Source organism: Streptomyces sp. NPDC126503, from assembly GCF_040302405.1.
Classification (GTDB): Bacteria; Actinomycetota; Actinomycetes; order Streptomycetales; family Streptomycetaceae; genus Streptomyces; species Streptomyces gulbargensis.
Genome location: NZ_JBEORS010000019.1, coordinates 1 through 113,963, shown reverse-complemented (window position 1 = coordinate 113,963; position 113,963 = coordinate 1). Strand labels below are relative to the sequence as shown.

The 113,963-nt window shown below is 71.8% G+C and carries 100 protein-coding genes, 1 tRNA gene, 1 rRNA gene and 3 pseudogenes (1 of these 105 running past the window's edge); 43 read left to right on the top strand and 62 right to left on the bottom strand.

Annotated features, from left to right (window positions below; genetic code table 11):
• The 6 genes from ABTY40_RS23330 to ABTY40_RS23305 form a co-directional block, all read right to left on the bottom strand.
• A protein-coding gene (locus ABTY40_RS23330; RefSeq protein WP_352061299.1) for an ATP-grasp domain-containing protein crosses the window boundary here: on the bottom strand, positions 1-711 show its 5' portion. Its footprint begins 612 nt before the window's first position; only the first 711 of its 1,323 coding nucleotides appear in the window; it begins with the start codon at positions 709-711; the stop codon falls past the left edge of the window.
• Complete coding sequence (locus ABTY40_RS23325; RefSeq protein ID WP_352061298.1) at positions 708-1,820, bottom strand: Ldh family oxidoreductase; 1,113 nt, start codon at positions 1,818-1,820, stop codon at positions 708-710. Before ABTY40_RS23325 ends, ABTY40_RS23330 begins: the two co-directional genes overlap by 4 nt.
• Positions 1,817-3,349, bottom strand: coding sequence for a dipeptide epimerase (locus ABTY40_RS23320; RefSeq protein ID WP_352061297.1), 1,533 nt, complete (start codon positions 3,347-3,349; stop codon positions 1,817-1,819). Before ABTY40_RS23320 ends, ABTY40_RS23325 begins: the two co-directional genes overlap by 4 nt.
• A complete protein-coding gene (locus tag ABTY40_RS23315) occupies positions 3,346-4,629 on the bottom strand; it encodes a KamA family radical SAM protein (protein ID WP_352061296.1) in 1,284 nt (427 codons plus the stop codon). The genes ABTY40_RS23320 and ABTY40_RS23315 overlap by 4 nt, the downstream gene beginning before the upstream one ends.
• Positions 4,630-4,648: 19 nt before the next feature.
• Positions 4,649-5,704, bottom strand: coding sequence for an AurF N-oxygenase family protein (locus ABTY40_RS23310; RefSeq protein WP_352061295.1), 1,056 nt, complete (start codon positions 5,702-5,704; stop codon positions 4,649-4,651).
• Positions 5,705-5,784: 80 nt separating this feature from the next.
• Entirely contained in the window at positions 5,785-6,513 is a 729-nt protein-coding gene (locus ABTY40_RS23305; RefSeq protein ID WP_352061294.1) for a TauD/TfdA family dioxygenase, read from the bottom strand.
• 523 nt (positions 6,514-7,036) lie between these two features.
• Between ABTY40_RS23305 and ABTY40_RS23300 the strand changes: the two genes are divergently transcribed.
• A tRNA-Arg gene (locus ABTY40_RS23300) sits at positions 7,037-7,109 on the top strand.
• 71 nt (positions 7,110-7,180) lie between these two features.
• Here the strand turns inward: ABTY40_RS23300 and ABTY40_RS23295 are convergent.
• The 4 genes and pseudogenes from ABTY40_RS23295 to ABTY40_RS23280 all read right to left on the bottom strand — a co-directional run bounded on the left by ABTY40_RS23295 (position 7,181) and on the right by ABTY40_RS23280 (position 10,320).
• Positions 7,181-8,332 (bottom strand): tyrosine-type recombinase/integrase, encoded by a 1,152-nt coding sequence (locus ABTY40_RS23295; RefSeq protein ID WP_352061293.1) that lies wholly within the window; start codon positions 8,330-8,332, stop codon positions 7,181-7,183.
• Entirely contained in the window at positions 8,332-8,535 is a 204-nt protein-coding gene (locus ABTY40_RS23290; protein WP_352061292.1) for a helix-turn-helix domain-containing protein, read from the bottom strand. Before ABTY40_RS23290 ends, ABTY40_RS23295 begins: the two co-directional genes overlap by 1 nt.
• Positions 8,532-9,918, bottom strand: a pseudogene (gene repSA, locus ABTY40_RS23285) (replication initiator protein RepSA). The gene ABTY40_RS23290 and the pseudogene repSA overlap by 4 nt, the downstream one beginning before the upstream one ends.
• A gap of 89 nt (positions 9,919-10,007) precedes the next feature.
• Positions 10,008-10,320: pseudogene (locus ABTY40_RS23280) on the bottom strand (SpdD-like protein).
• A 30-nt stretch (positions 10,321-10,350) separates the two neighbouring features.
• On the opposite strand from ABTY40_RS23280, the gene ABTY40_RS23275 reads away from it, so the two are divergent.
• The 4 genes from ABTY40_RS23275 (at position 10,351) to ABTY40_RS23260 (ending at position 15,654) form a co-directional block, all read left to right on the top strand.
• Positions 10,351-10,803 carry a hypothetical protein gene (locus tag ABTY40_RS23275; RefSeq protein ID WP_352061291.1) on the top strand — a complete coding sequence of 151 codons (453 nt, stop codon included), beginning with the start codon at positions 10,351-10,353 and terminating at the stop codon, positions 10,801-10,803.
• A gap of 527 nt (positions 10,804-11,330) precedes the next feature.
• On the top strand, positions 11,331-13,451 hold the full coding sequence (locus ABTY40_RS23270) for an ATP-dependent nuclease (RefSeq protein ID WP_352061290.1): 2,121 nt from the start codon (positions 11,331-11,333) through the stop codon (positions 13,449-13,451).
• Positions 13,448-15,235 (top strand): UvrD-helicase domain-containing protein, encoded by a 1,788-nt coding sequence (locus tag ABTY40_RS23265; protein ID WP_352061289.1) that lies wholly within the window; start codon positions 13,448-13,450, stop codon positions 15,233-15,235. The genes ABTY40_RS23270 and ABTY40_RS23265 overlap by 4 nt, the downstream gene beginning before the upstream one ends.
• Positions 15,236-15,405: 170 nt before the next feature.
• Positions 15,406-15,654: a hypothetical protein gene (locus ABTY40_RS23260; RefSeq protein WP_352061288.1), complete on the top strand. Its 249-nt coding sequence runs from the start codon at positions 15,406-15,408 to the stop codon at positions 15,652-15,654.
• Positions 15,655-15,853: 199 nt separating this feature from the next.
• Here the strand turns inward: ABTY40_RS23260 and ABTY40_RS23255 are convergent, their stop codons facing one another.
• Positions 15,854-16,768, bottom strand: a complete 915-nt coding sequence (locus ABTY40_RS23255) for an aminoglycoside phosphotransferase family protein (RefSeq protein WP_352061287.1) — start codon at positions 16,766-16,768, stop codon at positions 15,854-15,856.
• Positions 16,769-16,837: 69 nt separating this feature from the next.
• On the opposite strand from ABTY40_RS23255, the gene ABTY40_RS23250 reads away from it, so the two are divergent.
• A complete protein-coding gene (locus tag ABTY40_RS23250) occupies positions 16,838-17,536 on the top strand; it encodes an 8-oxoguanine DNA glycosylase OGG fold protein (RefSeq protein WP_352061286.1) in 699 nt (232 codons plus the stop codon).
• A gap of 2 nt (positions 17,537-17,538) precedes the next feature.
• Here the strand turns inward: ABTY40_RS23250 and ABTY40_RS23245 are convergent, their stop codons facing one another.
• Positions 17,539-19,362: a DUF8823 domain-containing protein gene (locus tag ABTY40_RS23245; protein WP_502990647.1), complete on the bottom strand. Its 1,824-nt coding sequence runs from the start codon at positions 19,360-19,362 to the stop codon at positions 17,539-17,541.
• Between the two features lie 143 nt (positions 19,363-19,505).
• Positions 19,506-21,794 (bottom strand): D-alanyl-D-alanine carboxypeptidase, encoded by a 2,289-nt coding sequence (locus ABTY40_RS23240; protein ID WP_352061284.1) that lies wholly within the window; start codon positions 21,792-21,794, stop codon positions 19,506-19,508.
• A gap of 162 nt (positions 21,795-21,956) precedes the next feature.
• On the opposite strand from ABTY40_RS23240, the gene ABTY40_RS23235 reads away from it, so the two are divergent.
• From ABTY40_RS23235 to ABTY40_RS23220, 4 genes are all read left to right on the top strand, one after another.
• Positions 21,957-22,655, top strand: a complete 699-nt coding sequence (locus tag ABTY40_RS23235; protein ID WP_345287417.1) for a GOLPH3/VPS74 family protein — start codon at positions 21,957-21,959, stop codon at positions 22,653-22,655.
• 319 nt (positions 22,656-22,974) lie between these two features.
• The gene (locus ABTY40_RS23230) at positions 22,975-23,835 is read left to right on the top strand and encodes a helix-turn-helix domain-containing protein (protein WP_345287415.1); all 861 of its coding nucleotides are present in this window, start codon (positions 22,975-22,977) and stop codon (positions 23,833-23,835) included.
• 189 nt (positions 23,836-24,024) lie between these two features.
• A complete protein-coding gene (locus ABTY40_RS23225; RefSeq protein ID WP_309051386.1) occupies positions 24,025-24,225 on the top strand; it encodes a DUF397 domain-containing protein in 201 nt (66 codons plus the stop codon).
• Positions 24,226-24,523: 298 nt separating this feature from the next.
• Positions 24,524-26,122, top strand: coding sequence for a sodium:solute symporter family protein (locus ABTY40_RS23220; protein ID WP_352061283.1), 1,599 nt, complete (start codon positions 24,524-24,526; stop codon positions 26,120-26,122).
• Here the strand turns inward: ABTY40_RS23220 and ABTY40_RS23215 are convergent.
• Together ABTY40_RS23215 and ABTY40_RS23210 are read right to left on the bottom strand one after the other, a co-directional pair.
• Positions 26,107-27,255: an ADP-ribosylglycohydrolase family protein gene (locus ABTY40_RS23215; RefSeq protein WP_352061282.1), complete on the bottom strand. Its 1,149-nt coding sequence runs from the start codon at positions 27,253-27,255 to the stop codon at positions 26,107-26,109. The genes ABTY40_RS23220 and ABTY40_RS23215 overlap by 16 nt on opposite strands.
• Before the next feature lie 211 nt (positions 27,256-27,466).
• Complete coding sequence (locus tag ABTY40_RS23210; RefSeq protein WP_352061281.1) at positions 27,467-30,052, bottom strand: bifunctional FO biosynthesis protein CofGH; 2,586 nt, start codon at positions 30,050-30,052, stop codon at positions 27,467-27,469.
• A 129-nt stretch (positions 30,053-30,181) separates the two neighbouring features.
• On the opposite strand from ABTY40_RS23210, the gene ABTY40_RS23205 reads away from it, so the two are divergent.
• Together ABTY40_RS23205 and ABTY40_RS23200 are read left to right on the top strand one after the other, a co-directional pair.
• Entirely contained in the window at positions 30,182-31,963 is a 1,782-nt protein-coding gene (locus ABTY40_RS23205) for an alpha/beta hydrolase (protein ID WP_352061280.1), read from the top strand.
• Between the two features lie 61 nt (positions 31,964-32,024).
• Entirely contained in the window at positions 32,025-32,462 is a 438-nt protein-coding gene (locus tag ABTY40_RS23200) for a hypothetical protein (protein ID WP_352061279.1), read from the top strand.
• 10 nt (positions 32,463-32,472) lie between these two features.
• Here ABTY40_RS23200 and ABTY40_RS23195 read toward each other — a convergent pair whose 3' ends face one another.
• A complete protein-coding gene (locus ABTY40_RS23195) occupies positions 32,473-33,303 on the bottom strand; it encodes an LLM class F420-dependent oxidoreductase (protein WP_352061278.1) in 831 nt (276 codons plus the stop codon).
• Positions 33,304-33,395: 92 nt separating this feature from the next.
• The gene (locus ABTY40_RS23190) at positions 33,396-34,034 is read right to left on the bottom strand and encodes a hypothetical protein (protein WP_352061277.1); all 639 of its coding nucleotides are present in this window, start codon (positions 34,032-34,034) and stop codon (positions 33,396-33,398) included.
• Between the two features lie 189 nt (positions 34,035-34,223).
• Between ABTY40_RS23190 and ABTY40_RS23185 the strand changes: the two genes are divergently transcribed.
• Entirely contained in the window at positions 34,224-34,964 is a 741-nt protein-coding gene (locus ABTY40_RS23185) for a GNAT family N-acetyltransferase (RefSeq protein WP_502990646.1), read from the top strand.
• A gap of 112 nt (positions 34,965-35,076) precedes the next feature.
• Positions 35,077-35,556, top strand: a complete 480-nt coding sequence (locus ABTY40_RS23180) for a carboxymuconolactone decarboxylase family protein (RefSeq protein ID WP_345287396.1) — start codon at positions 35,077-35,079, stop codon at positions 35,554-35,556.
• A gap of 24 nt (positions 35,557-35,580) precedes the next feature.
• Here ABTY40_RS23180 and ABTY40_RS23175 read toward each other — a convergent pair whose 3' ends face one another.
• Positions 35,581-36,069: a GNAT family N-acetyltransferase gene (locus ABTY40_RS23175; protein ID WP_352061275.1), complete on the bottom strand. Its 489-nt coding sequence runs from the start codon at positions 36,067-36,069 to the stop codon at positions 35,581-35,583.
• A 184-nt stretch (positions 36,070-36,253) separates the two neighbouring features.
• Complete coding sequence (locus tag ABTY40_RS23170; protein WP_345287392.1) at positions 36,254-37,819, bottom strand: APC family permease; 1,566 nt, start codon at positions 37,817-37,819, stop codon at positions 36,254-36,256.
• A gap of 528 nt (positions 37,820-38,347) precedes the next feature.
• Here ABTY40_RS23170 and afsR point away from each other — a divergent pair.
• A complete protein-coding gene (gene afsR / locus ABTY40_RS23165) occupies positions 38,348-41,620 on the top strand; it encodes an SARP-family global regulator AfsR (RefSeq protein ID WP_352061274.1) in 3,273 nt (1,090 codons plus the stop codon).
• 210 nt (positions 41,621-41,830) lie between these two features.
• The gene (locus ABTY40_RS23160) at positions 41,831-42,061 is read left to right on the top strand and encodes a hypothetical protein (protein ID WP_352061273.1); all 231 of its coding nucleotides are present in this window, start codon (positions 41,831-41,833) and stop codon (positions 42,059-42,061) included.
• A gap of 222 nt (positions 42,062-42,283) precedes the next feature.
• On the opposite strand, the gene ABTY40_RS23155 is transcribed toward ABTY40_RS23160, so the two are convergent.
• The gene (locus tag ABTY40_RS23155; RefSeq protein WP_352061272.1) at positions 42,284-43,087 is read right to left on the bottom strand and encodes an LppU/SCO3897 family protein; all 804 of its coding nucleotides are present in this window, start codon (positions 43,085-43,087) and stop codon (positions 42,284-42,286) included.
• Positions 43,088-43,154: 67 nt separating this feature from the next.
• Entirely contained in the window at positions 43,155-43,736 is a 582-nt protein-coding gene (locus ABTY40_RS23150) for a hypothetical protein (RefSeq protein ID WP_352061271.1), read from the bottom strand.
• A gap of 133 nt (positions 43,737-43,869) precedes the next feature.
• Between ABTY40_RS23150 and ABTY40_RS23145 the strand changes: the two genes are divergently transcribed.
• Positions 43,870-44,550 (top strand): hypothetical protein, encoded by a 681-nt coding sequence (locus ABTY40_RS23145; protein ID WP_352061270.1) that lies wholly within the window; start codon positions 43,870-43,872, stop codon positions 44,548-44,550.
• A 66-nt stretch (positions 44,551-44,616) separates the two neighbouring features.
• On the opposite strand, the gene afsK is transcribed toward ABTY40_RS23145, so the two are convergent.
• Positions 44,617-47,094 carry a protein serine/threonine kinase AfsK gene (afsK, locus tag ABTY40_RS23140; RefSeq protein ID WP_352061269.1) on the bottom strand — a complete coding sequence of 826 codons (2,478 nt, stop codon included), beginning with the start codon at positions 47,092-47,094 and terminating at the stop codon, positions 44,617-44,619.
• A gap of 533 nt (positions 47,095-47,627) precedes the next feature.
• Positions 47,628-48,398 (bottom strand): annotated as a pseudogene (locus tag ABTY40_RS23135) (VOC family protein); the annotation flags it as partial.
• Positions 48,399-48,832: 434 nt separating this feature from the next.
• Here ABTY40_RS23135 and ABTY40_RS23130 point away from each other — a divergent pair.
• From ABTY40_RS23130 to ABTY40_RS23115, 4 genes are all read left to right on the top strand, one after another.
• On the top strand, positions 48,833-49,480 hold the full coding sequence (locus ABTY40_RS23130) for a TetR family transcriptional regulator (RefSeq protein ID WP_352061268.1): 648 nt from the start codon (positions 48,833-48,835) through the stop codon (positions 49,478-49,480).
• 202 nt (positions 49,481-49,682) lie between these two features.
• On the top strand, positions 49,683-50,210 hold the full coding sequence (locus tag ABTY40_RS23125; protein ID WP_352061267.1) for a hypothetical protein: 528 nt from the start codon (positions 49,683-49,685) through the stop codon (positions 50,208-50,210).
• Positions 50,211-50,257: 47 nt separating this feature from the next.
• Positions 50,258-50,917, top strand: a complete 660-nt coding sequence (locus ABTY40_RS23120; protein ID WP_352061266.1) for a pyridoxine/pyridoxamine 5'-phosphate oxidase — start codon at positions 50,258-50,260, stop codon at positions 50,915-50,917.
• 49 nt (positions 50,918-50,966) lie between these two features.
• Entirely contained in the window at positions 50,967-51,215 is a 249-nt protein-coding gene (locus tag ABTY40_RS23115) for an SCO4226 family nickel-binding protein (RefSeq protein ID WP_352061265.1), read from the top strand.
• Positions 51,216-51,250: 35 nt separating this feature from the next.
• On the opposite strand, the gene ABTY40_RS23110 is transcribed toward ABTY40_RS23115, so the two are convergent.
• The 4 genes from ABTY40_RS23110 to ABTY40_RS23095 all read right to left on the bottom strand — a co-directional run bounded on the left by ABTY40_RS23110 (position 51,251) and on the right by ABTY40_RS23095 (position 56,133).
• Positions 51,251-53,134 carry an AMP-dependent synthetase/ligase gene (locus ABTY40_RS23110; protein WP_502990645.1) on the bottom strand — a complete coding sequence of 628 codons (1,884 nt, stop codon included), beginning with the start codon at positions 53,132-53,134 and terminating at the stop codon, positions 51,251-51,253.
• A gap of 234 nt (positions 53,135-53,368) precedes the next feature.
• Positions 53,369-54,025 (bottom strand): TetR/AcrR family transcriptional regulator, encoded by a 657-nt coding sequence (locus tag ABTY40_RS23105; protein ID WP_502990644.1) that lies wholly within the window; start codon positions 54,023-54,025, stop codon positions 53,369-53,371.
• 89 nt (positions 54,026-54,114) lie between these two features.
• A complete protein-coding gene (locus ABTY40_RS23100; RefSeq protein WP_352061264.1) occupies positions 54,115-55,473 on the bottom strand; it encodes a dicarboxylate/amino acid:cation symporter in 1,359 nt (452 codons plus the stop codon).
• 393 nt (positions 55,474-55,866) lie between these two features.
• On the bottom strand, positions 55,867-56,133 hold the full coding sequence (locus ABTY40_RS23095) for a DUF4229 domain-containing protein (RefSeq protein ID WP_309053130.1): 267 nt from the start codon (positions 56,131-56,133) through the stop codon (positions 55,867-55,869).
• A 125-nt stretch (positions 56,134-56,258) separates the two neighbouring features.
• Here ABTY40_RS23095 and ABTY40_RS23090 point away from each other — a divergent pair, with 125 nt between their 5' ends.
• Positions 56,259-56,792, top strand: coding sequence for a GNAT family N-acetyltransferase (locus ABTY40_RS23090; protein ID WP_352061263.1), 534 nt, complete (start codon positions 56,259-56,261; stop codon positions 56,790-56,792).
• 114 nt (positions 56,793-56,906) lie between these two features.
• Positions 56,907-57,842, top strand: a complete 936-nt coding sequence (locus ABTY40_RS23085) for an AraC family transcriptional regulator (protein ID WP_352061262.1) — start codon at positions 56,907-56,909, stop codon at positions 57,840-57,842.
• Positions 57,843-57,906: 64 nt separating this feature from the next.
• On the opposite strand, the gene mqnE is transcribed toward ABTY40_RS23085, so the two are convergent.
• Positions 57,907-59,070, bottom strand: a complete 1,164-nt coding sequence (mqnE, locus tag ABTY40_RS23080) for an aminofutalosine synthase MqnE (RefSeq protein ID WP_352061261.1) — start codon at positions 59,068-59,070, stop codon at positions 57,907-57,909.
• Between the two features lie 50 nt (positions 59,071-59,120).
• Complete coding sequence (locus ABTY40_RS23075; RefSeq protein WP_031013392.1) at positions 59,121-59,576, bottom strand: Lrp/AsnC family transcriptional regulator; 456 nt, start codon at positions 59,574-59,576, stop codon at positions 59,121-59,123.
• A 113-nt stretch (positions 59,577-59,689) separates the two neighbouring features.
• Here ABTY40_RS23075 and ABTY40_RS23070 point away from each other — a divergent pair, with 113 nt between their 5' ends.
• Entirely contained in the window at positions 59,690-59,827 is a 138-nt protein-coding gene (locus ABTY40_RS23070; protein WP_345287347.1) for a hypothetical protein, read from the top strand.
• Here ABTY40_RS23070 and ABTY40_RS23065 read toward each other — a convergent pair.
• From ABTY40_RS23065 to ABTY40_RS23055, 3 genes are read right to left on the bottom strand one after another with little or no spacing between them, the layout of a single operon-like run.
• Complete coding sequence (locus ABTY40_RS23065) at positions 59,824-60,498, bottom strand: UbiX family flavin prenyltransferase (protein WP_352061260.1); 675 nt, start codon at positions 60,496-60,498, stop codon at positions 59,824-59,826. The genes ABTY40_RS23070 and ABTY40_RS23065 overlap by 4 nt on opposite strands.
• Positions 60,499-60,528: 30 nt before the next feature.
• Complete coding sequence (gene mqnP, locus ABTY40_RS23060) at positions 60,529-61,431, bottom strand: menaquinone biosynthesis prenyltransferase MqnP (protein ID WP_352061259.1); 903 nt, start codon at positions 61,429-61,431, stop codon at positions 60,529-60,531.
• Entirely contained in the window at positions 61,428-62,879 is a 1,452-nt protein-coding gene (locus ABTY40_RS23055) for a menaquinone biosynthesis decarboxylase (RefSeq protein WP_352061258.1), read from the bottom strand. Before ABTY40_RS23055 ends, mqnP begins: the two co-directional genes overlap by 4 nt.
• Positions 62,880-62,969: 90 nt before the next feature.
• Here ABTY40_RS23055 and ABTY40_RS23050 point away from each other — a divergent pair, with 90 nt between their 5' ends.
• Both ABTY40_RS23050 and ABTY40_RS23045 read left to right on the top strand, forming a co-directional pair.
• Positions 62,970-63,353 (top strand): PLD nuclease N-terminal domain-containing protein, encoded by a 384-nt coding sequence (locus tag ABTY40_RS23050; RefSeq protein ID WP_352061257.1) that lies wholly within the window; start codon positions 62,970-62,972, stop codon positions 63,351-63,353.
• Complete coding sequence (locus ABTY40_RS23045; RefSeq protein WP_352061256.1) at positions 63,353-64,228, top strand: LysR family transcriptional regulator; 876 nt, start codon at positions 63,353-63,355, stop codon at positions 64,226-64,228. Before ABTY40_RS23050 ends, ABTY40_RS23045 begins: the two co-directional genes overlap by 1 nt.
• Here ABTY40_RS23045 and ABTY40_RS23040 read toward each other — a convergent pair.
• Complete coding sequence (locus ABTY40_RS23040) at positions 64,140-65,060, bottom strand: DMT family transporter (protein WP_352061255.1); 921 nt, start codon at positions 65,058-65,060, stop codon at positions 64,140-64,142. The genes ABTY40_RS23045 and ABTY40_RS23040 overlap by 89 nt on opposite strands.
• A 152-nt stretch (positions 65,061-65,212) precedes the next feature.
• Between ABTY40_RS23040 and ABTY40_RS23035 the strand changes: the two genes are divergently transcribed.
• The 4 genes from ABTY40_RS23035 to ABTY40_RS23020 all read left to right on the top strand — a co-directional run bounded on the left by ABTY40_RS23035 (position 65,213) and on the right by ABTY40_RS23020 (position 71,247).
• The gene (locus tag ABTY40_RS23035; protein ID WP_352061254.1) at positions 65,213-65,854 is read left to right on the top strand and encodes a flavodoxin family protein; all 642 of its coding nucleotides are present in this window, start codon (positions 65,213-65,215) and stop codon (positions 65,852-65,854) included.
• A gap of 117 nt (positions 65,855-65,971) precedes the next feature.
• Entirely contained in the window at positions 65,972-68,056 is a 2,085-nt protein-coding gene (locus ABTY40_RS23030; protein ID WP_352061253.1) for a hypothetical protein, read from the top strand.
• Between the two features lie 4 nt (positions 68,057-68,060).
• Complete coding sequence (locus tag ABTY40_RS23025) at positions 68,061-69,599, top strand: type 1 periplasmic-binding domain-containing protein (RefSeq protein ID WP_352061252.1); 1,539 nt, start codon at positions 68,061-68,063, stop codon at positions 69,597-69,599.
• Between the two features lie 172 nt (positions 69,600-69,771).
• Positions 69,772-71,247, top strand: a complete 1,476-nt coding sequence (locus ABTY40_RS23020; protein WP_352061251.1) for an MFS transporter — start codon at positions 69,772-69,774, stop codon at positions 71,245-71,247.
• Between the two features lie 70 nt (positions 71,248-71,317).
• Here the strand turns inward: ABTY40_RS23020 and ccsB are convergent, their stop codons facing one another.
• From ccsB to hemL, 7 genes are all read right to left on the bottom strand, one after another.
• Positions 71,318-72,400: a c-type cytochrome biogenesis protein CcsB gene (gene ccsB, locus ABTY40_RS23015; protein ID WP_352061250.1), complete on the bottom strand. Its 1,083-nt coding sequence runs from the start codon at positions 72,398-72,400 to the stop codon at positions 71,318-71,320.
• The gene (gene resB, locus ABTY40_RS23010; RefSeq protein ID WP_352061249.1) at positions 72,397-74,091 is read right to left on the bottom strand and encodes a cytochrome c biogenesis protein ResB; all 1,695 of its coding nucleotides are present in this window, start codon (positions 74,089-74,091) and stop codon (positions 72,397-72,399) included. Before resB ends, ccsB begins: the two co-directional genes overlap by 4 nt.
• 5 nt (positions 74,092-74,096) lie before the next feature.
• On the bottom strand, positions 74,097-74,819 hold the full coding sequence (locus ABTY40_RS23005; RefSeq protein WP_352061308.1) for a cytochrome c biogenesis CcdA family protein: 723 nt from the start codon (positions 74,817-74,819) through the stop codon (positions 74,097-74,099).
• Between the two features lie 22 nt (positions 74,820-74,841).
• Positions 74,842-75,447, bottom strand: coding sequence for a TlpA family protein disulfide reductase (locus ABTY40_RS23000; protein WP_352061248.1), 606 nt, complete (start codon positions 75,445-75,447; stop codon positions 74,842-74,844).
• Between the two features lie 77 nt (positions 75,448-75,524).
• Complete coding sequence (locus ABTY40_RS22995; protein ID WP_352061247.1) at positions 75,525-76,784, bottom strand: polysaccharide deacetylase family protein; 1,260 nt, start codon at positions 76,782-76,784, stop codon at positions 75,525-75,527.
• Positions 76,785-77,059: 275 nt separating this feature from the next.
• Positions 77,060-77,746, bottom strand: a complete 687-nt coding sequence (locus tag ABTY40_RS22990) for a histidine phosphatase family protein (RefSeq protein ID WP_352061246.1) — start codon at positions 77,744-77,746, stop codon at positions 77,060-77,062.
• A complete protein-coding gene (gene hemL, locus ABTY40_RS22985; RefSeq protein WP_352061245.1) occupies positions 77,743-79,050 on the bottom strand; it encodes a glutamate-1-semialdehyde 2,1-aminomutase in 1,308 nt (435 codons plus the stop codon). The genes ABTY40_RS22990 and hemL overlap by 4 nt, the downstream gene beginning before the upstream one ends.
• A 257-nt stretch (positions 79,051-79,307) precedes the next feature.
• On the opposite strand from hemL, the gene ABTY40_RS22980 reads away from it, so the two are divergent.
• Positions 79,308-79,910: a hypothetical protein gene (locus ABTY40_RS22980; protein WP_352061244.1), complete on the top strand. Its 603-nt coding sequence runs from the start codon at positions 79,308-79,310 to the stop codon at positions 79,908-79,910.
• A 146-nt stretch (positions 79,911-80,056) separates the two neighbouring features.
• A complete protein-coding gene (locus ABTY40_RS22975) occupies positions 80,057-80,494 on the top strand; it encodes a MerR family transcriptional regulator (protein WP_345287310.1) in 438 nt (145 codons plus the stop codon).
• Here ABTY40_RS22975 and ABTY40_RS22970 read toward each other — a convergent pair.
• Entirely contained in the window at positions 80,491-81,375 is an 885-nt protein-coding gene (locus tag ABTY40_RS22970) for an ABC transporter substrate-binding protein (protein ID WP_352061243.1), read from the bottom strand. The genes ABTY40_RS22975 and ABTY40_RS22970 overlap by 4 nt on opposite strands.
• An 88-nt stretch (positions 81,376-81,463) precedes the next feature.
• Positions 81,464-81,913 (bottom strand): GNAT family N-acetyltransferase, encoded by a 450-nt coding sequence (locus ABTY40_RS22965; RefSeq protein WP_352061242.1) that lies wholly within the window; start codon positions 81,911-81,913, stop codon positions 81,464-81,466.
• A 120-nt stretch (positions 81,914-82,033) separates the two neighbouring features.
• Here ABTY40_RS22965 and ABTY40_RS22960 point away from each other — a divergent pair, with 120 nt between their 5' ends.
• Positions 82,034-82,771, top strand: a complete 738-nt coding sequence (locus ABTY40_RS22960) for a Mut7-C RNAse domain-containing protein (protein ID WP_352061241.1) — start codon at positions 82,034-82,036, stop codon at positions 82,769-82,771.
• Positions 82,772-82,862: 91 nt separating this feature from the next.
• Here ABTY40_RS22960 and ABTY40_RS22955 read toward each other — a convergent pair whose 3' ends face one another.
• Complete coding sequence (locus ABTY40_RS22955; protein WP_352061240.1) at positions 82,863-83,459, bottom strand: TetR/AcrR family transcriptional regulator; 597 nt, start codon at positions 83,457-83,459, stop codon at positions 82,863-82,865.
• A gap of 117 nt (positions 83,460-83,576) precedes the next feature.
• Here ABTY40_RS22955 and ABTY40_RS22950 point away from each other — a divergent pair, with 117 nt between their 5' ends.
• Positions 83,577-85,058 (top strand): FAD-dependent monooxygenase, encoded by a 1,482-nt coding sequence (locus ABTY40_RS22950; protein ID WP_352061239.1) that lies wholly within the window; start codon positions 83,577-83,579, stop codon positions 85,056-85,058.
• 48 nt (positions 85,059-85,106) lie between these two features.
• Here the strand turns inward: ABTY40_RS22950 and ABTY40_RS22945 are convergent, their stop codons facing one another.
• Complete coding sequence (locus ABTY40_RS22945; RefSeq protein ID WP_352061238.1) at positions 85,107-85,577, bottom strand: hypothetical protein; 471 nt, start codon at positions 85,575-85,577, stop codon at positions 85,107-85,109.
• A gap of 151 nt (positions 85,578-85,728) precedes the next feature.
• On the opposite strand from ABTY40_RS22945, the gene ABTY40_RS22940 reads away from it, so the two are divergent.
• Entirely contained in the window at positions 85,729-86,496 is a 768-nt protein-coding gene (locus ABTY40_RS22940) for an SDR family NAD(P)-dependent oxidoreductase (protein WP_352061237.1), read from the top strand.
• Between the two features lie 59 nt (positions 86,497-86,555).
• Here ABTY40_RS22940 and ABTY40_RS22935 read toward each other — a convergent pair whose 3' ends face one another.
• On the bottom strand, positions 86,556-87,749 hold the full coding sequence (locus ABTY40_RS22935) for an RtcB family protein (protein WP_352061236.1): 1,194 nt from the start codon (positions 87,747-87,749) through the stop codon (positions 86,556-86,558).
• A 174-nt stretch (positions 87,750-87,923) separates the two neighbouring features.
• Here ABTY40_RS22935 and ABTY40_RS22930 point away from each other — a divergent pair, with 174 nt between their 5' ends.
• The 3 genes from ABTY40_RS22930 to ABTY40_RS22920 all read left to right on the top strand — a co-directional run bounded on the left by ABTY40_RS22930 (position 87,924) and on the right by ABTY40_RS22920 (position 91,072).
• Entirely contained in the window at positions 87,924-88,877 is a 954-nt protein-coding gene (locus ABTY40_RS22930) for a DUF3558 domain-containing protein (protein WP_352061235.1), read from the top strand.
• Positions 88,878-88,966: 89 nt separating this feature from the next.
• Positions 88,967-89,704 carry a DUF3558 domain-containing protein gene (locus tag ABTY40_RS22925; RefSeq protein ID WP_352061234.1) on the top strand — a complete coding sequence of 246 codons (738 nt, stop codon included), beginning with the start codon at positions 88,967-88,969 and terminating at the stop codon, positions 89,702-89,704.
• Between the two features lie 129 nt (positions 89,705-89,833).
• Positions 89,834-91,072 carry a DUF2637 domain-containing protein gene (locus ABTY40_RS22920; protein WP_352061233.1) on the top strand — a complete coding sequence of 413 codons (1,239 nt, stop codon included), beginning with the start codon at positions 89,834-89,836 and terminating at the stop codon, positions 91,070-91,072.
• A 66-nt stretch (positions 91,073-91,138) separates the two neighbouring features.
• Here the strand turns inward: ABTY40_RS22920 and lysS are convergent, their stop codons facing one another.
• Positions 91,139-92,911, bottom strand: a complete 1,773-nt coding sequence (gene lysS / locus ABTY40_RS22915; RefSeq protein WP_352061232.1) for a lysine--tRNA ligase — start codon at positions 92,909-92,911, stop codon at positions 91,139-91,141.
• Positions 92,912-93,075: 164 nt separating this feature from the next.
• Between lysS and argS the strand changes: the two genes are divergently transcribed.
• Positions 93,076-94,833 (top strand): arginine--tRNA ligase, encoded by a 1,758-nt coding sequence (argS, locus tag ABTY40_RS22910; protein WP_352061231.1) that lies wholly within the window; start codon positions 93,076-93,078, stop codon positions 94,831-94,833.
• 144 nt (positions 94,834-94,977) lie between these two features.
• Here the strand turns inward: argS and ABTY40_RS22905 are convergent, their stop codons facing one another.
• Positions 94,978-95,250, bottom strand: a complete 273-nt coding sequence (locus ABTY40_RS22905; RefSeq protein ID WP_309054139.1) for a DUF1876 domain-containing protein — start codon at positions 95,248-95,250, stop codon at positions 94,978-94,980.
• Positions 95,251-95,446: 196 nt separating this feature from the next.
• Here ABTY40_RS22905 and ABTY40_RS22900 point away from each other — a divergent pair, with 196 nt between their 5' ends.
• Positions 95,447-96,328, top strand: coding sequence for an NAD(P)-dependent oxidoreductase (locus ABTY40_RS22900; RefSeq protein ID WP_352061230.1), 882 nt, complete (start codon positions 95,447-95,449; stop codon positions 96,326-96,328).
• Between the two features lie 134 nt (positions 96,329-96,462).
• Here ABTY40_RS22900 and hemB read toward each other — a convergent pair whose 3' ends face one another.
• The 6 genes from hemB to ABTY40_RS22870 form a co-directional block, all read right to left on the bottom strand.
• Positions 96,463-97,458, bottom strand: a complete 996-nt coding sequence (gene hemB, locus ABTY40_RS22895; RefSeq protein WP_352061229.1) for a porphobilinogen synthase — start codon at positions 97,456-97,458, stop codon at positions 96,463-96,465.
• Positions 97,459-97,609: 151 nt separating this feature from the next.
• Entirely contained in the window at positions 97,610-99,280 is a 1,671-nt protein-coding gene (locus tag ABTY40_RS22890; protein WP_352061228.1) for a bifunctional uroporphyrinogen-III C-methyltransferase/uroporphyrinogen-III synthase, read from the bottom strand.
• On the bottom strand, positions 99,277-100,263 hold the full coding sequence (gene hemC / locus ABTY40_RS22885; RefSeq protein ID WP_352061227.1) for a hydroxymethylbilane synthase: 987 nt from the start codon (positions 100,261-100,263) through the stop codon (positions 99,277-99,279). Before hemC ends, ABTY40_RS22890 begins: the two co-directional genes overlap by 4 nt.
• Positions 100,260-101,615 (bottom strand): glutamyl-tRNA reductase, encoded by a 1,356-nt coding sequence (locus ABTY40_RS22880; RefSeq protein ID WP_352061226.1) that lies wholly within the window; start codon positions 101,613-101,615, stop codon positions 100,260-100,262. Before ABTY40_RS22880 ends, hemC begins: the two co-directional genes overlap by 4 nt.
• Entirely contained in the window at positions 101,612-102,427 is an 816-nt protein-coding gene (locus ABTY40_RS22875; protein ID WP_352061225.1) for a redox-sensing transcriptional repressor Rex, read from the bottom strand. The genes ABTY40_RS22880 and ABTY40_RS22875 overlap by 4 nt, the downstream gene beginning before the upstream one ends.
• A 272-nt stretch (positions 102,428-102,699) precedes the next feature.
• Positions 102,700-102,981, bottom strand: a complete 282-nt coding sequence (locus ABTY40_RS22870) for a glutaredoxin family protein (RefSeq protein ID WP_352061224.1) — start codon at positions 102,979-102,981, stop codon at positions 102,700-102,702.
• Positions 102,982-103,090: 109 nt separating this feature from the next.
• On the opposite strand from ABTY40_RS22870, the gene ABTY40_RS22865 reads away from it, so the two are divergent.
• The 3 genes from ABTY40_RS22865 to ABTY40_RS22855 all read left to right on the top strand — a co-directional run bounded on the left by ABTY40_RS22865 (position 103,091) and on the right by ABTY40_RS22855 (position 106,906).
• A complete protein-coding gene (locus ABTY40_RS22865; RefSeq protein WP_345287275.1) occupies positions 103,091-104,080 on the top strand; it encodes an HAD family hydrolase in 990 nt (329 codons plus the stop codon).
• A 411-nt stretch (positions 104,081-104,491) separates the two neighbouring features.
• The gene (locus tag ABTY40_RS22860) at positions 104,492-105,280 is read left to right on the top strand and encodes an ECF subfamily RNA polymerase sigma factor, BldN family (RefSeq protein WP_352061223.1); all 789 of its coding nucleotides are present in this window, start codon (positions 104,492-104,494) and stop codon (positions 105,278-105,280) included.
• Positions 105,281-105,631: 351 nt separating this feature from the next.
• Positions 105,632-106,906 (top strand): DUF5667 domain-containing protein, encoded by a 1,275-nt coding sequence (locus ABTY40_RS22855; RefSeq protein WP_352061222.1) that lies wholly within the window; start codon positions 105,632-105,634, stop codon positions 106,904-106,906.
• Between the two features lie 57 nt (positions 106,907-106,963).
• Here ABTY40_RS22855 and ABTY40_RS22850 read toward each other — a convergent pair whose 3' ends face one another.
• From ABTY40_RS22850 to rrf, 9 genes are all read right to left on the bottom strand, one after another.
• The gene (locus ABTY40_RS22850; RefSeq protein ID WP_352061221.1) at positions 106,964-108,001 is read right to left on the bottom strand and encodes a lysophospholipid acyltransferase family protein; all 1,038 of its coding nucleotides are present in this window, start codon (positions 107,999-108,001) and stop codon (positions 106,964-106,966) included.
• Positions 108,002-108,017: 16 nt separating this feature from the next.
• Complete coding sequence (locus ABTY40_RS22845; protein ID WP_352061220.1) at positions 108,018-109,154, bottom strand: NAD-dependent epimerase/dehydratase family protein; 1,137 nt, start codon at positions 109,152-109,154, stop codon at positions 108,018-108,020.
• A gap of 137 nt (positions 109,155-109,291) precedes the next feature.
• The gene (locus tag ABTY40_RS22840; RefSeq protein WP_003948845.1) at positions 109,292-109,390 is read right to left on the bottom strand and encodes a 30S ribosomal protein bS22; all 99 of its coding nucleotides are present in this window, start codon (positions 109,388-109,390) and stop codon (positions 109,292-109,294) included.
• A gap of 142 nt (positions 109,391-109,532) precedes the next feature.
• Positions 109,533-109,742: a helix-turn-helix domain-containing protein gene (locus ABTY40_RS22835; RefSeq protein WP_309052275.1), complete on the bottom strand. Its 210-nt coding sequence runs from the start codon at positions 109,740-109,742 to the stop codon at positions 109,533-109,535.
• Between the two features lie 128 nt (positions 109,743-109,870).
• Positions 109,871-110,686, bottom strand: a complete 816-nt coding sequence (locus tag ABTY40_RS22830) for a phosphatase (RefSeq protein ID WP_352061219.1) — start codon at positions 110,684-110,686, stop codon at positions 109,871-109,873.
• 85 nt (positions 110,687-110,771) lie between these two features.
• Positions 110,772-111,947: an acetoin utilization protein AcuC gene (locus ABTY40_RS22825; RefSeq protein WP_352061218.1), complete on the bottom strand. Its 1,176-nt coding sequence runs from the start codon at positions 111,945-111,947 to the stop codon at positions 110,772-110,774.
• The gene (locus tag ABTY40_RS22820) at positions 111,916-113,118 is read right to left on the bottom strand and encodes an MFS transporter (RefSeq protein ID WP_352061217.1); all 1,203 of its coding nucleotides are present in this window, start codon (positions 113,116-113,118) and stop codon (positions 111,916-111,918) included. The genes ABTY40_RS22825 and ABTY40_RS22820 overlap by 32 nt, the downstream gene beginning before the upstream one ends.
• A gap of 43 nt (positions 113,119-113,161) precedes the next feature.
• Complete coding sequence (locus ABTY40_RS22815; RefSeq protein WP_352061216.1) at positions 113,162-113,809, bottom strand: HAD family hydrolase; 648 nt, start codon at positions 113,807-113,809, stop codon at positions 113,162-113,164.
• Between the two features lie 71 nt (positions 113,810-113,880).
• A 5S ribosomal RNA gene (gene rrf, locus ABTY40_RS22810) occupies positions 113,881-113,963 on the bottom strand; the annotation flags it as partial.

Sequence of the window (113,963 nt, the reverse complement as noted above, 5' to 3'; positions counted from 1 at the left end):
CGTCACCAGCCGCTCGTGCAGCGGGTCGTCGGCGGGCAGCGTCCAGCTGCCGTTGCCGGAGTCGGTCCAGTGCGACAGGCAGCCGCCGTCGGTGTAGACGGACGGCACGCAGACCACCGGCTCCCCGCCGACGTGCAGCGCGTCCACGTGGCACATGCGGCCCTCGACGAACCCCTCGACCTCGTGACCGCCGCCGGCGACCCGGTCGGCCACCTCCGCGATCTGCGCCGGGTCGTGGAGCACCGCGACGCCCGTCGAACCGGAACCGCCCCGCGGCTTGACCACGACCGGGCCCGGGTGGGCCGCCATGAAGTCCGCGACGTCGGCCGCCGAGGCGACCGCCGCGAACGGCGGCACCGGTACGCCGCCGGCCGCCGCCCGTTCCTTCATCAGGACCTTGTCGCGGTAGGCGCGGGCGCTCTCCGGCAGCTGGCCGGGCAGGCCGAGTTCGGCGCGGAGGGCGGCGGCCCGTTCGACGTCCACCTCGGCGAGGGCCAGCACCCGCGTGACGCCGTACCGTTCGGCGGTCCGCCGGGCCGCCGCGAGGACGGCTTCGTCGTCGGTGTAGTCGGCGACCCGTTCGACGTGCGCGAAGCCGGGCCCGGGGGCCACGCCCTCGGCGGTGACGGCGAGCAGCCGGCCCGCCTCCTCCCGCAGCCACTCGGCGAAGGGCAGGCCCGCGTTGCGCGGGCTGAGCAGGACGAGGATCACGCCGACACCTCCGGCCAGGCCACGCCCTGCTCGGCGGCGAGCGCCGCGAAGGCCCGCGTGGTGTGCGGGTCGAGCGGGATGCCCCGCTCCGCCCGCTCGGCGGCCACGCGCCGCTGCGGGTCGCCCGGCACCTGCACGGGCTGTTCGGCGTCGGCCCCGGCCGGGGCGCCGCGCGTGGTGTCGAGCAGGCCGGTGAGCCCCTCCGCGAACTCCGTGACGCCCGCGAAGGCGGCCGGGTCCAGACACACCACCAGGTGGCCGATGCCCCGGCTCCGGCCCGGCGTGGAAGCGCCGATGTGCTCCAGCTCCCAGTCCCCCGGCGAACCGGTCAGCACCGCGCCGAGCAGGGTGGCCACCATGGCCAGGCCCTGCCCCTTGTAGCCGCCGAGCGGCGAGAGCGCGTACGCCTGTTCCGGGTCGGTGGCCGGCCGGCCCTCGGTGTCGGTGGCCCAGCCGGCGTCCAGCGCCGTGCCGTGCTTGCGGCGCTCCTTGATCTCTCCGAAGCAGACCTGGCTCGTCGCCATGTCGAGGGCGAACTCGTCGTCCTCGACGGCGGCGGCGAAGCTCAGCGGATTGGTGCCGAACAGCGGCTCGGTCCCGGAGAAGGGGGCCACCCGTGAGGCGGCGGAGGTGGTCACGATGCCGACCAGGCCCTGCCGGGAGAGGTGCCGGCTGTAGACGGAGGCCGCCCCGAAGTGGTTGGAGTTGCGGACGCCGACCGCGGCCACGCCGTGGATACGGGCCCGCTCGGCGGCGATCCGGGCGGCGGCGAGGCCGGCCACCACGCCCAGCGCCCCGTCGGCGTCGAGCATGACGGCCGCGCCGCTGTCCCGCAGCGTCCGGATCGCGGGCCGGGCGGTGGCGATCCCGTCGGCCAGCTCGTCCAGGTACTGCGGCAGCAGGCGCAGGCCGTGGGTGTCGATCCCCCGCAGCGAGGTCTCGGTCAGGGCCTCCGCCACGTCCCGCGCGTCCCCGGGCGCGAGCCCCGCCCGGGTCAGGGCGGTCTCGGCCAGGGTGACGGCGGTGGCGGCGGGGAGCAAGGGGGCGGGCTCGGGGGGCGTGACGTCCCCGGCGGCCGGGGTGGGCCGCACGTCGTGCACGTGGGTCATGCGGGTTCGTTCGCCTTCCAGACCATGAGGGGGGACGGGTCGTCGCCGTCCGGGAGGGGGCCGCCGCCGGCGCTGTGACGGCCGGCACCGGAGGGTCCGCCGTGCGCGGCGCCGTCGCGGACCTGGCCGCCGGACCCGGCGAGGGGGCGGAAACCGGCCGCGCGGCAGGCCTCCCGTACGCCCTCGTCGTCCGTCCGCAGCCAGACCGTGTCGGCGCCGTCCGCGACCGCGCGGGTGACGGCGCCGCGGAGCAGGGCCACCCGTTCCTCCGGGGTCACCGCTTCCGTACCCGGCGCGGCCGTCCCGTCCAGCTGGCGGAAGGTGTCCGCCGGCGCGTGCCCGGGCAGGGGCCGGCGCCGGACCCGTACGGAGGCCAGAGCCACACCGTCGCGGTGGACGGACAGTTCCTCGGCGTCCCAGCCGGCCTGGCCGGCCCGGCCGGCCGCCGTGGGGCGGACCGTGAACGCCGGCCCGTCGTACACGGGCTCGAAACCGGTGCCGGGAGCGTCGGGCAGCGTGAGGGCGCCCTCGGCGTCGAGCAGTACACCGGTGCCGGTGTCCACGGCGAGGAGCGCGATGCTGTCGGCGTCCAGGTGGTCGACGAAGGGACCCAGGTGCGCCGTGGCGGACACGCCCGCGCTGGACTCCGGCATGCAGCCGAGCATCGTGCCGAGCCCGGCGGCCCGCGCCGCGCGCAGCATCCGCAGGGCCGGGGTGATGCCGCCGGCCTTCATCAGCTTCAGGTTCACGCCGTGGAAGGCCTCGGCGCAGGCGTCGAGGTCCTGCGGCCCGGTGATGCTCTCGTCCGCGTACACCGGGACCGGGGAGATCTTCTTGAGCTCCCTGGCCTCCGCCCACGCCTCGCGCGGGAAGGGCTGCTCCAGCAGCGTCACGCCGAGTTCCGCCATCGCGTCCAGCGCCGCGGCCGTCGCGGCGGGTTCCCAGCCGCAGTTGCCGTCGACGTAGAACGGCGCGTCGGTGTGCTCGCGCAGCGCCCGGAGGATGTGCAGGTCGCCGGGCGCGGCCAGCTTGACCTTGTACGCGGGCCAGCCGGGCCGCTCCAGGAGCTTGCGCACCATGACGTCCGGCTCGTCCAGGCCGATGCTGTAGCTGGAACGCAGCGCGCCCGGCCCGTCCGTACCCCCGCCCGCCGGCCCCTGCCCGGCCGCGCCGAGGCGCCGCCACAGCGGTACGCCCGCGAGGCGCGCCGCCAGGTCGTGCGCGGCCACGTCGAGCGCGGCCAGCGCGAACGGCGAACCGGACAGCAGCGGAGCCAGTACCTCCCACGCCCCCTCGGGGTCGTCGGCCGGCAGCTCGCGCAGCGTCCCCGCGACCGACCGCAGCGAGGCGTGCAGGGCGTCGAGCGAGGAGTTGTAGCGGTCGGTCATGAAGGCCGAGGCCTCGCCGAAACCGGACCGTCCGCCCGCCGACAGCTCGACCAGCACACCGGGTTGTACGGGGATCGCCTCGCGGGCACTGCGCCAGACGTCGTGGTCGGTGAGGCGGATCTCGTGGACGTGGAGCCTCACCACTGGTCACCCGCGTACGACGGCAGGGTGGTGCCGAAGGAGACCGGCTTCAGCTCGTCGTACCACTGGGCGTGCTCGTCGTACGCGGCGAAGAACGGCCGCCCCACCCACTCGGGCCGGCGCGCCTGGAGGAAGCTGAGGACGAACGCCCGCTCGCCCGCCACCTCGGTCGTGCCGTGCAGCATCACCTTGCCGGGCGCGGCCGACATGACCGGGCCGCGGGCGGTCCTGGCCAGCCCGGAGACGCCTCGTACGGCCTCGCGGTAGATGTCGAGGGCGCGGGCGAGGGGGATGCCGAAGTAGCTGCTGGCGCCGGTGTCCCGCTCCACGAACATGTAGTAGGGGATGACGCCCAGTTCGACCTGGAGCTGCCACATGCGCGACCAGGCGGCGGGGTCGTCGTTGACGTGCGCGACCAGCGGGGCCTGGGCCCGCACCTCGGCGCCGGTGGCGCGGATCCGGGCGATCGCCTCGCGCACCGCGTCCGTCTCCAGCTCGCGCGGGTGCGAGAAGTGCGCCATGAGGGCCACGTGCCGGCCGCGCGCCACGCACTCCTCGAACAGCCGCAGCAGGTCGTCCGCGTCGGGGCCGGTGGTGAACCGGGCCGGCCAGTACGACAGCGCCTTGGTGCCGAAGCGGAGGGTGCGCACCGTGTCGGTCCGCTCCAGGAGCGGCTCGACCCAGCGGCGTACCACCTCGGTCCGCATGATCATCGGGTCGCCGCCGGTGAACAGCACGTCGGTGACCTCGGGGTGGTGGGCCAGGTAGCCGGTGAGGTCGGCCGGGTCGCGCAGCGCCTGGCGCAGCTCCTCCTGGCTGACGAACTGGGCCCAGCGGAAGCAGTAACCGCAGTACGAGTGGCAGGTCTGCCCCTGGGAGGGGAAGACCAGCACCGTCTCGGCGTACTTGTGCTGGAGGCCGTCGAGCCGCCGCCCGTCGAGGGTCGGCACGTTCGCCTCGAGCTGGCCGCCCGGGTGCGGGTTCAGGTCCAGCTGGGCGGCGGTGGCGGCCGCGCGCAGCTCGGCGCGCGGCGCGCCCGCGTCCAGCAGCGCCGCCATCCGGTCGAAGACCGGGGCGGGCAGCATGTCCCGGTGCGGGAAGGTGAGCCGGAAGATCGGGTCGTCGGGCGCGGCCGACCAGTCGATCAGCTCGTCGGCCACGTATTCGTTGACCTTGAACGGCAGGACGCTGGAGACCACGCGCAGGTCGCGGACGTACTCGTCCGGCATGCCGCGGTCCCGGGCGAGCTGCGCGAGGCGTTCGTTCGCGTAGTGCTTCACGGGGTTCTCTCGATTCCGCTCAGCGCGCCACGTGGGACTTGGACCAGTCGAACTCCACGAGGTCCTGGACGCCCATCCGCTCGATGAGGGTGTGCAGGCCCGTGTAGTCGCGGACGAGCCGGCTGCGGCTCTGCTCGGCCTGGCAGTCGTGGAGCATGTCGTGGCCGCCCTCGACGCCGACCAGGTCCATGATCCGGTGCCAGGTCGTGTAGTCGGTGGCCACGAAGGCCTCCAGGCCCTCGAACAGCATGTCGCGGAAGAAGCGCTGCTTCTTCTCGTCCAGGCGGTCGTGGACGACCTCGGCGAGCACCGCGGAGATGGAGGCGTGGCAGTACTCGTCGCGGTTGTGGAGCTTGGCGGTGCTGCTGTTGATCGGCTGGATGTCCGGATCGTCGGCGAGCAGGTCCAGGTAGGCGTTGATGGAGATCTCCGACACCGTCGCGAAGGCGAGGGTGGTCAGCGACCGCTGCCAGCGCTCGTCCGCGCCGTCGCGCAGCCGCTGGTGCTCGCGCGCCGTGTGGGAGATCGGCAGCTCGTGGTCGGGCATCGGCCGGCCGCGCTTGCGGCGCGTCACCGCGCTGGCGTTGAGGTGCATCAGCGTGTGGTACTGCTCGTCGACCATCGCCTGGGCGAGGGAGATGTTGAGCGCCTCGTCCTGGAGCTCGGGGTACTCGCCCTCCATGACCAGGGCGAAGGCGGGGTTGGCCACCTTCTGCTCGGCCATGATGGTGTGCCGGTTGTACGCGATCCAGGCCCAGCTGAGCAGCTGGGACTTCTTCTCCGGGTCCAGCGCCTGGTAGGTGGGGTGGTCGCGGAAGGGCAGGATCCGCTCGGGGTAGTCCGGGCGGTCGAGCTCGAAGAGCTCGTCGAGGTCCGGCTCCTCCCGCTTGACGGTGGCGCGCCGGTGCCAGTTGCCGACGAGCCGGCGGATGACGGCACTCTCGATCTGGTTGTCGGGGTCGTGGCGGGGAACGCCCTCGGGCAGCCCCCGGAGCTCCTCCGGGAGTCCGGTGGGGAACTCCTCCTCCTGAGCTTCCTGAGCTTCCTGAACAGGCGCGTTCCGGACGTCAGTCATGCGTGGGCCTCACGTGATCGGTGTCTGTCACGGGGTGGCGGGGCCACCGGTGACGGGGTGACTGGTGACGGGCGCGCGGTTCAGCGCTGGGCGGCGATCCAGTAGCGGGTGAGGTGACGCCGCTTGTCCGTGTAGGCGGAACGGGCGTGCACCATGCGCTGGTTGTCCCAGATCAGGACGTGGTTCTCGGGGATGAGCACCGAGACGCGGTTCTCCCGGAAGAAGGCTTCGGCCTGTTCGGCGAGGTGGATGCCGAAGCTGCCGAGCGGCAGCTGCTCCGGGTCGACGGCGGCGTCGACCGGCGGGTCGTACTGGCCGGTGGTCAGCAGGTTGTAGCTGAAGCGCAGGATCTCCTGGCCGCTGTCGGTGACCTCGACGACGGGGCGGCGGACGCCCTCGGTGCCGACGCCTCCGGTGTTGTGGCCGACCCAGTCGACGGTCTGCTCGTAGAGGGCGGCCCGGTCGCGCTCGGACAGCGAGGCGACGAACGCCCGCATGTCGGCGAGCTCGGTGTGCCCGCTGCCGCAGGTGGCCTGCACGCGGCAGTGCAGCGCCAGATAGGTGGGCGGCGGGTTCCAGCCCGGCGCCTCGGTGTGCACCAGGATCGTGTTGACGCTCTTGGAGTACCGGCGCTGCTCGAACCCGGGAGCGGCCTTCACCTGGTACCGCAGCGAGCCGTCGTACTGCGGGACCAGCTCACCGAAGACACCGACCGCCGCGGCCGCCTCCTCGTCGGTGGTGATCCCCCCGAGCAGCGTGTACCCCTGCTCCGCAAGTTCCCGACTGTGAATATCAAGGGCCGTAGACATGAAGGACTCCCCCATCCTCAGTTGATACGGGCAAAGCGGCGATCGGGTCGCGATCGAGCCCCCGGCATGCCCCGGTGTGATCCTCTGGCAACAGCGAGTGGGCCGCAATGGGTCGTATTGTGAGATGACTCACGGAACCAGATGCTCCGGCCTGTTTCCCGACGTCACGCGTTTCCCCAGGTAAACCCGGCCTGAACGAAGCGACTTGATCCACTCCCCGAGCACCCTGTTTTCCGCCACGGCGTCCGATTGGCACGCCTCCCACCCCGAATAACGGCATCCGTCCCCCCTCCCCCCGATCCCCCGCCAGCCACCTCTCCGCCTCCCCATCCCGCTCCCCTCTCCTCACCCCACCTCCCCCTGAGCGATCGCAAATCCCCCCGAACCCCCGCCACCCCACCCCCGGCTTCCTCCCACCCCTCCGCCCCGATCCGCTACGCTGTTCCCGTCAGCGGCCAGGCCACACCGGACACCCCGGGAACCCACCCCGGTCACCCCGGCCCAGCCCCGCTGACACGAGCGCGCCTTCGTAGCTCAGGGGATAGAGCACCGCTCTCCTAAAGCGGGTGTCGCAGGTTCGAATCCTGCCGGGGGCACAGGGCAAAAGGCACTTCCGGAGTCTCCGGAAGTGCCTTTTGACATCTACGGCTGACATCAACGCCGACGGTCAGGGACGACCAGGCCGCCTCTTGAGCAGCCGGTCCATGTGACTGATGGCCTCGCGCTGGGTGTCCTGGACGACGTGCGTGTAGACGTCCATGGTGATGCTGATCTGACTGTGCCCGAGGATCTCCATCACGACGCGGGGAGCAACGCCGGCGGCCGTGAGCAGGGTCGCGCACCCGTGCCGGGCGTCGTGCAGCCGGATGACGCGGAGCCCGGCGGAGGCGGCGACGCGGGTGAAGGACCGGTAGACGTTCCGCGGCTCGACCGGGCTTCCTGTCCGCGTCGTGAAGACGTAGTCACTCCCCTTCCACTGCTCCCCCGCCTTGGCCCGCTGATCGTTCTGCCGCATCCGGTGCCAACGGAGAGGGGCGATGCACATGGCGGGCAGCGGTACGACACGCCGGCGGCGCCCCTTGGGATCGTCGTCGTACAGGACACCCCGGCGCCGCTGGATCTGCTGGCGGACGTAGAGGACGCGACGGTCCAGGTCCACGTCCGCCCAACGGAGGCCGATCAGCTCGCCCCGGCGCAGCCCCATGGCAATGGCGAGGACGAAGGCGGCGTACAGCGGGTCCCGGCGGGCGGCGGCGAGGAAGTCGAGCGTCTCGTCCAGGGACCAGGGGCTCAGCTCCCGCGCCTTCGACCGGGGCGGCTCGACGAGGGTGGCCACGTTGCGCGTGATCAGCTCCTCGCGGCAGGCGGCGGTGAGAGCGGTCCGCAGGACGCGGTGGGACTCCTTGGCGGTGGCGGCGGTGGTCTTCTTCTCCAGCTGGACGAGGAAGCGCCGGACATCGGCGACGCTCAGGGACTCCAGACGCTTGGAACCGATCAGCGGGACGAGGTACAGCCGAGTGTGCGTCTCGTACTTGTCGTACGTACTGAGCTTGCGGCGCGGCTGGACGACGTTGTCCAGCCAGTACGGGAGCCACTCGGAGAGCTTCGCCGAACGGGTCGGCACAGGGATGCCGTTGTCGGCCTTGTCGAGGAGTTCGCGACGCTTGACGTCGCACTCGGCCCAGGTCTTGCCGTAGGCGAACTTCCGGGCGCGTGTGCCGTCCGGCTGAAGTACGTAGACCGCAGCCTGGAAACGGCCGTCCTTGCGCTGGGTGATGGTGCCGGCGCCGTTGGGGTTGCGCTTGCGCTGGGTGGCCATCAGGCGGCCTCGCCGATCTCGTAGGAGATGAAGTCGCGTACGGCGTCGACCGGGATACGGCGGGCACGGCCGACGGTGATCGAGCTGAGACGGCGCGAGCGGATGAGGTCGTAGACGGTGGAGCGTCCGAGCTTGAGCCGCGCCATGGCCTCGGGCACGGTCAGCAGTTCGTCGTTGGTGACGGTGGCGGTGGCGGTGGTCATGCTGCGGCTCCTTCCAGGGCGAGCTGGTCGTGTAGGGCTTCGCGCGCGGTTTGGCGGTTGAGTTGGATGTCGCGGGCGATCGTGGCGGCGAGGGCGGCCTCGCCGGGGGTGTGGCCGTGACCCGCGTACTGCCAGGAGGCGAGGACAAGCACGGTGTCCGGGTCGGAGTTCTGGGCGTCGTACTCCTGCGCGGCGCGGTAGTCGGCGCGGACCTGGCGGAGGGCTCCGAGGGTGGTCGAGTAGCGGCGCGATTTGGTGGAGAAGTGGCCGCGGAAGCCGAGCATGTGGGCCCAGGCAGCGAGCTTGCGGTCCGGGTAGAGCGGGGCGAGGTCGAGGCAGGCCTCGATGAGGCGGCGGGGGTGGTCGGGCACGTCCAGGAGGTCGAGCACTTCGCGGTTGCCGATCCGGCGGTCGACTGCCCGTCGTCTCAGCAGCCTTGGTGGCGTACTTGGCGACGTAGGCTGCTACGGCCTGTTCGGTGATGTCGGAGCCGTCTCCGAACGCCTTGACCGGACGGATGTCGAGCTGGCGGCCCCACTGGAAGCGCCGGCACGGCTGGTCCCCGGCGGCCGGGACGGTGATCGTCGTGTACGCGTGGACGGCGGCGGCGCGGATCGCGTCGTCGAGTAACCGCACGCTGGCCCAGGACGGCGGGGCAGTGCCGGGACCGTCCGGACCGTCGAGGCGGATCACGGCGTGGAAGTGGGTCGCGCCGCGCTTCTGGAACTCGGCGACCTTCCCGTACGACACGCGCAGCACGTCCCTCAGCTCGCGTTGGGTGAGTCCGGCGCGTGCAGCGAGCTCGCGGCGCAAGCGGTTGGTGAAGCGCTGCCAGAGCTGTCCGGCATGGTTGTTGAAGAGGACGGACCCGGCGTAGTCGTACGACTCGGGGTCGAGCGCCGTACCCAGGGAGGGGTCGTTCTCCGGGTGGTGACTACCGCAGCGGCAGGCGCCACGGTCGGGGCGGTTGTGCACGGGCCCGAAGGACGGGGCCGTGAGGGTGGCGAACACCCGGGGGTGTTCGCGGACGGTCGCGGGGATTTTCTTGGACTCGTCGCCGGCCAGACCCGCGCGGATCAGGTGGTACGTGTCCCCGGAGTACGTGTGGGCGCACGAGGGGCAGCGGGACGCGCGTCGATTTCCGCAGGCGACGCGGAGGCGACCGCTGGGCTCGGCCTCCGTGGAGTATCGGCGGAGGGTCTCGCCGGACGTGCGGTCCTTAGCGAGGGACCATCCGGTCAAGTGGATGGGATCGGAGCAGCCGTCGGTGCGGTGCACCTGGTCTCGCCAGCGGTCAAAGTCGGGGGCAGCGGCGACTCAGAGAACGTCGTGGAGGGTGGCCGGGTCCAGGCCCGCCGCGGTGGCGGCGGTGCGCTGATCCATGCTGGAAGTTCCTTCCGGTTGAAAGATCGGCGAGGGGTACGGCTCCCGGGCGGCGGATGCTTGGCGGTATCGAGGCCGCCCGGGGCCGGTCAGCGGCGCTTGGTCGAGGACGCGATCAGCGAACGGGCCACGACGGCGCAGACCGCGACCGATGCGGCGGTGACGGCGGTCGCGAGGAGCATCGACACCAGAACGGTGCCGACGACCAGGACGGCAGCGGTGCCGGCGCCTATGACGGCGAGCGCGGTGCCGGGGGTGATCTGGACGGTGGCTCGGGCCGGAATGGCCCGGGGCGACCGGGGGCGGGTGCTGCACGGGCTGGATCGCGGTCGGGTGGACGACGGCGGGCGGGTGAACGACGCCGGCCGGCAGCGGCATGGTCGGGATCTTGGGTCGGAGCATGGGGTGGTTCTCCCTTCCGGGTCAGGTCACTTGGAGATCGCGGTATCGATGACGGGGGCCAGCAGGCTGTCGGCGAGGAGGAAGCCGCCCAGGAGGAGCACGGCGACGAGCCACCACGGGGGGCGAATCAGCTTGATGCCGAGGGCGCCGACGACAATCAGGGCGACCCGCCTCCTGGAGCAATGGAGGAGTCAGGTCGACGGGCTGAGAGGCGCAGGCGGCACCGCCTACCTGCCCTACGAGTTCTCCGACGAGTGCACGGGCTGGCTACGCGTCTCGTCCGCAGAGGGGCACAACGCCGAGGTGCAGGCTGGATGGACCATGGTGTCAGGCTGGAGCTTCACGCCCTCCGACTACCTTGAAACAGCTCAGCAGATCGCGGACTTCGAGCCCGAGGCGAACGCCAGGATCGAGTGCTTCTTGGACGACCTGTCCCAGCGCATCACCACGAACGCCGAGACCCTCACCGCCTCCAGGCAGTAGCGCGGTAAGAGTTTCCCTACTTCATCAAGGCACCCGCCGCGCACGGCGCGGCGCGTGCGGCCCGTCGCCCGGGCCGCCGCTCCTGTCTCCGCCCCGCTCCGGCCCAGCCGCCGGCCGCCCGCCTGGCGGCTCGGGTTGATGGGTGGTGAACCCCGCTGTGGCTGGGGCGGCCGGCTCCACGGCTTTAGGCAGCCACTTTGGGGCGAGCCTCTAAGATCACGGCCCCAACGTCGTGCTTTACCGGGCAGGTCCACAGACTGCCCGACGCGCGGAAGCTTAAGGGGCCATGATCACTCGCCCCGAAGCAGCTCCAGCCCAAAGCCGCTCCACCGACCTGGTGCTCAGCCTCCCCGACGCGGGCAGTCCCCCACGATCCGACGTCTTGCCGCAAAGAGGACGTCTTTCGTCGCCCACCATGACAAACTGCCCCATCGGAAACGCAAGTTATCCGCTTACTCACCCTTCTCTGAGTCACGGCTACGCCACGTACGACCGCGGACGGACTCAGGTGTACGTCAGGAGCGATCGTGAGCGTAGGGCAGCCAGCACAGCCTCAGCAGCACACGCGGCCACCCGCCGTCACCAAGGTTGAAGTCAAGAACTTTCGCCTTCTACGGAACGTGAGCGTCACCTTCGATGAAGACGTAACTGTATGCGTGGGTAGGAACAATACAGGAAAAACTTCCCTCGCCGAGATACTCAGCAGGTTCTTGCGCCCAGGTGAAATCACCCTACGGCTAGAGGATTTCTCAACAGACTCATACGTAGAATTTGCCGAAGCGTACCGAAAGTTCTCCGCAGGCGACGAGGCCGGGGCCAGGGAGCTGCTACCCGAAATTTCGACAAAGGTCTTCCTTTCTTACGACAGCGGTTCGGGCGAATATGGGAACCTAGGGCCACTCATCGTCGACCTTGACCCGGAGTGCGCTCAAGCCATCGTCACCATCCGCTATGCGCTCAAGCCTGGAGCGATGAAGGATTTCTATCGGGATGCGCCCACGACGCTGTCCGGAGAATGGGGCGAGCCCTTTCTGCTATCCCTCATTGGCCCACGAATTCCGCACCTTTACGAGCGCACAGCGATTGCCGTCGATCCGACCGACGCGACCAATTTTCGCGACATTTCGATGACGGACGTCGCCAGGGCCATCAAGGTCGATTTCGTAAAGGCACAGCGAGGTCTAGACGACGAAAAGGATCGCCCTAAGGACCAGATCGGCAAGATTCTTGAGTCGCTGTTTATGGTAGCCGCCAAGGCCGATGATGGTTCCATCCTTAAGGACTTCGCCGATAGCACCGAAAACGCCTTGGAGGAAATCGTCGAGAAGCTGAACGCCCACTTGCAGGAGATGTATAGCAAGATGGCCCCGACCGTTTCAGATTTTGGGTACCCAGGCCTGGGGAACCGGAACTTTTCGACGAGGACCACGCTGGATTCCAAGCGACTTCTATCGAACTTCACCAGCATCAAGTATCCGGGGTCGGCAGGCGTGGAGCTTCCCGAGTCTTACAGCGGGCTTGGGTCGCGAAACCTCTTGCTTATTCTCCTGACACTTTTCAGCTACTATCGGGAGTATTCGGCTCGGGGAAGTAGGTCGTCCGTACACTTGGTATTCATCGAGGAACCTGAGGCGCACCTCCATCCTCAGATGCAAGAAATATTCATTCACCAACTGGGAGTCTTCAAGAAGAAGTTCCCTGTCGCAGACGGTGAAGAGCAGAGCTGGAACGCGCAATTCCTCGTAACGACTCACTCTGCGCACATCGCCAACCGAGCCGGCTTCCCCGCCATCAGGTACTTTCGCCTAAATGAGAGTGACGACTCTCATGAGGCAAACAGCTCATCAGTCCTCAATCTAGCTGAGGCACCGGGAGTAGACAAGGATTTCCTGCACAAATACCTAACCCTTACTCGCGCTGACCTCTTTTTTGCTGACAAGGCGATCCTCATCGAGGGAACGACCGAGCGCATCTTCATTCCTGCTGCGATTGCCGAATTCGACGAGATCAGGCAGAAGAAAGGTGGCCCTAACCTTTCGAGTCAATACGTGAGCATCATGGAGGTAGGCGGCGCACACGCACACATCTTCTACCCGTTCCTTGACTTCCTCGGTTTGCAGACACTCGTCATTACCGACATGGATCCGGCGAAAGCAGGGTCTAGCTCACAGCGCCTCGAAGCTTGCTGTTTTCACGAGGGAACGGCGACAACTAACGAGGCCATTAAGAAGTGGTTCGGCGAGGCCAAACTATCGCCATCCGACCTATTGAAGAATGCCGAGCACGGCGTTCCAGTCATCGGCATGCGCGGCCTTGCCTATCAGATCCCCGAGACGACCATCGACGGCCCATGTGGGCGCACGTTCGAAGACGCGTTCATTCTTGCTAACCCTGCAAAGTTCGGCCTGAGTAACGGCGAAACGAAACCCACTTCGCAGAGCGAACTGGACGCCCGCGAAGAGGCCAAGAAGTATAAGAAGAGTGACTTTGCTCTGACCTTCGCCATCGAGCAGCAAGATTGGAAAATTCCACGCTATATCGAGCGTGGTCTCGAATGGCTACTCGATCAAGCACCATCAGCGGAATACGACGAGGCGACATCTACGGTCACTGAGGATCCTTCGGGTGGCCAGGTGGCGGTCCGATGAGCCAGACGGGTGCCGACGTCACGACCGCCGAAGAGGAGAGCAAGGAAGCACTGCACAGCATCCTTGCGGCGCTCAGTGACGGGCGCAATTTCAAGATGGAGGCCGGAGCGGGAGCGGGGAAAACCCATTCCCTAATCGACACCCTTCAACACATTCTGCAAAGTCGTCTTAAGCACCTTCCGCGCGAGGGGCAGCGCGTAGCCTGCATTACGTACACGAACGTCGCTCGGAATGAGATTATCCGTCGCACCGATGGCAGCCCTCACATCTTCGCCGAGACCATTCACGGCTTCCTATGGGAAGTAATCTCTCCTTTCAGGAAGTCCCTGCTGCGTGAAATACCTAACTTGTCCGGCTGGGATAAAATCCTGGAAGGCCAGACTTCGCTGGACGAGTGCAGCATCTCCTACGATCTCGGGTTCCGCGGCATCCATGAGAACACCGTGCGGTTGCACCATGATGACATCCCCGCACTGGCTATCCGGCTCTTCGTTAATCAGAAGTTTCGGAACCTAGTATCCGACCGGTTCCCAATCATCCTTGTCGACGAATACCAGGACACTCCCCTGGGATTGGCTGAGGCTATGATTGGAGACAATTCAGCCTCACTGTCGGGATCGTCCTACGGATTTTTTGGTGACCATTGGCAGCAGATTTACGACAAGACCTGCGGGTCTATTGATCATCTACCGGTAACGTTGATCCAGAAGCGCGCGAACTGGCGATCGAGCCAAACCGTCGTCGACGTCCTCAACAGCATGCGCCCCGAATTGCCTCAAGCTGCGGTGAGCGATGCCAACCTTGGATCCGTAACCGTATATCACACAAACAACTGGGCGGGGTCGCGGGGAACCCACTCGAAGAAGGGTCAGATCCCGGATGACGTCCTTAAGGAAACCCTTCGATGGGTTACAGAGGATGCGCCGCGCCGGCAGGAGAGTTGGGATACGGATAGGCAGCCTAAGGTACTGATGCTGACCCACTCCTCTATCGCCTCTGAGCTGGGATTCGTCAATATCGACCGATCTTTTAGCCGCAACGAGGATTTCGTTCGGAAGAACGATGAAGTCGTAGCGTTCCTGTTGGATGTTGTCGAGCCCTGCTGCGACTATTTCAATAACAAACAATACGGCCCGATGTTCGACCTCCTAAAGCGCTCTAGGCCGCGCATGGCGAGGCGCAGCGATAAGACCGGTTGGACGGATCTCTTCAAAGCGATCAATCTGGCCAGAAAAACGGGAACTGTCGGAGACGTCCTGGATATCCTCTTGGACCAGAAATACTTCGCACTCCCGCAAGTAATTTCCAACAGACATCGCCGGTGGGAGCATGCTCTAAGGGACCTGAAGGATGGTCAGGAAATTACCGAGCCTCGCCGCCTGGTGAACTACGGAAAGTTCAGAGGCGTCAGCTACCGCGAGGTACTCGCGCTGCGTGACTATGTTGAAGAAAACACGCCGTTTTCAACCCAGCATGGCGTCAAGGGAGCTGAGTATCCGCGCGTCCTAGCCGTTTTTGGTGGTGGCTGGACCCAGTATAACTTTCCGGAGATGCTGGTGAATTACCCTCAGCGTGATTCATTGAGTGAGCAGAGTAGGAAGCGTTTCGAAAGATCGCGCAATCTGTTCTACGTAGCATGCTCACGCGCTCAGAAAGACCTGGTCCTCCTGTTCACAACTGAGCTTTCCAGCAGTGCTCTTGAGACACTCAAGACGTGGGTAGGTGAAGCGAATATTGTGGATGTTCACTACTCACCAGAGGGAACCCCTATCAACTCAACGTGAGGTCTCCCCCTCTCTGAGTACGGCAAACAGTCCTCGCAAAACAGGAACGCGTCAGGCTGTACAACCAGCCCCCTGCGACCGACCGTGACCGACTGAAACTCCAGAGTCTCGGAAGGAGAGTCCATGGGAGGCAGAGGGTGCGCGTACGCTCCCGTCATGACAGCTGACGCATGCACAACGAGCGGCTCGACGAGCGGCTGTCCGATGAGGAGCTGGAGCTGTTCGTCCAGTACCTACACCGGTTCGCGAACCACGACGTGGACATCTTCCTGAACCTGGAAGCCGGGGACCCCGAGCACCCCGTGTACTGGACGTTCGGCAGGGACTATCCCCCGGTCGGGGACGCCTCGGACTATCGGCGACCGTTCGCGCACCGGCGGCCGCCGACATCCACAACTGACATCAACGACGGTGGATGACAGCAGTCCTCCACGGCTCCTCGCGGCGTCCGCTAGCAGCAGTCCAGCTCCGGCAGAACCCGCCCGATCGAACTCCTGAAGCGGGTGTCGCAGGTTCGAATCCTGCCGGGGGCACAGGGCAGAAGGGCACTTCCGGATTTTCCGGAGGTGCCCTTCGTCGTGGCTGCCCGACCGCAACCACCCGTCAGCGAGGGCGCGGTCACCGGTCGAGGAGCGCGTCCGCGATCGTGACGGAGGGCGGGGTGAGAGCCGTTGCGCCGTCCTCGATGTCCCACAGGGAGTTCTGCAGGAGTCGGCCGAGGGTCCAGCCGGTCGCGCGGGCGCGGTCCAGGCCGAGGGTTTCGGTGAGGAGGTCGAAGCGGCGCCGGACGACGCGGAGGGCGTCGTGCTTCAGGACGACGTCGTCCCAGCGGCTTTCCAGGGCGGGCCAGAGGTCGAAGCCGGGGTCCCCGGCGAGCGGTTCGGGATCGATGGCGAGCCAGGGCTCGCGCCGCGCGGCAAGGACGTTGTCGTAGTGCAGGTCCCAGTGCAGCAGCCGGTCACCGGGCTCGCCGACGAGTTCGGCCAGCGCCGACGCCCAGGCGCGCAGGCGTCGCCGGTCCGCCGGGCCGGCCAGGGCCGCGACCGCCTGGGGGACCTGCGCCAGCATCTCGGCGGCGACGTCACCGAGGCCCCGCAGGCCCGGCGGTGCGGGCACGCGGACCAGCCGGGACTGAAGTTCGGCGAGGATGCCCATCGCCACGTCGTCGTCCTCGATCGAGGACAGCGTGCGGGAGGCGTCCAGCTTCTCCAGGAGCATGGTGCTGCTGTCGGGGTCGTGGTCGAGCAGCCGCACGATCCCCTCGCCGTTCCAGGTGCGCAGTCCGAGGAGGGCGGCGGTGGTCTCCTCGCGGGGCATCTGCAGCTTGAGGACCGCGCGGGTGCCGCGGGCACGGCGCACCGGCACCACCAGCGAGGCCTCCCCGGCCCCGACCGCGCCGTCCCGTCGCAGCTCCCAGCCGTCCAGGAACTCCGCCACCAGGGCCGGAAGCCCGGCCCGGCCTTCCTCCCCGAAGCTCCTGGCGTACGACTCCGCGAGGGAACGCGGGACCTCGTCCGTTCGTAACGTGCTCACCTCGTGTGCCCTTCCCCGGGAACCGCGCGTGTCCTGCCGCAACCTACCGGCGCACGGCAGGATGGCCCCATGGCCCCCACCGATCTCAGCCGACTGTCGTTGCCGCGTGCCTGCCGGGACGCTCTGGCCGGGCCCCGGGCGGAGCGGATCGACCAGCACACCGTTCCCGTGGCCGCCCACTGGTGGGACGTCGAGGTCGCTGCCGCGCGGCTGCCCGGGGTGCCCGTGGTCGGGTCGGGTGCGGGGGTGCTCAGTCGCGGGGACCTGTTCGAAGATGCCGCCACCCTGGACGCCGGCTCCGACGAGGAGCTGCTGCGGTTCCTGTGGCGGGTGCTCGCCTGGGGCAGTGGGATGAAGCTCCGGCTCAATCGCCGGCGCATCCATGCCGTGGCGGCTGACCCGGCCCCGGCCCTGGCCGCCCTGCGCCGGGCCCTCGGAGCCGCTCCCCACGATCCGGCGGAGGCGTACGAGGCGCTGCGCCCGCGGGGCCGTAGCGCCGTCCCGTCTCTGGGGCCGGCGTTCGCGACCAAGGTTCTGTACTTCGCCGGGGGCGGCGCCGTCGGGCACCCCTGCGCGATCCTCGACGCCCGGGTGGCCGCGACGCTCAGGGACACCTGCGGGTGGGACTCGCTCGGTGGGACCGTGTGGCCCGCCCGTACCTACGACCGGTACTGCGCGCTCCTGGGCCGCTGGGCCGGCGAGGAAGGCGAGCGGCTCGGGCGGCCCGTGGGCGTGGACGAGATCGAGCGCCGGCTGTTCGCGCCCTGAGGTCAGCGGAGTTCTTCCGGGCAGGTGGTGCCGCGGGGGAAGAGTTTGTAGGGGGCCGCCAGGCGGTAGACGCCCGGTTTCGGGGCGATCAGTTCGGTCCACTCGTCGCCCTCGCGGTCGGGTTCCGCCTTGAGGAGGCAGCCGTGTTCGTTGGCGAAGACCTTGGGGATTTCGGTGTCCGACTGTTCGCGGGCCAGTTTGGAGGCCTCGGTCTCCTGCGGGGGCTCGATCTTGCCGCCGTGCTCGTCGAGGAGGGCGAGCCAGGGCGAGTACGGGACGCGGATGAGGACGCGGCCGGGGTTGTCCACGCGGATCACGACCTCGTTCTGGGCGGCGCTCTCGACGCGGGCCGGCGGGTCGGCGAGGGGCGTCGGGTTCTCGACCTCGTACAGGCGCCAGTTCGCGTCGGACCAGACCTGCTTCAGGTAGGGCAGGCCCTCGCCGACGAGTTCCGCCTCCTGCTCGGCGCCCGAGTCGGGGGCGCCGGTCGGGAGGACGACGTAGTGGACGGCCCAGCGGGCGAGCCATTCGCGGTAGTTCCGGGCGTTGAGGGTGTCGTCGTAGAAGATCGGGTTGCGTTCCATGTCGGCCTGGCGGTTCCAGCCGCGGGCCAGGTTGATGTACGGGCTGAGCGCCGAGGACTCGCGGTGGCTGGAGGCCGGGACGACCTCGACCCGGGCCTTCCCCGCGTCCCGTACCTGCAGCTGGTTGATCAGCGGGGCCACCTCGAACGCCCAGGAGGCGTCCGGGGCCGTACGGACGACGTCGTCGACGCCCTTGAAGCCGATCCAGAAGTTCAGGCCGGCGAAGGCCAGGACGAGGGCGTACCAGCGGCGCGAACGCAGCTTCGTGTACGGGAGGGCCGCGAGCAGCACGACGCCCGCGAACAGCATCGGGAGACGCGAGATGTTCGAGCCGATCTGCGAGTCGATCAGCCAGGTCAGGAAGGTGCCGACGGTGTAGCAGGCCGCGGCCGTGCGGACCGTGCGCCAGTCGCGCGGGACCAGGAAGAGGACCAGGAGCCCGAAGATCAGGGGCAGCGCGGCCGAGCCGAAGGCCATGGGCTGCGTACCGGAGAAGGGGAAGAGCCAGGAGGAGACGGCGACGACGGCGACCGGGGCGAGGCCGAGGGCGTACGCGCCCGGGCGCCGTTTGTTGAGGAACAGCGCCGCCGCCGCGACCCCCAGGAAGAGGCCCGCGACCGGGCTGCAGGCGGTCGCGATCCCGGCGAGCGGGGCGGCGACGGCCGCCTTCGCCCAGCGCTTGCGGCGCCAGCGGTGCGGCCAGCAGAAGACGGCGGCGACCGCGCCGAGCGCGAACATCATGCCGAGGCCGAAGGTCACCCGCCCCGACAGCGCGTTGCAGAGGAACGCGAACACGCCCGCGATCGAGCACGCCATCGGATTGCGGACGGCCGGGACCCGCACCAGGATCAGCGCGGTCAGCGCCGCCGAGAGCGTGCCGGCGATCATCATCGTCGTCCGCACGCCGAGCAGCGACATCACGTACGGCGAGACCACGCTGTACGAGACCGGGTGCATCCCGCCGTACCAGGCGAGGTTGTACGCGGAGTCCGGGTGCCGTCCCACGAACTCCGCCCACGCGTCCTGCGCGGCGAGGTCGCCGCCGCTGTTCGCGAAGAAGAAGAACCACAGGACGTGGGTGAGGGCGGCGAGCCCGGTGGCCACCAGGACCGGGTAGCGACGCTTACGCCGTCGGGCGGGCACGGGCGCCTCCGAGGCCGTCCGCTGCGCGGGAAGAAGGATTCGCGGAGGGGAAGAGAACTCCGGCCCGGTGTGGGCGCGTGTCGGCTCGGCGGTGGTCACTGCGGCCCTTTCCCGTGCTGCCTGTCTCTTCGTCCTCGCGTGCTTCTCGTCCCCAGGAAAAGCTAACAGCAGGGCGCCCCGGAGGTCCGGGGCGCCCATCCGACCGGGTGGCTCCCCCGGTCTCGTCCCTCAGGCCGAGCGGGTCAGCCCAGTCGCGTCAGCTTCTTGTCGAAGCCCGGCTCCACCAGGTCCCTCTGCAGGGCCACCGGCGCGCTCACCCTGCCCGTGCCCTCGCCGATCGAGACCTGGCCGACGACGTCGCCCGCCTTGCCGGAGTGCGGGACGGCCTTGCCGCCGTCGGTCAGCTCCAGCTCGACCCGGAGGCCGGGCCAGCCGACGGCCTTGAGCTCCTTGGTGGCCACGACCGGGGTCCGGCCGCCGAGGCCGTCGTCCACGTGGCCGAGGACCTGGCCCTTGCGGATGACGGGGGCGGAGGTGACGTCGGCCTGGGCCTTCTGGATGAGCTTGAGGCTGTTGTCGATGGCGAGCTGGAGCTTGTCGTGCAGCAGCTTCGCGTCCTTCGCGCCCATGACGATGCCGAGGATGCGGCGGTTCTGGCCGTCGACGACGGTGTTCGCCGCCCAGAGCAGGTTGCCGCCGGCGGGGGTGGAGGAGCCGGTCTTGATGCCGCTCACACCCGGCTCCAGCAGGATGTTGTTGTTGTTCTCGATGCGGCCGGGGATGCCCTCGACGGTCAGGTTCGGCATGTTCACGATCTCCCGGAACACCTCGTACTGCATGACCGCCTTGGCCAGCTTCAGCTGGTCCACGGGGGTCGACACGGTGCTGTGGGAGAGACCGGACGGGTCCGTGTACGTGGACTGGGTCATGCCCAGGTCCTTGGCGGCGGCGTTCATCTTCCGGACGAACGCCTCCTCGGAACCGGCGTCCCAGCGGGCCAGCAGCCGGGCCACGTTGTTGCCCGAGGGGATCATGAGGAGCTGGAGGAGTTCCTTCTCCGAGTACGTCTGCCCCTCCTCGACCTGCGCCGTCGACTCGTCGGCCGCCTTGGCCTGCTCGCCGGCCTTCTTGTCGATGGCGATCTCGGGGCCCTTCTGCTTCCCCTTGATCGGGTGGTCACGGAGGATCACGTACGCCGTCATGGTCTTGGCGACGCTCGCGATCGGGGCCGGCTTCTGCGGTCCGTACGTCCCCATGGAACCGACGCCCTCGACCTCGACCGCGCCCTGGCCCTCGTGGGGCCACGGCATCCGCAGCTCGCCGCCCTGGAAGGTGAAGGTCGGCGCGGCCGTGAGGGTCAGCGCGGGGGCGGGCAGCGGGCGGACCATCTGCGCGATCGCAAACACGACCAGGAGCAGAAGGACCAGCGGCGTCCAGATCCGCACCCGGCGCAGGGTCGTCCGCAGGACGGTCGGCGGCGGGGGCGGGGTGTTCGTCAGCTCGGCCAGCAGGTCGAGCGGGGGCAGCGGCGGCATGGGCTGCTGCCGCGTCCGCTCGGGCTCGCTCAGCGACGCCGGAGCCGTGGGAGCGGCGGCGGCGGAATCGGCAGCCGGAGCGGCGGCGCCGGGAGCCTGGGCGCCGGCCGGGGTCGCGGCCTCCGGCTTCGCCGCGGGGGGCGTCGTGCCCTTCGATCCCTGGGAGGCCCAGGACGGCGTGGAGGCCGCCTTGGACGCCGCCGGGGCCTTCGGGGAATCCTCCGCCTTCCGCTCGGCCGGGATGTCCGGACGCAGGGGTACGAAGGTGCTCGTGCGCTCGCCGTCGGAGTCGGGGCCCGCGTCCTGGGCATCGACGCCGGACGCGCCGCTCTTGGCGCCGCGCGGGTCCTGCGGGAGCTTCAGGGCGGTCGTCGGCTGGTCCACGGCGGGCGCGGGCGTCACCGGCGGGCGGACCGCGCGGAACATCGTCGTCGGCTGGTCGACCGGCTCCTCCGCCGGGGCCCCGGCGGCCTCGGCGGACCCGGGGCCGCCTTCGCCGGCGTCGTCCGTGTCGTCCGCGTCGTCCGCGTCCGCCGAAGCGGCGGCCGACTCCCCGGCCTTCACCGGCTCGTCGGCCTTCTCCGCCGTCTCCGGCTCCTCGCTCCCCGTGGCCGGCGCCTGCGCGTCGGCCGCCGTTCCCTCGGCGGGCTTCGCGGCAGGCTCCTCGGGAGTCGGCCCGGCGGGCTTCTCCGCCCCCTCGCCCTCCGCCGTCGCGACCCAGGCCGCCACCGCCGCCTTCAGTCGCTCGCTGCCCGCCTCACCGGCCTCCGCGCGCTCCTCCGCCTCCGCGGTGGGCTCCGGGGCCGGCTCCGCACCGGCGTCGTCCTCGGACGTGCGCGGCGTCAGGGCCTTGAACACGGCTGTCGGCTGGTCCACCTGGACCGAGGCGGAACGCCGCGGAACCCCGCTGCCCGGATCCGTCGTCTCCTGCGACGAACCCTGCTGCTCCGCTCTGTCGGGGGACTCGCCCGCCACCGTGCCTCCTCCATGCGTCATACGTACGTCCGAACCGTCTACCAGTGTCCTGTGTGAACCCCTTGGCTCCCGTGCTAGACGAGAACGACATACCTACTGGTTCCCGGACGAACCACCCGGGCACTCTCGACAGATGAATGTGAGAGGGGTCACCCTGTCATTCATCCACGCGGGGAGGCATGGATGGGCAGGAGCCGCAGAACACTTCCGGAGGAGCTTCTGCTGCTCGCTCTGGACCCGACCACGGGTACCACAGCGCAGCCGCAGTCGCTCGACCTCGGCCTGGCCGGAGCACAGCTAGTGGAGCTGGCTCTGGCAGGACGGATAGCCCCTGACGGGGATCGTATCGCCGTGGTGATGCCACGGCCGACCGGAGATCCGACCCTGGACTCCGCACTGGAACTGCTGCGCAGGCGCGGCAGTCCGGTACGGGCCGTCCACTGGATCGGCGGGCCCCGACTGGGGCTTCGCCAGACGTATCTCTCGCATCTGGAGCGATGCGGCATGGTGCATGCCGTGGAGGGCCAGATGTGCGGGGTGCTGCCGACGACTCGCTACCAGGCGACAGACACGGCGATCAGCCGGGAGATCAAGGCCCGGCTGGACAGCGCGATCCGCACCGGCGTACCACCGGACCCGCGGACCGCGGCGCTCGCCGCACTGGCCCACGCGGTCGGTCTCGGCAAGCACCTGTACCCCGGCAACGAAGGACGGTCGTCGCGGTCCCGGCTGCGCGACCTGATCCGGCACGACCCGATGGGCGGCCTCGTGGCGCACGCCGTGATGGACGTCCAGAACGGGGTGGCGGCCCCGCCGCGCCGCGGCGCGGCGGGCGTTCCCGCCCAGCCGCGCGGCAGCATGGCCCGCGCCGCCGCACACTGACGTACGGCACGCACCCCACGCACCGCCGGCACGCCGAGCACCACCCGCATCACCAGCACGCCGAGCACGACCGCACGACCCGCAGCACCCCCCGTACGGACACCACCCTCCGTACGGACACCACCCCTGGCACCACACGGCCCGGGCGGGACGCCTCACGCGCCACCGCCCGGGCCGCACAGCTGTGCGGGGCGGCCCGACGGCCGCCCCGCACCCGTGCGTTGTCCCCGTTTCCCAGCGCACACCGCTCCTTTGGTGGCAGTCTGCCAAGCGGTAGATACTCACAGCTACCCAGCAGACAGCCGGAGGTGCAGTTTCCGTGGCGTCCAACGTCAACCCCACCGTCAGGCGACGCCGATTGGGACAGGAGCTGCGCAAGCTCCGGGAGGCGAAAGGCATGACGGCCGAGCAGGTCGCCGAGCGCCTCCTCGTCTCCCAGTCCAAGATCAGCCGCCTGGAGAACGGCCGCCGTTCCATCAGCCAGCGTGACGTCCGTGACCTGTGCGGCGTGTACGAGGTCGAGGACGAGCACATGGTCAACTCGCTGATGCAGATGGCCAAGGACTCCCGCCAGCAGGGCTGGTGGCACGCCTTCGGCGACATCCCGTACAGCGTCTACATCGGCCTGGAGACGGACGCCGAGAGCCTGCGCGTCTACGAACCGCAGGTCATCCCGGGTCTGCTGCAGACCCACGCGTACGCGGAGGCCGTGATCTCCGGCGCGCTGCCGGAGTCGACGCCGGCGGAGATCGAGAAGCGCGTCACCGTCCGCACCCGGCGCCAGGAGCGGATCCGGGACGAGGAGCGTCCGCTGCGGCTGTGGGCGGTCATCGACGAGGGCGCCCTGCGCCGGGTCGTCGGCGGCAAGCAGCTGATGGTCGAGCAGCTGGAGCACCTGATCGAGCAGTCGCACCTGCCGCACGTGACGGTGCAGGTGCTGCCCTTCGAGATGGGCGCGCACCCGGGGATCAGCGGCCAGTACTCGATCCTGGAGTTCCCCGACGCCTCCGATTCGAGCGTCGTCTACATCGAGGGCGTGACGAGCGACCTCTATCTGGAGAAGGCTCCGGATGTGGCGAAATACTCCCTGATGTACGAGCACCTGCGGGCGCAGGCGCTGAATGTGGAACAGACCCGGGAGTTCATCGCGAAGCAGGCCAAGGTGTACGCCCAGGGGTGACCGGAACGCGGTCGCCGGGGCGGGGGCCGGTACGGTACACCGCCCACCGCTCTCCACGGAACCCCCGGCTGGAATATGCCACCCGGTCGTGTGAACGCCGGTCCCGCGGCCCGGGACCGGCGAGTAGCGTCGATCACGCCATCGAGACCACGGTGGCACGACCTACGGGCAGAACCGGAGTTGAGCAGAATGGCGATTATTCAGGGCGCTACGGACACCTGGACGAAGTCCTCGTATTCCGGCGGGAACGGGGCCTGCGTCGAAGTGCGCTCCCCCGTCGTCGCCGCCGTCGCGGTGCGGGACTCCAAGGCTCCCGAAGGCCCGTCCCTCTCTTTCGGACCGGGCTCGTGGAACGTTTTCGTCGGCCAGGTGAGCAACGGAACCCTCTGATTCCGTACGCCCCTCCCGAGGAGCCCTCTCGACCGGTCCGCCGTCCTGGCCGAGGGGGCTCACGCATGTCCACCGCCACCGCCTGACGCCCCCGTCCGAGCCCCCGCCCAGGGGGCTCTCGCATGTCCGCCGCCAACCCTCGCGTGGTTCACAGACATGAACCAGGGTCAGCAAAGCGAACGATTTTACTTTCCCTTGACCCTCCACCGCGTTGTCTCCGCCCCCGAACTCCCCACACGATGAACGGCGTTCACAAGGCGGATTATCAAGGCGGACCAGAACCCCTGGAGGGGGCTCCATGAACAGTCTCGACTGGGCCGTGCTCATCGGCTACTTCGGCGTGATGGTCGCGATCGGTGTGTGGTCCCACAAGCGGGTGGACGACGTCTCCGACTTCTTCACCGCCGGCGGGCGCATGCCCTGGTGGCTCTCCGGCATCTCCCACCACATGTCGGGTTACAGCGCCGTGATGTTCACCGGTTACGCGGGCATCGCCTACACCTACGGCGTCACCTCCTACGTCACCTGGTCCTTCCCCATCGCCATCGGCATCGCCGTCGGCGCCCACCTCTTCGCACCCCGGCTCAACCGGCTCCGCTCACGTCTCCACGTGGCCTCGCCGCTCGAATACCTCAAGAACCGCTACAACCTGCCCACCCAGCAGGCCCTCGCCTGGTCCGGCGTCCTGCTGAAGATCGTGGACGTCGGCGCCAAGTGGGCCGCGATCGCCACCCTGCTCTCCGTCTTCACCGGCATCTCCCTCAACCAGGGCATCCTCATCACCGGTGTCGTCACCGGCATCTACTGCACGGTCGGCGGCCTGTGGGCCGACGCGCTCACCGAACTCGGCCAGTTCGTCATCCAGTTCTTCGCCGGGATCGCGATGCTCGTCGCCGTGCTCGCCGAGCTGGGCGGGTTCAGCGCCCTGTGGACCGTGTGGGACCGACCCGAACTCCAGGGGCACACCGCGCCGACCGCCGGCCCGTACACCCTGACGTTCCTCCTGGCCTACCTCTTCATCAAGACCTTCGAGTACAGCGGCGGCATGTGGAACCAGGCCCAGCGCTACATGGCCACCCCCTCTGCCCGCGAGGCGACCCGCTCCGGCCGGCTCTCCGCCGTCCTCTGGTTCGTCTGGCCGCTCGTCCTCTTCTTCCCGATGTGGGTGGCACCGCTGCTCGTGACCCCACAGAAGGCGGACGCCTCCGACTCCTACGCCCTGATGACCGAACAGCTCCTCCCGCACGGCCTGCTCGGCCTGGTCATCGTCGGCTTCTTCTCGCACACCATGGCCATGTGCTCCTCGGACGCCAACGCCATCGCCGCCGTCTTCACCCGGGACATCGCGCCCGTCCTCAGCAAGGCGGCCCGCACCTGGTCGCAGCGGGCCGGGCTGCTCGCCGCCCGCTGGTCCACGATCGCCTTCCTCGCCCTGTCGATGGCGGTGGCCACCCAGGTCAACTCCCCCACCTTCAAGGACATCATCACCGTCGTCATCAAGTGGGTGGCCGGGCTCATGGGGCCGATCGCGATCCCGTTCATGCTCGGTCTGCTGCGCGCCTTCCGGAAGTCCGGACCGACCGCGGCGCTCGTCTCCTGGGCGGCCGGCCTCTTCGCCTTCTGGCTCACCAACTACGGCCTGGACGGCATCGAGCTCCAGATCCAGATCGTCTCGCCGCTCGCCACCTCCCTCGTCCTGTACGTCCTCATCGGATACATCAGGCCGGAGGACACCCCGGAGCGCGACGCCGTCCTGGACCGGCTGCACTCCGACGACGGCAGCCCGGCGGGCGGCGGACCGGCCGGCGGAGCGGGCGGTACGGCGGGTGGTACGGCCGCCGTGCCGCCGCAGAGCCCGGCCCCCGGCGGGGACCGGACCGGTCAGGCCCTCGGGTAGCGGGCCAGCCAGCCGGGCGAGGAGGCCCCGGGGCCGTGCAGCGCGGCCCCCTGGGTCATCTCCATCGCGAAGTCGTCCGCCAGTTCCAGCACCGTCGCACGGCCCTCCAGCTCGGCCAGCCAGGCCGGCGGGAGGGCCGTCTCGCCGTGCAGGGCCCCCAGCAGCGCGCCCGTCAGCGCCCCGGTCACCGCCGAGGGCCCGTCGTGGTTCACCGCGAGGCGCAGCCCGTGCCGTACGTCCTCACCGACCAGGGCGCAGTAGACGGCCGCCGCCAGCTGCCCCTCGGCCCGGTCCTCGTCCGCCCCGAGCGCGGCCACCCGCTCCGGGTCCGGCACTCCTTCCCGTACGGCTCCGAGGGCGCGCTCCAGGGCCGCGACGACCGGCTCGTGGCCCGGGCGCGCGAGGAGCTGCCGCCGGGCGCCGTCGACGGCGGCCTCGACCGGACCGCCGCGCGCGACGCCGTGGAGGACGACGGCGAAGGCGCCCGCCGCGAGCATGGCACCGGGGGCGCCGTGGGTCTGGGCCGCGCACTCGACGGCGAGCTGGCAGACGAGCTCGGGTTCCCAGCCGACCAGGAGGCCGAAGGGGGCGGAGCGGGGCAGGGTGCCGGAGTCGGCGGCCTGCGGGTTCTTCGGCCTGTCCAGAGTGCCGAGGTGCTCGTCGCCGAGGCCGGTGAGGCAGGCGCGGGGCGGGTTCCGGCGGGCGTACAGCCACTCCTCGCGGCCCAGCCAGCCGAGGTCGGGGCGCCGCTCGTCCGGGCCCCAGTCGTGCTGGGTGGTGATCCAGCGGCGGTGTGCGCGGTGGATGTCGGTGGGCGGGTGCCAGACGCCGAGGTCGCGGCGGACCTGGGCGCGGATCAGGCCGTCGACGGTGAACAGGGCCATCTGCGTGGCGGCGGTGACGGCGCCCCTGCGGCCGAAGGCGGGGACCGGTTCGGTGAGCCCGTCCTCGCCGTGGGCCTCCCGGACCGCGTCGAGGGTGAGGCCGTGCGCCCCGGCGCCGAGGGCGTCGCCGACGGCGGCGCCCAGCAGGCAGCCGCGGACCCGGGACCGGAAGTCCTGCTGCTCGGCGCGGCCCCAGACGGCCGCGGCCGTCACCGCGGTGGCTCTCCCGGTTGCGGCGGTCGTCGCCACGACGTGCCCTCCCCCCGTACCCGGCCCGCGGACCCCGGCCCGCTGACACCCGTCGGCGCGTGCACCGGTCGGCGCGTACACCGGTCTGCGCAGCACTGTAATCGACCGGGTACGCCCGTTCGGGGGCCGGAACGTTATGTGTTCCGACGCCCCTCAGGCCGCTTTTGACCACAGAGCGGCGGAGTGCCCGGTCCGGCGTCCGGCTCCGTGGTCACTCCGCGGGGAGGACCGGCAGCAGCTCCGGAAGGTGGCCGTCCGAGGCCTCCGCCGTGCGGCGGCGCTCCTCGGGGACCTCGCCGTACAGGGTCGTGCGGGGCTTCGCCGGGCGTCCGGCCGCCTCCGCGATGGCCTCCAGATCGCGGATCGAGCGGTAGGAGCCGTAACCCGACCCGGCCATCCGGGAGATCGTCTCCTCCATGAGCGTGCCGCCGAGGTCGTTCGCGCCGGAGCGGAGCATCTCGGCGGCGCCCTCCGCGCCCAGCTTCACCCAGCTCGTCTGGATGTTGGGGATGTACGGGTGGAGCAGGAGGCGCGCCATCGCCGTGACCGCCCGGTTGTCGCGGACGGTCGGGCCCGGGCGGGCGATGCCCGCCAGGTAGACCGGGGCGTTGGTGTGGATGAAGGGCAGCGTCACGAACTCGGTGAAGCCGCCCGTCTCCCGCTGGACGCGGGCCAGGGTGCGGAAGTGGCCGAGCCAGTGGCGGGGCTGGTCGACGTGCCCGTACATCATCGTGGAACTCGACCGGATGCCCAGCTCGTGCGCGGTGGTGACGACCTCGATCCAGGTGGCGGTGGGCAGCTTGCCCTTGGTGAGGACCCAGCGGACCTCGTCGTCGAGGATTTCCGCGGCCGTCCCGGGGATCGAGTCGAGACCGGCCTCCTTGGCGGCGGTCAGCCACTCGCGGATCGAAAGCCCCGTGCGGGTGGCGCCGTTGACGACCTCCATCGGGGAGAAGGCGTGCACGTGCATGCCGGGCACGCGCTGCTTCACGGCCCGCGCGATGTCGAAGTAGGCGGTGCCGGGCAGGTCCGGGTGGATGCCGCCCTGCATGCACACCTCCACCGCGCCGACCTCCCAGGCCTGCTGGGCACGGTCGGCGACCTGGTCGAGGGAGAGCGTGTAGGCGTCGGCGTCGGTCCGCCGCTGGGCGAAGGCGCAGAAGCGGCAGCCGGTGTAGCAGACGTTGGTGAAGTTGATGTTCCGGGTGACGACGTACGTCACCTCGTCACCGCTCACCGCCCGGCGGACGTCGTCGGCGATCCGGGTCAGCGCGTCGAGCGCGGGCCCGTCGGCGTGCAGCAGCGCCAGCGCCTGCGGGTCGGTGAGCCGCGTCGGGTCGCCGGCGGCGACGGCGAGGGCCTCGCGGACGTCGGTGTCGATGCGCTCGGGGGCCATGCCCGGGGCGGCGGCCTCGCGGAGCGCCTCCCAGTCCCCGTACACCTCGTCGAAGTCCTCGCGCCGGTCGTGGGTGCGGCCCGTGGTGTCGATGGTGGTGTGCAGATCGGTCCTGCCGGTGCCGGTGAAGGCCTCGTCGGGCTCCTGCCAGGGCAGTCCGCGCACCACCGCGTCGGGGTTGGCGAGGCCCGTCTCCGGGTCGGCGAGGGCGCGGACGTGCGGGAGGAGCCGGGGGTCGAGCCAGGGTTCTCCCCGAGTCACGAACTCGGGGTAGACGCAGAGCCGTTCGCGCAGCTCGAAGCCGGCGGCGGCGGACCGCGCGGCCAGCTCCTCGATCGCGGGCCAGGGCCGCTCGGGGTTGACGTGGTCGATGGTGAGCGGCGAGACACCGCCCCAGTCGTCGATGCCGGCGGCGATCAGCCGCTCGTACTCGGCGTCGACCAGGTTGGGCGGGGCCTGGATGCAGGCGGCCGGGCCCATGATGAGCCGGGCGACGGCGACCGTGGCGACCAGGTCGTCGAGTGCGGCGTCGGGCATCCCGCGCATGGCCGTGTCCGGCTTGGCGCGGAAGTTCTGGATGATCAGCTCCTGCAGGGAGTGGTAGGAGCGGGCGACGCGGCGGAGCGCGAAGAGGGACTCGGCGCGCTCCTCCAGGGTCTCGCCGATGCCGAGGAGCAGCCCCGAGGTGAAGGGGACGGAGGAGCGACCCGCGTCCTCCAGGACCCGCAGACGGACGGCCGGGTCCTTGTCGGGGGACCCGTAGTGGGGGCCGCCGGGCTCGGACCAGAGGCGGGTGGCGGTCGTCTCCAGCATCATCCCCATGGAGGGGGCGACGGGCTTGAGGCGCTGGAAGTCGGTCCAGGACAGCACACCGGGGTTGAGGTGCGGCAGCAGCCCGGTCTCCTCCAGGATGCGGATGGCCATCGCCCGGACGTACGCGAGGGTGTCGTCGTAGCCGTGCGCGTCGAGCCACTCGCGGGCCTCGGGCCAGCGGTCCTCCGGCTTGTCGCCGAGGGTGATGAGCGCTTCCTTGCAGCCGAGCGCGGCGCCGCGCCGGGCGATGTCGAGGACCTCGTCCGGCGACATGAACATCCCGTGCCCGGCGGCCCGGAGCTTGCCGGGCACGGTGACGAAGGTGCAGTAGTGGCACCGGTCCCGGCAGAGCCGCGTGAGCGGGAGAAAGACGCTCTTCGAATATGTGACGACCCCGGGCCGCCCGGCCGCCGCCAGGCCCGCGTCCCGTACCCGCCCGGCGGAGGCGACGAGTTCGTCCAGATCCTCCCCGCGCGCCCGCAGCAGCACGGCCGCCTCGGCGACGTCGAGCGCCACCCCGTCCCTGGCCCGCCTGAGGGCGCGGCGCATGGCGTTCCGGGTGGGGGCTGCTGCCTGCTGATCCGTCATGCCCCGAGCATACGAGCGGGCTGCCGCGGGCGGGACGGACCGCTGATCTGAGTAGGGGTACTCAGCCGACCGAAGATCATTCTCTCTAGGATGGGCCGCCGTACGACGAGCGACGGGGGCCCATCCACCATGCCGACCTGGCAGCAACTGCGCGATGCCAAGCTGTCCGAGTACACCGACGCGGCCGACGGGTGGGGCAAGGTGTCGAGCCGTGCCGACGCCGGCAAGCGCAGCGTCGACCAAGGGATGCTGGGCCGGATCCGCGGCACCCAGAAGGGGCGGACGGCGGACGCGGCGACCCGCGACTGCGAGCAGCTCTCCCGCAACTACCAGTACCTGAACACCGAGTGCGGTCTGATCCGCACGGCCCTGAACGGCCTCGCGCACGAGCTCGCCGCCCCGCAGAAGAAACTGAAGCGGGCCCTGGAGGACGCCGAGAGCCTGAAGTTCACGGTGAACGCGGACGGCTCGGTGACCTACCCGGCGGGCGGCGAGAGCCTCCTCGACGAGAAGCCGCTCCCCGGCGGCAGCGCCTCCTCCACGCCGCTCTACCTCCCGGGCCTCCAGCAGGGAGGCGGCCTCCTCAATCCCCCCGGGCCGCTCCCCCTGGGGCCCGCCAACCCGAACCAGGCGAAGGCCCAGGCCGTCGCCGACGCGATCGCCGACGCCGTGCGCGAGGCGGGCGAGATCGACAGCCGCTACGCCTCGGCCCTGCGCAAGCTGAAGGCGGAGCCGGGCCTGACGGTGAACGCCGAGACGCTCGCGGACGCGGCCGCCGACACCAAGGCGCTGCGGAAGGCGGCCGAGAAGTACGCCGATGCCGCGATCCCGGACGGCGCGTCCCCGAAGGAGAACGCCGCGTGGTGGAACTCCCTCACTCCGGAAGAGCGTGAGGAGTACGCCACCCTCTCCCCGGCCTCCATCGGCGCCCTCGACGGCCTTCCGTCCGCCGTGCGCGACGACGCCAACCGCGTGGTCTTCGCGGAGACCAAGGCGAGGTACGAGGCGGAACTGGGCGCCATCCCGCCGGAGCCGAAGCCGAAGCTGGTCTCCCACGGGCCGCGTGGCGGCATGGTCTACAGCCAGGAGTGGCTGGACTGGCACCACAAGCACGAGGGCCGCCGGGACGCGCTCAACGCCAAGCTGGACGGAATGAAGGCGGTCGAGGAACGTCTGAAGCCACGGCCGGGCCTGCCGGAAAGCTACCTGCTGAGGTTCGACGGCGAGAAGGACGACGGCCGGGTGGTCCTGGCGGTCGGCAACCCTGACACGGCGGACCACACGGCGGTGTACGTGCCGGGGACGACGACGAAGCTGGAGGAGATCGAGGACAACCTCAAGCGCACCGACGTCCTGTACAACGGCGCCAAAAAGTTCGACTCGGGCGCCTCGCTCTCCACCATCACGTGGTTCGACTACAACGCGCCGAACAACATCCCCGAGGCCACGGTCAACCAGTACGGCGATGCCGGCGCCCCGACCCTGCGCCAGTTCATGAGCGGCCTGGAGACCGCCCAGGGCGGGCCGGAGAAGTCCCACACCACGCTCATGGGCCACAGCTACGGTTCCACCGTGGCGGGCATGGCCACCAAGCTGGAAGGCGGCCCGATCGCGGACGACATCATCGCGGTGGGCAGCCCCGGCATGCAGGTGGAGCACGCGAGCGACCTCGGGGTGGGCAAAGAGCATGTATGGGCCATGGGTGGCGGCTTCGACGACATCCTCGTGCGTCAGGGCGGACGGCTCGTCGGGCACGGTGAGGGCGGCAACATCCCCACGGACGAGGACTTCGGCGGCACCATCATGAAGAGCGGGGCGAAGGACCACGGTGACTTCTGGACCGACCAGTCCAGCATCGATAACCAGTCGGCGGTCATCGCCGGCAAGTACGACAAGGTGACCCGTGACTAAGCGACTCAAACTGGCCCTGCCCGCCCTGCTGGCATGTGCCCTCCTGACGGGATGTTCGAGTATGGGGAAGAACGCCGAGACACGCGACGAGGCGCAGATGCGGGAGGGGACGCAGCGCACGTCCAGCCAGGTCCTGGACATGATCGGCCTGAAGGGGAAGGTGACGGAGGGAGGGCCCCTGCCTCGGCCCTGCGACGGCTACGAGCCCGAGGGCGAGGTGGACCGGATGGACCACTCGTGGAGCATCTACGACCTTCCCTACGAGGAGCTGGAGCAGGCCTACGAAGGCATGCGCACCAAGCTCCCCGCGAAGGGCTGGAAGGTCACGCAGGACGGTCCGGACGAGAGCCCCGCGAAGACGCCGACACTGCGGGCCGACGCACCCGACGGCGACTACGCGGTGCAGCTCCAGCTCATGGACAACCGCAAGGACCCGACGTCGAAGACGAAGGCGTTGATCGGCGTCACCGTCGTCTCCCGCTGCTTCCGGCCGTCCTGACCTCCCGGCCCTACAGGTAGCGCGCGTACTCGTCCAGGGCGCGCAGCACGCCGCGTTCGTCCTCCGGTGGCAGTTGGAGCACGACCTCCTCGCAGCCCAGCTCCGCGTAGTGGGCGAGCTTGCCGGGGTTCGGGTGGACGGCGTACGGGACGACGTGGAGGGCCTTCGGGTCGCGGCCCGCGCGTTCCCAGGCGGTGCGGAGGGCCGGCAGGGTCTCGGTGAGGCCGCGGCCGCCGATCGGCAGCCAGCCGTCCGCCGCCGCGGCGATCCGTTCGAACAGCTTCGGTCCGGCGGCCCCGCCCAGGAGGGTGCGCGGCGCGCCGCCCGACGGTTTGGGCCAGGCCTCGGAGGCGCGGACGGAGACGCCGAACCGGCCCTCGTACGCGGTAGGTTCGGGCGCCCACAGGGCCCGCATCAGGGCGAGCCGGTCGTCGGTGACGGCCCGGCGGGAGGGCCAGTCGACGCCGTGGTCGGCTGCCTCCTCCCGGTTCCAGCCGTAGCCGACGCCGAAGGTGAACCGGCCGCCGGACAGGTGGTCGAGGGTGGCGATCTGCTTGGCCAGGACGATCGGGTCGTGCTGGGCGACCAGCGTGATGCCGGTGCCGAGGCCGAGCCGGTCGGTGACGGCGGCGGCCTGGCCGAGCGCCACGAACGGGTCGAGCGTCCGGCCGTACTCGCGCGGGAGCGGCCCACCGGCCGGGTAGGGCGTCTCCCGGGACACGGGGATGTGGGTGTGCTCGGGCAGATAGAGGCCGGCGAAACCGCGCGACTCCAGCTCGCGCGCGAGGCGTACGGGAGTGATGGTCTCGTCGGTCAGGAAGATCGTGGTCGAGATCCGCATAGCGGCACGGTAGGGGGTACGGGCCGGTTTTCCGAGAGGTACGGCACGAGAGCCTCGGGGCCCCGGCGCGGCGGAGTGGGGCCGGGCGGTCCCTACCGCCGTCCCGGGTCCACGGCCCGCTGCCGGGCGGCCGCGGCCCCGTAGCCGCCCTGGGTCCAGACCTTCTCCCGGAAGTGCTGGAGGCTCAGCGGGGTACGGTCCTCGCCGGGGGGGCCGACGAGGTGGACCGTGCCGCAGCGGTGGCAGTACCAGCCCCGGGACCACAGCTCCTCGGCACGGTCGCGGCCGCGCGTCAGGCGGGCGTGGGAGGCGCGGCGGCGCCACATCTCGACGAGGACGAGGAGGGCGACGCAGAGCGCCACGATCGAGGTCCAGCCGGTGATCGTGGACACCTCGGCGGCCGTGGGGACGTCTTCCGGCGGCAGGTTCCACCCCTCCGGGCCTGCGGGTTCCCCCGCCGGTTCGAGGGCGCCCCCGAGGAGGTACGCGGCGGCGGCGACGGCCCCCGCCAGGAACCCGAGGCCGCCGATCGCGTACGACGGCGGCCTCGGCACCGGCGCGAGCGCGTCGGAGAGCCCCGTGGTCACCGTCCGGGTCACGGTCCGTGGGGCGCCGTCCCGGCCCCGCTCCCGGCGGGTCACCGCGTCCCGGCCCGCCAGGTGCACGGCGGGAACGGCCTGTACCCGGTCGTCGCGCCCGCAGCCCGGGCACGTGTGCGCCGTACCGCTCATGCCGTCCCCCTGTGTCCCCGTCGTGCCCCGCACCATCCGTGCCCGGGGGGCCCTTGTCCTGACCGTCCGTGCCCAGGGGGACGGATCCGCGCGGGCCCCGGTTCCGTGGAGGGCGTCCACCGGCCGGTTTCCGCCCCCGGCGGCGAAAACCCGCTGCGCCCGGCCGGGACCGCCCCTACGGTGGCGCGCGTGCTGAAACGAATCGAGGCGTTCTACGACGCCGTCCCCCGCTCCTCCGCCCGCGCCGAGGACTTCGGCCCCCTGACCCTCTTCGTCCAGGCGGGCCGGGGCTGGCCGTACTACGCACGCCCGGCGCTCGGGCACACCGGTGAGGTGCCGATCGCGGCCGTGGAGAAGGTACGGGCCCGGCAGCGCGAGCTGGACGTGCCGGAGGCGTTCGAGTGGGTGGCGGAGACGGCGCCGGGGCTGCGGGCGGCGGTGGAGGCGAGCGGTCTCACCGTGCACGAGCACCCGCTGATGGTGCTGGCCGGCGAGGGGAGCGCCGTACCGGACCCGGAAGGGGTGACCGTACGGGTGGTGGAGGCGGACGACCCGGGCCTGGAGAGTGCCGTCGCCGCCCCCTACGGGGCCTTCGGGGCCACCCCCGAGCCGGGCGCGGCGGAGCGGGTCGCGGGGCGGATCCGGGACGGATACACCCGCCTCGCGGCGGCCTTCGACGCGTCGGGGACGGCCCTGGCGGCCGGCCAGCACCAGACCGTCGGAACGGTCTCGGAGGTCGTCGGGGTCGGCACCCTGCCGGAGGCGCGCCGACGGGGCCTCGGGCTCGCGGTCACGGCCGCGCTGGTCGCGGACGCCCGGGCCCGTGGCGTGGAGCTGGTGTTCCTGACGGCGTCGGACGGGGACGTGGCCCGGCTGTACGGCCGGCTCGGTTTCCGCACGGTCGCGACGGCGCTGATCGCGGAGGCGTGAAAAGAAATTTCCCGGCTCGTGTCACATCACGCTCACGGGCTCCGTCAGTGAGGTGAAGGCGCCGCACCGGAGCGGCGCCCACCGCGCACGAGACCGCTGAGGAGCGATCACCATGGCGACGACCCACGTCCCCACCGCCCGCATGTCCAACCCCGCCTACCTCCTCCCGGGCGCCGCCCAGGCGATCCAGGAGCTGCTGAAGGCCAGCCGCCAGGGCGGTGCCCCCGAGTCGATCCTGGAGCTGGTGCACCTGCGGGCCAGCCAGATCAACAACTGCGGTTTCTGTGTCGACTTCGGGGCCAAGAGCGCGCGGAAGGCCGGGATGAGCGAGGAGAAGCTGTTCGCCGTCGCCGCCTGGCGCGAGACCCCGTACTTCACCGACGAGGAGCGGGCGGCGCTCGAACTCGCCGAGTCGGCGACCCGGCTCGCCGACAACGCGGACGCGGTGCCGGACCCCGTGTGGGACGCGGCCGCGGACCACTTCGACGAGAAGCAGCTGGCCTCGATCGTGCTGATGGTGGCGATCACCAACTTCTTCAACCGGATCAACGTCAGCGTCCGGCAGCCCGCCGGAACGTTCCCGCAGCCGTGACGGAGGCCCCGGGGGCCGGAGTGCTCAGCGGGGCTCCCGCACCATGAACACGTCGATCGCGTCCTCGGACTCGACCGTGAATCCCTCCCGCTCGTAGAGACGGCGGGCCGCGCTGCCCCGGAGCACCTGCAGGCGGACGGAGGCTCCCGCCGAGTCCGCCCGCTCCAGCAGGCGGCGCAGTACCGCCGTCCCGAGCCCTCTCCCCTGCGCTTCGGGGGCGAGGTAGAAGTGCTCCAGGTACAGGCCGTCGCCCGTCCCGCTCGGGCGGTACGTCACCGAGCCCGCGAACGCGCCGCCGGTCTCGATGACCGAGGTGTACGTCTCCGAGAAGCCGTCGAGCACCCGCTGCCGCACCCGGTGCTCGTCGTAGAGGCCCAGCCGTTCTAGGTCCTCGCGCATGACCAGGGCCCGCAGCTCGGCGATCGCCCCGACGTCCTCCGCGCGTCCGGGCCGCAGCGTCCATTCCGGGGCCGCCGCCCCGTCCCTCGCCATGTCCACGTTCATCGTTCCCATGGGCGCATCCTAGGGATGCGCCCCGCACGGCCCGGCGGTCCGCGGCGGCACGTACGACGAAGGTGGCGGGACCCCCCACGGGCCCGCCACCTTCGCGTTTCCGGAACGGCTCGGACGAGCCGGTGGGACCGGGGGCGCGGGACGGTGTTTCAGGTGACTCAGGAGTCCCGCGGGCCCGGTTCCGTCAGTCGGCGACCACCAGCGACGGGGTCTCCTTGGTCAGCACCTCGCCCCGGAAGAAGGCCGGGCTGCGGCGCTGCATGATCAGCATGATCACCACGCCGACGAGCAGCAGTCCGACGCCGATCACGAAGACCGAGCCGACGCCGAGGACGGCGGAGCCGGAGCCGTAGGCCGGGTCCCACATGTCGTACAGGGTCTTGCCGAAGACGGCGGTGAGCATGAGCCCGCCGAGCAGCGGCATCAGGCCCTTGTAGGCGAAGTCCCGGCCGGAGCGGAACAGCTCGCCGCGGAAGTACCAGACGCAGGCGAAGGCGGTCAGCGCGTAGTAGAAGCAGATCATCAGGCCGAGCGCGTAGATGGTGTCGACCAGGACGTTCTCGCTGACCAGGGTCATCACCGTGTAGAAGGCGCCGGTGGCGACACCGGCGACGACGGTGGCCTTGCCGGGGGTCTTGAAGACCGGGTGGACCTTGGTGAAGGAGCCGGGCAGGGCCTCGTACGTGGCCATCGCGAGGACCGTGCGGGCGACCGGGATGAAGGTCGTCTGGAGGCTGGCGGCGGCGGAGGCGAGGACGGCGACGAAGAGGAGCACGCCGAGGACGGAGCCCATGACGGGTCCGGCGAGGGCGGCGAAGACGTTGTCGGAGGTCTCCGGGTTGGCGAGGCCGAGGCCCTGGTCGCCGGAGCCGACGGCCATCTGGGCGGCGATGCCGGTGGCCAGGTACGAGCCGACCAGGACGACCATGGCGATGAGCGCGGCCCGGCCCGGGGTCTTGGCGCTGCCGGTGGTCTCCTCGTTGGTCGCCATGCAGGCGTCCCAGCCCCAGTACATGAAGATCGAGAGGGAGAGTCCGGCCGTGAAGGCGGCGAAGGACTGCACCGCGAAGGGGTTCATCCAGGACCAGGAGAAGTCGACCGAGGTCTCGAAGGAGCCGGCCTTCGTGAGGGCCAGCGCGACGAAGACGGCGAGGACGACGAGCTGGAGGCCGACGAGGGTGTACTGCACGCCCTTCGTGGCGGTCATGCCGCGGTAGCTGATGGCGGTCGCGGCGGCGATGAGCGCGAGGCAGGTGACGATGTGGACGGCCTTGTTGTCGTCCAGGGCGGCGACGGACTCGCTGCCGCTGATCTCACCGGCGAGGAGCCAGAAGTAGGAGGTCGCGACGCCCGCCAGGTTGGAGAGGACGATGATCGTCGCGATGACGAGACCCCAGCCGCACATCCAGCCGATCCGGGGGCCGAAGGCCTTCACGGTCCAGGTGAAGGAGGTGCCGCAGTCGGGCATGACCCGGTTGAGCTCCCGGTACGCGAAGGCGACGAGGAGCATCGGGAGGAAGCCCGCGAGGAACACGGCCGGCATCTGCAGGCCGACCTCGCCGGCGGTGGAGCCGAGCGTCGAGGTCAGGCAGTAGACGGGGGCGACCGTCGAGATGCCGATGACGGCACTGCCGAGGAGGCCGACGGAGTTTCCTCCGAGGCCCTTGGTGCGAACGCCGTGGGTGTCGCCCGGGGCGTCGACGCCCCTTACCGTGTCTCCGGCCTGGGGCCGTGCTTCCACCTGAGTCATGAACAGGACGTTAAGTGCTGCGGTTTCCACATCCGGAGGACCGCAATCCGCCGAAGTTGACGATCAAATGCCTTGCATTAAGAGGGCGAACCGGGCTCGCCACCGATGATTGAAAGATCGACAACCGGCTGGGGCCGACCAACTGGTAGGTCGGTCGGCCGCCGTCCGTTATGCGGGAACCGCAGCGACACCCCAAATGTCCGTTTCTAAAATTTCCCGAGGAATTTTCGTCGGCTCCCCGGCCCGTACGGACAACGGCCTGCGGCGCGCCGTACGCCCGCGGCGCGGACGCCCGGCCGCTCCTCGTGACCACCACCTCCTGAATCCGCCGCGCGTCGCCCGCCGGCCGCCGCACCGGCCCCCTCCGTCAGGCCCGGGGACGAGCGGGAGCCCCACCGGAGAGGGGCGGTGGACGGCGCGCCGGACGGCTCCGTAACGGCTCCGCAACGGCCGCCCCGATGCTGACGGACTCCCTCCGGACAAGGCAGACTGTCGTGGGCGAAACCAGCGGTACGGGCAGGGGGAGCTATGGACCGTGAGGACGGGCCGCGAGTTCCGGTGCAGCGGACTCGGAAGGCGAGAGCGGCAGCCCCGGCCGGGGAGAACGCCGGGACGGAACTCGGTGCGCCACGGGGTGGCACGGGTCCGGGCGCGACGCGGGCCGCCGGCATCCCGGGCGGTGCGGATTCCGGTACCGCTTCCGCAACGGCTTCCGAAGCGGGAACGGGACCGCGTGGCGCCGATTCCGGTACGGCTTCCGAAGCGGGTACGGGGCCGGGCGGCGCCGATTCCGGGACGGCTCGTGTCGACACCCGCCCGGGCACGGCCCCGGCCGGCACCGATTCCGCGACGGCCGCCGGCGCCGTGAGCACCGCCGTGAGCGCCCCTGCCGCAGGCGCCACCGCCACCGGCACCGGGCTGCGCTTCGGTGTCCTCGGTCCCGTCCGGGCCTGGCGGGACGGGACGCCGCTGGCCACCGGCTCCCCCCAGCAGCGGGCCCTCCTCGCCGCGCTGCTCCTGCGCGGCGGGCGGACCGCCACCGCCTCCGAGCTGATCGACGCTCTCTGGGGCGAGGAGCCCCCGTCGCAGGCCCTCGCCGCCGTCCGGACGTACGCCTCCCGCCTCCGCAAGGCCCTCGGCCCGGAGGTCCTGGTCAGCGAGTCCGGCGGCTACGCCCTGCGGACCACCGCGCTCGACGTCACCACCGCGCGGGACCTGGCCGCGGAGGCGGAGAAGCTGCGGGCCGCCGGGAACCGCGCCGCAGCACGGGAGCGGCTCGCCCGGGCGCTGGACCTGTGGGACGGCGAGGTGCTCGCCTCCGTACCCGGCCCGTACGCCGAGGCCCAGCGGGCCCGCCTGGAGGAATGGCGGCTCGGGCTCCTGGAGACCCGGCTGGACATCGACCTGGAGATCGGCGCGCACGCCGAGGCCGTCTCCGAGCTGACCGCGCTCACCGCCGCGCACCCCCTGCGCGAGCGGCTGCGGGAACTGCTGATGCTGGCGCTGTACCGGAGCGGCCGGCAGGCCGAGGCGCTCGCCGTGTACGCGGACACGCGCCGGCTGCTCGCCGACGAACTCGGCGTCGACCCGGCCCCCGAACTCTCCCGGCTCCAGCAGCGCATCCTGCGGGCCGACGCCGAACTCGCCCGCCCCGTCGAGGAGCCCGCCCCGGCCGCGACGGCCGTCGCCCGGCCCGCCCAACTCCCGGCGACCGTCCCGGACTTCACCGGCCGCGCCTCCTTCGTCCGCGACCTGGGGGACCGGCTCGCCACCGCCGAGGGGCACGTCATGGCCGTGTCGGCGCTCGCGGGCATCGGCGGCGTCGGCAAGACCACCCTCGCCGTGCACGTGGCGCACGCGGCGCGGCCGCACTTCCCGGACGGGCAGCTGTACGTGGACCTCCAGGGCGCCGGTGCCCGCGCGGCGGCCCCGGAGACGGTGCTCGGCTCCTTCCTGCGCGCCCTCGGCACCCCGGACTCGGCCATCCCCGACTCCCTGGAGGACCGGGCCGCGCTGTACCGGTCCACCCTCGACGGCCGCCGGGTCCTCGTCCTCCTGGACAACGCGCGGGACGCCGCCCAGATCCGGCCGCTGCTGCCCGGGACGGCGGGCTGCGCCGCGCTCGTCACCAGCCGGATCCGGATGGTCGACCTGGCGGGCGCGCACCTCGTGGACCTCGACGTGATGTCCCCCGAGGAGGCGCTCCAGCTGTTCACCCGGATCGTCGGGGAGGAGCGGGTCTCGGCGGAGCGGGAGGCGGCCCTGGACGTGGTCGCCGCCTGCGGGTTCCTGCCGCTGGCCATCCGTATCGCGGCCTCCCGGCTGGCCGCGCGCCGCACCTGGACCGTGTCGGTGCTCGCCGCCAAGCTGGCCGACGAGCGGCGGCGCCTGGACGAGCTCCAGGCGGGCGACCTGGCCGTCAAGGCCACCTTCGAACTCGGCTACGGCCAGCTGGAGCCGGCCCAGGCCCGCGCCTTCCGCCTCCTCGGCCTCGCCGACGGCCCGGACATCTCCCTCGCGGCGGCCGCGGCCCTCCTCGACCTGCCGCCGCACGACGCCGAGGACCTCCTGGAAGCGCTCGTCGACACGTCCCTGGTCGAATCGGCCGCGCCGGGCCGCTACCGCTACCACGACCTGGTCCGGCTCTACGCGCGTGCCTGCGCCGACCGCGACGAGCAGCCCCCGACGCGGAAGGAGGCCGCGCTCTCGCGGCTCCTGGACTTCTACCTCTCGACGGCGGCCCGCGTGTACGCCATCGAACGCCCCGGCGACCGGCTGGTCGACCACCTGGAGCCCACCGAGTACGAGGGGCTCAGCTTCACCGACCGCCACGAGGCCCAGGACTGGCTCTACGCCGAGGCCAACTGCCTCCTCGCCTGCGTCCGCCAGTCCGCCGCCGCCCCCACGACCCTCCGCCGCGCGGTGGACCTCCTCTGGGCGTCCCTGGACCTGGCGGAGTCGGGCGCGAACTCCCGGGAGTACGAGGCGGTGGCGGCGGTCCTGCGCGAGGCGGCGGGCGCGGCGGGCGACGTACGGGCGGAGGGGCGGGCGGCGCTGACCCTGGCGTATGTGCAGCACGTCACGGGGCGCTTCGACGAGGCGGACGGGGAAGCCCACGGGGCCATGCGACTGGCGGCCTCGACAGGCGACGAACTGCCCGTGTGCTGGGCAGCCAACGCGCTGGGCATCATGGCGCTTTACCAGGGCCGCAACGACGACGGTGAACGCTTCCTGACCCGGGCCACGTCCGCGTTCCGGGCGTGCGACGACGCCGCCGGTGAAGCCAGCGCCCTGTGCAACCTGTCACGGATCCACCTGGCGATGGGGAAAACGGATCTCGCGGTGGAGCTTGCCCAGCGGGGCACGGACATGTACGACGCCATGGGTCACGCGCTGAAGGGAGCCAACGGGCGCTACGCTCTGGGCCTCGCGCTGACCCAGAGCGGTCAGCTGGTGGAGGCGGCGGCTCGGCTCACCGAGGCCCTGAACGTGTTCCGGGACAGCCGGCAACGGCTCTGGGAGGGCATGTCGCTCTTCAGGATCGCCGAGGTCGACATCGCGGCCCGCCGGTACGCACAGGCCGCGTCGAACTCGGAGATGGCGCTGGCCATCCTGCGAGGAGTGGGCGGCGAGTGGCGTCGGGGACAGGTACTCGTCGTGCTGGGGCGTGCGCTGTCCGGCATCGGTCAGCACGGACGCGCGCAGGTCTGCTGGCAGGAAGCGCTCGGCATCTTCACCGAGCTGGGCGCCCCCGAGGAGAACGAGGTGCGGGCCCTTCTCGGTCGGGCCGCCGCCGCCTGACCACTGAGCTGCGCGTTCATCGTTCGTTTATGGGCGTGCGGCATTCTCAACTCATCGATCCGCCGCATCGGGGGGCGGACGGGTCGGTGGTACGGCCGTCACACCGTCGCACTAGGGTGAACGGCTTCGAGTGGGCCCCCGGTTGTCCACGGGGGAACGGCCGGCAGGGCCCACTCGCCCCATCCGAAGTCACCACGGGAGATGATCAACATGGCCGAGCTGGACCCGACCACGCCCCTTGCCGAGCCGGCGAACATGCACGCCACGGGCGAGGAGATCGTCAACAAGAACATGCACGCCACCGGCGCTCCGGTCACCGACTCCATTGCCGAGAAGCTCGGGATCAACGGCAACATGCACGCCACGACCGAGCCGATCGACGGCAGCGCGGGTACGGCCACCACCGACAACATGCACGCGACGTCGGAGCCGGCCAAGTAGACCACTCCCGACGGGGACGGTCCCGGCGGCGACTTCGGGGGAGCTGCCGGGGCCACCACGAGGGGGTCCGGTCGACGGGGGAGCACACGGGTTCGGGGGACGTTCGGACGGCACCAGGGGGGAGCCGTCCGGGCAGGGCCCGTGCGCGACGCGAGCGGACCGCCATCAGGAGGGGCCGGGCAGATGCCCGGCCCCTTCCGCGTGCCCGCGCGGCGGCACCGGTCAGCGGGCGTACGAGCCGAGGCCGATCAGGCAGTAGACGTACTGGCTGACGACGCGCCCGTTCATGGTGTAGCGGTGCGAGAAGGCGTACTGCGTGCGCGGGTTGGCGTCGCACTTGTTCATGTCGGAGGTGAAGGGGAAGGTCTGGATCACCCGGTAGTGGGCGTCGCTCGCCGTGCACGGGACCTCGTCGACGCCGCTGACGCTCTGGGGGGTGGTGGAGTCGGGGAGCCGGCCGTTGAGGCAGGTGCCTCTCTCGTACGGGTCGGGGCGTTCGGCCGTCGGGGTCGTCACGGGCCTCGGGCGGTACGAGGGCGGCACGGAGGGCGTGGACGAGGGGGCGTACGTCGGGGTGTAGGTCGGGGTGTAGGTCGGGGGCGTGTACGGGGTCGTCCCCGGGGTCTCGTAGGTGGTCGGGGCGGCGGACGGGGTGCCGTCGCCGTCGTCGTTCAGGAGGAACGCGCCGCCCACGAGCGCGCCGAGGACGGCGACGACGGCCAGACAGCCGAGGCCGCCGCCCTTGCGGGGCGCGCCCGCGACCTTGATGCGGAGGTACACCGTGCCCTCGCCGAGGCGGGCGGCGACGAGTTCGCCGTCGCGGCAGGGGCGGACGGTGAGGTGCTCGGGTCCCGTGGGCAGCCGGACGGTGATGATCACGCCCTGGGCGGCCTGTTGCGGGGTGAGGGTGAGGGGGATCTCGGGAAGCGGGGACGCGGAGGGCGAGGACACGGGCTGCTCCAGGGTGAGGTGGAGGTGCTGGGCGCCGTACTCAACTGTCCCTAGGACGTTTTCCCGTCGGCGCACGGTTGCACCGCGGCGGCTCAACTCCGCTTGTGCAGAGGAACTTTGAGCCCGCTTCCACCGGTTCCCGTCAGCGCTCGCGGACCTCCGCGACCACACAGCTCCGTACCCGGTCGACCGCCTTCGGCTTGCGCATGAACACGTCGACGGTCTCCGGGCCCCCGTCCCCCAGGGTGACGTCGACCGTCCAGCCGTCGACCGTCGCGCCCCGGGCGTCCTTGTACTCCACCCGGACCTCGAAGGTTCCCTTGACCGTCCAGTCCGCCGGCGTGACGCGGACGACGCCCGTCGTGTCGGCGGCGCGGGCGGGCTTGCCCTTGCTCCGCTTCCGGGCGGGCTGCACGCAGTCGATCACCTCGGCCGTCGCGCGGGCCGTGCCCGTGGTCGCCGTGCCGGTGGGCGCCGGCTCTGTCGGGTTCGCGTCCGAGCCGGAGCCGGAGTCGTTGCCCTGGACGTCGTCCGAACCGGAGCCGCCCCCGTTGTCGCCCCAGTCGCTGTTGGACTTGCGGGAGCTGGAGCAGCCACCGCCGTCGGAGTCGCCGCCCCTGCTCTTCCCGCTGCCGCCGCTGCCGCCCTTGCCGGTCTGGAAGCCAGTGAGCGCGAGGACCACCACCGTGAGCGCCGCCGCGAGTTTCAGGCGCGTCCGTGCCATCGCCGTTTCCCCGTCCTGCCCGTCGTTCTGTCGTGTCCGCGCCACCCTAGCGAGGGGGCCGGACGCCGCGTGGCGGGGCCCCGGACGGCGGCGTAGCGTCGGGAAGGAGAGCCGGACCCGAAGGAGGCCGCCGATGATCCGAAACGTCGTCGGCTCGATCCTGGCCCTCGCCGGAGCGACGGCCGCCGTCTGGAGCCCCTTCCGTGCCTGGTACGACGGCCGTCACGGGCGCGACTACCGGATCGAGGACCTGTTCGCGGGCATCACCGACACCAAGGCCGAGGTCATCGGCTCGGTCCTGCTGCCGCTCGCCTTCGCCGCACTCCTCACCCTCGTGGGTGTCGTCCTGCGTTCCCGCCTGCTCGTGGCCCTCGCGGGTCTCGTCGTGCTCGGCTTCACCGTTCTGTGGATGGTGCGGGTGGGGCAGGCCGAGGACGGCCTCGCGGTGGGACCGGACGGCGACGGCCTGGGCACCGGCGTCGCCCTCGCGCTCCTGGGCGGGGTGCTGCTGCTCCTCGGCGCCCTGCTGATGGCGGGCAGAGCCCGCTCGCGCCGGGCCCCCGAGGAGGTGTCGACGCCCCCGGGGCACACGACCCACCGGGGCCCGCCCGTCGGACCGCCCCCGGAGGAGCCGGTCCGGGACAGGGACCCGGCCGGGGATACGGACCCGCACGCGGACAGGGGCGGGTACGGCGGAAACGAGGGGTACGACCGGGGCGCGCCCCCGTACGACGCCCCGACCCGGTCGTACGACGTCCCGGACCCGGACGGCCGCGAACGGCCCCCCGACCGCGACCGGTGGAACAACCCCTGAGGGCCCGCGACCGGTGGCCCCGCCCCCTCAGGGGAGGTTCCCCACGGGCGGACCCCAGGGGTTCCCCTACGGGCGCGGGGCCGCGCCCCGCCCCGCCGTGGCCGTGCCCTTGACCGCGTCCAGGGCGTACACGCAGCGGTCCTTGCTGCACGCGTACACGACACCGTCCTTCGCGACCGGCGAGCCGGTGATCTCGCCGCCGGTGGCGAGCTTCCAGCGCAGCTGACCGCCCGTCGCGTCCAGGGTGTAGAGGACGTGGTCGGCGGAGCCGAAGTGGACCCGGCCGTCGGCGACGACCGGGGAACCGACGAGTTCGCCGCCCGCCGCGAAACGCCACCTCGGGGTGCCGGTCACCGCGTCCAGGGTGTAGAGCGCGCTGCCGCTGCCCACGTGGATGTTGCCGTCGGCCACGAGCACCGGTTCGGTCGACTGGCGCGCCTCCGTGGCGATCCGCCAGCGGTCCTGGCCGGTGGTGGCGTCGATCGCGTACACCGTGCCGAGGTGGTCGGCCAGGTACACGCCGCCGCCCGTGACGGCCGGCCCGGGCGCGAACGCGGGCGGCGACAGGAAGACGGCGGGCGCCTCGAAGTGCCAGCGGACGTGCCCGGCGGCGATGTCGACGCACAGGACCCGCGTGCCGGCGGAGACGTACACACAGCCGTCCTCCGCCGGGGCCACCCGGACCGGCACACCGCCGCAGGAGGCGGCGTCGCCCACCGGGTACGACCAGCGCTCGGTGCCCGTCCGGGCGTCGAGGGCCTGGAGCCGGGCGTTCCGCCAGACGTACACGGTGTCGCCGTGCACGGCCGGGCCCGCCTCCGGGGTCTCGAAGTCCGTCTGCGCGCCGGTGATCTCCCACAGCTTGGCGCCGTTGGAGGCTTCCCAGCCCTGGACGCCACCGCCCCGGGTGCCGGTGACGACCGTGCCCCGGTCGACCTGGAGCGAGTACACCCACGCGTCGGTGTGCAGCCGCCAGCGCTCGCTGCCGTCGCCGGCGTCGAGGGCGTACAGGGTGGGTCCGTCGGAGGCGTGGATACGGCCCCCGGCGACCGCCATCGACCAGGCGACGTCCCGTGTCTTGAACTGGCGGCGGCCGCTCGCCGTGTCCAGCGCGTGGACCTCGAAGGAGGTGACGTAGAGGAGGTCGCCGTCGACCACCGGGGTGCCCCACACGTCGTTCGACATGCGGAAACGCCAGGGGCGCCAGCGGCCGGGCTCCGCCGGCGGGGCGGCCGCCTCGCCGGGCCCGTGGGGCTGCGCGCCCTGCGGCGGGGCGCCGGGGGAGCCGGTGCCGGGCGTGCCGGGCAGGCGGGTGCCGGGCGCGGGGCCGGGCTCCGCGCCGCCCGGGCCGCCGATCGGCGGGCGGATCCAGCCGGTGGCGGGGCCCGCGTCGGCGCCCCGGCCCACGGCGAGCGCGGCGCGCGTGTCGGCGACCCGGGGCCCGGGGCCGATCGGCACGGTGGTCCCGCCCAGGCGGACGGGTCCTGCGGCCTCCTCGGCGGGGCCGGCGTGCCGGCCGCCGCCGACCGGCGCGGGTTCCGGGCGGCGTCCGCCGCCGACGACGGCCGGCTCCGGGGAGCGCGGGTCGCCGGAACGGTCGGCGGGACGCCGCGGCGGGCCGGGCGGCACCGGCGGCGGGGCGGCCGTGGGACGGCCGCCCCGCCGGGCCTCGATCATGGCGGTGGCGCGCTGCGGCAGCCACGCCGAGGCGGTGCCGCTGTCGTCGCTGCCGGGACCGAAGAGGTGCGGGGCGAGCTGGGCCTGGAGGTCGGCGGGGGTGGGCCGCCGCGAGACGTCCATCTGCATGCAGGACTCGATGAGCGGCCGCAGCTCCTCGGGCAGCCCCTCCAGGTCGGGGCCTTCGCGGAGCAGCATGAAGACCGTCTCGACCGGGTTGGCACCGTGGTACGGCGCGTGTCCGGTGGCGGCGAAGACGAGCATGGAACCGAGCGAGAAGACGTCGCTGGCGCCGGTCACGCTCCGCGAGTCACGGGCCTGCTCGGGCGACATGTAGGCCGGGGTGCCGACGGCGACGTTGGTCATGGTCAGGCGCGTGTTGGAGACGCCGGACGCGATGCCGAAGTCGATCACCCGGGGGCCGTCCTCGACGACGAGGACGTTGGAGGGCTTGAGGTCGCGGTGGACGAGACCGGCCCCGTGGATGGACTGGAGGGCCTCCGCGACGCCGGCGGCGAGCCAGCGGACGGCCTGGGCCGGGAGCGGCCCGCACTCGTTCACTATCTCTTCGAGCGAGGGGGCGGGTACGTAGGCCGTGGCGAGCCAGGGCACGGCGGCGCGCGGGTCGGCGTCGACCACGGCGGCCGTGTAGAAGCCCGAGACGGCCCGGGCGGCCTCGACCTCGCGGGTGAACCTGACCCGGAACAGCTGGTCCTCCGCCAGCTCCGTGCGCACGGTCTTGATCGCCACGCGCCGGCCGGACGCCGAGCGCGCGAGATAGACCAGGCCCATTCCGCCCGCGCCGAGCCGGCCCAGCACCTCGAAGGGCCCGATGCGTCTCGGGTCGTGCTGCGTCAGCTGTTCCACTTGCCTGCCACCTCCCCGTACGGGCCATGAGGGTACGGCCCCGTGGCCCTGATTGTTCCTGTCCGGAGCCCTGGTTGCGAACCCGGGGGCGGATCGGGGTGTCACAGGTCATACGGAGCGGACGGCTCATCTCGTACCGGACGGTGTGGGGAGGTGCCTCACACGGCGGGAGGCCGCCGCGTGAGGCCCTCGTCCCGGGGCCAGGGGCTCTCTCCGGAGGGGCCGGCGGACCCGGATCCCCCACCGGAACCGGGGTCCTCCCCGGTGTCCTGGTCACGGTCGTCGGGGTCACGGTCGGCGTCCGTGACCGGTACGGGCCCGGGGCGATCGGCGTCAGGGACGGGTACGGGGCCGGGGCCGGGGTCCTCGGGGTCCCGCGCGCCGGGGCCGCGGGGACCGCTTCGGTCCATGAGGTCCTCGTCGCCCGGGTCCCGGTCCATGAGGTCCTCGTCGCCCGGGTCCCGGTCGGTGAGGTCGTCCGCGGGGCTCCGGTCGCGCGCGGCCGTCTCCGGGCCCGGAGTCGGGGATCCTGCGGGTTCCGCGATGACCGCGAAGCGCGCGCCCTGGTTGTCGTGGAGCACGGCGATCCGGCCGTGGGGGGTGTCGAAGGCCGGTTCGGCGACCCGGCCGCCGAGGCGGACGGTGGTCTCGCAGGCCTCGTCGCAGTCGCGGACGGCGAAGTACACGAGGACGTGCCCCGGCATCTCGGCGGGGAAGGCGTCGGTGATGACCGCCCGCCCGCCGAAGGCGGTGTCGTCGCCGGGACGGGAACCGGGCGGCGACCAGACGCGGTAGTCGAAGCCGGGTTCCTTGCCCTCCTCGGCGGGGTCGGCCTGGCGGCCCAGGTAGCCGAAGACGGTGGCGTAGAAGGTGTCCACGGCCTCGGGGCGCCGGGTGTAGACCTCCATCCAGCAGAAGGTGCCCGGCTCGTTGGTCCGCTCGAAGCCGTCGTCGTCACCGGACTGGCGGATGCCGAAGACCGCGCCGCCGGGGTCGGCGGCGAGGGCGAGGACGCCGAACGGCCCGACGGGGTACGGCTCCATGACCATCTGGCCGCCCGCCGCCTTGACGCGGGCGGAGAGGGAGCCCGCGTCCCGGGTGGCGAGGTAGAGCGTCCAGGTGGTGGGCATGCGGCCGTCCCGCTTGGGGAGCAGCCCGGCGACCCGGCGTCCGTCGAGCAGGGCCTCGTCCCGGTCGGGGTCGAAGGTCCAGCCGAAGAGCTCTCCGTAGAACCGCTTGCCCGCCTCGAGGTCGGGAAGCTGCGCGTCCACCCAGCACGGGGTGCCCTCAGGGAATACGGCCATGGCACCACGCTAGGGCGGAGGGGTCGCTCCCGCATGGCACCTCCGTACCCCGATATGCGAACAAAGGACCGATTCGAGGCCCTGGAACCCTTGGGGCGCCCGGGTTGTCCACCGAAGTTGTCCACAGGCTGTTCATAAGCCTATTCGGGTACGGAGAGGGACCGGGGCCCCGTTTCCGCACCGGCCGGCACCCCCTCCCCGGCCCGCCCGCCGAACCGCCCCCGGACCGTCCCGACGCCCTCCCCGATCCGCCCTCGGACCGCCTTCCCACCACCCGCGAACCGGCCCGGCCACCTCCCCGGAGGACCGGCGACACCACCCGCACCCCCTTCCGCGCACCCGCCCCGACCTCCCCGAACGCCGTCCGGCGGGGGGTGCACCCCATTTGCAGTCGGCCGAATAGCGCGCCGATGCCCCCTCGGTAAGCTGACGGCATGACAGGACAAGTACGCACCGTCGACGGCCGCGTGGCCGGACGACGCGGTCAGGCGACGCGGCAGAAGCTGCTCGACTGCCTCGGTGAGATGCTCAGCTCCTCTCCCTACCGGGACGTCAAGGTCATCGATGTGGCCCGGAAGGCGGGCACTTCGCCCGCGACGTTCTACCAGTACTTCCCCGACGTCGAGGGCGCGGTCCTCGAGATCGCGGAGGAAATGGCCAAGGAGGGCGCCGGGTTGACCGGACTGGTCTCCGGCCGCTCCTGGGTCGGCAAGGCCGGCTGGCAGACCGCCGAGGAACTCGTCGAAGGATTCCTGGACTTCTGGCGCAGGCACGACGCCATCCTGCGCGTCGTGGACCTCGGGGCCGCCGAGGGCGACAAGCGGTTCTACAAGATCCGCATGAAGGTCCTGAACTCGGTCACCAACTCCCTGACGGACGCGGTGAAGGAGCTCCAGGCCAAGGGCAAGGTCGACAAGGAGGTCAGCCCCGCCGCCATGGCCGGCTCCCTGGTGGCGATGCTGGCCGCGGTCGCCGGCCACCAGAAGGGCTTCCAGACCTGGGGCGTGAAGCAGGCCGAACTCAAGCCCAACCTCGCCCTGTTGGTCCACCTCGGCATCACCGGAAAGAAGCCGACCCGATAGCCGTACCTCCCTCCCCCTGACCCCCGCCTTCCCGTCCCCCCGTCCTGTCGCCGACGCCGGCGGCGGCCCGCCCCGCTCCCCCGTGAGCGACGCGACCGCCGCCGGCGTCGCCGTTTCGGGGGGTCTCCTCCGGACGCCCGCCGAGCCCGGGCCGGCACCCGGGATACACTGCCCCGCCCTGCCCCGACCGGAGGACGCCTCAGTGTTCCCTGCGCGTTTTCGCACCGGCGCCCTGCCGGCTCTCCTCCTTCTCACCTTGTCGGGCTGCTCCTCCTGGGGCTGCGCCGACACGACGGCGAAGCGCGGTGAGGCCGGCGTGAGCGTGCGGGTCGAGAACACGTACGGGCAGCGTTCCGGCGTGACCGCCGAGGTCGTCGACTGGCGCCTTCGGCCCCACCCGCAGGCGCCCTCCGAGGGCGACCGGGTGCACTTCACCTACCGTTTCGACGGCGCCGGCGAACATTCCGGCCCCGCGGTGGACGCCTGCGCGGTCGACGCGAAGCGCGTGGCGCTGGGGTGCCTGACGGTCCACGCGTCCGGGGCCCGGCACCTGCCGGACGGCGCCCTCGGGGGCGACGACTGGCTCACCGTCGAGCGGCCCGAGCGGGTCGCCGGGGTGCTCCTGATCCCCAACGACCGCTCCTACGAGCCGCGCGGCTGCGCCCAGGACGTCAAGGACGGGGGCGGGACGCATCCCCCGGCGCCGGCCGGACCGGGGGACCGGCTGTAGCGGCGTCCGCGACGCCCCGTCATCCCCCCGTCCCCTACCGTGGCCCCATGACCGACTTCCGTCACGCCCTGCGCTCGCTGCGCGTCTGGGACACCGTGTTGCCCGGCTTCGATCCGGCGGGGGCGCCGGAGGAACCGATCGGGCTGTTCCGCGAGTGGTTCACGGCGGCCGTGGACGCCGGGCAGAGCGAGGCGCACACGATGTCGCTCGCCACGGCCGGGGAGGACGGGCGGCCGGATGTGCGGATCGTGATGCTGCACGACGTGGACGGGCGGGGCTGGCACTTCGCCTCGCACGCCGGCAGTGCCAAGGGGCGTCAGCTCGCCGCCCGGCCCGAGGCGGGGCTCTGTTTCTACTGGCCGGTCCAGGGGCGGCAGGTGCGGGTGCGGGGGCGGGTGGCCGTGGGGACGGCCGAGGAGGCGTACGCGGATCTGCACGCCCGGACCACCGGGGCGCTCGCGTCCGCGCTGGTCGGGCGGCAGAGCGAGGTCCTGGACTCGCCCGCGGCGCTGGCGGAGGCGAGTGAGGCCGCCTGGCGGCGGGCGGAGGCGGAGCCCGCCGCCCACGCGCCCAGCTGGACCCTGTACGTGGTCGAGCCGGCCGAGGTGGAGTTCTTCCAGGGGGACGAGCGGCGCCGTCACGTCCGCCTGCGCTACCGCCGCGAGCCGGACGGCGGCGGCTGGGTCCGGGAGCTGCTCTGGCCCTGAGCGGGCCGGGCCCGGGGGGCGCACCATGGGAGGTGGAGGTGTGAGAACCATGGGTACGTACATGGACGTGCACCACGGCATGGTGGGCATCACGGCGGACCAGCTGCACGAGGCGCACCAGGCCGATCTGGCCATCGAGAAGGACGAAGGGGTCCACTTCGAGCGGGCCTGGGCGGACCCGTCCTCGGGCACGGTCTACTGCCTGTCGACCGGCCCGTCCGCCGAGGCCGTGCAGCGGGTCCACCAGCGGACCGGCCACGCGGCCGACGAGATCCACGAGGTGCCCCTGTCCGTCTGAGGGAGACGGTCCGAAGGAGCCGCCCCGGGGTGCCCTCAGGGGGTGCCCCGGTCCCCGTACATCTCCCCGATCTCCCGCGCGAAGTCCCGGAGCACCGCCCGCCGTTTGAGTTTCAGGGACGGCGTCAGGTGGCCGGAGGCCTCGGAGAACTCGGCCGTGAGGACCCGGAAGGCGCGGATCGACTCGGCCCGGGCGACCAGCCGGTTGGCGTCGTCCACGGCCCGCTGCACCACGCCGAGCAGTTCCTCGTCCCGGGCCAGTTCCCACAGCGCCAGGTGGTCCTTGCCCCGCATCCGGCGCCAGTGCGCCAGGGCCTCGTGGTCGAGGGTGACGAGGGCGGTGACGTACGGGCGCCGGTCGCCCAGCACCACGCACTGCGAGACCAGCGGGTGGGCGCGCAGCCAGTCCTCCAGCGGGGCCGGCGCCACGTTCTTGCCGGCCGAGGTGACGAGGATGTCCTTCTTGCGGCCGGTGATCGTCAGGTAGCCGTCCTCGTCGAGGGAGCCCAGGTCGCCGGTGGGGAACCAGCCGTCGTCGGTGTGCGGCACGGCGGTCCCCCGCTGGGCGTCCCAGTACCCGGCGAAGACGTGGGGCCCCTTGAGCCACACCTCCCCGTCGTCGGCGAGCCGCACGGCGGTGCCCGGCAGGGGCAGGCCGACGGTGCCGGGGCGGGGCCGGTCGGGCGGGGTGACGGTGGCGGCGGCCGTGGTCTCCGTGAGGCCGTACCCCTCGACGACCCCGATGCCCGCGCCGGCGAAGAACTCGGCGAGCCGGCTGCCCAGCGGGGCGCCGCCGCTGATCACGTACCGGACCCGGCCGCCGAGCGCGCCCCTGATCCGGCGGTAGACCAGCGGGTCGTACAGCGCCCGCGCCGCGCGCAGGGTGAGCGGGGGCGCGGTGGCGCGCCCGTAGCGGCGGGCGACGCGGGCGGCCCGGTCGAAGAGGGCGGCCCGGCCGTCGCGTTCGGCGGTGGCGCGGGCGGTGTGGAAGACCTTCTCCAGGACGTAGGGGATGGCGAGGAGGAAGGTGGGGCGGACGGCGGCGAGGTCGTCGAGGAGTCCGCCGCCCTCCACGGACGGCGCGTGGCCGACGCGGACCCCGGCGCGGACGCAGGCCACGGCCACCATCCGGCCGAAGACGTGCGACAGCGGCAGGAAGAGGAGGGTGGCGGCGGGCTCCCCGCCGCCCGGGACGAAGACGGGGTGGAGGAGCCGGACGGCGTTGTCGACCTCGGCGAAGAAGTTGGCGTGGGTGAGGGCGCAGCCCTTGGGGCGGCCGGTGGTGCCGGAGGTGTAGACGAGGGTGGCGAGCGTCTCGGGGGTGAGGAGGCCGCGCCGGGCGGTGACGGTCTCGTCGGCGACCCGCGCGCCGGCCCGCCGTAACTGGTCGACGGCGCCCGCGCCGAGGACCCACAGGTGGGCGAGGCCGGGCAGCCGCTGCCGTTCGGCGGTGACCGTGCGGGCCTGCGCCGCGTCCTCGACGACACAGCCGACGGCCCCGGAGTCCTGGAGGATCCAGCGGGTCTGGAAGGCGGAGGAGGTCGGGTACACGGGGACGGTGACCAGCCCGGCGGCCCAGGCGGCGAAGTCGAGGAGGGTCCACTCGTAGGTGGTGCGGGCCATCAGGGCGAGCCGGTCGCCGGGGCGCAGGCCGTGCGCGACGAGTCCCTTCGCGACGGCGTGGACGTCGGCGGCGAAGCGGGCGGCGGTGACGTCGTACCACCGGCCCTCGGGGTCCTTGCGGGAGAAGGCGACGGCCCCGGGGTCCCGGCGGGCGTTGTCGTACGGGAGGTCGGCGAGGGAGCCGCGCCGGACGCGGGGCACGAGGGCGGGGACGGAGACCTCCCGTACCCGGCCGTCGATCAGGGTGGTGCGGGGCTCGGGCGGTTCACTCGCGGGTGCGGCGGGGGCGACGGACACGTGCGGCTCCTCGGTGTTCGGGGGAACTGAGGTGGTGCACTGCGGTCGTGCGTCGGTACGGGGTGCGGGGCGCCCGGTGTTCCGGGGCTCCGGAGGTGCCCGGTCTCGCGGGACGTCCCGAGGTCACGGGAGGTGCCCGGTGCCCGTGCGGAGCGGTCGCTCCGGGGGCGGTCGTTCCGGAGCGGGAGACGTGGTCCGTCCGAACTAGCCGGTAACCTTACTGCGCGGTAAGCCTCAACGGCGAGACCAGCGCTCGCCTTTCATGAGGTTCCCCAGCCCCGCCCACGCGAAGTTCATGAGTGTCGCCGCCGCCTCGCGGGCCGTCACGCCCGGCGTCTCGTTCGCCCAGCCGGCGAGCGCCTCGGCCGAGCCGACCAAGGCCTGCGCGAGCGCGGTCACGTCCCGTTCGGTGATGGCGGCCCCGTCGCGCGCCTCCCGCGCCGCCTCCCCGATCAGCCCCGCCACGAACGCCGCGATCTCGTCCCGCATCCGGGCCGCCTCCGTGGCGAACGGCTCCCCCTGCGTGCGGGCCTGCCGGCTGAGGACCACCCACGCGTCCGGGTGGTCCGCGGCGTGGGTGAAGAAGGCGAGCAGCCCCGCCCACAACCGCTCGTCCGGCGGTACGTCCGGATCCCCGACGGCCTCGGCCACCGCCGCGAGCAGCGCCTCGGCCTCGCGCCGGATGCAGGCGGTGAAGAGGTCCTCCTTGGAGTGGAGGTAGAGGTAGACGAGCGGCTTGGACACCCCGGCCAGCTCCGCGATCTCGTCCATGGACGCCGTCTGGTACCCGTGCCGCGCGAAGCACGTCACGGCCGCGTCCAGCATCTGCCGTTCCCGCACGGCCCGCGGCAGCCTCTTCGTCCCCGCCACGCTCTCCCGCCCCGTTTCCATGATCGTCCGCCGCCCCGCAGAAGCCTACGTGCCCCCTGCCCGGAGCGGGCAGGGGGCACGTGAGGGGTGCGCGGGTGGAACGGGACGGGTCAGGCCGTGACCGGCACCGACACCTTCTGCTCGGCCTCGCGGACGCCGGCCGGGCCGCCGGCCAGGTCGTCGATCGGGGACGAGGACGCGTTCTCGTACGCGGTGACGTCGAGGATCTTCTCCCGGGCGGCGACGATCACCGGGACCAGCGCCTGGCCCGCGACGTTCGTGGCGGTGCGGACCATGTCGAGGATCGGGTCGATCGCCATGAGCAGGCCGACGCCCTCCAGGGGGAGCCCCAGGGTGGAGAGGGTCAGCGTCAGCATGACCGTCGCGCCGGTCAGACCGGCGGTGGCCGCCGAGCCGATGACGGAGACGAAGGCGATGAGCAGGTAGTCGCCGATGCCGAGCTGGACGCCGAAGATCTGCGCGATGAAGATCGCGGCGAGCGCCGGGTAGATCGCGGCGCAGCCGTCCATCTTGGTGGTGGCGCCGAACGGGACGGCGAAGGAGGCGTACTCCTTCGGGACGCCGAGGCGCTCGGTGACCTTCTGGGTGACCGGCATGGTGCCGACCGAGGAGCGGGAGACGAAGGCCAGCTGGATGGCGGGCCAGGCGCCCTTGAAGAACGGGAGCGGGTTGACCTTGGCGACCGTGGCGAGCAGCAGCGGGTAGACGCCGAAGAGGACCAGGGCGCAGCCGATGTAGATGTCGGCGGTGAAGGTCGCGTACTTGCCGATGAGGTCCCAGCCGTAGTCGGCGATGGCGAAGCCGATGAGGCCGACGGTGCCGAGCGGGGCGAGCCGGATGACCCACCACAGGGCCTTCTGGAGCAGTTCGAGGACCGACTCGGAGAGGGTGAGGATCGGCTTGGCCCTGTCGCCCAGCTTCAGGGCGGCGATGCCGGCGACGGCGGCCATGAAGACGATCTGGAGGACGTTCAGCTCGGTGAAGGGCGTGATGACGTCGGTCGGCACGATGCCGGTGAGGAAGTCGATCCAGGAACCCTCGCGCTTGGGCAGCTTGCCGTCCTGCGGGGTCAGGCCGGTGCCGGCGCCCGGGTTGGTGATCAGGCCGATCGCGAGGCCGATGGCGACCGCGATCAGCGAGGTGATCATGAACCAGAGCAGGGTGCGGGTGGCGAGCCGGGCGGCGTTGTTCACCTTCCGCAGGTTGGTGATCGAGACCAGGATCGCGAAGAAGACGAGCGGCGCGACGGCCAGCTTCAGGAGCTGGACGAAGATGTCGCCGACCTGGCCGAGGGTCTCCTTGAGCCAGGAGACGTCCTGGCTGCGGGCGATCCAGCCGAGCAGGGCGCCGAGGACGAGACCGGCGATGATCTGGGCCCAGAAGGGGACCTTGGGTATCCGGGACGAGGGCTTGACCTCGTGCTCGGTCGCGGACGCGGACACAGACACACTCCACAGGTGCGTATCGGGGAAATACGGGACGGGGGTGCGGCACACACACGCGTTCTCACGCGGGCCGCTGCATGAATGCCGGGTCAGAGCGCGCGGCAACAGACCGCGGACATACAGCGGCACAGATCGACGTGCAGGCGCGCCACGAGCGGGACGCTCACGGCGGGGGAGGGGCGCACTGCTGTCGTCATGCCCCACACGTTAACACTTGAACTTTGAGAACCTCAAAGCTCTGCTTTGGGAGGCGAAAGGGCCCCGTCGCCTCCGAAACGCAGAAAACCCCAGGCGGGGGCCCGGAGGGGCACCACCTGGGGTGGATGATCTGTGAGGAAGCTTACGAGTTCTTTAATACGCCCGACACGGACAGGGGAGCGTGGCGCGCGTCCCCGGCTAGAGGGCGTCCTCGCTGGACCGGTTGGCGTCGAGGCGCCCCTTGGCCCGGTCGACCTTCTCCACGATCTCGGCGCTCATCGCCTCCCGCTGGCCGCGCAGCAGCACGAAGCTCAGCGGGGCGGAGACCACGATCGCGAGGACGAGCACCCAGAGCAGGTTGGAGTCGCCCAGGCCGCGAGGCAGCGCACCCACGTAGACGAGACCCCACAGGGCGAGGAAGCATCCGGCGAAGATGCCGAGGCGCATCAGCGTGTAGCGGAGCATGCCAGCTCACTCTTTCGTTCCGGGATTTCCCTTACGGGACGACTGTCCTCCAGTGAAGCACGGGGCGGCCCCCCGGCCGGGACCGGGGCCTTGAGCCCCCCGGCGGTAATACGTACGATGGCTCTATGACCCTTACCTTCGAGGTGGACCCGGCCGTCGATCCCGCCCTGCGCGACGGCATCCTCGCCCTCTGGGCGGACGTCACCAACGCGGGCGGCGCGGTCGGCTTCGTCCCCCCGGTGACGCCGGAGGCGATCCGCCCGTCCCTGCTCAAGCACCTCGCGGCGATGGCCGACGGCGGTACGCGCCTGCTCGTCGGCCGCGACGAGGACGGCCGGGTCGCCGCGACCGCCTTCCTCACCTTCAACACCCACCGGCTGATGACCCACTGGCTGTGGGTCTACACGCTGATGGTCCACCCGCGGCACCAGGGCAAGGGGTACGGCCTCGACCTGATGGCGGCGGTCGAGCGGACGGTGAGGACCGCCCCGGGCTTCGAGGGGATCGAGGCGATCCGGCTGACCTGCCGCGGCGGGCTCGGCCTGGAGCACTTCTACGCCAAGGCCGGGTACAAGGAGGTCGGCCGCATCCCCGACGCCATCCGGGTGGCTCCCGGCGACGACCGGGACGACATCGTCATGCTGCTGCAACTGCGCTGAACGCCGGGGGCCGAGGGCCCCGCCCGGCCCGACAGGACCGGGCACGGATCGTCGGGTCCGGCCCCGTCCGCCCTTCCTACGGTGGACGCATCGGAAGGAAGGACGGACGGTCACGTGCTGGAGCGTTTCAACGAGGCCCTCGACCACATCGAGGAGCACCTCGACGGCGACCTCGCCCCCGCGGACCTCGCCCGGATCGCGGCCACCTCGGAATACCACTTCCGGCGCCTGTTCTCGGCGCTGGCGGGGATGCCCCTGTCGGAGTACGTCCGGCGCCGGCGGCTCACCCTCGCCGGCGCCGAGGTGCTCGCCGGGGAGCGGACGCTCCTGGAGATCGCGGTCCGGTACGGCTACGGCTCCGGGGAGGCCTTCGCCCGCGCGTTCCGCGCGGTGCACGGCACCGGTCCCGGTGAGGCCCGCCGTACGGGGGCCGCGCTGCGCGCCCAGCCCCGGATGTCCTTCCGCCTCGTCGTCGAAGGGCAGAGCAGCATGAAGTACCGCACCGTCACCAGGGACGCCTTCCGGATCACCGGCAGCAGGGCCCGGGTCCCGATCGTCCACGAGGGCGAGAACCCGGCGATCACCGCCCAGATCCGGGGCCTCGGCCGCGCGGCCCTGGACCGGCTCGCCCGCCTGTCCGCCGGGGAACCGGCCGGGCTCGTCTCGGCCGTCGTCCACCTCACCGGCAGCCGCGAGGAGGGGACCGAGGTCGACCACTGGTACGGCGTGATCACCGGCCCCGCGGCCCCGGGGCCGGACGGCACAGCCGGCGCCGACGCGTCGTACGACGGGCCCGGCGCCCCCGACCCGTACGAGAGCCTCGAGGTGGCGCCCGGGACCTGGGCCGTCTTCGAGGCCGAGGGTCCCCTGCCGCACACCCTCCAGTACCTGTGGCGGGACGTCTTCACCCAGTGGTTCCCGTCCAACCCCTACGCCGGCCGGCCCGGCCCGGAGATCCTCTCGGTGCGGCCCTCGGCGGACGGGGCGACGGCCTCGGCGGAGCTGTGGATCCCGGTGGAGCACACCGCCCCGGGCAGGCCCGGGGCATGAGAGAAGGGCGGAGGGGAATCCCTCCGCCCTTCCACGCGCGGACCGGGCCTTCCCGCGGCCGGTGTCAGACCCGCATCGGCTGCGGCGACTCGCGGCGCTCCGCGTCCGGGCCCGGGTACTCGCGGATGATCTCGTAGCGGGTGTTCCGCTCGACCGGCCGGAAGCCCGCGTCCCGGATGAGCTCCAGCAGGTCCTCGCGGGTCAGCTTGTTCGGCGTGCCGTAGTTGTCGGCGTCGTGCGTGATCTTGTACTCGACGACCGAGCCGTCCATGTCGTCGGCGCCGTGCTGGAGCGCGAGCTGCGCGGTCTGCACGCCGTGCATCACCCAGAAGACCTTGACGTGCGGCACGTTGTCGAAGAGGAGGCGGGAGACCGCGAAGGTCTTCAGCGCCTCGGCCCCGGTCGCCATCGTGGTGCGCGCCTGGAGCCTGTTGCGGACCTTGCCGTCCTTCATGTCCACGAAGTCGTGCTGGTAGCGCAGCGGGATGAAGACCTGGAAGCCGCCGGTCTCGTCCTGGAGCTCCCGCAGCCGCAGCACGTGGTCGACGCGGTGGCGCGGCTCCTCGATGTGCCCGTAGAGCATCGTCGCCGGGGTCTTGAGCCCCTTCTCGTGGGCCAGCCGGTGGATCCGGGACCAGTCCTCCCAGTGCGTGCGGTGGTCCACGATGTGCTGGCGGACCTCCCAGTCGAAGATCTCGGCACCGCCGCCGGTCAGCGACTCCAGGCCCGCCTCGATCAGCTCGTCGAGGATCTCGGAGGCGGAGAGCCCGGAGATGGTCTCGAAGTGGTGGATCTCGGTGGCGGTGAAGGCCTTGAGGGAGACGTTCGGCAGCGCCTTCTTCAGCTCGGAGAGCGAGCGCGGGTAGTACCGCCAGGGCAGGTTCGGGTGGAGCCCGTTGACGATGTGCAGCTCGGTGAGGTTCTCGCTCTCCATCGCCTTCGCGAGGCGCACGGCCTCCTCGATGCGCATGGTGTACGCGTCCTTCTCACCCGGCTTGCGCTGGAAGGAGCAGTAGGCGCAGGAGGCGGTGCACACGTTCGTCATGTTGAGGTGACGGTTGACGTTGAAGTGCACCACGTCGCCGTTCTTGCGCGTCCGGACCTCGTGGGCCAGACCACCGAGCCAGGCGAGGTCGTCGGAGTCGTAGAGCGCGATGCCGTCCTCGCGGCTCAGCCGCTCACCGGCGAGCACCTTCTGCTCCAGCTCCCGCTTGAGCCCAGCGTCCATCTCCGGCCGCCTCCCATATCTCCGTGAATCAGGCTCCACCCACCGTACTCTCAGCCTTCTTCGGGCAGGTCCCCGACCCGGTTCTCCCACTTCGTGGAGAGCACGATCGTGGTGCGGGTGCGGGAGACGCCCTTGGTGCCGGAGAGGCGGCGGATCGTCTTCTCCAGCCCGTCGACGTCGTTGGCGCGGACCTTCAGCATGAAGGAGTCGTCGCCGGCGATGAACCAGCAGTCCTCGATCTCGGCCAGGTCCTTCAGACGGCGGGCCACGTCCTCGTGGTCGGCGGCGTCGGAGAGCGAGATGCCGATGAGGGCGGTGACGCCGAGGCCGAGCGAGGCGGCGTCGACGGTGGCGCGGTAGCCGGTGATGACGCCGGCCGCCTCCAGGCGGTTGATGCGGTCGGTGACGGAGGGGCCGGAGAGCCCGACGAGCCGGCCGAGCTCGGCGTACGAGGCGCGGCCGTTCTCGCGCAGGGCCTGGATGAGCTGCCTGTCCACGGCGTCCATAGGGAGGAACCTTCCATTGTCCAGCGATACCGCGAGTTTGGGTATAGAATCTAAGGTACACAGGGCTTGGTGCCCTGTGAATCATTTAGTCGATCTCAGGCGATCTTTCAGGAGTGGTGTTCACCGTGTACACGATCGAGATGGCCCACGCCCGCATGCGCGAGCTGCAGGAGCTGGCCGACCGCTCGCGTGCCCACCAGCCGTCCGCCGCCTCGAAGCGCGCCGCGAAGAAGCGCGCCGAGAAGCGCTAATCAGCCCGGAGAGCGGCACCCAGCTCTCCCTCCCAGCGGCGGTACAGCCGGTGCGGCACCCCTGCCGCGTCCAGCACCCGCCCGGCGACGAAGTCCACCAGGTCCTGGATGTGCGTCGCCCCCGCGTAGAACGCCGGAGAGGCGGGCAGCACCACGGCGCCCGCCTCGTCCAGCGCCACCATGTGCCGCAGCGTCTGTCCGTTCAGCGGGGTCTCCCGCACCGCGACCACCAGCGGCCGCCGCTCCTTCAGCGTCACGCTCGCCACCCGCTGCAGCAGGTCCTTCGACAGCCCGAGCGCCACGCCCGCCACCGCCGCCGTCGAGGCCGGCACGATCAGCATCCCCCGGGACGGGTACGACCCCGAGGACGGCCCCGCCGCCAGGTCGCCCGCCGCCCAGTACCGCACCCCGTCCAGCGCGCCGGAGACGTCGAAGGCGTCCGGCTTCCCGTCGGCGCCGCGCGCCAGCCAGGCCGCCAGGTCCTCGCGCCAGTGCCCGTCCCGGAAGGGCAGCCCCGTCTCGTCGAGCAGGGTGAGCCGCGAGGCCCGCGACACCACCAGGTCGACGCTCTCCCCCGCGGCCAGCAGCCCCCGGAGCACCGCGGCGGCGTACGGCGTCCCCGACGCCCCGGAAACCCCCACGATCCACGGAATGCGCTTGCCGTCGTTCATGCCGTCGAGCCTATCCGCCGCCGGCCGGCACTACGGGGTCAGCCCGCGCACCAGCAGGTCGAGCAGCGCGCAGACGAAGAGGGCGATGCCGATGAAGCCGTTCACCGTGAAGAACGCCCGGTTCAGACGCGACAGGTCGTGCGGCTTCACGATCGTGTGCTCGTAGGCGAAGGCCGCCGCGACGATCACGAGACCGGCCCAGAAGAACCCGCCGGCGTCCGTCGCCAGCGCGTACCAGACGAGCAGTCCGGTGGTGACGAGCGCCGAGCCGCGCGCCGCCCGGATCGCCGCCGGCACGCCGAAGCGGGCCGGGACCGAGCCGACGCCCGTCTCCCGGTCGCTCTCCACGTCCTGGCAGGCGTAGATCAGGTCGAAGCCGCCGATCCACACGCCGACCGCGAGCCCGAGGATCACCGCCTCCCAGGACCAGGTGCCGGTGATCGCGAGCCAGCCGCCGATCGGCCCCATCGCCTGGGCGAGACCGAGGATGACCTGCGGGAAGTTCGTGAAGCGCTTCCCGTACGGGTAGACCACCATCGGGACCACCGCGACCGGGGCGAGCACCAGGCAGAGCGGGTTGAGCAGGGCCGCGGTGCCCAGGAAGACCACCAGGGCGATCAGGGCGCCCGTCCACGCCGAGCGCACCGAGACGGCGCCGGTGACCAGCTCCCGGCCCGCCGTGCGGGGATTGCGGGCGTCGATCTCGCGGTCGATGATCCGGTTGACCGCCATGGCGAAGGTCCGCAGCCCCACCATGCAGACGGTGACGAGCAGCAGACGGACCCAGTGGACGTTCCGGTCCAGCTGGAACATGGCGGTGAGGGCGGCGATGTAGGCGAAGGGCAGCGCGAACACCGAGTGCTCGATCATCACGAGCCTCAGGAACGCGCGCGTGCGCCCCGGCCGCGCCTCCGGTACGGCGGCCGAGGTCACAGCCCGTACTCCTTCCAGCGGCGGTCCACCAGGGCCGCGGTCGCCGGGTCCGACTCCACCATGTCCGGCCAGCCGCCGTCCCGGGTGTAGCCCTCCTCGGGGAGCTTCTTCGTGGCGTCGATGCCCGCCTTGCCGCCCCAGAACTGCTGGTACGAGGCGTGGTCCAGGTGGTCCACCGGGCCCTCGACGACCGTCAGGTCGCGGGCGTAGTCGGTGTTGCCGAGGGCCCGCCAGGCCACCTCGTGCAGGTCGTGGACGTCACAGTCCTTGTCGACCACGACGATCAGCTTGGTCAGCGACATCATGTGCGCGCCCCAGATGGCGTGCATGACCTTCTGCGCGTGCTTCGGGTACTTCTTGTCGATCGAGACGATCGCGCAGTTGTGGAAGCCGCCCGACTCCGGCAGGTGGTAGTCGACGATGTCCGGGACGATGATCTTGAGCAGGGGCAGGAAGAACCGCTCGGTGGCCCGGCCCAGCGGCCCGTCCTCCGTCGGCGGCCGGCCGACCACGATCGACTGGAGCAGCGGGCGCTTCCGCATCGTGACGCAGTCGATCTTCAGCGCCGGGAAGGGCTCCTGCGGCGTGTAGAAGCCGGTGTGGTCGCCGAAGGGGCCCTCGGGCAGCATCTCGCCCGGCTCCAGCCAGCCCTCGACGACGACCTCCGCGTGGGCCGGGACCTGGAGCGGGACGGTCTTGCAGTCGACCATCTCGATCCGCTTGCCCTGCACGAAGCCGGCGAAGAGGTACTCGTCGATGTCGCCGGGCAGCGGGGCCGTGGAGGCGTACGTGACGGCCGGCGGGCAGCCGAAGGCGATCGCGACCGGCAGCCGCTCGCCCCGCTCCGCGGCCACCGCGTAGTGGTTGCGGCTGTCCTTGTGGATCTGCCAGTGCATGCCGATGGTGCGCCGGTCGTGCCGCTGGAGCCGGTAGAGCCCCAGGTTCCGCACGCCGGTCTCGGGGTGCTTGGTGTGGGTGAGACCCAGGTTGAAGAAGGAGCCGCCGTCCTTGGGCCAGGTGAAGAGGGCCGGCAGCGCGTCCAGGTCGACGTCGTCGCCGGTGAGGACCACCTCCTGCACGGGGGCGTCCTTCACCTTCTTCGGCGGCACGTGGACCATCGACCCCAGCTTGCCGAAGGCCTCGCGGACCCCGACGAAGCCGTGCGGCAGCTCCGGCTTGAGCAGCCCGCCGATCTTCTCGCTGATCTCCCCGTACGACTTAAGGCCGAGCGCCTTGAGCAGCCGGCGGTCCGTCCCGAAGACGTTCATCGCCAGCGGCATCGAGGAGCCCTTGACGTTCTCGAAGAGAAGCGCGGGACCCCCCGCCTTGTTCACACGGTCGACGATCTCCCCGACCTCCAGGTACGGATCGACTTCGGCCTTGATGCGCTTGAGGTCGCCTTCGCGCTCCAGCGCCCTGAGCAGCGAGCGGAGATCGTCGTAAGCCATAGGGGCAAGTATCGGTCACGGGCTACCCTGGACCTGTCACCGGGGCCGCCGTAGCGCGCCTCCGCCACCGCTTCCAGGGGGCTGTTCCACATGCTCAGGGCGTTGATGTTCATCCTGCCGCTGGCGCTGCTGATCTACGCCTTCATCGACTGCCTGAACACCCCCGAGGACGAGACGAAGCACCTGCCCAAGGTGATCTGGGTGATCGTCATCCTCCTCTTCCCGGTCGTCGGCTCCGTCGGCTGGATCGCCACGGGCAAGCAGCGCAGGCCGCGCCCGGCCCGCGGCGGCTGGGTCGCCCCCGACGACAATCCCGAGTTCCTGAACTCGCTGCGGGAGGAGAAGTCCCGCGAGGAGCGGCGGCGGGACGAGGCGAAGCGCGACGAGTCACTCCTGGAGGACTGGGAGGCCGACCTGCGCCGCCGCGAGGAGGAGCTCAAGCGGCGCGAGCGCGGCGAGGACACCGGCGCCTGATGGAGCTGCGGCTCCTGGCCACCTTCGAGAAGGTCGCCGCCGTCCTGTCCTTCACCCGGGCCGCCGCCGAACTCGGCTACGCCCAGTCCAGTGTCACCGGCCAGATCCGGTCCCTGGAGACCTCGCTCGGCACCGAGCTTTTCGAGCGGCTCGGCAGCCGCATCCGGCTCACCGAGGCGGGCGAGCGGCTCCTGCCGTACGCGCGCCGCATGGCCGAGCTGGCCGAGGAGGCCCGGACGGCCGTCGCCGGCGCCGGGGAACCCGCCGGCACCATCGCCGTCGGCACCATGGAGTCGCTCACCTCCTACCGGCTGCCGCCGCTCCTGGAGTACCTGCGCCACCGCTACCCCCGGGTGCGGCTCGCCCTGCGCCCCACCCTCGGGGACGCCACGCGGCAGGCGCTGCGGCAGGGCACGTACGACGTCGGCTTCCTCATGGAGCGGGAGACCGCGCACGAGGGGCTGGAGAGCGAGGTCCTCCACCGGGAACCGCTGGTGCTGGTCGGCGCCCCGGGCCACCGGCTCGCCGGGCGTACGGGGCTGACGGCGGCCGACGTGGCCGGCACCCCGCTGGTGGGCACCGAGCCCGGCTGCGCCTACCGGGACCTGTTCGAGGAGGCGCTGGCCCCGTGGGAGCCGGAATTCCTGGAGTTCGGCACCATCGAGGCGAGCAAGCGGGCGGTCGCCGCGGGCCTCGGGACCGCCCTGCTGCCCCGGGTCGCCGTGGCCGGGGAGCTGGCGTCCGGGGCACTGGTGGAACTGGCCTGGAAGGCCCCGTTCACCCTCTTCACCCAGCTCGCGTGGCGACGGGGGAAGCGGCTTCCGGCCCACGTGCGACTGTTCGTGGAGCAGGCGCGGCGGCTCGCGCGAGAGTGACCCGCAGGCCGGCCAGGACGATCAGCGGCACGCCCAGCGCCTGCACGAGCCCGATGTGGTGCCCGTACACGGCCCGGTCGATCAGCATCGCGACCGCCGGGTAGACGAAGGCGAGGACGGCGATCTTCGAGGTGGGCAGTTTGGCGTAGGCCGCGTACATCAGCACGTACATGAGACCGGTGTGGATCAGACCGAGCCCGGCCAGCCACGCCCAGCCCGCGCCGAGCCCGGCCGTGGCGCCCCGGTCGACGAAGGGCAGCAGCAGGGGCAGCCCGGTGAGCACCTGCACCAGGGCGATCAGATGGGGCCGCACGCCCGTGATCCGCTTGGTCACGAGGGTCGCCAGGGCGTAGAGCACGGCCGCTCCGAGCGCCAGGCCGAGCCCGGCGAGGGAGGCGGTGTCACCGGGCCGGACCCCGGAGACGAGGACGAGCCCGGCGAAGGCGAGTGCGAGCCAGCCCAGCTGCGCCGCCGTGATCCGCTCCCGGAAGAGCGCCGCTCCCAGGAGCACCAGGAAGAACGGCTGCGTGTGGTAGACGACGGTGGCCAGGGAGATCGAACTGGCCTCGTAGGCCTCGAACAGCAGCACCCAGTTGAAGACGATGAACACCCCTCCCAGCGCGGCGAGTCCGAGCTTCCGTCCGGTGAACCCGTGCCCGGTGAAGAACCCCCGGGCCAGGCTGTAGAGGCCGAGCGCGGCGGCCCCGAAGAGGCAACGGAAGAACACCACCTCGAAGGGCGACGCCCCGGACTCGACGACGAAGACGCCGAGGGTGCCGGAGAGCACCATGGCGAGGGTGAGTTCGACGGTTCCCCTGGTCTCGTTTCTCATGACCGCGACGCTACGGAGGACGGACCCGGGCGGTCCACGAGCCAGTGGACCGTCCTGCCGATGGGGCCCATGCGCGCGGCCGATGGGACACGGAATAGCCCCGGTGGAGGGGCAGTTGGGATCCCTGGAACCCCTCGAGAACCGGAGCAGACATGACCCTCGACGCCGCTCGCGGCACCGACCGCCCGCACACCCCGGACCGCTCGTTCCTCTTCGTCCTCGGCAGCTCGCGCTCCGACGGCAACACCGAGATCCTCGCCCGCGCCGCCGCGGCCCAGCTCCCCGCCGGCGTGCCGCAGCGCTGGGTGGACCTCAACGAACTGGACCTGCCCGACTTCCAGGACGGGCGGCACGAGACCGAAGGCCGGTCGGCCGGCGAGGCCGAGGAACTGCTGCTGCGGGCCACGACGGAGGCCACCGACGTCGTCATAGCCTCGCCCCTGTACTGGTACACCGTCTCCGCGCAGACCAAGCGCTACCTCGACTACTGGTCCGGCTGGCTGAACCTGCCCGGCTCCGACTTCAAGCAGCGGATGGCGGGCGGCACGCTGTGGGGGGTGACGGTCATGGCGGACACCGACCACGTCGTCGCGGACGGCCTGTCGACCACCCTGCACCACTCGGCCGCCTACCTGCGGATGAGGTTCGGCGGCGTCCTGACCGGCACCGGTTCGCGGCCGGGCCGGGTGCGCGCCGACGAACAGGCGATGATCCGCGCGAAGACCTTCTTCCAGCGGGAGGCCCCGCTCGCCCGCTTCCCCTACGAGGAGGGCGCGCGGCCGGCCGGGACGTGAGACGGCCGGCCGCCGGGCCCCGCCCGCCCCGTCACCCGAAAAGAGAGTCGAAAGCCGGGCTCTTTCCCAACTCCCCGTCGATATTCTTGTGTTGACTGTGACGGGGGTGGCGGGGGCATGGACAGAGAGCTGTACGGCCGCGATGCGGTGCTCCACGAGAACGGTCTGGTCGCACGGCTCGCCGGACTCACCCGGCACGCCGGGGCCCGGGTCGCGTACGAGCACGGTGACGACCCGCCGGTCACCGTCTTCACCGGCGGCCGCGGGATGGGCAAGACGGCCCTGCTCAAGGAGATCCGCAACGGCTACAAGGGCTACACACCCCTCGCCCTGATCGACTGCGCGCACATCGAGGAGCCCGCCGACCACGGCCCCGGCTGGACCCCGCTCACCGGCGCCCTGTCGGAGCTCGCCGTCCAACTCGCCCCCAAGGGCGAGGCGGTGAAGCCCGTGCAGTTCCCCCGGCTCTCCCTCGGCCTGGTCGCCGTCGCCTCGCTCGGCTGGTCGCGGGAGGACGACGAGCGGGCCCGCCGGGACCTGCTGCGGCTCGGCCCGCTGCTCGCCACCGTGGACGCCGGCCGCGCCGCCGCCGCCGGCTGGGTCGGCCGGGTCCTCGCCAAACTGGCCGCCGCCTTCACCGAGGCCACCGCCCCCCTCGCCGGCCAGGTCGCCGGCCTCGTCGCGGAGGCCACCGTCGAGACGGTCGTGGAGGAGTTCTTCGGCCGCTTCCTGCGGCAGTCGGAGAACTGGTACGGCTCCTACCGCAACGCCGGCGGCCGGGGCCGGGCCGGACTCCAGCAGCTCGCCGTCGACTTCGCCCAGGGCGGCCGGCGCCGCACCGAGGCCGAGTCCTTCCTCATCGGCGCCCTCACCGAGGACCTGCTGCGCGCCTACACCGGACTGCGCCGCGGCACCCGCATCGGCCGGCCCCTGCTGCTCCTCGACAACGCCCACGAACCGCTCGGCCGGCAGCTCGTCGAACCGATCCTGCGGGCCCGCGCCGACGGCCGCCGCGACCGCGTCGTCGTCCTCGCCACCTCCCGGGTCCGCGACCACGAGGGCCTGCGCAACGCCACCAGGACCCGGCTGCCCGAGACCGCCCACCGGGCCCCCTGCCCCCGCGACGGACGCGTCGGCTCCGGCCTCCTCGCCGTCGACCTGACCCCGCTCACCCCCACCCAGGCCCGCGCCGCCTTCGACGCCCACGACCCGGCCGGCCGCACCCCCGCCGACCTGTCCCGCGCCGTCCACCGGCTCACCGGCGGCCGGCCCCTCGGCGTGGCCCTCCTCGCCCGCGCCGCCGGCGAGGCGCCCGCCGCCGTCCGCTCCACCCTCACCCCCGGCGGACTGCTCGACCTGACCGTCGAACTCCGCGAGGACAGCCCGCCCGTCCCGGTCGCCCCCGCCCTGCTCGCCGAACTCCTCCCGGTCCCCCGCCCCGGCCCGTACGCCGTGCTCGCCGCCGCCCACGACGAGGACTCCGCCCGGCGCCTCGCCCAGGCCCGGCTCGCCGGCGAGGCCCTCGACGGGGACGTCGCCCTGCGCGTCCGCGACCGGCTGCGCGCCGAGGACTGGACCGTCTCCGCGGCCGGCGCCGCCCACTTCGTCGCCGACCCGCTCCTGCGCGCCCTGCTGCTGCACCGGCTCCGCTTCGAGGACGAGGACCACCCCCGCTACGCCGCCTGGCACGCCGTCCACGAGACCCTGCGCCGCCACTACGGCCCCGAACCCACTCCGCACCGGCTCCACCACGACCTGGCGCTCGGCTCCACCGCCGAGGCCGTCGCCCACTTCCGGCTCACCTTCCCCGAGCCCGACGTCCTCGGCTGGCTGGGGCGGCTCCGGTTCGTCGCCTCCGCCCCGTACCCGCGCGAGAGGGGCGCAGGCGGGCCCGACCCACGCCGGGCCGTCGCCCTCGGCCAGGAGCCGGACCCCGGCCTCCCGGACGGGCTCGACCCCGACACCACCGCGCTCCACCTGTCCGTACGGCGCCTGCTGCACGCCGTATGGCTGCTCACCGACCCGCTCGCGCTGCCCGACGAGGAGGTGGCCCACCGGCTGACGCACGAACTGCGCCGGCTCTCCGGCCGCCACCTCACCGGCAGCGGCCCGCTGTGGGACGCGGCCACCCACTGGCCGCGTGACATCCGCGCCTGGCGGGAGCTCTCGCTGCCGCCGGGCCGCCACGAGGACGGAGTCTGACGCCATGCTCGAACGGCTGCGCCGCCGCGTCTTCTGGACCCCCCGCCAGAAATTTCTCACGTCGCTCGTCGTCACCGCCCTCGTCCTCGGCCTGGGCGGCTACGGCGTCTCCCGCCTCACCACGCCGGAGGACCGTTCCTGCGCCGCCGGCGTCGAACGGCCCCACGGCAGCACCGAGTGCGTCGGGGTCAACGGCGACGGCCACGCCTTCGGCATGCCCGACCTCGCCGAGATCGCCGCCGCCATCGGCCGCGAGAACGCCACCCTGAAGGACGGCGAGTACGCCACCGTCGCCCTGCTCCTGCCGCTGACCGCCGCCGACCACGGCATGCGGGTCAAGGTCCTGCACGAGATCCAGGGCGCCTACGCCTACCAGTACCGCGCCAACCACGAGTCGAACAGCGAGACCCCGAAGATCCGGCTCGTCCTCGCCAACACCGGGAAGGCCAACGCCCACTGGCGGTCCACCGTCGACCGGCTGAAGGCGATGACCGGCGCCCCCGACCGGCTGCGGGCCGTCTCCGGCGTCGCCACCTCCTCCACCGAGGTACGGGAGGCGGTCGCCGCGCTCACCGGCGCCGGCATCGCCGTCGTCGGCACCACCATCACCGCCGACGACATCGCCAACGGGCCCGGCGCGGGCCACCAGCGCTTCCCCGGCCTCGCCCGCGTCTCCCCCACCAACGGCGACGAGGCCAAGGCCCTCGCCCACTTCGGCGAGGTCGACGCCGCCAAGGCCCTCCTCGTCCAGGACACCCGCACCGGCGACCACTACACCGACACCCTGAAGGCCGCCTTCGCCGCCTCCCTGAAGGGTGCCCCCTACGAGCCGCAGCTGTTCACCTCGCCCCCCGACCCCACCGACGAGGGCACCACCGCCAACACCTTCCGCCAGATCACCCACCTCATCTGCGACACCCGCGCCGAGACCGTCTTCTTCGCCGGCCGCCACACCCAGCTGCGCCAGTTCATCAACGCCCTCGGCGCCCGCGGCTGTGCCGAACGCTCCTTCACCGTCCTGACCGGCGACGAGGGCTCGTACCTCGGCGCCGACAGCAAACTCGACCGGGCCGCCCTCAAGGCCAAGCTGACCGTCCGCTACGCCGCCCTCGCCCACCCCGACGCCTGGCGGCCCGCCCCCCGCCGGCCCGTCCCGGCCACCGGCGGCTCCGCGACCGCCTTCCGCACCTTCCTGACCGACATCGCCCGCGCCTCGGCGAAGCCCGTCCCGCTCACCGACGGACAGGCCATCGTCGCGTACGACGCGATGGCGACCGCCGTCCACGCGATCCGGCAGGCCACCCCGAAGAACGCCCGGTACCCGGAGCTCGCCGACGTGGCGACGCAGTGGCCGCAGGTGAAGGGCTCCCTGCGGGTGGAGGGCGCGAGCGGCTGGATCTGCCTGGACAACTACGGCAACCCCTACAACAAGGCCGTGCCGATCGTGGACCTGGCGCCGGACGGTACCCAGCGCTTCGTCAGGATCGCCTGGCCCGAGGGCGAGGCCCCCACAGCCTCCTGCCTCCCGCCCAAGCGCGGCTGATCCCGGCCGCCTCCCGCCGTCCGCCGGGACGCCCCCCGAACGGCCGAGCGGGAGCGGGCAGCTGTTGTCGGCCCCGTCGGCTCCCCGGAAGCTGGGACAGCGGCGTGCCCGGCATACCCGAACGCCCCCGGGGTACCGGGAGCCGCACCACGGGACGAAGGGAGCGCGATCCATGGGAGTCGACTCGGCACCGGCCGCCGTACCCGCAGGAGCGGGCACGGGCACGGTCACCACGGCGGTCCCCGCACGCCTCGACCGGCTGCCCTGGTCGCGGTGGCACTGGATGATCGTGATCGGCCTCGGCACCGTCTGGATCCTGGACGGACTCGAGGTCACCATCGTCGGCAACGTCGCCGGCCGCCTCGCCGAGGAGGGCAGCGGCCTCGCCATCACCTCCGCGCAGGTCACCGGCATCGCCGCCGCCCTGTACGTGGCGGGCGCCTGCTCGGGAGCGCTGTTCTTCGGCTGGCTCACCGACCGCTACGGACGCAAGAAACTCTTCATGGTCACCCTGGTGGTCTACCTCGGCGCCACCGCCATGACCGCCCTGTCCTTCGAATCCTGGTGGTTCTTCCTCTTCCGCTTCCTCACCGGCTTCGGCATCGGAGGCGAGTACGCGGCCATCAACTCCGCCATCGACGAGCTGATCCCGTCCCTCTACCGCGGCCGGGTCGACCTGATCATCAACGGCAGCTACTGGCTCGGCGCCATCGGCGGCGCCCTGCTGTCGATCGTCATGCTCGACACCGACATCTTCCCGAAGGACCTCGGCTGGCGGCTCAGCTTCGCCCTCGGCGTCGTCCTCGGCCTCGTCATCCTGCTCGTCCGCCGGCACGTGCCGGAGAGTCCGCGCTGGCAGTTCATCCACGGCCGCGGCGAGAAGGCCGAACGGCTCGTCTCCTCGGTCGAGCGCGAGATCGAGCGGGAGAAGGGCGAGCCGCTGCCGCCGCCGGCCGGCGAGATCACCATCCACCAGCGCAAGAGCATCGGCTTCGGGACGATCGCGAAGACGGTCTTCGCCCGCTACCCGCGCCGCGCCGTCCTGGGCCTGTCCCTCTTCATCGGGCAGGCGTTCCTCTACAACGCCATCACCTTCGGCTTCGGCGCCATCCTCACCACGTTCTTCGACGTGCCGACCGGCCACACCGGCTACTACTTCGCCGTCATCGCGGCCGGCAACTTCGTGGGGCCGCTGGTGCTCGGCAAGCTCTTCGACACCGTCGGCCGCCGGATCATGATCTCGTCCACGTACGTGCTGTCCGGCCTGCTCCTCTTCGTCACGGCCTGGCTGTTCGACCGCGGCTCGCTGTCGGCGACGACCCTGACGGCCTGCTGGTGCGTGGTGCTGTTCTTCGCCTCGACCGGCGCCTCCAGCGCGTACCTGACCGTCTCCGAGATCTTCCCCATGGAGACCCGCGCGATGGCCATCGCCTTCTTCTACGCCCTCGGCACCGCGGCCGGCGGCATCAGCGGCCCGCTGGTCTTCGCCGAACTCACCGAGTCGGGCGTCGTCGGCGACACCGTCCTCGCCTTCCAGGTCGGCGCCGGCCTGATGTGCGCCGCCGGCATCGTGGCGGCCTTCCTGGCCGTCGACGCGGAGCGCCGCTCCCTGGAGGACATCGCGGAACCGCTGTCGGTGGTGAAGTAGGACGGCGGGCCCCCCCGCCCGGCGCGGGGGCCGGGCGGGTGCACCCGCCCGGGCCCCGTCGCGTGCCGGCTCAGACGCCCGCGTAGGAGTGCTTGCTGCTGACGAAGATGTTGACGCCGTAGTAGTTGAAGAGGAAGCAGGCGAAGGCGATGAGCGCGATGTACGCGGCCTTGCGGCCCTTCCAGCCGGCCGTTGCGCGGGCGTGCAGGTACGCCGCGTAGCCGACCCACGTGATGAAGGACCAGACCTCCTTGGCGTCCCAGCCCCAGTAGCGGCCCCAGGCGTCGCCGGCCCAGATCGCGCCCGCGATGATCGTGAAGGTCCACAGCGGGAAGATCGCGGCGTTGACCCGGTAGGCGAACTTGTCGAGGGTCGCCGCAGCGGGCAGCCGCTCCAGGACGGAGCGGGCGAAGCCGCCCGGCTCGCCGCCGTTCGCCAGCTTGTTCTCGTACGAGTCGCGGAAGAGGTACAGCAGCGTGGCGACCGCGCCCAGGTAGAGGACGGCGCCGCAGAAGATGGCGGTGGAGACGTGGATCCACAGCCAGTACGAGTCGAGGGCGGGCACCAGCTGGTCGCTCTCGGTGTAGAGCATCGTCGTCGCCATGCCCAGGTCCAGCAGGACCGTGGTCACCAGCGGCAGACCGATCCACCGCACGTTCTTCCCGGCGAGGAGGAAGGCCAGGTACACGCCGACCGCGACCGCGGAGAAGGTGGTGGAGAACTCGTACATGTTGCCCCAGGGGGCGCGCTGCACGGAGAAGGCGCGGGTGACCACGCCCGAGGCCTGGACGGCGAACGCGAGGACGGTGAGCGAGATCGCGATCCGGCCGTAGAGGTCGCCCTTCACGGTGCCGCCGGCCGCGCCGGGACCGTCCGGGACCTCACGGGTCCCGGCGGCGGCCCGGGTGACGACCTTCGGCCGGTCCAGGACGGCGGTGCCGCCGGCCTTCTTGACCTGGACGGTGACGGCCGGGGCGGCCGCCCCGGCCTTGCCGGTGAGCGCGGCGGCGGTCCGGCCGACCTTGCTGCGGCTGCCGAACACCCACTCGGCGATGTGGGCCAGGAAGGCCAGGGTGTAGACGGCCATCGAGGAGTAGATGAGCGTGTTGCTCATCTGCGCCAGGCCCTCGTTGGTCGCGGCGGCGAGGATCACTTCTCAGCCCCTTCTGCTTCTGCGTCGGCAGGTTCCGGCGCGGGTGGCGCCTGTGCGGTGAGCGTGACCGCCAGGTCGGCCAGCTCCTCGGGGAGCTTGGCCGACTCGCTGCGGCCGAGCCCCGCCATCTCGACGACGGTGACGCCGTCCTCGCCCCGTACGGCCCGGACCCAGACCCGGCGCCGCTGGATGAACAGCGAACCGGACAGACCGGCCAGCGCGGCGGCCGCGCCCGCGAGGGCGAGACCGTTGCCCGGCTGCTGCGAGATCTGGAAGCTGGCCCACTCCTTGATCTCCTTCTCGAAGGTGATCGAGCCGGCCCCCTCGGGCAGGGTCATCGTCTCGCCGGGCAGCAGCCGCTGGGCCACGCCCGTGCCCGTACCGAGCTTGAACTGGGTCATCTTGCTGGTGTTCAGCTGGTACACGTTCTGCGGCACGCCGGAGTTGACGCGCAGGTCGCCGTGGTAGCCGGTGAGCGCCAGGACGGGGAAGTCGAGCGCCGGGAACTGGGAGAACATCGTGCCCTTGCCGGCACCGGCGAAGGTCGGCACGAACAGGGCGGTGAAGCCCAGCTGCTCCTTCTTGCCGTTCTTGTCCCGGTAGCCGTCCATGACCTTGATGGCGCCGGTCGAGGTGATGTTGTTGTCGATCGGCAGCAGCGGGACGGCGCCCTTGAAGACGACCTTGCCGCGGCCGTCCTTGACGGTGACGACGGGCGCGTAGCCGTGGGCGATCAGGTAGACCTTGGAGTCGCCGACCTTCAGCGGCTCGTTGACCCGGATGACCGCCTTGCGGTCCCGCTCGCCGCCGTCGGTGTACGTGACGGCCGCCTCGAAGGTGCGCGGGGTGCCGCGCTGGGGGCCGTCCTTCTCGTACGTGCCGGTGAAGGTGTCCAGGGTGAAGCTGAACGGCTCCAGCTCGTCGACGCCGAACTGGGAGCCGGACTTGAAGTCGTCGTACTGCGTGAGCGTGTTGGAAAAGCCGTCGCCCTCGACGATCAGCTTGCCGCCCTCGGACTTGAACAGCTGCCCCCAGGCGAAGGCGACGAGCATCACGATCAGGGCGATGTGGAAGAGCAGGTTCCCGGCCTCGCGGAGGTAGCCCTTCTCGGCGGCGACGGCGTCCCCGTCGGCGTGTGCCCGGAACCGGCGCCGCTTCAGCAGCTCGCGCGCCGCCTCCCGTACCTCCTCCGGCTCGGCCCCGGTCCGCCAGGTCGTGTACGCGGGGAGGCGGGTGAGGCGGCTGGGGGCGCGCGGCGGCCGGCTGCGGAGCTGGCCGACGAACTGCCAGGTGCGCGGGACGATGCAGCCGATGAGGGAGACGAACAGCAGGATGTAGATGGCGGAGAACCACGCCGAGCTGTACACGTCGAACAGCTGGAGCTTCTCGTACACCGGGGTGAGCGTGGGGTGGGCGTCCTTGAAGTCCTGCACCTTGAGCTCGTCCGCGCTGGTCTGCGGGATGAGGGAGCCGGGGACGGCGCCCAGCGAGAGCAGGAAGAGGAGGATCAGCGCGACCCGCATCGAGGTGAGCTGGCGCCAGCACCAGCGGATCCAGCCGAGGACACCGAGCCGGGGCCCGCCGGCGGCGGCCTCCTCGGCGCTCTCCTCGCGGGGCGCGGTCGACAGCGCCGCCCCGGCCGCCGCGTCCTCGGGGGTCGCGGAGTTCTCCGTCGTGTCGGTCTTGCTCATGGAACTCAGATCCCCACCGTGAAACCGCTGGACCAGCCCTGCATCGTGGCCACCATGCTGTCCCATGCGCCGGTGAGGAGCAGAACGCCGGTGACGATCATCATGCCGCCGCCGATCCGCATCACCCAGCTGTAGTGCTTCTTCACCCAGGCGAAGGCGCCGAGCGCCTTGCGGAAGGCGATGGCGGCGAGCACGAAGGGGACCCCGAGGCCGAGGCAGTACGCGAAGGCCAGTATCGCCCCGCGCCCGGCGCTGGCCTGCTCGAAGGCGAGGGCGTTGACGGAGGCGAGGGTCGGGCCGATGCACGGCGTCCAGCCGATGCCGAACAGCGCGCCGAGCAGCGGGGCGCCGACGAGGCCGGCGACGGGCCTGCGGTGGAAGCGGAACTCGCGCTGGGTGAGCCAGGGCATCAGGCCGAGGAAGAACACGCCCATCAGCACCATGAGGACGCCGAGGATCGTGGTGAAGGTGCCGCGGTATTCCTGGAGCGTCGAGCCGAAGTAGCCGAAGAGGGCGCCGCCGGAGACGAAGACGGCGGTGAAGCCGAGGACGAAGAGGGCGGCGCCGGCGGTCATCCGGCCCCGGCGGTTCTCGGCCAGGTCGGTGCCGGTGACGCCGGTGACGTACGAGAGGTAGCCGGGGACCAGGGGCAGGACGCAGGGCGAGAAGAACGAGACCAGGCCGCCGAGCGCGGCGATGGGCAGGGCGAGCAGCAGGGCGCCGCTCATGACCGTCTGGTTGGGATCCACGTCACTTCTCCGCGAGGAGCGGCTCGATCATCGAGCGGAGCTTCTCCTCGTTCAGTGCCATGAGCGAGCGGGCGGCGATCCTGCCCTCCTTGTCGAGGACGAGGGTGGAGGGGATCGCCTGGGGGTTGAGGGTGCCCTCGGGGAAGCCGAAGAGGATCAGCTTGCCCGCGGGGTCGTAGAGGCTCGGGTACGGCACGCCGTAGTCCTTCTCGAAGGCGACCGCCGACTGCTTGTTGGGGTCCCGGGTGTTGATCCCGACGAACTCCACGCCCTTGGCCTTCAGCTCCTTGGCGACCTTCACGAAGTGGGGGGCCTCGGCGCGGCACGGGCTGCACCAGGAGCCCCACACGTTCAGGACGACGACCTTGCCCTTGAGGCCGGCGACGTCGAGCCGCTTGCCGTCGACGGTCTCGCCCGCCAGCTCGCCGGGGGCCTGGCGCTTGTCCCGGGCGGCGGTGGAGATGCCCCCGGCGTCGGTGACGAAGTTGGTGCCGCCACCGCCGCCGGACTTCCCGGTGTCCTCACCGGTGCAGGCCGAGAGCGCGAGGGCGGCGGTCAGCACACCGACGGCCAGGAGGGTGCGTCGAGGGGCGCGGCGAGAGCTCATGTGAAAAGTTTCGCATGGGCGTTTGGGGGATCTTGGGCACCCCCCTACGTGCCCGTAAAGCCCCTTGTCAAGATCGGCTAAGCCGTACGCAGAAACGCGTTCCAGCCACCGGCCGGCTTCTCGCCCACGCCGAGGCCGCGCAGTTTGGCGAGAATCTTGGGGTCCTGGACGTCGAGCCAGTCCGTGAACTGCCGGAAGGAGACGAGCCGCACCTCCTTCTTTCCGGCCATCGCCTTCAGGGCCTCCTCGACGGCGTCCATGTAGATGCCGCCGTTCCACTGCTCGAAGTGGTTGCCGATGAAGAAGGGCGCGCGATTCGTCTCGTACGCGCGGCGGAATCCGGCGAGGAGGGCGTCGGTGGCCTGCTTGCGCCAGCCCGGGTAGCGGGAGGGCATGCCCTTGGTGGAGTTGCCGGACTGGTTGGCGAGCATGTTGTAGTCCATGGACAGGACCTCGAAGGAGTGCCCGGGGAAGGGCACGGCCTGGAGGGGCAGGTCCCAGAGGCCGCGGCGCTTGACCGGCCAGGTCTGACGGCCGCCGGGCGAGCTGGCGTCGTAGCGCCAGCCGAGGCGCTGGGCGGTGGGCAGCAGGTTGTCCTGGCCGAGGAGGCAGGGCGTGCGGCCGCCGACGAGTTCCTTGGAGTAGTCGAAGGGCAGCGGGTCGAGGTCGGTCCAGCCGCTGTTGGTCTTCCACTCGGTGACGAACTTCATGGCCTGGTCGATCTCGCTCTGCCACTGGGCCGGGGTCCAGTGGGCGACCGAGCCGGAGCCGCCGCAGAAGTGGCCGTTGAAGTGGGTGCCGATCTCGTGGCCCTCGAGCCAGGCCTGGCGGACGTACTTCAGCGTGTCCTTGATGTGGTCGTCGGTGAGGTAACCGATGTCCGAGGCGCCGACGCGGTTGTTCGGCGGGCGGTAGAGGTTCTTCTTCGACTCGGGGAGGAGGTAGATCCCGGAGAGGAAGAAGGTCATCGCCGCGTCGTGGTTCCTGGCGAGTTCGAGGAAGCGGGGGAAGAGGCCGTTGCCGACCTCTCCGGCACCGTCCCAGGAGAAGACGACGAACTGCGGCGGCGTCTGGCCGGGTTCGAGCGGTACGGGGGCCTCCGGCTGGCGGGGCTGCTTGCCGGTGTCGGCGGTGGAACCGTCGCCGATGAGCTTGGCGTCCTGGGTCGGGGCGGGGGTCGTGGGGGCGCCCGTCCCGGTGTCGCCGCCCTTGCCGGGCCCGGAGCCTCCCGGTTTCCTCTCGGTTCCGGCGTTTCCGGTGCCGCAGCCGGCTATCCCGACCGCCGCGGCGGTACCGACGCCCGCCCCGAGAAGACTCCTTCGACTGATCCCGCGCATGCCAACCCCAATTCGCGCTCACGAACGACAGAAACGTCATCCAATCCGACAATCAGTGAGATGCGGGGAGGAAGGCGGAGGTTCCCGGCGTGCGCGCAAAAATTTCAGGGCGATCGAATGGCGTGTACACGACTGGCATGTACACCACTCGATCGCCCTGACTGTGTCCCGAGGCGTGCCGGCTGTCCAGGGAGAGGACGGGGAGAAGCCGTGGAGGGAGCGGGGAGGATACGGGCGCGGGGCACCGGGCAGAGGTCCGGGCCCCGCGCGGGCGGCTACGCGCCGAAGGCCTTCGACTTCCCCTTCGCCGGCTTCGCGCCCGCCCGCAGGTGCGGCGGAACGAGATCCAGGGCCGGCTCGCTGTACCCGACCGAGACGATCCGGTCACCCCGGTACGTGAACGAGGTCAGCGAGGCCAGCGTGCACTGGCGCCGCCGCGGGTCGTGCCAGAGCCGCCGCTTCTCCACGAAGCTGCGCACGATCCAGATCGGCAGCTGGTGGCTGACGCAGACGGCCTCGTGCCCGCGCGCCGCGTCCTTGGCCGCGTCCAGCGCGGCCATCATGCGGACGACCTGCTCGACGTACGGCTCGCCCCAAGACGGCTGGAAGGGGTTGGTGAGGTGCCGCCAGTTGCCCGGCTTGCGCAGGGCGCCGTCCCCGACGCCGAAGGTCTTGCCCTCGAAGACGTTGGCCGCCTCGATGAGCCGCTCGTCGGTCGCCAGCTCCAGGTCGTGCGACTTCGCGATGGGCGCGGCCGTCTCCTGCGCCCGCTCCAGCGGGGACGCCACGACGTGGGTGACGTCCCGGCCGGACAGGTGCTCGGCGACCCGGTCCGCCATCTGCCGCCCCAGCTCCGACAGGTGGTAGCCGGCCCGGCGCCCGTACAGGATCCCGTCCGGGTTGTGCACCTCGCCGTGCCGCACCAGGTGGACGACGGTGACGTCCTGGTCGCGGTCGCTCATGCCGTGGCCTCCGCCGCGGCGCGGGCGGCGGCCGGCAGCGCCGCCGCGATCCGCTCCACGGCCCGCTCGTCGTGCGCGGTCGACACGAACCAGGACTCGAACGCCGACGGGGGCAGGTAGACGCCGTCGGCCAGCATCGAGTGGAAGAAGGCGTTGAAGCGGAAGGCCTCCTGCCGCTTCGCGTCCTCGTAGTTCCGCACCTCGTCGGCGGTGAAGAACACCGAGAACATGTTGGAGGCCGTCTGCAGCCGGTGCGCCACGCCCTCCTTCGCCAGCGCGTCCGTCACCAGGCCCTGGATCTCCTTCGAGACCGCGTCGACCTTCGCGTACGCCGCCTCGTCGAGCAGCCGCAGCTGCGCGAGCCCGGCGGCCGTCGCGATCGGGTTACCGGAGAGCGTGCCCGCCTGGTAGACCGGACCGGCCGGGGCGAGGTGGCCCATCACGTCGGCGCGGCCGCCGAAGGCCGCGGCCGGGAAGCCGCCGCCCATGACCTTGCCGAAGGTCATCAGGTCGGGCTTCACCCCGTCGACGCCGTACCAGCCGGCCCGGCTCGTACGGAATCCGGTCATCACCTCGTCGGAGATGTACAGCGCGCCGTTCTCCCGGCACAGGTCCGCGAGGCCCTGGTTGAAGCCCGCCTGCGGCGGCACCACGCCCATGTTGCCCGGCGAGGCCTCGGTGATCACGCAGGCGATCTCGCCCGGGTGCGCGGCGAACGCGGCCCGGACCGCCTCCAGGTCGTTGTACGGCAGCACGATCGTGTCGCCCGCCTGCGCGCCGGTCACGCCGGGCGTGTCGGGCAGGCCGAAGGTGGCCACTCCCGAGCCGGCCGCGGCGAGCAGCGCGTCCACGTGGCCGTGGTAGCAGCCCGCGAACTTCACCACCTTGGCCCGGCCCGTGAAACCGCGGGCCAGCCGGATCGCGGACATGGTGGCCTCGGTGCCGGAGGAGACCAGGCGCACCTGCTCGACCGGCTCGATCCGGGCCACGATCTCCTCGGCGAGCGCGACCTCGCCCTCGCCCGGCGTACCGAACGAGGTGCCGCGGGCCACGGCGGCCTGCACCGCGGCGGTCACCTCGGGGTGCGCGTGGCCGAGGATCATCGGTCCCCACGAGCAGACGAGGTCGACGTACTCGCGACCGTCCGCGTCGGTGAGGTACGGACCGGTGCCGGACACCATGAACCGGGGCGTTCCGCCCACGGCCCGGAAGGCGCGCACCGGTGAGTTCACGCCACCGGGCGTCACAAGGGACGCGCGGTCGAAAAGCGTCTGTGAGACTGGGGCTTCGTATGAATACGACACTGCGATCCTGACCTGCGAGTACGGCGTCTGATGCGGAGGGACGGTGTGGGCACCCTGTGAATTACGCCGGGGCGTCCGTCCTCCGCGTCTGCGAAACTGGGGCGTCATAGGGATGGCTCACGGAATCCATGGTGTCAGAGGCCACGGCGTTCTTGCGGACAGGTGTTTCACCGTACGAACGTGGGGGAGGTCACTGACACGATGATCGGGTTGCGCGGCGGGGTCGTGTTGCCGAGAAAAAGCAGTCGGGTGGAGATATGCATCGCGGTGGCGGACCGGGCGAGGGGACGGGCGACCTGGGTCCGGAGCCTGTCCGGCGGGGGAGGCACCGGCGGCGTCGGACGGGGGAGCCTGCCCCGGCCGACGGTCAGGCGCTCCCGGAGCCCGCGGCCGATCCGGCTCCGACGGTCGGGGGCCGCAGCTTGGGGGTGACGTACAAGTACTTCGGCGCGCCCAACAGTGCGACGGCGGCCCAGGTACCGATCTCGATGCGCCCGGAGGAGCTGGGCGGCGACGAGCTCGGCATGGGCGGCATGTTCACGAAGATCAAGCCGGAGACCATAGCGGCCATGGTGCTGACCGGCATCCAGGGCATGCCCCTGCACAAGGTGCCCCCGCTGGAGCTGGTGGTGCTCCACCCGGACTACGCGGTGGTGAAGCTGCCGATGACCGTGGTCGACCCGCTGCGCGGGGTCGGCGAGGAGTCGGTCGGCGCCGCCGCCTTCATCTGGTCCACGGTCCCCGACCGGGGCGGCCCGCGGGACGCCTTCGACGTCTACCAGCTGCTCCACGAGTGGCAGGATTTTTCCGTCCGCCTGCACGAGGCGGGCCACCAGCCCTACTGCCTGGTCTGGCCCTGACGTCCGCCCGGCGGGGTGTGTGCCCGCCCGCACGGGCGTTTCGTCGCGGTTCCTTCGTTCATAAGTGCTGAAGTTAGGACGAATGGTATGGGATGCGCGGCGACGCGCACTCCGGGGACCGACGACGACGAGGAAGGACGGACGCCGTGAGCGGAGTACGAGGAGTACGGTCGGCCGGCGGACCCCTGCAGCTCTGTGAGGTCGCCGCGCGCACCGAGCTGCCGCTGCGGACGATCCGCCAGTACGAGGACAGCGGCCTGGTCATGCCGTCCACGGCCTCCGAGGGCGGTTTCCCGCTCTACACGGAGGCCGACGTCGACCGTCTGATGGTGATCCGCCGCATGAGGTCGCTCGGTTTCACCCTGGACGAGTCCCGCGAACTCCTCACGGCGATGGACCGCCTGGCCGCCGACCGCCCGGGCACCGACACCGAGCTCGACCCGTCCGAGCACGCCGCCCTGGTGGCCCTGGTCCAGCGCTTCGAGCAGGCGGCGGCCGACCGGGTCGAGGAGCTCCGCGCCCAGCTCGTCCGCGCCGAGGAGTTCGCGGCCTCCCTCCGCTCCCGGCTGGTCTGTCCCGTCTAGAACCTGCCTTCCGGATCCCGCCCCAGCGCTTCGGCCAGCGCGCCGAAGAAACGGGCACAGGCGGCGGGGCTCGGCGGGAGCTCCGGGCTCCAGGGGACGAGCCGGACGTCCGGCGGAAGGACCCCGGGCAGCGTTCGGGGCGGTACGGCGTGGGCCCGGTGGTCGAACAGCACCAGGCCGGGGCCCAGTTCGGCGGCCCGCCGCCAGTCGGTGGTGAGCCAGCTCGTGCCGGGCCCCGGGCCGGGGTCGAGGAGCCGTACTCCCAGAGCGGCGAGCCGGACCAGCTCGGGCCAGGCCCGCGGGCGCGCCAGATGCACCTGGTCGGGTCCGGCCCCGGAGAGGGCGAGGACCCGCGCCCCGGACCCGGCGGCGGCGGTACGGAGCGCGGCCTCGGCAGCGGGAAGGCCGCCGGTTCCGTGCGGCGCGGGCCCTGCGGCGGTGCGGGGCGCGCCCAGGGTCGCGGCGAGGTCCGCGAAGCGGTCGAGGATCGCGGGCAGGGTGAGCTCGTCACCGACGGCGAGCGCGACCAGGGGCACCCCGAGCCGCCCGGCGAGCGCCTCGTCCAGGGCGTACGGACTCTTCCCGTCGTACGTGACGTCGACGACCAGCTCCACCCGCAGCTCCCGCAGCCGCTCCTCGTCCAGATCCCGGCCGGCGCCCGCGTACGGCACCCCCGCCGCCGCCAGGCCGCCCGCCTTGGCGGGATCCAGCAGGGCGCCGTCGTGCCCGGAGCCGTACACGGCGACCGGGGTCACGCCGAGGTCGAGCAGCGCGGCCCCGGCGCGCACGTAGGCGAGCACCCGCCGGGGCGGGCGCGCCGCCACCGCCACCGCTCCCCTGTCGTCCGTCCACTCCCAACCCGTCGCCCGCGCCTCGGACATACGCCCGCTCCCTCCCGTGGATCCCGCCTCCCGGCCACCTTGGGACCCTTCCCCGGCCCGCACAAGAGGGCCTGCGACGAGACCCTCCCTAGGGAGCCTCGTCCGGGGCGGGGAGCGGGCGGCTGAAGTGGAAGGCGACGATGTCGAACCGCTCGCGCAGGTAGAAGCGGTGGGCGCCGGTGCGGTGGGTGCCGGAGTCGAGGTTGAGTTCGTGGCAGCCGGCCGCGCGGGCGTGTTCCTCCAGGTGCGCCAGGAGCGCGTGCCCGACGCCGGTGGAGCGGGCGGCGGCGGCGGTCACCAGGTCGTCGACGTAGAGCTGGCGGACCGAGCTGGTGTTGTGGACGATCCGCCAGCCCGCCGCGCCGACGCAGCGGCCGTCGTCCGCGTAGGCGGCGGAGAAGCGGAGGCCCTGCGGGTGGCCGAGGGCGTACACCTCGCGGAAGAGCTCCGGGGTGAGGTGGGGGCGGAGTTCGGTGAGGACCGGCAGGAGGTCGGACTCCAGACGGGGGTCGCCGGGACCGAGGTCGATCATCTTCATGCCGGGACGGTATCGGAGGGCGGCGGGGCGCGGGCGGCGTGCCGCCATCCGTGCCGCCCCCTCGGTCCCCGGGCCCGAATCCCCTCGCCACCCGCCCGGCCCCGATGCCATCCTGTCCCCGTGAACGGACCGGAGATCCACATCAGCTTCGCCCCCGGGCTGCGCCTGTTCGTCGCCGCCGAGCGGCGCGCCGGGCGCACCCGGGTGACCACGGACGGCGTCTCCTCGCTCGGCCATGTCGTCGAGTCCCTGGGGGTGCCGCTCACCGAGGCGGGGCGGCTGCTGGTCGACGGACGGCCCGTGGACACCTCGCACGTCCCGGCCGCCGGCGAGACCGTCGAGGTCGAGGACGTCACCCGCCCGCAGACGGTGCCGGGCGCCCCGCTCCGCTTCCTGCTCGACGTCCACCTGGGCACGCTGGCCCGCCGGCTGCGGCTGCTCGGCGTGGACGCGGCCTACGAGAGCGAGGACATCGGCGACCCCGCCCTGGCCACGCGCTCCGCGCGGGAGCGGCGCGTCATGCTCTCCCGCGACCGGGGGCTGCTGCGCCGCCGCGAACTGTGGGCGGGCGCCTACGTCTACAGCGACCGGCCGGACGAGCAGCTCCGCGACGTCCTGGAGCGCTTCACACCGCCGCTCGCCCCGTGGACCCGCTGCACGGCGTGCAACGGGGAGCTGACGGAGGCGGACAAGGACGCGGTCCGCGAGCGGCTGGAGCAGGGCACGGAGAAGACGTACGACGTGTTCGCGCAGTGCGGGGAGTGCGGCCGGGTCTACTGGCGCGGCGCCCACCACTCCCGGCTGGAGGCCATCGTCTCCGAGGCGGTACGGGAGTTCGGCGGCGCGACGGCGCTCTGAGCCGTACGACGACCGGAGCGCCCGCCCGGGGCCGTACCGCTCAGGGGCTCCCGGCGGTCGGGGGGCCGTCGACGACCGGGACTCCCGGCCGTCAGGGGCTCCCGGCGGTCAGGGGATCGGGGGGCGTCAGGGGGCTCTCGGCGGTCAGATAGCGCTGTACGGTCGGGCCGAGCCAGGCCACGATCTCCTCGCGGGTCAGCTCGACGGCCGGCGGCAGCCGCAGCACGTACCGGGCCAGGGCCATGCCCAGGATCTGCGAGGCGACGAGCGCGGCCCGCCGCGGCGCCTCCTCGGGGACGGGGCAGACGCCGCGGGTGAGCGGGCCGAGGCCCTGGGCGAAGATCTCGTGCATGCGCGCGGTGCCGGCCTCGTTGGTCACCCCGACGCGCAGCATGGCGGTGAGCCGGTCGTCCTGCTCCCAGCGGTCGACGAAGTGCTGGACGAGCACCGTCCCGGCGTGCCGCGCGGGCAGGGAGCCGAACTCCGGCAGGGAGAGGTCCATCGCGGAGGCGGCGACGAAGAGGCCCTCCTTGTTGCCGTAGTAGCGCATCACCATCGACGGATCGATTCCGGCGTCGCGGGCGATGGCCCGGATCGTGGCGCGCTCGTACCCGTCGGAGGCGAAGCGCTCGCGCGCAGCCTCCAGGATCGCGGCCCGGGTGGCGTCGGAACGGCGGACGGTCGTCATGCCCACAACTGTAGGCCAACAAGCGTTGACACTCCACTGCCGACGGTTCTACGCTTGCCAACAAGCGTTGACCAACGCGTGTTGGCCAACAGACGTGGGCACCCTCTGGAGGCAGCCATGAGCACCCCCCGCACCACGCACACCGCCCCGGCGGCCACGACCACCGCCGCCCCCACGACCACTGCCCCGCGCACCGACACCGACGTCCTCGTCGTCGGCGCCGGACCCACCGGCCTGCTCCTCGCCGGCGACCTCGCCGCGGCGGGTCTCCGCGTGACCCTGGTCGAGCGCCGCCCCCGCACCCGCGCCAACCTGACCCGCGCGTTCGCCGTGCACGCCCGCACCCTGGAGCAGTTCGACGCCCGCGGGCTCGCCGACGACCTCGTCGCCACCGGCACCCGCGTCACCCGCCTCCTGCTCTTCGGCCACGCCTCCCTCGACCTCACCCGGCTCCCCTCCCGCTACAACCACCTGCTCGTCACCCCGCAGTACGAGGTCGAGGAGCTCCTCGAGAAGCGCGCGGAGGGCGCGGGCGTGACCTTCCACCACGAGACGGAGCTCCGGGGGCTGCGCCAGGACGCCGACACCGTCACCGCCGAACTCACCGGCCCCGACGGTGCCCCCCTCACCCTCCGGGCCCGCCATCTGGTCGGCACCGACGGCGTCCGCAGCGCCGTCCGCTCCGCCCTCGGCCTGCCCTTCCCCGGCGTCTCCGTCATCCGCTCGCTCGTCCTCGCGGACGTCCGCCTCACCGAGGAGCCCGCCGCGACCTTCACCGTCCAGGGCAACGGCGACTCCTTCGCCTTCATGGCCCCCTTCGGGGACGGGTGGTACCGCGTGATGGGCTGGGACCGTTCCCGCCAGGTCGCCGACACCGAGCCCGTCGACCTCGCCGAGATCCGCGCCATCGCCCGCCGGGCCTTCGGCACGGACTACGGCATGCACGACGCGCGCTGGATCTCCCGCTTCCACAGCGACGAACGCCAGGCCCCCACCTACCGCGTGGGCCGCGTCTTCCTCGCCGGTGACGCCGCCCACGTCCACTCCCCCGCCGGCGGGCAGGGCATGAACACCGGCCTCCAGGACGCCGCCAACCTCTCGTGGAAGCTCGCCGCGGTCCTGCGGGGCGAGGCCCCCGACCCCGAGGCGCTCCTCGACAGCTACCACAGCGAGCGCCACCCGGTCGGCGCGATGGTCCTGCGCAGCAGCGGGGCGATCCTGCGCCTGGCCATGGCCCACACCCCGCCCGTCCGCGCCGTCCGCTCGCTCGCCGCCCGGGTCCTGAGCACCACCAACCCGGTCTCCAGCCGGGTCCTCGGCCGGATCAGCGGCATCGGCATCTCCTACGCCCCCGCCCCGGGCGGCGGGCGCCTCTCGGGCCGCCGCGCCCCCGACGTCCGCCTGCGCGAGGGCCGCCTCCACGAGCTCCTGCGCGCCGGCGAGTTCGTCCTCATCGGCCCGGAGGGCACGCCCCCGGTCCTGCCGCCGGCGGCGCCGGTCGCGCCCGGCCGCGTCGTCCGGGGCACCTGGCGGGACCCGGCCCGCCGCGCCACCGTCCTCGTCCGCCCCGACGGGTACGTCTTCCGGGCGGACCGGTGAACGGTCCGGCGCGACCCCGCCCCGGAGGCGTACCGGACGGTCCCGTGCTCAGAAGACGTACGGGTCCCCGGTGGCGAGGACCAGCACCCGGTGGCGGTCGTTCACCGGGTTCCGGTCCTCCGCCCCGTCCCGCCAGGCCGTGGTGATCTCCACCGTCACCTCGTCCGGGCGCCCCGCCGTCCGCAGGTCCAGGGCCAGCTCGCCGACGCCCAGCTGGGCCCGCAGCTCCCCCGTCCGGCAGGAGACCACGCGGTCGCTGCTCCACAGACAGGCGGACGGCAGCTCCTGGCCGCCCGCCATCGGTTCCGAGAAGGCGATCCGGACGGTCGCCTGCGACAGATCGGCGGGGCCGTGGTTCTCGCTCACCATCCACACGCCCAGCCGTCCGTCCCACAGGGAGACATGACCGTGATGGGCCAGATCCGCCTCGGCCCCGACCGCACCGGCGCTCCCGCCGGCACCCACCATCAGCCCGGCCGCCAGAGCGACCCCGAGCACACCGTTCCGCATGACAGCCATGCGCACAAAATACCCACAAGGCGACATATAGTCCGATAATCGATCAGCGCGTGTCCCGGCGGCATCCGCCCCCGCACCGACCGCCCGCTCCCCCGCCCCACCTATCCTGACCGGGCGATCGACGAATCGACCACCTGCGCGAGGAGCACCCATGACCGGCCGCCCCGGCACCCCCATCGCCGTCGTCACCGGAGCGAGCAGCGGCATCGGCGCCGCCACGGCCCGGCAGCTCGCCGCCGCCGGCTACCGCGTGGTCCTCACCGCCCGCCGCAAGGACCGCGTCGAAGCCCTCGCCGCCGAGATCAACGAGGCGGGCCACCAGGCCACCGCCTACGCCCTCGACGTCACCGACCGCGCCGCCGTCGACGAGTTCGCCACCGCCTTCCACACCCTCGCCGTCCTCGTCAACAACGCCGGCGGCGCCCTCGGCGCCGACCCCGTCGCCACCGCCGACCCCGAGGACTGGCGCCGCATGTACGAGGTCAACGTCCTCGGCGCCCTCCACATGACCCAGGCCCTGCTGCCCGCCCTCACCGCGAGCGGCGACGGCACGGTCGTCGTCGTCTCCTCCACCGCCGGCCACGCCACCTACGAGGGCGGCGCCGGGTACGTCGCCGCCAAGAACGGCGCCCGGGTCCTCGCCGAAACCCTCCGCCTGGAGATCGTCGGCACCCCGGTCCGCGTCATCGAGATCGCCCCCGGCATGGTCAGGACCGAGGAGTTCGCCACCACCCGCTTCCGCGGCGACACCGAGAAGGCCGCCAAGGTCTACGCCGGCGTGTCCGACCCCCTCACCGCCGACGACGTCGCCGACACCATCACCTGGGCCTGCACCCGCCCTCCGCACGTCAACATCGACCTCCTGGTCGTCCGCCCCCGCGCCCAGGCCTCCAACACCAAGGTCCACCGCGAGCCGTAGACACGCCGAGGGGGCCGGTGCGACGCACCGGCCCCCTCGGCCCCGTCGCGCGAGGCGTCTCAGCCCTTCACGCAGACGACCTGCTTCAGCTTCGCGACGACCTCCACCAGGTCCCGCTGCTGCTCCATGACCTGCTCGATCGGCTTGTAGGCGCCCGGGATCTCGTCCACGACCCCCGAGTCCTTGCGGCACTCCACGCCCCGGGTCTGTTCCTCCAGGTCCCGGGTCGAGAAGCGGCGCTTGGCCGCGCTGCGGCTCATCCGGCGGCCCGCGCCGTGCGAGGCCGAGTTGAAGGAGGCCGCGTTGCCGAGCCCCTTCACGATGTACGAGCCGGTGCCCATCGAGCCGGGGATGATGCCGAGGTCGCCGGAGCCCGCACGGATCGCGCCCTTCCGCGTGACCAGCAGGTCCATGCCCTCGTACCGCTCCTCCGCCACGTAGTTGTGGTGGCAGGAGATCACCGGCTCGAAGGTCACCCGGGCCTTGCGGAACTCCTTGCGGAGGACCTCCTGGAAGAGGGCCATCATGATCGCGCGGTTGTACTTGGCGTACTCCTGCGCCCAGAAGAGGTCGTTGCGGTAGGCCGCCATCTGCGGGGTCTGCGCGATGAAGACCGCCAGGTCACGGTCGACGATCCCCTGGTTGTGCGGCAGCTTCTGCGCCACCCCGATGTGGTGCTCGGCCAGCTCCTTGCCGATGTTCCGGGAGCCCGAGTGCAGCATCAGCCACACCGCGCCGTCCGTGTCGAGGCACACCTCCGCGAAGTGGTTGCCGGAGCCCAGCGTCCCCATCTGCAGGGCCGCCCGCTCCCGGCGGAACTTGACCGCGTCCGCGACCCCGTCGAAACGCGCCCAGAAGTCCTCCCAGCCCGCGACCGGGAACTGGTACAGCCGCTTGGGGTCCACCTCCGCGCGGTGCATGCCCCGGCCCACCGGAATGGCCTGCTCGATCCGCGACCGCAGCCGCGAGAGGTCACCGGGCAGGTCGTTCGCGGTCAGCGAGGTCTTCACCGCCGACATGCCGCAGCCGATGTCGACACCGACCGCCGCCGGGCAGACCGCGTCCCGCATGGCGATCACCGAACCGACCGTCGCGCCCTTGCCGTAATGGACGTCCGGCATGACGGCCAGACCGCGGACCCAGGGCAGGGTCGCCACGTTCTGCAGCTGCTGCATGGCACCGCCCTCGACCGTCGCGGGGTCGGCCCACATGCGGATGGGCACCTTGGCGCCGGGTACCTCGACGTACGACATACTTCCTCAATTCCCCCGAAAAGTCTGATAACGCAAAAACCGGCGCCAAAGCCCGTAGAGGTGACAGCGGACCGGCATCAACAGCTGCGTGTGCGATAGACATTGTGTCCACCAGCAGGGACCGAGCGGCAAACAGTTTTCGGGAAAGACTTCGGCGGAAGGGAGCCTGAGACCGTGCAGCGAAAGAGGTGCCTCCCCGGCCTTCCCGGCCGCGCCGGGAGCACCGCCCGCACCGCCGCCCTCCTCGCGCTCGGCCTCGGCATCGGCCTCACCGGCTGCTCCGCCGGCGCCACGGCGGAGGACGTCACCGTCGACGCCAAGGCCGGCCCGGCCGCCGCCGCCGCGCCCCCCGGCCGCTACCGGACCCTCTTCGAGCCCTGCGGTTCCGTTCCGCAGGCCACCCTCAAGGACCTCCTCCCGGGCGCCGCCGCCCTGCCCGACCCCGAACGCGCCAAGGCGTACCGCGGCACCGCCGCCGTCACGTACGACACCGACCGGCGCGTCGGCTGCGCCTGGAAGGCCGACACCCCCGACGCCTCGCACCGGCTCGTCCTCGACGTCGAGCGGGTGGTCTCCTACGACCCCGCCGTGAGCGACGACACCCGGGCTCAGGAGGTGCTCGTCCGCAAGCAGACCGCCGCGGACATCCCCCTCCCGCCGACGGCCCCGCCTCCCACCACGCCGCCCACGAGCCCCGCACCCCCCACCGGCCCCGGCGGCACCACCGTTCCCGGCACCCCGGCGGTCACTCCCGTGGCCCACGCCTCCGGCGAAGCCCCCGCCGTGGGGGCGACCGCCTCGGCCGCCCCCACGGGCACCACCGGCCCCACGGCGAGCCGGCCCGCCACGCCCACGGCGCCCCCCACCCCCACCGCGACCTCCACCGGCCTGGAGCCCCGCGTCCTCGACGGGCTCGGGGACGCCGCGTTCCTCGACGACGTGCTCCGCCCCGTCGGCGCCAGCGCCCGCCAGCGGGTCGTGAGCGTGGTGTTCCGCACATCCAACGTCATCGTCACCGTCACCTATCAGGAGCGGACCGCCCGTTCCGCCGAGGCCCCCGACAGCGGGGAACTGCAGGAAAAGGCCCGGAACCTCGCCCGGCTGCTCGCCGAACGCCTGGAGGAGTAGCCGCTCGCCTCCGCTCCGTGAGCGCGCGGCGACCACGTAACGTGTGGCGACAGCCGGACCGGACCGTACGACAAGCGACTGAAGGAACCATGCAGCGATCAGCCCCGCGTCTCTCCCGCATCCTCGCCTGCGCAGCCGTCCCTGTGATGCTCGTCGCCACCGGCTGCTCCTCGGACTCCGACGGCGGCGCCGGTGCCGGCTCCGCCCAGGACAAGGCCTCGGCCTCCGCCTCCGCGTCCTCGTCCGCCACGCCCTCGCCGACCCCGACGGTCGAGCCGGCGAAGTTCGCCGAGCTGCCCCAGGCCTGCAAGGCGATCACCGAGAAGACCACGGCCTCGCTCGTCCCCAAGGCGAAGAACAAGAAGGGCACCGCGGCGGCCTCCACCGACCTCACCAGCCGGGGCGGCTGCGCCTGGAACGGCCTGGACGACAAGGGCGTCAAGGGCTCGCAGTACCGCTGGCTGGACGTGTCCTTCTACCGGTACGAGTCGGACCCGTCGCTCGGCAGCGGCCAGGAGCGCGCGCGGGAGAACCTCGCCAAGGAGCTCGCGAAGGTCCAGGCGACGCCGGGCGCGAAGAAGCTGAAGACGGCGCCGGCCACCGGCATCGGCGACGAGGCCACCTCCGTGGCGTACCAGGTGCACAAGACGGACGAGGACTTCGTGTACGCCTCGATCGTGGCGCGCACGGGCAACGTGCTGGTGCTGCTGTCGTACAACGGCGCCGGGTACGCCGGTGCCGCCACACCCACCGAGAAGGCGATCATGGACGGCGCCGTGAAGGCGGCCAAGGAAGCCGTCACCGCGGTGGCCGCGGCCAACAAGTAGTCACGAACCCGCGCAGAGTGGCACAGGCGAACGGAGCCCGGCCCTCCCCCGGAGGCCGGGCTCCGCGCGCGTGTGCCAGTCTGTGCGCGCCGGATGTGGATCGACGGGAGGGGATCGCGGGTGGCCGCGATGCAGCTGACACGCACACACCGAATACTCATCGGCCTCGTGATCGGCGGTGCGCTGATCATCGCGGGGATCGGCTTCGCCGGTTCCTACGCCGCCGTGCGTGAGCTCGCGGTGCACAAGGGTTTCGGCGATTTCTCCTACTTCTTCCCGATCGGCATCGACGCGGGCATCTGTGTCCTGCTCGCCCTGGACCTGCTGCTGACCTGGCTCCGGATCCCGTTCCCGCTGCTGCGGCAGACGGCCTGGCTGCTGACGGCGGCCACCATCGCGTTCAACGGCGCGGCGGCCTGGCCGGATCCGCTCGGCGTCGGGATGCACGCGGTGATCCCCGTCCTCTTCGTGGTGGCCGTGGAGGCCGCCCGGCACGCGGTGGGGCGGATCGCCGACATCACGGCCGACAAGCACATGGAGGGCGTCCGGCTGACGCGCTGGCTGCTCTCCCCGGTGCCGACGTTCCGGCTGTGGCGGCGGATGAAGCTGTGGGAGCTGCGCTCGTACGAGCAGGTGATCAAGCTGGAGCAGGAGCGGATGATCTACCAGGCGCGGCTCCAGGCCCGGTACGGGCGGGGATGGCGGCGCAAGGCCCCCGTGGAGGCGCTGATGCCGCTGCGCCTCGCGCGGTACGGGGTGCCACTGGCGGAGACGGCGGCGGCGGGTCTGGCGGCGGCCGGTGTGGAGCCGCAGCTGCTGCCGCCGGCGCCGCAGCAGCAGTTGCCGGCGGCGGTGAACGCGGCTCCGGCTCCGGTGGGCGCGGCGGCCGGACCGGCCGGCGCGGCCGGGACCGCTGCCCGGCAGCCCGGGGAGCGCCAGGAGCTGCCGCAGATGGCCCCGGTGAACCACGAGAGCCCCTGGTTCGACGCGCAGCAGATCTCGAAGGAGTCGTACGAGGGCACGTACAACCCGCAGATCGTGGAGGGCCTGGAGCCGACGCCGGTGCCCGTCCCGCAGGGACCGGAGGACCTTCCGCCGCCGGGACCGGAGGAGTTCGTCCCGTATCCGGAGTACGTGGAGGAGCCGCAGGCGCCGGTGGACGAGTTCGAGGAGGTCGTCCACAAGGTGAGCTGGCGTTACGTGACGGAGCAGGACCGTTTCCCCGAGGAGGCGGAGCTGGCGCGGGACGTGGCGCGCGAGTACGGCCTGGAGGAGTTCCCGGACGAGGAGCTGGGGCGGCTGCGGGCCGCGATCCCCGGCGCCCGCGAGCGGGTGCTGCGCACGCGCGAAGAGGTCGACACGCCCTGACGGCGGGCGATCGGACACACGGAAGGGCCGCCGCCCGGCTTCGGACGGCGGCCCTTGCGCGTACGGTCAGGAACCGAGCAGCTTGCGCACCCGGTCCGCGCCCACGGCGAGGAGCAGGGTGGGCAGGCGCGGCCCGGTCTCACGGCTCACCAGGAGCTTGTAGAGCAGGGCGAAGAAGGCGCGCTGGGCGACCTTCAGCTCGGGAGTGGGCTTGGCCTCGGGGGTGAGACCGGCCATGACCTTCGGAACGCCGTAGACGAGCGTGGTGAGCCCGTCCAGCGACCAGTGGGTGTCCAGGCCCTCCAGGAGCAGCCGCAGCGAGGTGCGGCCCTCCTCGTCCAGCGAGGCGAGCAGCTCGGTGTCGGGCTCCTCGCGAACGATGGTGCGCTGGTCGGCCGGGACCTGGGTGGTGATCCAGTTCTCGGCCCGGTCGAGCCGCGGGCGGACCTCGTCCAGGCTGGTGACCGGGTTCTCCGGGTCGAGGTCGGTCAGGATCCGCAGGGTCTGCTCGTCGTGGCCGGCGGTGATGTCGACGACCGAGGCGAGCGTCCGGTACGGGAGCGGGCGCGGCGTGCGGGGCAGCTCTCCGGCGGCCGTGCGGGCGGCCCGGGAGTGCGCCGCGGCGTCCGCGGGGAGCACGGAGCCGTCCGCGACCTTGGCCTCCAGCTTGTCCCACTCGTCGTAGAGGCGCTGGATCTCCTGGTCGAAGGCGATCTTGAACGACTGGTTGGGCTTGCGGCGGGCGTAGAGCCAGCGCAGGAGCTGCGGCTCCATGATCTTCAGCGCGTCCGCCGCGGTGGGCACGCCGCCCTTCGAGGAGGACATCTTGGCCATGCCGCTGATGCCGACGAAGGCGTACATCGGGCCGATGGGCTGCACGCCGTCGAAGATGCGGACGATCTGGCCGCCGACCTGGAAGGAGGAGCCGGGCGAGGAGTGGTCGACGCCCGAGGGCTCGAAGATCACGCCCTCGTAGGCCCAGCGCATGGGCCAGTCGACCTTCCACACCAGCTTGCCGCGGTTGAACTCGCTGAGCTTGACGGTCTCCGCGAAGCCGCACGCCGAGCAGGTGTAGCCCAGCTCGGTGGTGTCGTCGTCGTAGGAGGTGACGGTGGTGAAGTCCTTCTCGCACCGCCCGCAGTACGGCTTGTACGGGAAGTAGCCGGCGCCGCCGCCCGAGCCGTCGTCCTCGGCCGCCGCGCCGGAGCCCTCGGCGGCCTCCAGCTCGGCCTCGTCGACCGGCTTCTGGGACTGCTTCTTGGGGGCCTTCTTGGTGCGGTACTGGTCGAGGATCGCGTCGATGTCGGCGCGGTGGCGCATGGCGTGCAGGATCTGCTCGCGGTAGACGCCGGAGGTGTACTGCTCGGTCTGGCTGATCGGCTCGTAGGGCACGCCGAGCTCCGCCAGCGCCTCGACCATGGCCGCCTTGAAGTGCTCGGCCCAGTTCGGGTGCGGCGAACCGGCCGGCGCCGGGACCGACGTCAGCGGCTTGCCGATGTGCTCGGCCCAGCTCTCGTCGATGCCCTCGACACCGTTGGGCACCTTGCGGTAGCGGTCGTAGTCGTCCCAGGAGATGAGGTGCCTGACCTCGTGTCCCCGGCGGCGGATCTCGTCGGCGACCAGGTGCGGGGTCATGACCTCGCGCAGGTTGCCGAGGTGGATGGGACCGGACGGGGAGAGGCCGGAGGCGACGACGACCGGTTTGCCAGGCGCACGTCGCTCCGACTCGGTGATGACCTCGTCCGCGAAACGGGAGACCCAGTCGGTCTCGGTGCTGCTCTGAGCCACGGTCGGTACGTCCTTCTTTCTGGTATGCCCGCAACGCCTTACGCCGGCCATTCTCCCAGACGGAGCGAGCCGCTCCGAGGTTGTCCACAGGCCGGAGTCCACCGGTCGGGTCCGTCCACAGGCGAGGGGGCCGGGGGAGAAAACACGTTGCCCGCCCGTGGGACACTTGACAAGCGAAATCGCCCACCCCGACACGACAACAGGAACGGAAGCTCATGGCCTCGGTCCCTTCCCTCGCTTCGACCGTGCAGCAGCGCCTCGCGGAAGGCCTCTCGGCAGCCCTGCCGGAGGCCGGGTCCGCCGACCCGCTGCTGCGACGAAGCGACCGGGCCGATTTCCAGGCCAACGGCATCCTGGCGCTCGCCAAGCGGCTGAAGGGCAACCCGCGGGAGCTCGCGACGAAGGTCGTCGAGGCCATCCCGGCCAACGACGTCCTCGGCGAGATCGAGGTCTCGGGCCCCGGCTTCCTGAACATCACCGTCACCGACGCGGCCATCGTGCGCACGCTCGCGGCCCGCGCGGCGGACGACCGGCTCGGCGTGCCGTTCAACGAGTCGGCCGGCACGACGGTCATCGACTACGCCCAGCCGAACGTGGCCAAGGAGATGCACGTCGGCCACCTGCGGTCCGCCGTGATCGGCGCGGCGATGGTGGAGATCCTGGAGTTCACCGGCGAGAAGGTGGTCCGGCGCCACCACATCGGCGACTGGGGCACCCAGTTCGGCATGCTCATCCAGTACCTGGAGGAGCACCCGCACGAGCTGGACCACAAGGACGCCGAGATCACCGGCGAGGAGGCGATGTCCAACCTGGACCGCCTCTACAAGGCGGCGCGCCGGCTGTTCGACGCCGACGAGGAGTTCAAGACCCGGGCCCGGCGCCGGGTGGTCGACCTCCAGGCCGGTGATCCGCGGACGCTCGCCACCTGGCAGAGGTTCGTCGACGAGTCGAAGATCTACTTCTTCTCCGTCTTCGAGAAGCTCGACATGGACATCCGCGACGAGGACATCGTCGGCGAGTCGGGCTACAACGACATGCTGAACGAGACGTGCCGGCTCCTGGAGGAGTCGGGTGTCGCGGTCCGCTCCGAGGGCGCGCTGTGCGTCTTCTTCGACGACATCAAGGGCCCGGACGGCAACCCGACCCCGCTGATCGTCCAGAAGTCGGACGGCGGCTTCGGGTACGCGGCGACCGACCTGTCCGCGATCCGGGACCGGGTGCAGAACCTGAAGGCGTCCACGCTGCTGTACGTGGTGGACGCCCGGCAGGCGCTGCACTTCCGGATGGTCTTCGAGACCGCCCGCAGGGCCGGCTGGCTGAACGAGGACGTGAAGGCGGTCCAGCTGGCCTTCGGCACGGTCCTCGGCAAGGACGGCAAGCCGTTCAAGACGCGTGAGGGCGAGACGGTCCGGCTGGTGGACCTGCTGGACGAGGCGATCGACCGCGCCTCGGCCGTGGTCCGCGAGAAGGCCCAGGACCTCACGGAGGAGGAGATCGCCGAGCGCGGCGCCCAGGTGGGCATCGGCGCGGTGAAGTACGCGGACCTGTCGACCTCGGCCGCCCGTGACTACAAGTTCGACCTGGACCAGATGGTCTCGCTGAACGGCGACACCTCGGTGTACCTGCAGTACGCGTACGCGCGGATCCAGTCGATCCTCCGCAAGGCCGGGGACGCCAAGCCGGCCGCGCACCCGGAGCTGGCGCTCGCGCCCTCGGAGCGCGCGCTCGGTCTGCACCTGGACGCCTTCGGCGAGCTGGTGGCCGAGACCGCCGCCGAGTACGCGCCGCACAAGCTGGCGGCGTACCTCTACCAGCTGGCGTCGCTGTACACGACGTTCTACTCGGAGTGCCCGGTGCTGAAGGCGGACACGGCGGAGCAGGTGGAGAACCGTCTGTTCCTGTGCGAGCTGACCGCCCGGACGCTCCACCGGGGCATGGCGCTCCTGGGCATCCGCACCCCCGAGCGCCTCTGACGCCCACCCGCACGACACGGCACCGGAAGGCCCCGGTACGGACCTCGTGATCCGTACCGGGGCCTTCCGGCGTCCCGTCGTACCCGGGGACCGCCCGGAAGGCTCCCTCCGCGGCCGTACGGCGGCGTGTCCGCCCCTACGGGGTCAGCGGGGGATCGGGTGCGAGGTGCGTCCGGAGACCTCGTCGATCTCCGTGTGGGCCTTCTGCAACAGCTGGGAGGCGAGGTCCATGAGGGCCCGCGCCCCGGCGATCTCCTCCCCCACCCGCAACTGCTCGGGGTCGGAAGGGTGTCGATTCGCCGTTCCGTGGGCACGGAACTCCGTACCGTCGGTGAGCCGCACCATGGCCGCCGCCCGCGTCCGGTCGCCCTCCTCCTTGAACTCCATCTCCACATGCCATCCCACGAGGGTGTGCATCATGAGGACCACCTCCGGCGAGGTACCTGTCGGCGCTCGTACTTCTCCAGGGTGCGCCGCCCCGCCGTTCCTTACCAATCGGTGCGTTCCTGAGGGAAAAGTCGGTACTTGTGGGGCAAGACGCCCCCGACGATGATCGAAAGCGAGCCGCGAGGGCGGCTCCTCCCCCTCATCCTCGTCACTGGAGTCATGTCCCATGCCTGAGAACACCCCGGCTGCCCGCGTCTCCGTCCTCGGCCTCGGCCTGATGGGGAGCGCCCTGGCCTCGGCCTTCCTGAAGGCCGGCCACGAGGTCACCGTGTGGAACCGGTCGGCCTCCAAGACCGGCCCGCTCGTCGCCCAGGGCGCCAAGCCCGCCGGCACGGCGACGGAGGCCGTCGAGGCCGGCCCCCTGGTCATCCTCTGCCTGCTGACCAACGACAACGTGGGCGAGCTGCTCGCGACGCTTCCCGAGTCCCTGGCGGGCCGCACCGTCGTCAACCTCACCAACGGCACCCCGGCGCAGGCCCGCGCGCTCTCGGAGCAGGTCACGGAGCGCGGCGGCCGCTACGTGGACGGCGGCATCATGGCCGTCCCGCAGATGATCGCCGGCCCCCACGCGTACGTCTTCTACAGCGGTGACGAGGAGGCGTACAAGGAGCACGAGGCGACCCTGGCCGCCCTCGGCGGCACCCGCTGGACGGGCACGGACCCGGGCTTCGCCGCCCTGCACGACCTCGGTCTGCTCACCGGCATGTACGGCATGATCATCGGCGTGGTGCAGGCGCTGGCCCTGGTCCGCACCGAGAACATCCGCGCCGAGGAGTTCAGCGGCCCGCTGGTCGAGTGGATCCAGGCCATGCTGGGGATCGTCCCGGGCATCGCCCAGGCGATCGACTCCGGTGAGCACCTCACCGACGTGTCGAGCCTGGCGGTGAACCAGTCGGCGTTCCCGAACTTCCTGGAGACCTTCGCCGCCCAGGGCGTCAGCTCCGAGCTGTTCGAGCCCTTCCAGGCCCTGCTGGACCGCTCGATCGCCGAGGGCCACGCGGCGGACGGCCTCTCCCGCCTGGCGGAGATGCTCAAGGCCGGGAAGTAACCCCCGGCCCCCTCGGGTGGTGTCCCGCCGGTCGCGCCGGCTTCCTCCCCCGGCCCGATCGGCGGGTCACCACCCAGGTCCCGCACGCGTCCGCGCCGGGCTGTGCGGAGCCCGGTACGGCCCACGGGGCGCGGTCAGCGTCCGATCATGCGGGCGGCCTCGGTCGCCCAGTACGTGAGGATCATCCCCGCCCCGGCCCGCCGGATGCCGGTGAGGGTCTCCAGGATCGCCCGGTCCCGGTCGATCCAGCCCTTCTCGGCCGCCGCTTCGACCATCGCGTACTCCCCGCTGATCTGGTACGCGGCGACCGGCACGTCCACGGCCTCGGCGACCCTCGCCAGCACGTCGAGGTACGGGCCGGCGGGCTTCACCATCACCATGTCCGCGCCCTCCTCCAGGTCCAGGGCCAGCTCGCGCAGCGACTCGCGCAGGTTGGCCGGGTCCTGCTGGTAGGTCTTGCGGTCACCGGTGAGCGAGGAACCGACGGCCTCCCGGAAGGGACCGTAGAAGGCCGAGGAGTACTTGGCCGTGTAGGCGAGGATGGAGACGTCCTCCTTGCCGATGGTGTCCAGGGCGTCGCGGACGACGCCGACCTGGCCGTCCATCATCCCGGACGGGCCGACGACGTGGACGCCGGCGTCGGCCTGGACCTGCGCCATCTCGGCGTAACGTTCCAGCGTGGCGTCGTTGTCGACCCGGCCCTCGGCGTCCAGGACCCCGCAGTGGCCGTGGTCGGTGAACTCGTCGAGACACAGGTCCGACATGATCACCAGCTCGTCGCCGACCTCGGCGCGCACGTCCCTGATCGCCACCTGCAGGATGCCGTCCGGGTCCGTGCCGGCCGTCCCCGCGGCGTCCTTCTTCGCCTCCTCGGGCACCCCGAACAGCATGATCCCGGAGACCCCCGCCGCCACCGCCTCCACGGCCGCCTTCCGCAGGGTGTCCCGCGAGTGCTGGACGACACCGGGCATGGCCGCGATCGGAACGGGCTCGGTGATCCCCTCGCGCACGAACGCGGGAAGGATCAGGTCGGCGGGATGCAGCCGGGTCTCGGCCACCATCCGTCGCATGGCAGGCGTCGTCCGCAGCCGCCGCGGCCGCGCCCCGGGAAAGGATCCGTACGAGTTCATGCCCCGAGGCTACGCCCGCGGCCCCCGTGCACTTACCGACACGGTGTTGAGCCGGACGCCCACGGGCAGGAGGACGGAAAAGCGGCGGGGTGCGGGCCCTCCCCGAGGGCCCGCACCCCGCCGAAACCGCTGACCGGAACCGCTGTCGCGCCTACGTGGTGCGCCGCCTGCGCGCACCCGGACGGCGCTCGCTCGGACGCGTCACGGGGTCACCCGCCTCCAGCGCGGCGGCCCGCCGCCGCAGCCCGAACTCGGCCAGCGCCTCGGCCAGCTTGTGCACCGACGGCTCCGGCGACAGCACGTCGACCCGCAGGCCGTGCTCCTCCGCCGTCTTGGCGGTCGCCGGGCCGATACAGGCGATCACGGTCACGTTGTGGGGCTTGCCGGCGATGCCGACCAGGTTCCGCACCGTGGACGACGAGGTGAACAGCACCGCGTCGAACCCACCGCCCTTGATCGCCTCACGGGTGTCCGCCGGAGGCGGCGAGGCCCGCACGGTCCGGTAGGCGGTGACGTCGTCGACCTCCCAGCCCAGCTCGATGAGCCCGGCCACCAGCGTCTCCGTCGCGATGTCCGCGCGCGGCAGGAAGACACGGTCGATCGGGTCGAAGACCGGGTCGTACGGCGGCCAGTCCTCCAGCAGACCGGCGGCGCTCTGCTCCCCGCTGGGCACCAGGTCCGGCTTCACACCGAAGTCCACCAGCGCCGCGGCCGTCTGCTCGCCGACCGCCGCCACCTTGATCCCGGCGAAGGCCCGGGCGTCGAGCCCGTACTCCTCGAACTTCTCGCGCACCGCCTTGACGGCGTTCACCGAGGTGAAGGCGATCCACTCGTAGCGCCCGGTGACCAGGCCCTTGACCGCGCGCTCCATCTGCTGCGGGGTACGCGGCGGCTCCACGGCGATCGTGGGCACCTCGTGGGGCACGGCCCCGTACGAACGCAGCTGGTCGGAGAGCGAGGCGGCCTGCTCCTTGGTGCGCGGCACGAGCACCCGCCACCCGAAGAGGGGCTTCGACTCGAACCAGGACAGCTGGTCCCGCTGCGCGGCGGCGCTGCGCTCACCGACCACGGCTATCACCGGCCGGTGGCCCTCGGGCGAGGGCAGGACCTTGCCCTGCTTGAAGACCTGGGCGATGGTCCCGAGCGTCGCGTTCCAGGTGCGCTGCCGGGTGGTCGTACCGGCGATGGTGACGGTGAGCGGGGTGTCCGGCTTACGCCCCGCCGCCACCAGCTCGCCGGCGGCCGCGGCCACCGAGTCCAGGGACGTGGAGACGACCACGGTCCCGTCGGAGGCGCCGACCTCCGCCCAGCACCGGTCGTCGGCGGTGCGGGCGTCGACGAAGCGCACGTCGGTGCCCTGCGCGTCACGCAGCGGCACACCGGCGTACGCCGGCACGCCGACGGCGGTGGCGACACCGGGGACGACCTCGAAGGGGATGCCCTCGGCGGCGCAGGCGAGCATCTCGGCGCCCGCGTTCCCGTCCAGGCCGGGGTCGCCGGTCACCGCACGGACGACCCGCCTGCCGCCCCGCGCGGCCTCCATGACAAGATTGGCCGCATCCCTCAACACGGGGACACCGGCGGCTGTTGACGACTCGTCAACGACCGTCAGCTCCGGCGTGCTCACGCCCGCGCGCGCATGGCAGCGGACGACGTCGAGGACGTCCGGCTCGGCGATCAGGACGTCCGCCCCGGCGAGGGCCTCCACGGCCCTCAGGGTCAGAAGCCCGGGATCGCCCGGGCCTGCGCCGAGGAACGTGACGTGTCCGTGGCCCGCGAGGGCCGGGGAGACGGGGCTGGTGGTCGGGCTGGTGGGGTTCAATGTGCTCGCTCCCCCATAAGACCGGCCGCGCCCTTGGCGAGCATCTCGTCCGCGAGTTCGCGTCCGAGAGCCACCGCCTCGTCGTGCGAGGTGGGTACGGAACCGGTGGTGGACAGCTGCACCAGCGTCGAGCCGTCGGTGGTGCCGACGACGCCGCGCAGGCGCATTTCGGTGACAACCTGCCCGTGACCGGGGTCGTCGGTCAGCAGATCGGCCAGCGCACCCACGGGTGCGGAGCAGCCGGCCTCCAGAGCGGCGAGCAGGGATCGCTCGGCGGTCACGGCGGCCCGCGTGCGCGGGTCGTCGAGAGGCGCGAGCGCGGCGACGAGTTCGGCGTTCGACGCCAGGCACTCGACCGCCAGGGCCCCCTGACCGGGGGCGGGCAGGACCGCGTCGACCGACAGGGCGTCGTGCGACAGGGTGCCGAGGAGCTCGGCGGTCCCTCCGATGCGGTTGAGACCGGCCGCGGCGAGAACCACCGCGTCCAGCTCCCCGCTGTGGACGTAGCCGACCCGGGTGTCGACGTTGCCCCGGATCGGGACGCAGCTGACCTCCAGACCGTGGCTGCGCGCGTAGGCGTGCAGCTGGGCCATGCGCCGCGGCGAACCGGTGCCGATCCGGGCGCCCTGCGGCAGCCGGTCGAGCGTGACGCCCTCGCGGGCGATCAGCACGTCGCGCGGGTCCTCGCGGCGCGGGATCGCGGCCAGCACCAGATCGGGGTGCTGGGCGGTCGGCAGGTCCTTCAGGGAGTGGACGGCGAAGTCCACCTCACCGGCCAGCAGCGCGTCGCGCAGGGCGGCGACGAAGACGCCGGTGCCGCCGATCTGCGCGAGGTGCTCCCGGGAGGTGTCCCCGTACGTCGTGATCTCCACGAGCTCGACGGGCCGGCCGGTCAGCTGCCGGACGGCGTCGGCCACGTGCCCGGACTGGGCCATGGCGAGCTTGCTGCGCCTGGTCCCGAGCCTCAGTGCCCTCTCGGTCATACTCGCCCTCGGTTCTTGACGTCGGCGTCATTCAGGTCGGCCCGGCTGACGGAGGCCACCGTCTGCGGGTCGAGGTCGAAGAGTGTCCGCAGCGCGTCGGCGTACCCGGCGCCGCCGGGCTCACTGGCCAGCTGCTTGACCCGCACGGTCGGCGCGTGCAGGAGCTTGTCCACCACGCGTCGCACGGTCTGGGTGATCTCGGCGCGCTGCTTCTCGTCGAGACCGGGGAGCCGCCCTTCCAGGCGGGCCATCTCACCCGCGACCACATCGGCGGCCATGGTGCGCAGGGCGACCACGGTCGGCGTGATGTGGGCGGCGCGCTGGGCGGCGCCGAAGGCGGCGACCTCGTCGGAGACGATGCCCCGCACCTGGTCGACGTCGGCGGCCATGGGCGCGTCGGCTGAGGCCTCGGCGAGCGACTCGATGTCGACGAGCCGGACACCGGCGACGCGGTGGGCGGCGGCGTCGATGTCGCGCGGCATGGCGAGGTCGAGCAGGGCGAGCGGGGTCGCGCGGACCGCCACCGCCGCCTCGACGGCCTCGCCGGTGAGGACGAGTCCGGTGGCGCCGGTGCAGGAGACGACGACGTCGGCACGGGTCAGTTCGTCGCCGACGGCAACCATCGGGACCGCGCGCGCGGCCACTCCCGTACCACCGGGCTCGGTGAGGATCTGTACGAGCCGCTCGGCGCGGGCCGTGGTGCGGTTGGCGACGACGATCTCGGAGACCCCGTTGCGCGCCAGGGTGGCGGCGGCGAGCGAGGACATCGAGCCGGCGCCGATGACCAGGGCCTTCTTGCCCTTGGCCCAGGTCTCGACGTCGGGCCCCTCGGCGAGCTGCTCGAGACCGAAGGTGACGAGCGACTGCCCGGCCCGGTCGATCCCGGTCTCGCTGTGGGCGCGCTTGCCGACCCGCAGCGCCTGCTGGAACAGGTCGTTCAGGAGGCGGCCCGCGGTGTGCAGCTCCTGCCCGAGGGCGAGGGCGTCCTTGATCTGACCGAGGATCTGGCCCTCGCCGACGACCATGGAGTCCAGGCCGCAGGCCACCGAGAAGAGGTGGTGGACGGCCCGGTCCTCGTAGTGCACGTAGAGATACGGAGTGAGCTCCTCCAGCCCGACTCCGCTGTGCTGGGCCAGCAGCGTGGACAGCTCGGCGACACCGGCGTGGAACTTGTCCACGTCGGCGTAGAGCTCGATGCGGTTGCAGGTGGCGAGGACGGCGCCCTCGGCGGCCGGCTCGGCGGCGAGGGTGTCCTGGAGCAGCTTGACCTGGGCGTCCGCCGACAGCGCGGCCCGCTCCAGGATGGAGACCGGGGCGCTGCGGTGGCTGAGGCCGACGACGAGGAGGCTCATGCCGGCATCACGGCGGGGACGTCCCCGTCGGGTCCCTTGCGGCCGCTGCCACCCGTGGTGCCACGGGGGGCCGGCGGCACGACGGCCGCGGCGGCGGGGGCACCGGCCGCCTCGCCTGCGGACGCCGCCGCGGTGTCGGCGCCCGGCTCCTCGCCCGCCTTGCGCTGCTCGTGGAAGGCGAGGATCTGGAGCTCGATCGACAGGTCGACCTTCCGGACGTCCACGCCGTCGGGCACCGAGAGCACGGTGGGGGCGAAGTTCAGGATGGAGGTGACCCCGGCGGCCACGAGCCGGTCGCAGACCTGCTGGGCGGCGCCGGCCGGGGTGGCGATGACGCCGATGGAGACCCGGTCCTCCTCGATGATCTTCTCGAGGTCGTCCGTGTGCTGCACGGGCATGCCGGCGACCGGCTTGCCCGCCATCGCCGGGTCGGCGTCGATCAGCGCGGCGACGCGGAAGCCGCGCGAGGCGAACCCGCCGTAGTTGGCGAGGGCCGCGCCGAGGTTTCCGATGCCGACGATGACCACGGGCCAGTCCTGGGTCAGGCCCAGTTCCCGGGAGATCTGGTAGACGAGGTACTCGACGTCGTAACCGACACCACGGGTGCCGTACGAGCCGAGGTAGCTGAAGTCCTTGCGCAGCTTCGCGGAGTTGACGCCGGCCGCGGCCGCGAGCTCCTCGGAGGAGACCGTGGGTACGGAGCGTTCCGACAGCGCGGTGAGGGCGCGCAGGTACAGCGGAAGCCGGGCGACGGTGGCCTCGGGAATTCCTCGGCTACGGGTCGCCGGTCGGTGAGTTCGGCCAGTTGCCACGGTGCTCCTGCGGGATGAGCGGGGCTTTAGGCGGCCATATGTCCCAAGACCGCCCCGTCGACAGCAGGCTATGTCTTTGTGAACGCGTGCACAAAGATGGTGTCCGATTTGTCTGCCCAAAGTGACCGGGGTCACGCGGCCGGTTCCCTGTATGACGGAACCGCGGAGCACCGCGGAGCGTTGACATCCCGAAGGGGGCAAAGCCGCACACTCTCCTCACGAGCCCGCCCCCGAAACCCAACAAAACGTCCACGATGGTAACCGGGTTTCGGTCACCCACCCAGTTCACGCCGGAGCCGCTCGGCGTCCACCCGCCAGAAGGTGTGCTGCTCGCCGTCGACCAGGACGACGGGGATCTGCTCCCAGTACGCCCGGTGAAGCGCCTCGTCGCGCGTGATGTCCTTCTCCTCCCAGACCGCCCCGGTCTCGGCGCAGACCGCCTCGATCACCGCGCGGGCGTCGTCGCAGAGGTGACACCCCGGCTTGCCGATCAGTGTCACGGTGCGGGGCGACGCGGGATCCTTCTTCTTCGTCCGTCCGAACATGCCGTCCATTCTGCGCGCCGCCCGCCCGGTCCCCGGCCACCGAGGGAGTCACCCGGTGTTCACGCCTCCGCAGTCCCACAAGTCGGGAAGTTCCGAACGGACTGGCTATGCTCACAGCATGTCCCTCCCGTCGCCCGACCACCGCCCCGGTTGGAACCCCTACGGGACTCCCCCTCGCTGGGGATGGCTCACCCGCCGCGGGCGCTCCGCCACGGCCCGCAGCGTCCTGGCCGGCGAGGCCGCCGCCGAAGCGGCGCGCAAGACCTCCCTCCAGCTGGAACAGGAGCGGGAGGAGGAGGCCACCGGGCCCGCCGAACCGGAGTTCCCCGTCGCCGGGGACGTCCACGCCGCCGCCTTCTTCGACCTCGACAACACCGTCATGCAGGGCGCCGCGATCTTCCACCTCGGCCGCGGCCTCTACAAGCGGAAGTTCTTCCAGCGCCGGGAGCTCGCCCGCTTCGCCTGGCAGCAGACCTGGTTCCGGCTGGCCGGCGTCGAGGACCCCGACCACATGCAGGACGCCCGCGAGAGCGCCCTGTCCATCGTCAAGGGCCACCGCGTCTCCGAGCTGATGTCGATCGGCGAGGAGATCTACGACGAGTACATGGCCGGCCGCATCTGGCCCGGCACCCGCGCCCTCGCCCAGGCCCACCTGGACGCGGGCCAGAAGGTCTGGCTCGTCACGGCCGCCCCCGTCGAGACCGCCACGATCATCGCCCGCCGCCTCGGCCTGACCGGCGCGCTCGGCACGGTCGCCGAGTCCGTCGACGGCGTCTACACCGGCAAGCTCGTCGGCGAACCCCTGCACGGCCCCGCCAAGGCGGAGGCGGTACGGGCGCTCGCCGCCGCCGAGGGACTCGATCTCGCCCGCTGCGCCGCGTACAGCGACTCCCACAACGACATCCCGATGCTCTCGCTCGTCGGGCACCCGTACGCCATCAACCCGGACGCCAAGCTGCGCAAGCACGCCAAGGAGCGCGACTGGCGGCTGCGGGACTACCGGACCGGCCGCAAGGCGGCCAAGGTCGGCATCCCGGCCGCCGCGGGCCTGGGCGCCGTGGCCGGCGGTACGGCGGCCGCGGTCGCCCTGCACCGCCGCCGCCGCTGATCCGGCCGTCTCCCCGCCGATACGTTTCGGCTGCGATCATCTGCGACAACCCCGGACCGGACGCCCTCACCCGTCCGTGGTCGAACACCACCGCACAGGTCGACCACCAGGCATTCCCGCCCCCTTACCCAGCAGCGGCGCCGATCACTCCCCCGCTCCGCACTTGAGCACAACGCAGCGCCCACGCGATCACACTCGGAAGCAAACCGATCAATAACCGGTCATCAATCCCGCTCCGATCTGTCGTCAAGTAGTAACGGATACGACGGAATCGATGATTTGAGCAACTGGGTGTAGCGCTCCCTGTACGAAGCGTTATTCTCCTCAGACGCACAGCGGAACCCTCGCGTCGCCACGACGAGTGAACGGTCCCGCACTGCACGTGATGGAAGCTCTGCCTCTGGGAGTCCCGTGTACCCACACGTCGGGGTTGACACCTCGGGCCTGGCTACGCTGCGCGCAACGGTCCTCGACCACTTGCGCGGCTTCGTCCCCACCGCGTACGCCGGCCCCGTCCCCGCCTTCGCCTTCGCCGCACCGGCACCCGCCGGCCCTTGCTATGCCCTGGCCGACGGCGGGGCCGCCGTGGGCAGACGGAGCGCCCGCGGCGCCGGAACCTCGACCGCCGCCCGCCGCCCCACCGCCGACAGCGACAGCGCCCGCATGATGGACCTGGTCGAGCGCGCCCAGGCGGGCGAGGCCGAGGCCTTCGGGCGCCTGTACGACCAGTACAGCGACACCGTCTACCGCTACATCTACTACCGCGTCGGCGGAAAGGCGACCGCGGAAGACCTCACCAGCGAGACGTTCCTGCGCGCCCTGCGCCGGATCTCCACCTTCACCTGGCAGGGCCGCGACTTCGGCGCCTGGCTCGTCACCATCGCCCGCAACCTGGTCGCCGACCACTTCAAGTCCAGCCGCTTCCGCCTCGAAGTCACCACCGGCGAGATGCTCGACGCCAACGAGGTCGAACGCAGCCCGGAGGACTCCGTCCTCGAGTCCCTCTCCAACGCCGCCCTGCTCGACGCGGTCCGCCGCCTCAACCCCCAGCAGCAGGAGTGCGTGACCCTCCGCTTCCTCCAGGGCCTGTCGGTCGCCGAGACCGCCCGCGTCATGGGGAAGAACGAAGGCGCCATCAAGACCCTCCAGTACCGCGCCGTCCGGACCCTGGCCCGCCTCCTCCCGGACGACGCCCGCTGACCCCGCGTCCCCACGCGCCCCCCACACCCGTCCCCTTCGCGGAACCCTTCCGACCCCCGGAGGGGCCCGCCACCTTCCCGTCCCACGTCCCCTCACCGCCCCTCCCGGGCCCCCTCCCCCCACGCCACCACTGCCCTCCCAACTCACAGTCGGTGACGCCCTCATGACGGACTGGTCCGATCATCCTTCGCGCGTAACCCAAGTGCCGCGCCGCTCGTTGTGCGAAATGCAGGCTCCCTGTGGTCACGCCCTGCCCGCAGACACTCACTCGTTCGTGTGGATGTGCTCAAGGTGTGCAACCTTCCGGACCCCGAGGGGAGTCGACCGTCATGACGAGAGGAGGTGCCGCCAGTGATCGCGAACGTATCGGCGCACCGGCGGGCGAACGCCTTCGCCCAGGCCCTGGAGGACCGGACGTCCGAGGGCGCGGCGGCCGAGCAGCCCGAGGCCCCGGCCGAACCGGCCGAGCAGGGGCGACTGCTGGCCTTGGCGAGCGGGCTCGGCGAACTGCCGAAACCGCAGATGGACCCCGAGGTCAAGGTGGTGCAGCGAGCCCAGCTCGTGGCCGCCATGGAAGCGATGCTCGCGGAAGGAACCGCCGCCGCGGGCCCTACCGTGCCGGAGCAGCGGACGAGCGGCAAGGGAGCCCACCGGGCCTCCCCGCTGCGCAAACTCCGCCCCCGCTCCCGCTGGACCAAGGGCCTCGCCGCAGGCGGACTCACGGTCGGTGTGGCCGCGGGCGCCTTCGGCGGAGTGGCCGCTGCCAGCTCCGACGCCCTGCCCGGTGACTCGCTCTACGGGCTCAAGCGGGGCATGGAGGACATCAAGCTGGGGATGGCGGACGACGACGCCGACCGCGGCGGCATCTACCTCGACCAGGCCTCCACCCGGCTGAACGAGGCCCGCCGGCTCATGGAGCGGGGCCGCTCCGGCGACCTCGACCACGAGTCCCTCGCCGAGATCCGCCGGGTCCTGGGCGGCATGAAGCACGACGCCGTCGAGGGCCACCGCCTGCTCCGCCAGGCGTACCAGCGGGACGGCGAGATCGCCCCCATGGCCCGGCTCAGCTCCTTCGCCCAGGCCCACCGGGACACCTGGGACGGCCTGCGCGAGCGGCTGCCCGTGCAGCTCGCCGACGTCGGCAGCGAGGTGACGGACGTCTTCGACGCCATAAACGAAGACGTCGAGCCGCTCCAGTCCGTGCTGCCCCGCACCCCCGAGAAGGGCGCGGTCGGGTCCCCGAGCCCCGGCACCAGCACCCACGCCCCGGGCGGCAGCCCCCAGGGCACCGACACCCATCAGCCACCCACGACCGGGGCGTCCCCGTCGGCGGGCGGCGACTCCGCCGGCCCGCGCCCCTCGGACAGCACTCCGGGCTCCGGTACGAGCACCGGGGCGGGACCGGGACAGGGCACCGCCCCCGCCCCGGACAGCGGCACCACGTCACCCGAGGACGACGGGCTCCTCGGCGGCGGCACCGGTGGCATTCTCAAACCCTCCCCGACGGGCTCCCCGACAGCCCCGCCGGTCGAGGAAGCGATCCCGGAGCAGCCGGACGTGACACTCCCGCCGCTCCTGCCGGGCCTGCTGCCAGGCCTCGGCATCGACAGCGAGGACGCGCACTGAGAAGGCGGAAGGGGCGCCCCCGGCCACGGGGGCGCCCCTTCCGCCGTACAGCGGCCCTCAGAAGAACACCGACCGCCGCTGCACCAGCAGCTTGTACAGCGTGTGCTGGATCTGCTCCCGTACCTGATCCGTCAGGTTGAACATCAGCATCGGGTCCTCCGCCGCCTCCGGCGGATGGTCACCCGTCGCGATCGGCTCCCCGAACTGGATCGTCCACTTCGTCGGCAGCGGCACCATCCCCAGCGGCCCCAGCCACGGGAACGTCGGCGTGAGCGGGAAGTACGGGAATCCCAGCAGACGCGCCAGCGTCTTCGCGTTGCCGATCATGGGGTAGATCTCCTCCGCCCCCACGATCGAGCAGGGCACGATCGGCACGCCCGCGCGCAGCGCTGTCGAGACGAAGCCGCCCCGCCCGAACCGCTGGAGCTTGTACCGCTCCCCGAAGGGCTTGCCGATCCCCTTGAAGCCCTCCGGCATCACCCCCACGATCTCGCCCGCCCGCAGCAGCCGCTCCGCGTCCTCCGCACAGGCCAGGGTGTGCCCGGCCTTGCGGGCCAGCTCGTTGACGACCGGAAGGACGAACACCAGGTCCGCGGCGAGCAGCCGCAGGTGCCGCCCCGCGGGATGGTGGTCGTGGACGGCGACCTGCATCATCAGCCCGTCCAGCGGCAGCGTCCCGGAGTGATTGGCGACGACGAGGGCCCCGCCCTCGGCCGGGATGTTCTCGACGCCCTTCACCTCCACCCGGAAGTACTTCTCGAACACCGGGCGCAGCAGCGACATGAGGACCTGGTCGGTCAGCTCCTCGTCGTAGCCGAACTCGTCGACCTCGTACTCCCCGGTGACCCGCCGCCGCAGGAAGGCGAGCCCGCTCGCGAGCCGGCGCTCCCAGCCGCCGCCCCCGGAACGGGCCGTCGGCGTCCCTTCCCCCGCGTCCGGGGCCTCCTCCGGCTCCGGGGGCCCCGCGGGCCGGGAGGGCGCCCGCAGCGGCGCTGGCAGGGCCCGTACGGCCGCCGCCTCGCCCTCGGCCCGGGAGGGCCGCCGCCGGGCCCGCGAACGGTCGTCGTCGAACGGAATGACCTTGGCGTCCGCCATCGCTGTCCAGTTCTCCTCAGGCGCCGTCGTGGAAGGGGGGCGAAGCAGGGGAAGTCGGAGAGGCCGGAGAGGCCGGCGCGGGAACGGTGACGCGCCGGGCCGACGAGGCCTCGTACGGAGTGGCGGGAACGGCCAGCCGGTCCGCGAGCCGGTCCACCGCCCCGGCGAGCAGCTCCGGCGGCAGCAGTCCCGCCCCGCGGCTGCGCGCGAAGTCGGCGAAGGCCTCCGCCGTGGTGTAGCGGGGCGCGAAGCCGAGCACCTCGCGCATCTGGACGGTCGAGACGACCCGGCCGTGCGTCAGGAGCCGGATCTGTTCCGGCGCGAAGTCCGTCACACCGATGGCGCGCAGGGCCGAGCCCACCCAGGTGACCGCCGGCAGCAGCACCGGCACGGTCGGCCGGCCGAGCCGCCGCGCGCACTGGGAGAGCAGCAGCACCCCGTCACCCGCGATGTTGAAGGTGCCGCTGTTCAGGCCCGCCCGGCGCGACTCGTGCGCCACCAGGCGCAGCACGTCGATCACATCGTCCTCGTGGACGAACTGGAGCCTGGGGTCGTAGCCGAACACGGTCGGCAGGACCGGCAGCGACAGGTACTCGGCCAGCGGGGAGTCGGCCCGGGGCCCGAGGATGTTCGCGAACCGCAGCACGCACACGGCGACGTCCGGGCGGCGCCGGGCGAAGCCCCGCACATACCCCTCCACCTCGACGGCGTCCTTGGCGAAACCGCCACTGGGCAGCGACTTCGCGGCGGTGGACTCGGTGAAGACGGCCGGGTCGCGGGGCGCCGAGCCGTACACGTTCGTACTGGACTTGACCACGAGCCGGCTGACGCGCGGCGACTTCTGGCAGGCCCCGAGGAGCTGCATCGTCCCGATGACGTTGGTCTCCTTGACCGACGTACGGCCGCCGCCGCCGAGCGCCGTCCCGGTGACGTCCATGTGGACGACCGTGTCGACCTCGTGCTCGGCCAGGACCTTCGCGATGGCGGGGCGCCGGATGTCCGCCCGTACGAACTCGGCGTCCCCCAGGGGGTGGACCGGCTCGACCGCGTCGACGGCCACCACCCGCTCCACCTCCGGGTCCCCCTGGATCCGGCGTACGAAGCGGCCCCCGAGCTGCCGGGCGGCCCCGGTGACGAGCACGACCTTGCCCAAGATCAGCGCCTTCCGTCCGTGTTCCGTTGGTCGCCACCGTAGCGCTTCCGGATCGCGGCGCAATAAAAACGTGGCCCTCCACCGGAAAGGTGGAGAGCCACGTCTCACGCACGAAAAGCTGCGCTCGCAGCCGTCGCTTACTTCTTGTTGCGACGCTGCACGCGCGTGCGCTTGAGCAGCTTGCGGTGCTTCTTCTTGGCCATCCGCTTGCGCCGCTTCTTGATAACAGAGCCCACGACTACCCTCGCTCACTTCTTCTCACTCGGTGCGGGGCGTCTGGGCCCACACGACCTACGTCGGCCTAGCCTACCGTCCCGAGCACCGCGCTCGTAATCCGAGGGCCGGACTCAGCTCACCAACCGTTCGGCCGCGCGCTCGCTACGCGGTCCCCACCCCCACGAAGGACTCCCTCAGGTACTCGTGAACCGCCTGTTCCGGGACCCGGAAGGACCTGCCCACCCGGATCGCCGGCAGATGACCGCTGTGCACCAAGCGGTACACGGTCATCTTGGACACGCGCATCACCGAGGCGACTTCCGCCACGGTCAGAAACTTGACCTCGTTGAGAGGCCGTTCAGCAGCAGCCATGACCCACCTGTACCTTCCGCTACGCGACGCCCACCGGCTTCCCCTCCGGTGACTCTTCGTCGCCGAGCGCTCACACCCAGACTAGGGGCGGGTGGTACGAGTGGGGAAGAGGAGCCACCTTCGGCTGTTTACCGTGACAGACACGCTCGATTGAGTACATAGCGCGTGAGGGGGCGGTAGGAGGCGGAGCGCACGCCGTCGTCCACCGGTACGGCCACGGACACCTGCCCCTCCGCCTCTCCGACGAACAGCGCGGGATCATCCGTATCGGCGAGCCCGATGGCTTCGATACCCAGCTGACCTGCGCCGCAGACCCATCCGTGGTCGCCGATCACCAGCTCGGGCAGCGGCCCGCCGGACTCGGCCGCGCTCTCCAGGGCGGCCCGGACCGGCAGCGCGGAGTGGGAGTGCGCCCCCGGCACACGCCCGTCGGGCGGCGGTCCCGGCTCCCGCACGAACGCGACCCCGCGTACGTGGTCGAGGACGTACGTACGTAGACCGAACCGGGTCGTCATGTCGACACATCTCCCCTGCGCGGGGGTGAGGACAGGACATCCCGCCGACGACAAAGCGTCTGCGAGCGCGACGTAGAAACCGAGCAGACGGTGCGGATGACCGGTCCCGAACAGCACCGGAGCCCGCCGCGCCGCGGCCTCCCCCAGCCGCGCCGCGAAGGCGTCGAGCCGGCGCACCGTACGCTCCGGATCGATGACGTCGAGCCCCGACCGGTGCGACGGGTCACCCGACACCCCGCACTTCTCGGCCATCAACCGCAGCAGATCGGCCTCGCCCCACCCCCCGGCGGGATCGAGACCGAGCAACACCCGGGGGTCCCGCGCCGCGAACAGCCGATAGCTGCGCAGGCTCGCCTCCCGCGTCGTCGCGACCGTCCCGGCCAACCCCGCCGCCAACAGATGCGCCCGCAGCGCCCCGGTACTCAACACCCTCCCGATGCTGCCGGGAAAACACCTGCCGTGACGTCAGAATCCGTGCGCCGCCGCACCGTTGGCGTAACTGCGAGGGTACGTGTCAGGGCAGCAGGCCACGCAGCGGGAACACCGCCCGACGGGTGGCGAGCACCGACTGATCGAGCCGGTCGGCCGGGTCGTAACCCTCGGCCCAGTCCCGGAAGCCGACCGGCCACCGCCCGTCCGTCATCCGCTCCGGCCCCCGCTGCCGGGTCCGCGCGTACACCTCGTCCCGCCACGACGGCGGGATCACCGACGCCGGCCCGACCGGCGCGTGCGCCGCGATCCCCACCAGGTGCGTCCACGACCGGGGCACGACGTCGACCACGGCGTACCCGCCCCCGCCCAGCGCCACCCAGCGCCCGTCCGCGTGGGCGTGCGCCAGTTCGTGGCAGGCCTCCTGCACCGCCCGCTGCGCGTCCAGCGACACCGCCAGGTGGGCCAGCGGGTCCTCGAAGTGGGTGTCCGCGCCGTGCTGGGTGACGAGCACCTGCGGCCGGAACTCCGCGAGCAGTTCCGGTACGACGGCGTGGAAGGCCCGCAGCCAGCCGGCGTCGCCGGTCCCGGCCGGCAGCGCCAGGTTCACCGCCCCGCCCTCCGCCGCTCCGGACCCACCCGTCTCCTCCGGCCAGCCCGTCTGCGGGAACAGCGTCCTCGGGTGCTCGTGCAGCGAGATCGTCAGGACCCTCGGGTCGTCCCAGAACGCCGCCTGCACCCCGTCCCCGTGGTGCACGTCCACGTCCACGTACGCGACGCGCTCGGCACCGAGCTCGAGGAGGCGGGCGACGGCCAGCGAGGCGTCGTTGTAGATGCAGAACCCGGAGGCGGCACCGGGCATCGCGTGGTGCAGTCCGCCCGCGAAGTTCACCGCGTGCGCGGCCTCCCCGCGCCACACCGCCTCGGCGGCCCCCACCGACTGGCCGGCGATCAGCGCGGACACCTCGTGCATCCCGGGGAACGCCGGGTCGTCGACCGTGCCGAGCCCGTACGCATGGTCGGCCCGCCGCGGCTCGGCGGACGCCGCCCGCACGGCCGCCACGTAGTCCTCGCGGTGGACCAGCCGCAGCGTGGAGTCCCCGGCGGGCTTGGCGGCCACCACGTCGACGGCCCGGTCGAGCCCGAAGGCCCGCACCAGTCCCATGGTCAGCGCGAGCCGCACCGGGTCCATCGGGTGCTCGGGCCCGAAGTCGTACCCGGTGACAGCTTCATCCCACATCAACAGTGTGCGGCCGCTCATGCCCGCCACCGTATCGGGCGCCTCGCGCGCCGAACGACGTGGCGTACACCACCGTCACCAGGACGAGGACCATCGGCACGAGCATCGCGCCCCGGTAGCTCCAGGCCTCGCCGAGCGCCCCGACGAGCGGTGAGCCGATGAGGAAGCCCACGTAGTTGAAGACGTTGAGCCGGGCGACGGCCGCGTCGCTGTCGCCGGGGAACAGCCGCCCGGCGGCGGCGAAGGTCTGGGGTACGAGCACGCTCAGGCCGAGGCCGAGCACGGTGAACCCGGCGAGCCCCGCCCAGGCCGCCGGCGCCACCGCCACCACCGCGAACCCGAGGGCCGCGAGGACGGCCCCGCCCCTCACCACGGCGGCCGCCCCGAACCGCCGCACGGCCGGGTCCCCGACCGCCCGCCCGAGGAGCGTCGTCACCATGTACGCGTTGTACGGCACGGTCGCCAGCTCCTCCGAACCGCCGAGCACGTCCTGGAGGTACTTCGCCGACCAGTTGGAGACGGTGGAGTCGCCGATGTACGCGAAGCTCATCACCAGGCAGAGCGGCAGCAGCAGCCGGAACGGCACTCCGCCCGCCGCCCGCCCGGCTCCGCTCCCGTCCTCGGGCACGCGGTCCCCGTCGGCGTACCACCGGCTCGCGGCGAGGGCGGCGGGCAGCAGGACGGCGACGGCGGGGAGGTACGACATCAGCAGCGTCAGGTCCCCGTACGCCCCGGCCCACGCCAGCGAGGCGCCGAGGATGCCGCCGAGGCTGTACGAGGCGTGGAAGCCGAGCATGATGCTCCGCCCGTACGCCCGCTGGAGGTTGACCCCCAGCATGTTCATGGCCGCGTCCAGGGCGCCGACGGCGAGCCCGAACCCGCCGAGGACGAGGGCCGCCTGCCACAGTTCGTTCCCGGCGCCGACGCCCAGGAGTGCCAGGAGGACGAGGGGCTGGGCCCACCGCAGCACGGCGGCGGGCCCGGCGCGGGCGGCGAGCTTCTCGGTCACCACGCTCGCGACCCCGGCGAGGACGGGCACGGCCGCGAGGAAGGCGGGCAGCAGCCCGTCGGATATGCCGTACCGGTCCTGGACGGCCGGTATGCGGGTCACGAGCAGGGCGAAGGTGACCCCTTGCACGAAGAAGGCGACCGCCAGGGAGACCCGCCCACGCCGCAACCGCGCATCCGTCATGGCGGCTCAGCGTAGGACCGGCACCTACCGCTGGGTAGTCCGGTCACAGACCCAATGTGGCGGGCAGTTCCTCCATCCTCCGGAGGTACCCGCGGGCTCCGGGAAGCTTCTCGGCGGGAGTCATCGCGGTGAATCCGTACACGTCCATGCCGGCCGCCAGGGCGGCCCGCACGCCGAGGCCGCTGTCCTCGACGACCACGCACCGCTCGGGGGCGACGCCCATGCGGGCGGCGGCGTGGAGGAAGAGGTCGGGTTCGGGCTTGCCCCGGCCGACGTCCTCGGCGCTGAAGATGTTCTCGTCGCGGAACCAGCTGTCGAGCCCGGCGGTGCGGTGTCCGACGCGGATGCGTTCGTGGCTCCCGGAGGAGGCGACGCAGTACGGGATCTCCTCGCGCGCGAGCCGGCCGAGGACCTCGGCGGCCCCGGCGACGGCCCGCAGCTCCTTCTCGAAGGCGGCGAAGACCCGGGCGTGGAAGGTGTCGTCGAACTCCGCCGGCAGCCGCTGCCCGGTCCGCTCCTCGATGAGCTCGTGGATGCGGTGCATGGCGGAGCCCATGTAGTCCCGCACCGACTCCTCGTAGGTGGTGGGGTGCCCGAGCTCGGTGAGGTAACCGGCGAGGAGCCGGTTCGATATCGGCTCGCTGTCGACGAGCACCCCGTCGTTGTCGAAGATGACCAGGTCGTAGCGCATGACCACACCTTAGGGGTCCGGAACGCAGGAAAGCCCCGCACCAGAAGGTGCGGGGCTTTCCCACAATAATTGTTCGGCGGCGTCCTACTCTCCCACAGGGTCCCCCCTGCAGTACCATCGGCGCTGAAAGGCTTAGCTTCCGGGTTCGGAATGT

Coding starts and splice junctions, on each gene's coding strand:
- ABTY40_RS23170 (WP_345287392.1), bottom strand. CDS start 37,819: ATGACTCAGGTGGAAGCACGGCCCCAGGCCGGAGACACGGTAAGGGGC.
- ABTY40_RS22865 (WP_345287275.1), top strand. CDS start 103,091: ATGTCCCTCCCGTCGCCCGACCACCGCCCCGGTTGGAACCCCTACGGG.
- ABTY40_RS23295 (WP_352061293.1), bottom strand. CDS start 8,332: ATGGCCACCCAGCGCAAGCGCAACCCCAACGGCGCCGGCACCATCACC.
- ABTY40_RS23020 (WP_352061251.1), top strand. CDS start 69,772: ATGGGAGTCGACTCGGCACCGGCCGCCGTACCCGCAGGAGCGGGCACG.
- ABTY40_RS22820 (WP_352061217.1), bottom strand. CDS start 113,118: ATGACGGATGCGCGGTTGCGGCGTGGGCGGGTCTCCCTGGCGGTCGCC.
- ABTY40_RS23055 (WP_352061258.1), bottom strand. CDS start 62,879: ATGGCTTACGACGATCTCCGCTCGCTGCTCAGGGCGCTGGAGCGCGAA.
- ABTY40_RS23265 (WP_352061289.1), top strand. CDS start 13,448: ATGAGCCAGACGGGTGCCGACGTCACGACCGCCGAAGAGGAGAGCAAG.
- ABTY40_RS22880 (WP_352061226.1), bottom strand. CDS start 101,615: ATGAGCCTCCTCGTCGTCGGCCTCAGCCACCGCAGCGCCCCGGTCTCC.
- ABTY40_RS23220 (WP_352061283.1), top strand. CDS start 24,524: ATGAACAGTCTCGACTGGGCCGTGCTCATCGGCTACTTCGGCGTGATG.
- ABTY40_RS23130 (WP_352061268.1), top strand. CDS start 48,833: ATGACAGGACAAGTACGCACCGTCGACGGCCGCGTGGCCGGACGACGC.
- ABTY40_RS23235 (WP_345287417.1), top strand. CDS start 21,957: ATGGGCAGGAGCCGCAGAACACTTCCGGAGGAGCTTCTGCTGCTCGCT.
- ABTY40_RS23005 (WP_352061308.1), bottom strand. CDS start 74,819: ATGAGCGGCGCCCTGCTGCTCGCCCTGCCCATCGCCGCGCTCGGCGGC.
- ABTY40_RS22835 (WP_309052275.1), bottom strand. CDS start 109,742: ATGGCTGCTGCTGAACGGCCTCTCAACGAGGTCAAGTTTCTGACCGTG.
- argS (WP_352061231.1), top strand. CDS start 93,076: ATGGCCTCGGTCCCTTCCCTCGCTTCGACCGTGCAGCAGCGCCTCGCG.
- ABTY40_RS23195 (WP_352061278.1), bottom strand. CDS start 33,303: ATGCGGATCTCGACCACGATCTTCCTGACCGACGAGACCATCACTCCC.
- ABTY40_RS23180 (WP_345287396.1), top strand. CDS start 35,077: ATGGCGACGACCCACGTCCCCACCGCCCGCATGTCCAACCCCGCCTAC.
- ABTY40_RS22955 (WP_352061240.1), bottom strand. CDS start 83,459: ATGACGACCGTCCGCCGTTCCGACGCCACCCGGGCCGCGATCCTGGAG.
- ABTY40_RS23065 (WP_352061260.1), bottom strand. CDS start 60,498: ATGAACGACGGCAAGCGCATTCCGTGGATCGTGGGGGTTTCCGGGGCG.
- ABTY40_RS23045 (WP_352061256.1), top strand. CDS start 63,353: ATGGAGCTGCGGCTCCTGGCCACCTTCGAGAAGGTCGCCGCCGTCCTG.
- ABTY40_RS22905 (WP_309054139.1), bottom strand. CDS start 95,250: ATGCACACCCTCGTGGGATGGCATGTGGAGATGGAGTTCAAGGAGGAG.
- ABTY40_RS23145 (WP_352061270.1), top strand. CDS start 43,870: ATGATCCGAAACGTCGTCGGCTCGATCCTGGCCCTCGCCGGAGCGACG.
- ABTY40_RS23240 (WP_352061284.1), bottom strand. CDS start 21,794: ATGACGCATGGAGGAGGCACGGTGGCGGGCGAGTCCCCCGACAGAGCG.
- ABTY40_RS23000 (WP_352061248.1), bottom strand. CDS start 75,447: ATGAGCTCTCGCCGCGCCCCTCGACGCACCCTCCTGGCCGTCGGTGTG.
- ABTY40_RS23210 (WP_352061281.1), bottom strand. CDS start 30,052: ATGACGGATCAGCAGGCAGCAGCCCCCACCCGGAACGCCATGCGCCGC.
- ABTY40_RS22925 (WP_352061234.1), top strand. CDS start 88,967: ATGCAGCGATCAGCCCCGCGTCTCTCCCGCATCCTCGCCTGCGCAGCC.
- afsR (WP_352061274.1), top strand. CDS start 38,348: ATGGACCGTGAGGACGGGCCGCGAGTTCCGGTGCAGCGGACTCGGAAG.
- ABTY40_RS23250 (WP_352061286.1), top strand. CDS start 16,838: ATGGCCCCCACCGATCTCAGCCGACTGTCGTTGCCGCGTGCCTGCCGG.
- ABTY40_RS22970 (WP_352061243.1), bottom strand. CDS start 81,375: ATGTCCGAGGCGCGGGCGACGGGTTGGGAGTGGACGGACGACAGGGGA.
- ABTY40_RS22980 (WP_352061244.1), top strand. CDS start 79,308: ATGCATCGCGGTGGCGGACCGGGCGAGGGGACGGGCGACCTGGGTCCG.
- ABTY40_RS23030 (WP_352061253.1), top strand. CDS start 65,972: ATGGACAGAGAGCTGTACGGCCGCGATGCGGTGCTCCACGAGAACGGT.
- ABTY40_RS22945 (WP_352061238.1), bottom strand. CDS start 85,577: ATGGCTGTCATGCGGAACGGTGTGCTCGGGGTCGCTCTGGCGGCCGGG.
- ABTY40_RS22900 (WP_352061230.1), top strand. CDS start 95,447: ATGCCTGAGAACACCCCGGCTGCCCGCGTCTCCGTCCTCGGCCTCGGC.
- ABTY40_RS23150 (WP_352061271.1), bottom strand. CDS start 43,736: ATGGCACGGACGCGCCTGAAACTCGCGGCGGCGCTCACGGTGGTGGTC.
- ABTY40_RS23090 (WP_352061263.1), top strand. CDS start 56,259: ATGACCCTTACCTTCGAGGTGGACCCGGCCGTCGATCCCGCCCTGCGC.
- ABTY40_RS22870 (WP_352061224.1), bottom strand. CDS start 102,981: ATGGACGGCATGTTCGGACGGACGAAGAAGAAGGATCCCGCGTCGCCC.
- hemB (WP_352061229.1), bottom strand. CDS start 97,458: ATGAACTCGTACGGATCCTTTCCCGGGGCGCGGCCGCGGCGGCTGCGG.
- ABTY40_RS22850 (WP_352061221.1), bottom strand. CDS start 108,001: ATGGCGGACGCCAAGGTCATTCCGTTCGACGACGACCGTTCGCGGGCC.
- ABTY40_RS23040 (WP_352061255.1), bottom strand. CDS start 65,060: ATGAGAAACGAGACCAGGGGAACCGTCGAACTCACCCTCGCCATGGTG.
- ABTY40_RS23205 (WP_352061280.1), top strand. CDS start 30,182: ATGCCGACCTGGCAGCAACTGCGCGATGCCAAGCTGTCCGAGTACACC.
- ABTY40_RS23310 (WP_352061295.1), bottom strand. CDS start 5,704: ATGACTGACGTCCGGAACGCGCCTGTTCAGGAAGCTCAGGAAGCTCAG.
- ABTY40_RS23325 (WP_352061298.1), bottom strand. CDS start 1,820: ATGACCCACGTGCACGACGTGCGGCCCACCCCGGCCGCCGGGGACGTC.
- ABTY40_RS22990 (WP_352061246.1), bottom strand. CDS start 77,746: ATGAGCGACCGCGACCAGGACGTCACCGTCGTCCACCTGGTGCGGCAC.
- ABTY40_RS22920 (WP_352061233.1), top strand. CDS start 89,834: ATGCAGCTGACACGCACACACCGAATACTCATCGGCCTCGTGATCGGC.
- ABTY40_RS22995 (WP_352061247.1), bottom strand. CDS start 76,784: ATGCGCGGGATCAGTCGAAGGAGTCTTCTCGGGGCGGGCGTCGGTACC.
- ABTY40_RS23035 (WP_352061254.1), top strand. CDS start 65,213: ATGACCCTCGACGCCGCTCGCGGCACCGACCGCCCGCACACCCCGGAC.
- ABTY40_RS23075 (WP_031013392.1), bottom strand. CDS start 59,576: ATGGACGCCGTGGACAGGCAGCTCATCCAGGCCCTGCGCGAGAACGGC.
- hemC (WP_352061227.1), bottom strand. CDS start 100,263: ATGACCGAGAGGGCACTGAGGCTCGGGACCAGGCGCAGCAAGCTCGCC.
- ABTY40_RS23200 (WP_352061279.1), top strand. CDS start 32,025: ATGGGGAAGAACGCCGAGACACGCGACGAGGCGCAGATGCGGGAGGGG.
- mqnE (WP_352061261.1), bottom strand. CDS start 59,070: ATGGACGCTGGGCTCAAGCGGGAGCTGGAGCAGAAGGTGCTCGCCGGT.
- ABTY40_RS23305 (WP_352061294.1), bottom strand. CDS start 6,513: ATGTCTACGGCCCTTGATATTCACAGTCGGGAACTTGCGGAGCAGGGG.
- ABTY40_RS23025 (WP_352061252.1), top strand. CDS start 68,061: ATGCTCGAACGGCTGCGCCGCCGCGTCTTCTGGACCCCCCGCCAGAAA.
- resB (WP_352061249.1), bottom strand. CDS start 74,091: ATGAGCAAGACCGACACGACGGAGAACTCCGCGACCCCCGAGGACGCG.
- ABTY40_RS23050 (WP_352061257.1), top strand. CDS start 62,970: ATGCTCAGGGCGTTGATGTTCATCCTGCCGCTGGCGCTGCTGATCTAC.
- ABTY40_RS23160 (WP_352061273.1), top strand. CDS start 41,831: ATGGCCGAGCTGGACCCGACCACGCCCCTTGCCGAGCCGGCGAACATG.
- ABTY40_RS23190 (WP_352061277.1), bottom strand. CDS start 34,034: ATGAGCGGTACGGCGCACACGTGCCCGGGCTGCGGGCGCGACGACCGG.
- ABTY40_RS23175 (WP_352061275.1), bottom strand. CDS start 36,069: ATGGGAACGATGAACGTGGACATGGCGAGGGACGGGGCGGCGGCCCCG.
- ABTY40_RS23095 (WP_309053130.1), bottom strand. CDS start 56,133: ATGCTCCGCTACACGCTGATGCGCCTCGGCATCTTCGCCGGATGCTTC.
- lysS (WP_352061232.1), bottom strand. CDS start 92,911: ATGGCCGGCGTAAGGCGTTGCGGGCATACCAGAAAGAAGGACGTACCG.
- ABTY40_RS22940 (WP_352061237.1), top strand. CDS start 85,729: ATGACCGGCCGCCCCGGCACCCCCATCGCCGTCGTCACCGGAGCGAGC.
- ABTY40_RS23120 (WP_352061266.1), top strand. CDS start 50,258: ATGACCGACTTCCGTCACGCCCTGCGCTCGCTGCGCGTCTGGGACACC.
- ABTY40_RS23290 (WP_352061292.1), bottom strand. CDS start 8,535: ATGACCACCGCCACCGCCACCGTCACCAACGACGAACTGCTGACCGTG.
- ABTY40_RS23115 (WP_352061265.1), top strand. CDS start 50,967: ATGGGTACGTACATGGACGTGCACCACGGCATGGTGGGCATCACGGCG.
- ABTY40_RS22825 (WP_352061218.1), bottom strand. CDS start 111,947: ATGAGCGGCCGCACACTGTTGATGTGGGATGAAGCTGTCACCGGGTAC.
- ABTY40_RS23260 (WP_352061288.1), top strand. CDS start 15,406: ATGCACAACGAGCGGCTCGACGAGCGGCTGTCCGATGAGGAGCTGGAG.
- ABTY40_RS22950 (WP_352061239.1), top strand. CDS start 83,577: ATGAGCACCCCCCGCACCACGCACACCGCCCCGGCGGCCACGACCACC.
- ABTY40_RS23105 (WP_502990644.1), bottom strand. CDS start 54,025: ATGGAAACGGGGCGGGAGAGCGTGGCGGGGACGAAGAGGCTGCCGCGG.
- ABTY40_RS22815 (WP_352061216.1), bottom strand. CDS start 113,809: ATGCGCTACGACCTGGTCATCTTCGACAACGACGGGGTGCTCGTCGAC.
- ABTY40_RS23225 (WP_309051386.1), top strand. CDS start 24,025: ATGGCGATTATTCAGGGCGCTACGGACACCTGGACGAAGTCCTCGTAT.
- ABTY40_RS22965 (WP_352061242.1), bottom strand. CDS start 81,913: ATGAAGATGATCGACCTCGGTCCCGGCGACCCCCGTCTGGAGTCCGAC.
- ABTY40_RS22935 (WP_352061236.1), bottom strand. CDS start 87,749: ATGTCGTACGTCGAGGTACCCGGCGCCAAGGTGCCCATCCGCATGTGG.